Annotated in this window: 85 protein-coding genes and 2 pseudogenes; 43 read left to right on the top strand and 44 right to left on the bottom strand. The window is 39.3% G+C overall.

Annotated elements, in window-relative coordinates; translation table 11 throughout:
- The 7 genes from secY to rplQ form a co-directional block, all read left to right on the top strand.
- A partial coding sequence (secY, locus tag HMPREF2750_RS04775) for a preprotein translocase subunit SecY (RefSeq protein WP_083304783.1) occupies window positions 1–1,269 on the top strand: 1,269 nt, incomplete at its 5' end.
- A gap of 28 nt (window positions 1,270–1,297) precedes the next feature.
- A complete protein-coding gene (gene rpmJ, locus HMPREF2750_RS04770) occupies window positions 1,298–1,411 on the top strand; it encodes a 50S ribosomal protein L36 (protein ID WP_005625868.1) in 114 nt (37 codons plus the stop codon).
- A 141-nt stretch (window positions 1,412–1,552) separates the two neighbouring features.
- Complete coding sequence (gene rpsM, locus HMPREF2750_RS04765; protein WP_005548758.1) at window positions 1,553–1,909, top strand: 30S ribosomal protein S13; 357 nt, start codon at window positions 1,553–1,555, stop codon at window positions 1,907–1,909.
- 16 nt (window positions 1,910–1,925) lie between these two features.
- Window positions 1,926–2,315 (top strand): 30S ribosomal protein S11, encoded by a 390-nt coding sequence (gene rpsK / locus HMPREF2750_RS04760; protein ID WP_005543603.1) that lies wholly within the window; start codon window positions 1,926–1,928, stop codon window positions 2,313–2,315.
- A 29-nt stretch (window positions 2,316–2,344) separates the two neighbouring features.
- Window positions 2,345–2,965 (top strand): 30S ribosomal protein S4, encoded by a 621-nt coding sequence (rpsD, locus tag HMPREF2750_RS04755; protein ID WP_005625866.1) that lies wholly within the window; start codon window positions 2,345–2,347, stop codon window positions 2,963–2,965.
- Window positions 2,966–2,996: 31 nt separating this feature from the next.
- Window positions 2,997–3,986, top strand: coding sequence for a DNA-directed RNA polymerase subunit alpha (locus HMPREF2750_RS04750; protein ID WP_005695102.1), 990 nt, complete (start codon window positions 2,997–2,999; stop codon window positions 3,984–3,986).
- A 40-nt stretch (window positions 3,987–4,026) separates the two neighbouring features.
- Entirely contained in the window at window positions 4,027–4,410 is a 384-nt protein-coding gene (rplQ, locus tag HMPREF2750_RS04745; protein ID WP_005695104.1) for a 50S ribosomal protein L17, read from the top strand.
- A gap of 58 nt (window positions 4,411–4,468) precedes the next feature.
- On the opposite strand, the gene rluA is transcribed toward rplQ, so the two are convergent.
- On the bottom strand, window positions 4,469–5,128 hold the full coding sequence (rluA, locus tag HMPREF2750_RS04740) for a bifunctional tRNA pseudouridine(32) synthase/23S rRNA pseudouridine(746) synthase RluA (RefSeq protein WP_070582842.1): 660 nt from the start codon (window positions 5,126–5,128) through the stop codon (window positions 4,469–4,471).
- 1 nt (window position 5,129) lies between these two features.
- Window positions 5,130–7,892 carry an RNA polymerase-associated protein RapA gene (gene rapA / locus HMPREF2750_RS04735; RefSeq protein ID WP_070582840.1) on the bottom strand — a complete coding sequence of 921 codons (2,763 nt, stop codon included), beginning with the start codon at window positions 7,890–7,892 and terminating at the stop codon, window positions 5,130–5,132.
- 199 nt (window positions 7,893–8,091) lie between these two features.
- On the opposite strand from rapA, the gene pnuC reads away from it, so the two are divergent.
- Complete coding sequence (pnuC, locus tag HMPREF2750_RS04730) at window positions 8,092–8,775, top strand: nicotinamide riboside transporter PnuC (protein WP_070582838.1); 684 nt, start codon at window positions 8,092–8,094, stop codon at window positions 8,773–8,775.
- A gap of 34 nt (window positions 8,776–8,809) precedes the next feature.
- On the opposite strand, the gene HMPREF2750_RS04725 is transcribed toward pnuC, so the two are convergent.
- Window positions 8,810–9,508, bottom strand: coding sequence for a tRNA1(Val) (adenine(37)-N6)-methyltransferase (locus HMPREF2750_RS04725; RefSeq protein WP_070582836.1), 699 nt, complete (start codon window positions 9,506–9,508; stop codon window positions 8,810–8,812).
- Window positions 9,509–9,578: 70 nt separating this feature from the next.
- On the opposite strand from HMPREF2750_RS04725, the gene srmB reads away from it, so the two are divergent.
- The gene (srmB, locus tag HMPREF2750_RS04720; protein ID WP_070582834.1) at window positions 9,579–10,907 is read left to right on the top strand and encodes an ATP-dependent RNA helicase SrmB; all 1,329 of its coding nucleotides are present in this window, start codon (window positions 9,579–9,581) and stop codon (window positions 10,905–10,907) included.
- 42 nt (window positions 10,908–10,949) lie between these two features.
- Here the strand turns inward: srmB and HMPREF2750_RS04715 are convergent, their stop codons facing one another.
- Window positions 10,950–11,153 carry a hypothetical protein gene (locus HMPREF2750_RS04715; RefSeq protein WP_005699726.1) on the bottom strand — a complete coding sequence of 68 codons (204 nt, stop codon included), beginning with the start codon at window positions 11,151–11,153 and terminating at the stop codon, window positions 10,950–10,952.
- 224 nt (window positions 11,154–11,377) lie between these two features.
- Here HMPREF2750_RS04715 and HMPREF2750_RS04710 point away from each other — a divergent pair, with 224 nt between their 5' ends.
- Complete coding sequence (locus HMPREF2750_RS04710) at window positions 11,378–12,205, top strand: transferrin-binding protein-like solute binding protein (protein ID WP_070582831.1); 828 nt, start codon at window positions 11,378–11,380, stop codon at window positions 12,203–12,205.
- A 24-nt stretch (window positions 12,206–12,229) separates the two neighbouring features.
- On the opposite strand, the gene HMPREF2750_RS04705 is transcribed toward HMPREF2750_RS04710, so the two are convergent.
- The 11 genes from HMPREF2750_RS04705 to nudE form a co-directional block, all read right to left on the bottom strand.
- Window positions 12,230–12,553: a DUF4298 domain-containing protein gene (locus HMPREF2750_RS04705; protein WP_070582829.1), complete on the bottom strand. Its 324-nt coding sequence runs from the start codon at window positions 12,551–12,553 to the stop codon at window positions 12,230–12,232.
- A gap of 78 nt (window positions 12,554–12,631) precedes the next feature.
- Window positions 12,632–14,086, bottom strand: coding sequence for a decarboxylating NADP(+)-dependent phosphogluconate dehydrogenase (gnd, locus tag HMPREF2750_RS04700; protein ID WP_065244069.1), 1,455 nt, complete (start codon window positions 14,084–14,086; stop codon window positions 12,632–12,634).
- A gap of 69 nt (window positions 14,087–14,155) precedes the next feature.
- The gene (locus tag HMPREF2750_RS04695) at window positions 14,156–15,031 is read right to left on the bottom strand and encodes an LbetaH domain-containing protein (protein WP_065244070.1); all 876 of its coding nucleotides are present in this window, start codon (window positions 15,029–15,031) and stop codon (window positions 14,156–14,158) included.
- Window positions 15,032–15,136: 105 nt separating this feature from the next.
- A complete protein-coding gene (locus tag HMPREF2750_RS04690) occupies window positions 15,137–15,469 on the bottom strand; it encodes an avidin-fold protein (protein ID WP_065244071.1) in 333 nt (110 codons plus the stop codon).
- Window positions 15,470–15,535: 66 nt separating this feature from the next.
- A complete protein-coding gene (locus tag HMPREF2750_RS04685) occupies window positions 15,536–15,928 on the bottom strand; it encodes a GNAT family N-acetyltransferase (RefSeq protein WP_070582827.1) in 393 nt (130 codons plus the stop codon).
- 33 nt (window positions 15,929–15,961) lie between these two features.
- Window positions 15,962–16,660, bottom strand: coding sequence for a 6-phosphogluconolactonase (gene pgl / locus HMPREF2750_RS04680; RefSeq protein ID WP_070582825.1), 699 nt, complete (start codon window positions 16,658–16,660; stop codon window positions 15,962–15,964).
- A 61-nt stretch (window positions 16,661–16,721) separates the two neighbouring features.
- On the bottom strand, window positions 16,722–18,203 hold the full coding sequence (gene zwf, locus HMPREF2750_RS04675) for a glucose-6-phosphate dehydrogenase (protein ID WP_049364703.1): 1,482 nt from the start codon (window positions 18,201–18,203) through the stop codon (window positions 16,722–16,724).
- A gap of 72 nt (window positions 18,204–18,275) precedes the next feature.
- Complete coding sequence (gene cysQ / locus HMPREF2750_RS04670) at window positions 18,276–19,082, bottom strand: 3'(2'),5'-bisphosphate nucleotidase CysQ (RefSeq protein WP_070582823.1); 807 nt, start codon at window positions 19,080–19,082, stop codon at window positions 18,276–18,278.
- Between the two features lie 9 nt (window positions 19,083–19,091).
- Window positions 19,092–19,496 (bottom strand): hypothetical protein, encoded by a 405-nt coding sequence (locus tag HMPREF2750_RS04665; RefSeq protein ID WP_070582822.1) that lies wholly within the window; start codon window positions 19,494–19,496, stop codon window positions 19,092–19,094.
- 50 nt (window positions 19,497–19,546) lie between these two features.
- The gene (locus HMPREF2750_RS04660; RefSeq protein ID WP_083304554.1) at window positions 19,547–21,547 is read right to left on the bottom strand and encodes an OPT family oligopeptide transporter; all 2,001 of its coding nucleotides are present in this window, start codon (window positions 21,545–21,547) and stop codon (window positions 19,547–19,549) included.
- Between the two features lie 123 nt (window positions 21,548–21,670).
- Window positions 21,671–22,216: an ADP compounds hydrolase NudE gene (gene nudE, locus HMPREF2750_RS04655; RefSeq protein ID WP_070582820.1), complete on the bottom strand. Its 546-nt coding sequence runs from the start codon at window positions 22,214–22,216 to the stop codon at window positions 21,671–21,673.
- A gap of 64 nt (window positions 22,217–22,280) precedes the next feature.
- Between nudE and hslR the strand changes: the two genes are divergently transcribed.
- On the top strand, window positions 22,281–22,676 hold the full coding sequence (gene hslR, locus HMPREF2750_RS04650) for a ribosome-associated heat shock protein Hsp15 (RefSeq protein ID WP_070582818.1): 396 nt from the start codon (window positions 22,281–22,283) through the stop codon (window positions 22,674–22,676).
- A 39-nt stretch (window positions 22,677–22,715) separates the two neighbouring features.
- Here the strand turns inward: hslR and HMPREF2750_RS04645 are convergent, their stop codons facing one another.
- The 3 genes from HMPREF2750_RS04645 to aphA all read right to left on the bottom strand — a co-directional run bounded on the left by HMPREF2750_RS04645 (window position 22,716) and on the right by aphA (window position 25,788).
- A complete protein-coding gene (locus HMPREF2750_RS04645) occupies window positions 22,716–23,273 on the bottom strand; it encodes a TIGR00645 family protein (protein WP_049371844.1) in 558 nt (185 codons plus the stop codon).
- An 81-nt stretch (window positions 23,274–23,354) separates the two neighbouring features.
- On the bottom strand, window positions 23,355–24,965 hold the full coding sequence (rmuC, locus tag HMPREF2750_RS04640) for a DNA recombination protein RmuC (protein ID WP_070582816.1): 1,611 nt from the start codon (window positions 24,963–24,965) through the stop codon (window positions 23,355–23,357).
- A 115-nt stretch (window positions 24,966–25,080) separates the two neighbouring features.
- A complete protein-coding gene (gene aphA, locus HMPREF2750_RS04635) occupies window positions 25,081–25,788 on the bottom strand; it encodes an acid phosphatase AphA (protein ID WP_054418492.1) in 708 nt (235 codons plus the stop codon).
- 220 nt (window positions 25,789–26,008) lie between these two features.
- On the opposite strand from aphA, the gene hslV reads away from it, so the two are divergent.
- Both hslV and hslU read left to right on the top strand, forming a co-directional pair.
- Window positions 26,009–26,539, top strand: coding sequence for an ATP-dependent protease subunit HslV (gene hslV / locus HMPREF2750_RS04630; RefSeq protein WP_005695137.1), 531 nt, complete (start codon window positions 26,009–26,011; stop codon window positions 26,537–26,539).
- 9 nt (window positions 26,540–26,548) lie between these two features.
- Complete coding sequence (gene hslU / locus HMPREF2750_RS04625; RefSeq protein ID WP_070582814.1) at window positions 26,549–27,883, top strand: HslU--HslV peptidase ATPase subunit; 1,335 nt, start codon at window positions 26,549–26,551, stop codon at window positions 27,881–27,883.
- Window positions 27,884–27,961: 78 nt separating this feature from the next.
- Here hslU and slyD read toward each other — a convergent pair whose 3' ends face one another.
- The 3 genes from slyD to rraB form a co-directional block, all read right to left on the bottom strand.
- On the bottom strand, window positions 27,962–28,600 hold the full coding sequence (slyD, locus tag HMPREF2750_RS04620; RefSeq protein ID WP_049364711.1) for a peptidylprolyl isomerase: 639 nt from the start codon (window positions 28,598–28,600) through the stop codon (window positions 27,962–27,964).
- 44 nt (window positions 28,601–28,644) lie between these two features.
- Window positions 28,645–29,358 (bottom strand): SIMPL domain-containing protein, encoded by a 714-nt coding sequence (locus HMPREF2750_RS04615; protein WP_070582812.1) that lies wholly within the window; start codon window positions 29,356–29,358, stop codon window positions 28,645–28,647.
- Between the two features lie 63 nt (window positions 29,359–29,421).
- Window positions 29,422–29,850, bottom strand: a complete 429-nt coding sequence (gene rraB, locus HMPREF2750_RS04610) for a ribonuclease E inhibitor RraB (protein ID WP_070582810.1) — start codon at window positions 29,848–29,850, stop codon at window positions 29,422–29,424.
- Between the two features lie 206 nt (window positions 29,851–30,056).
- On the opposite strand from rraB, the gene truD reads away from it, so the two are divergent.
- The 6 genes from truD (at window position 30,057) to proS (ending at window position 35,719) form a co-directional block, all read left to right on the top strand.
- Window positions 30,057–31,079 carry a tRNA pseudouridine(13) synthase TruD gene (gene truD, locus HMPREF2750_RS04605; RefSeq protein ID WP_070582808.1) on the top strand — a complete coding sequence of 341 codons (1,023 nt, stop codon included), beginning with the start codon at window positions 30,057–30,059 and terminating at the stop codon, window positions 31,077–31,079.
- Window positions 31,079–31,819, top strand: coding sequence for a 5'/3'-nucleotidase SurE (surE, locus tag HMPREF2750_RS04600; RefSeq protein ID WP_070582807.1), 741 nt, complete (start codon window positions 31,079–31,081; stop codon window positions 31,817–31,819). Before truD ends, surE begins: the two co-directional genes overlap by 1 nt.
- Window positions 31,820–31,871: 52 nt before the next feature.
- Window positions 31,872–32,447 carry a YqaA family protein gene (locus tag HMPREF2750_RS04595; RefSeq protein WP_070582805.1) on the top strand — a complete coding sequence of 192 codons (576 nt, stop codon included), beginning with the start codon at window positions 31,872–31,874 and terminating at the stop codon, window positions 32,445–32,447.
- Between the two features lie 16 nt (window positions 32,448–32,463).
- Window positions 32,464–32,652: a hypothetical protein gene (locus HMPREF2750_RS04590; protein WP_070582803.1), complete on the top strand. Its 189-nt coding sequence runs from the start codon at window positions 32,464–32,466 to the stop codon at window positions 32,650–32,652.
- Window positions 32,653–32,675: 23 nt separating this feature from the next.
- Complete coding sequence (gene nlpD / locus HMPREF2750_RS04585) at window positions 32,676–33,908, top strand: murein hydrolase activator NlpD (RefSeq protein ID WP_070582801.1); 1,233 nt, start codon at window positions 32,676–32,678, stop codon at window positions 33,906–33,908.
- A 95-nt stretch (window positions 33,909–34,003) separates the two neighbouring features.
- Window positions 34,004–35,719, top strand: a complete 1,716-nt coding sequence (gene proS / locus HMPREF2750_RS04580) for a proline--tRNA ligase (RefSeq protein ID WP_070582799.1) — start codon at window positions 34,004–34,006, stop codon at window positions 35,717–35,719.
- Between the two features lie 64 nt (window positions 35,720–35,783).
- Here proS and deoC read toward each other — a convergent pair whose 3' ends face one another.
- Complete coding sequence (gene deoC, locus HMPREF2750_RS04575) at window positions 35,784–36,458, bottom strand: deoxyribose-phosphate aldolase (protein WP_070582797.1); 675 nt, start codon at window positions 36,456–36,458, stop codon at window positions 35,784–35,786.
- 110 nt (window positions 36,459–36,568) lie between these two features.
- Here deoC and HMPREF2750_RS04570 point away from each other — a divergent pair, with 110 nt between their 5' ends.
- From HMPREF2750_RS04570 to hslO, 7 genes are all read left to right on the top strand, one after another.
- Complete coding sequence (locus tag HMPREF2750_RS04570; protein WP_070582795.1) at window positions 36,569–37,072, top strand: protein disulfide oxidoreductase; 504 nt, start codon at window positions 36,569–36,571, stop codon at window positions 37,070–37,072.
- Window positions 37,073–37,124: 52 nt separating this feature from the next.
- Window positions 37,125–38,048: an ADP-glyceromanno-heptose 6-epimerase gene (gene rfaD, locus HMPREF2750_RS04565; RefSeq protein ID WP_049373042.1), complete on the top strand. Its 924-nt coding sequence runs from the start codon at window positions 37,125–37,127 to the stop codon at window positions 38,046–38,048.
- Window positions 38,049–38,146: 98 nt separating this feature from the next.
- Window positions 38,147–39,190, top strand: a complete 1,044-nt coding sequence (gene waaF / locus HMPREF2750_RS04560) for a lipopolysaccharide heptosyltransferase II (protein WP_070582794.1) — start codon at window positions 38,147–38,149, stop codon at window positions 39,188–39,190.
- Window positions 39,187–40,092, top strand: coding sequence for a DMT family transporter (locus HMPREF2750_RS04555; RefSeq protein WP_070582792.1), 906 nt, complete (start codon window positions 39,187–39,189; stop codon window positions 40,090–40,092). The genes waaF and HMPREF2750_RS04555 overlap by 4 nt, the downstream gene beginning before the upstream one ends.
- Entirely contained in the window at window positions 40,089–41,042 is a 954-nt protein-coding gene (gene rfaC, locus HMPREF2750_RS04550) for a lipopolysaccharide heptosyltransferase RfaC (RefSeq protein ID WP_070582790.1), read from the top strand. The genes HMPREF2750_RS04555 and rfaC overlap by 4 nt, the downstream gene beginning before the upstream one ends.
- A 165-nt stretch (window positions 41,043–41,207) precedes the next feature.
- Window positions 41,208–42,287 (top strand): porin, encoded by a 1,080-nt coding sequence (locus HMPREF2750_RS04545; RefSeq protein WP_070582788.1) that lies wholly within the window; start codon window positions 41,208–41,210, stop codon window positions 42,285–42,287.
- 198 nt (window positions 42,288–42,485) lie between these two features.
- Window positions 42,486–43,352, top strand: a complete 867-nt coding sequence (hslO, locus tag HMPREF2750_RS04540; protein WP_070582786.1) for an Hsp33 family molecular chaperone HslO — start codon at window positions 42,486–42,488, stop codon at window positions 43,350–43,352.
- Window positions 43,353–43,395: 43 nt separating this feature from the next.
- Here hslO and HMPREF2750_RS04535 read toward each other — a convergent pair whose 3' ends face one another.
- Window positions 43,396–44,220 carry an alpha/beta hydrolase gene (locus HMPREF2750_RS04535; protein ID WP_070582886.1) on the bottom strand — a complete coding sequence of 275 codons (825 nt, stop codon included), beginning with the start codon at window positions 44,218–44,220 and terminating at the stop codon, window positions 43,396–43,398.
- 256 nt (window positions 44,221–44,476) lie between these two features.
- Between HMPREF2750_RS04535 and pckA the strand changes: the two genes are divergently transcribed.
- A complete protein-coding gene (gene pckA / locus HMPREF2750_RS04530) occupies window positions 44,477–46,093 on the top strand; it encodes a phosphoenolpyruvate carboxykinase (ATP) (RefSeq protein ID WP_070582784.1) in 1,617 nt (538 codons plus the stop codon).
- A gap of 94 nt (window positions 46,094–46,187) precedes the next feature.
- Here pckA and HMPREF2750_RS04525 read toward each other — a convergent pair whose 3' ends face one another.
- The 9 genes and pseudogenes from HMPREF2750_RS04525 to HMPREF2750_RS04485 all read right to left on the bottom strand — a co-directional run bounded on the left by HMPREF2750_RS04525 (window position 46,188) and on the right by HMPREF2750_RS04485 (window position 56,863).
- Window positions 46,188–46,463, bottom strand: a complete 276-nt coding sequence (locus HMPREF2750_RS04525; protein WP_065420546.1) for an HmsD — start codon at window positions 46,461–46,463, stop codon at window positions 46,188–46,190.
- Window positions 46,464–46,466: 3 nt separating this feature from the next.
- Window positions 46,467–47,708, bottom strand: coding sequence for a poly-beta-1,6-N-acetyl-D-glucosamine synthase (gene pgaC, locus HMPREF2750_RS04520; RefSeq protein WP_070582782.1), 1,242 nt, complete (start codon window positions 47,706–47,708; stop codon window positions 46,467–46,469).
- A 9-nt stretch (window positions 47,709–47,717) separates the two neighbouring features.
- Window positions 47,718–49,594: pseudogene (gene pgaB / locus HMPREF2750_RS04515) on the bottom strand (poly-beta-1,6-N-acetyl-D-glucosamine N-deacetylase PgaB).
- A 60-nt stretch (window positions 49,595–49,654) separates the two neighbouring features.
- Window positions 49,655–52,072, bottom strand: a complete 2,418-nt coding sequence (pgaA, locus tag HMPREF2750_RS04510) for a poly-beta-1,6 N-acetyl-D-glucosamine export porin PgaA (RefSeq protein WP_070582780.1) — start codon at window positions 52,070–52,072, stop codon at window positions 49,655–49,657.
- 203 nt (window positions 52,073–52,275) lie between these two features.
- Entirely contained in the window at window positions 52,276–53,043 is a 768-nt protein-coding gene (gene fecE, locus HMPREF2750_RS04505; RefSeq protein WP_070582776.1) for a Fe(3+) dicitrate ABC transporter ATP-binding protein FecE, read from the bottom strand.
- Complete coding sequence (gene fecD, locus HMPREF2750_RS04500) at window positions 53,043–54,026, bottom strand: Fe(3+) dicitrate ABC transporter permease subunit FecD (RefSeq protein WP_070582774.1); 984 nt, start codon at window positions 54,024–54,026, stop codon at window positions 53,043–53,045. The genes fecE and fecD overlap by 1 nt, the downstream gene beginning before the upstream one ends.
- Window positions 54,026–55,015 (bottom strand): iron-dicitrate ABC transporter permease FecC, encoded by a 990-nt coding sequence (gene fecC, locus HMPREF2750_RS04495; protein ID WP_007526232.1) that lies wholly within the window; start codon window positions 55,013–55,015, stop codon window positions 54,026–54,028. Before fecC ends, fecD begins: the two co-directional genes overlap by 1 nt.
- Window positions 55,015–55,905 (bottom strand): Fe(3+) dicitrate ABC transporter substrate-binding protein, encoded by an 891-nt coding sequence (locus tag HMPREF2750_RS04490; RefSeq protein ID WP_070582772.1) that lies wholly within the window; start codon window positions 55,903–55,905, stop codon window positions 55,015–55,017. Before HMPREF2750_RS04490 ends, fecC begins: the two co-directional genes overlap by 1 nt.
- Before the next feature lie 91 nt (window positions 55,906–55,996).
- Window positions 55,997–56,863 carry a DMT family transporter gene (locus HMPREF2750_RS04485; RefSeq protein ID WP_070582770.1) on the bottom strand — a complete coding sequence of 289 codons (867 nt, stop codon included), beginning with the start codon at window positions 56,861–56,863 and terminating at the stop codon, window positions 55,997–55,999.
- A 112-nt stretch (window positions 56,864–56,975) separates the two neighbouring features.
- On the opposite strand from HMPREF2750_RS04485, the gene msrAB reads away from it, so the two are divergent.
- Both msrAB and HMPREF2750_RS04475 read left to right on the top strand, forming a co-directional pair.
- Window positions 56,976–58,037, top strand: coding sequence for a bifunctional peptide-methionine (S)-S-oxide reductase MsrA/peptide-methionine (R)-S-oxide reductase MsrB (msrAB, locus tag HMPREF2750_RS04480; protein ID WP_070582769.1), 1,062 nt, complete (start codon window positions 56,976–56,978; stop codon window positions 58,035–58,037).
- 9 nt (window positions 58,038–58,046) lie between these two features.
- Complete coding sequence (locus HMPREF2750_RS04475) at window positions 58,047–58,523, top strand: redoxin family protein (RefSeq protein ID WP_070582767.1); 477 nt, start codon at window positions 58,047–58,049, stop codon at window positions 58,521–58,523.
- A gap of 43 nt (window positions 58,524–58,566) precedes the next feature.
- Here HMPREF2750_RS04475 and HMPREF2750_RS04470 read toward each other — a convergent pair whose 3' ends face one another.
- From HMPREF2750_RS04470 to HMPREF2750_RS04450, 5 genes and pseudogenes are all read right to left on the bottom strand, one after another.
- Window positions 58,567–59,112 (bottom strand): carboxymuconolactone decarboxylase family protein, encoded by a 546-nt coding sequence (locus HMPREF2750_RS04470; protein ID WP_005695174.1) that lies wholly within the window; start codon window positions 59,110–59,112, stop codon window positions 58,567–58,569.
- A gap of 121 nt (window positions 59,113–59,233) precedes the next feature.
- A pseudogene (locus HMPREF2750_RS04465) lies at window positions 59,234–59,602 on the bottom strand (hypothetical protein); the annotation flags it as partial.
- 70 nt (window positions 59,603–59,672) lie between these two features.
- Window positions 59,673–60,506 carry a PTS mannose transporter subunit IID gene (manZ, locus tag HMPREF2750_RS04460; RefSeq protein WP_049364739.1) on the bottom strand — a complete coding sequence of 278 codons (834 nt, stop codon included), beginning with the start codon at window positions 60,504–60,506 and terminating at the stop codon, window positions 59,673–59,675.
- A gap of 10 nt (window positions 60,507–60,516) precedes the next feature.
- Window positions 60,517–61,314 (bottom strand): PTS mannose/fructose/sorbose transporter subunit IIC, encoded by a 798-nt coding sequence (locus HMPREF2750_RS04455; protein ID WP_005695178.1) that lies wholly within the window; start codon window positions 61,312–61,314, stop codon window positions 60,517–60,519.
- A gap of 18 nt (window positions 61,315–61,332) precedes the next feature.
- The gene (locus tag HMPREF2750_RS04450; RefSeq protein WP_070582763.1) at window positions 61,333–62,301 is read right to left on the bottom strand and encodes a mannose/fructose/sorbose PTS transporter subunit IIB; all 969 of its coding nucleotides are present in this window, start codon (window positions 62,299–62,301) and stop codon (window positions 61,333–61,335) included.
- Between the two features lie 300 nt (window positions 62,302–62,601).
- Here HMPREF2750_RS04450 and HMPREF2750_RS04445 point away from each other — a divergent pair, with 300 nt between their 5' ends.
- The 4 genes from HMPREF2750_RS04445 to HMPREF2750_RS04430 all read left to right on the top strand — a co-directional run bounded on the left by HMPREF2750_RS04445 (window position 62,602) and on the right by HMPREF2750_RS04430 (window position 70,204).
- Complete coding sequence (locus HMPREF2750_RS04445) at window positions 62,602–63,078, top strand: DMT family transporter (RefSeq protein ID WP_070582761.1); 477 nt, start codon at window positions 62,602–62,604, stop codon at window positions 63,076–63,078.
- A gap of 48 nt (window positions 63,079–63,126) precedes the next feature.
- Window positions 63,127–65,862 (top strand): YdbH family protein, encoded by a 2,736-nt coding sequence (locus HMPREF2750_RS04440; protein WP_070582759.1) that lies wholly within the window; start codon window positions 63,127–63,129, stop codon window positions 65,860–65,862.
- A complete protein-coding gene (locus tag HMPREF2750_RS04435) occupies window positions 65,859–66,065 on the top strand; it encodes a YnbE family lipoprotein (protein ID WP_070582758.1) in 207 nt (68 codons plus the stop codon). Before HMPREF2750_RS04440 ends, HMPREF2750_RS04435 begins: the two co-directional genes overlap by 4 nt.
- A gap of 122 nt (window positions 66,066–66,187) precedes the next feature.
- The gene (locus HMPREF2750_RS04430) at window positions 66,188–70,204 is read left to right on the top strand and encodes an NACHT domain-containing protein (RefSeq protein WP_070582756.1); all 4,017 of its coding nucleotides are present in this window, start codon (window positions 66,188–66,190) and stop codon (window positions 70,202–70,204) included.
- Window positions 70,205–70,464: 260 nt separating this feature from the next.
- Here HMPREF2750_RS04430 and ygiD read toward each other — a convergent pair whose 3' ends face one another.
- Window positions 70,465–71,250: a 4,5-DOPA-extradiol-dioxygenase gene (gene ygiD, locus HMPREF2750_RS04425; protein WP_070582754.1), complete on the bottom strand. Its 786-nt coding sequence runs from the start codon at window positions 71,248–71,250 to the stop codon at window positions 70,465–70,467.
- 303 nt (window positions 71,251–71,553) lie between these two features.
- On the opposite strand from ygiD, the gene HMPREF2750_RS04420 reads away from it, so the two are divergent.
- Window positions 71,554–71,922, top strand: a complete 369-nt coding sequence (locus tag HMPREF2750_RS04420) for a rhodanese-like domain-containing protein (RefSeq protein ID WP_014064271.1) — start codon at window positions 71,554–71,556, stop codon at window positions 71,920–71,922.
- A 685-nt stretch (window positions 71,923–72,607) separates the two neighbouring features.
- On the top strand, window positions 72,608–72,841 hold the full coding sequence (locus HMPREF2750_RS04410) for a hypothetical protein (RefSeq protein WP_070582750.1): 234 nt from the start codon (window positions 72,608–72,610) through the stop codon (window positions 72,839–72,841).
- A 164-nt stretch (window positions 72,842–73,005) separates the two neighbouring features.
- On the opposite strand, the gene HMPREF2750_RS04405 is transcribed toward HMPREF2750_RS04410, so the two are convergent.
- The 3 genes from HMPREF2750_RS04405 to HMPREF2750_RS04395 form a co-directional block, all read right to left on the bottom strand.
- Window positions 73,006–74,079: a T6SS immunity protein Tli4 family protein gene (locus tag HMPREF2750_RS04405; RefSeq protein WP_070582749.1), complete on the bottom strand. Its 1,074-nt coding sequence runs from the start codon at window positions 74,077–74,079 to the stop codon at window positions 73,006–73,008.
- Window positions 74,080–74,324: 245 nt separating this feature from the next.
- On the bottom strand, window positions 74,325–75,119 hold the full coding sequence (locus HMPREF2750_RS04400; protein WP_070582747.1) for a formate/nitrite transporter family protein: 795 nt from the start codon (window positions 75,117–75,119) through the stop codon (window positions 74,325–74,327).
- 220 nt (window positions 75,120–75,339) lie between these two features.
- A complete protein-coding gene (locus HMPREF2750_RS04395; RefSeq protein ID WP_070582745.1) occupies window positions 75,340–75,930 on the bottom strand; it encodes a hypothetical protein in 591 nt (196 codons plus the stop codon).
- 869 nt (window positions 75,931–76,799) lie between these two features.
- Between HMPREF2750_RS04395 and HMPREF2750_RS04390 the strand changes: the two genes are divergently transcribed.
- The 6 genes from HMPREF2750_RS04390 (at window position 76,800) to qatD (ending at window position 83,940) form a co-directional block, all read left to right on the top strand.
- On the top strand, window positions 76,800–77,255 hold the full coding sequence (locus tag HMPREF2750_RS04390) for a DUF411 domain-containing protein (RefSeq protein ID WP_005612095.1): 456 nt from the start codon (window positions 76,800–76,802) through the stop codon (window positions 77,253–77,255).
- A gap of 11 nt (window positions 77,256–77,266) precedes the next feature.
- Window positions 77,267–78,814, top strand: a complete 1,548-nt coding sequence (locus tag HMPREF2750_RS04385; protein ID WP_070582743.1) for a multicopper oxidase family protein — start codon at window positions 77,267–77,269, stop codon at window positions 78,812–78,814.
- 574 nt (window positions 78,815–79,388) lie between these two features.
- On the top strand, window positions 79,389–81,152 hold the full coding sequence (locus tag HMPREF2750_RS04380) for a KAP family P-loop NTPase fold protein (RefSeq protein WP_070582741.1): 1,764 nt from the start codon (window positions 79,389–79,391) through the stop codon (window positions 81,150–81,152).
- A 3-nt stretch (window positions 81,153–81,155) separates the two neighbouring features.
- Window positions 81,156–81,896, top strand: coding sequence for a hypothetical protein (locus HMPREF2750_RS04375; RefSeq protein WP_070582739.1), 741 nt, complete (start codon window positions 81,156–81,158; stop codon window positions 81,894–81,896).
- Entirely contained in the window at window positions 81,896–83,212 is a 1,317-nt protein-coding gene (gene qatC / locus HMPREF2750_RS04370) for a Qat anti-phage system QueC-like protein QatC (RefSeq protein ID WP_070582737.1), read from the top strand. The genes HMPREF2750_RS04375 and qatC overlap by 1 nt, the downstream gene beginning before the upstream one ends.
- Window positions 83,209–83,940: a Qat anti-phage system TatD family nuclease QatD gene (gene qatD / locus HMPREF2750_RS04365; RefSeq protein WP_070582735.1), complete on the top strand. Its 732-nt coding sequence runs from the start codon at window positions 83,209–83,211 to the stop codon at window positions 83,938–83,940. Before qatC ends, qatD begins: the two co-directional genes overlap by 4 nt.
- Window positions 83,941–84,167: 227 nt before the next feature.
- Here qatD and HMPREF2750_RS04360 read toward each other — a convergent pair whose 3' ends face one another.
- On the bottom strand, window positions 84,168–84,635 hold the full coding sequence (locus HMPREF2750_RS04360; protein ID WP_049357843.1) for a single-stranded DNA-binding protein: 468 nt from the start codon (window positions 84,633–84,635) through the stop codon (window positions 84,168–84,170).
- A 162-nt stretch (window positions 84,636–84,797) separates the two neighbouring features.
- Between HMPREF2750_RS04360 and uvrA the strand changes: the two genes are divergently transcribed.
- The gene (gene uvrA, locus HMPREF2750_RS04355) at window positions 84,798–87,629 is read left to right on the top strand and encodes an excinuclease ABC subunit UvrA (protein WP_070582733.1); all 2,832 of its coding nucleotides are present in this window, start codon (window positions 84,798–84,800) and stop codon (window positions 87,627–87,629) included.
- Window positions 87,630–87,685: 56 nt separating this feature from the next.
- Here the strand turns inward: uvrA and HMPREF2750_RS04350 are convergent, their stop codons facing one another.
- Both HMPREF2750_RS04350 and HMPREF2750_RS04345 read right to left on the bottom strand, forming a co-directional pair.
- On the bottom strand, window positions 87,686–89,212 hold the full coding sequence (locus HMPREF2750_RS04350; RefSeq protein ID WP_070582731.1) for a DHA2 family efflux MFS transporter permease subunit: 1,527 nt from the start codon (window positions 89,210–89,212) through the stop codon (window positions 87,686–87,688).
- Window positions 89,213–89,220: 8 nt separating this feature from the next.
- On the bottom strand, window positions 89,221–90,390 hold the full coding sequence (locus HMPREF2750_RS04345; RefSeq protein WP_070582729.1) for an EmrA/EmrK family multidrug efflux transporter periplasmic adaptor subunit: 1,170 nt from the start codon (window positions 90,388–90,390) through the stop codon (window positions 89,221–89,223).
- Between the two features lie 443 nt (window positions 90,391–90,833).
- On the opposite strand from HMPREF2750_RS04345, the gene HMPREF2750_RS04340 reads away from it, so the two are divergent.
- On the top strand, window positions 90,834–93,321 hold a 2,488-nt coding region (locus tag HMPREF2750_RS04340), incomplete at its 3' end, for an ESPR-type extended signal peptide-containing protein (RefSeq protein WP_148130006.1).

Raw genomic sequence — 93,321 nt, 5'->3', positions numbered from 1 at the left:
AAAAGCAGATTGCTTTTTGTATTAGGTGCACTTATCGTTTATCGTATTGGTTCTTTTATTCCGCTTCCTGGTATTGATGCCGCCGTGCTAGCTCAATTAGTTGAACAACAAAAAGGCACCATCATTGATATGTTAAACATGTTCTCTGGTGGTGCATTGAGCCGAGCATCAATTTTAGCATTAGGTATCATGCCGTATATTTCGGCATCTATCGTAATGCAATTGCTTGCTACGGTTTCACCTGCTTTAGCAGAATTGAAAAAAGAAGGCGCAGCAGGACAAAGAAAAATCACCAAGTATACTCGTTATGCAACGGTGGTTTTTGCTACTATCCAAGCTATCGCAATTTCTACCGGTTTACCGAATATGTTGCCACAATTAGTGCCAAATATCGGTTTTACTTTTTACTTCACTGCAGTAGTGAGTCTTGTAACCGGAACCATGTTCTTAATGTGGTTAGGTGAGCAAATTACTGAAAGAGGTATTGGTAACGGTATCTCAATTCTTGTTTTTGGTGGTATTGTTGCAGGATTGCCACATGCAATCATCGAAACAGTTGAGCAAGCTCGTCAAGGACAAATGCATCCTTTAGTTCTTCTACTAATCGCTGCTATTGTTTTTGCAGTAACTTACTTTGTTGTCTTCGTAGAACGTGGACAACGTAGAATTCGTGTTGAATATGCTAAGCGTCAACAAGGACGTCAAATTTTAGGTGGTCATTCAACTCACTTACCATTAAAAGTTAATATGGCAAACGTGATGCCAGCAATTTTTGCTTCAAGCATTATTTTATTCCCAGCTACATTGACACAATGGTTTGGTCAGAATGATAAGTTTGAGTGGTTAAATGACTTATCAATGTTGTTGAATCCAGGACAACCTTTATATCTTCTTGTTTATGCGGTAGCGATTATTTTCTTCAGTTTCTTCTATACTGCAATGCAATATAATCCACGTGATACAGCAGATAATCTAAAAAAATCTGGTGCATTTATCCCAGGAATTAGACCAGGTGAACAAACATCTCGTTACATTGATAAAGTAATGACTCGCTTAACATTAATCGGCGGTCTTTATGTAACGTTCGTATGTTTAGTCCCTTACATTATGACATCAGCATGGGATGTTAAATTCTACTTCGGTGGTACTTCCTTATTAATCGTTGTTGTTGTAATTATGGATTTTATCGTGCAAGTTCAGAGTCACTTAATGTCGTCTCAATATGAATCTGCGTTAAAAAAAGCAAACCTTAAAGGTTTTGGACAGTAATTGTTCATTTAAGTAAAAAGGATAAGCAATGAAAGTTCGTGCTTCCGTTAAGAAGATGTGTCGTAACTGTAAAATTGTTAAACGTGAAGGTGTTGTTCGCGTATTATGCAGCGACCCTAAACATAAACAACGTCAAGGTTAATTAACATTTCTTCTTGCAAAGAACCGGTTGAGTAGTTATACTACTCAACTCATTTATGTCCTTGGTATTCTGTTTGAGTATCCTGAAAACGGGCTTTTCAAGATCAGAATACCAAATTAGTTAAAATAATAGGAGTGCATAGTGGCCCGTATTGCAGGCATTAACATTCCTGATCACAAACACGCTGTAATCGCTTTAACTGCAATTTACGGTATCGGTAAAACTCGTTCTAAAAGTATTTGTGCTGCAGCGGGTATTGCTGAAGATGTTAAGATCAGCGAATTGTCTGAAGAGCAGATTGACAAACTGCGTGACGAAGTTGGTAAATTTACCGTTGAAGGTGACTTACGTCGTGAAGTAACACTAAACATCAAACGTCTTTTAGACTTAGGTTGTTACCGTGGTTTACGTCATCGTCGTAGTTTACCGGTACGTGGTCAACGTACTAAAACTAATGCGCGTACCCGTAAGGGTCCACGTAAGCCGATCAAAAAATAGTCGGGGTAAATAAAGAATGGCTAAAACACCAGTTCGTGCACGTAAACGTGTAAAAAAACAAGTTGTAGATGGCGTAGCACACATTCACGCATCTTTCAATAACACAATCGTTACCATTACTGACCGTCAAGGTAATGCTTTAGCTTGGGCTACAGCAGGTGGTTCAGGTTTCCGTGGTTCTCGTAAATCTACCCCGTTCGCTGCACAAGTTGCTGCAGAACGTTGTGCTGAAATCGTTAAAGAATTCGGCTTAAAGAACTTGGAAGTTATGGTTAAAGGTCCGGGTCCGGGTCGTGAATCAACAATCCGTGCATTAAATGCAGCGGGTTTCCGTATCACGAACATCACTGATGTGACTCCGATTCCTCATAACGGTTGTCGTCCACCGAAAAAACGTCGTGTTTAATGGCGTAATAGGATAGTTGGAGAAAGAAAATGGCAAGATATTTGGGCCCTAAACTCAAGCTCAGCCGTCGTGAAGGCACTGATTTATTCCTTAAATCAGGTGTGCGTGCGATTGATTCAAAATGTAAAATTGATACAGCACCAGGTCAACACGGTGCTCGTAAACCGCGTTTGTCTGATTATGGTAGTCAATTACGTGAAAAACAAAAAGTTCGTCGTATCTATGGTATTTTAGAACGTCAATTCCGTAACTACTATAAAGAGGCAAACCGTTTAAAAGGTAATACTGGTGAAAACTTACTAGTATTATTAGAAGGTAGATTGGATAACGTTGTTTATCGCATGGGATTTGCTGCAACTCGCGCAGAAGCTCGTCAATTAGTGAGCCACAAAGCGATTGTCGTAAATGGTCGTGTTGTAAATATCCCATCTTTCCAAGTTTCTGTAAATGATGTCGTTGCTGTTCGTGAGAAATCTAAAAAACAAGCACGTATTAAAGCATCATTAGAATTAGCAGAACAAAGAGAAAAACCAACTTGGTTAGAAGTTGATTCTGCGAAAATGGAAGGTGTGTTCAAACGTGTTCCTGAACGTTCTGATTTATCAGCAGACATTAACGAACATCTGATCGTTGAGCTTTACTCTAAATAATAGTTAAGCTTAAAAGCAAAGAGAGGATAAAATGCAGGGTTCTGTTACAGAATTTTTAAAACCACGCTTAGTAGATATCGAGCAAATTAGCTCTACTCATGCTAAGGTGATCTTAGAACCGTTAGAGCGTGGCTTTGGTCATACTCTAGGGAATGCATTACGTCGTATCCTTCTGTCTTCAATGCCAGGTTGTGCTGTAACTGAAGTAGAAATTGATGGCGTACTGCACGAATATAGTAGTAAAGAAGGTGTTCAGGAAGATATTCTTGAAGTTCTTTTAAACCTTAAAGGTCTAGCGGTTAAAGTACAGAATAAAGATGATGTTATTCTGACATTAAATAAATCTGGAATTGGCCCTGTTGTTGCAGCTGATATCACCCATGATGGTGATGTTGAGATTGTTAATCCATCACATGTAATCTGTCACTTAACAGACGAAAATGCATCTATTAATATGCGTATTCGTGTTCAACGTGGTAGAGGTTATGTACCTGCATCTGCTCGTACTCATTCGCAAAATGAAGATCGTCCAATCGGTCGTTTATTGGTGGATGCTTGTTATAGCCCGGTTGACCGTATTGCTTACAATGTTGAAGCAGCACGTGTTGAACAACGTACTGACTTAGATAAACTAGTTATCGAGTTGGAAACTAACGGGACTATTGATCCGGAAGAAGCAATTCGTCGTGCAGCAACAATTTTAGCAGAGCAACTCGATGCATTCGTTGATTTGCGTGATGTTCGTCAACCTGAAGTCAAGGAAGAAAAACCGGAATTCGATCCGATTTTATTACGTCCTGTTGATGACTTAGAGTTGACAGTTCGTTCTGCTAACTGTTTGAAAGCAGAAACAATTCACTATATCGGTGACTTAGTACAACGTACAGAAGTTGAGTTATTAAAAACGCCTAATCTTGGTAAGAAATCTCTTACTGAAATTAAAGACGTTCTCGCTTCACGTGGCTTGTCACTTGGTATGCGCCTTGAGAATTGGCCACCAGCAAGTATTGCTGAAGACTAGTTTGGTCATAGGTTAAGATTTTTCTGAGAAGGATAAGATCATGCGCCATCGTAAGAGTGGTCGTCAACTAAACCGTAATAGCAGCCATCGCCAAGCGATGTTCCGTAACTTAGCAAGTGCTTTAGTTAGTCATGAAATCATCAAGACTACTTTACCAAAAGCTAAAGAATTACGTCGTGTAGTTGAACCGTTAATTACATTAGCAAAAGAAGATAGCGTTGCAAACCGTCGTTTAGCATTCGCTCGTACCCGTAACATCGAAACTGTTGCGAAATTATTCAATGAATTAGGTCCACGTTTTGCTCAACGTGCAGGTGGTTACACCCGTATCTTAAAATGTGGTTTCCGTGCAGGTGACAACGCTCCAATGGCATACATTGAGTTAGTTGATCGTCCAGAAGTTGCAGAAGCAGCAGCGGAATAATAATTTGTTATAAAATAAAAAGGCTCACTGATGTGAGCCTTTTTTATATCTCGTTTTCCTAAAATTCAGCTTTAGCTCTAAATGTCATTTTTTCACCTGTGATAGGGTGCGTAATCGTAAGTTCTTCTGCGTGTAAGCATAAGCGAGGTGACATCGATTTAGCTTGTGGGTGAGAATAAAACTTGTCCCCTAAGATGGGATGTCCAAGCGCGAGCGTATGTAAACGCAGTTGATGCGAACGTCCTGTGATTGGAGTCAGTTTCACTCGAGTACAGTTAGTCGGTAATCTTTCTAAAACTTCATAAAAAGTGACCGCTCTTTTGCCAAATACAAAATCAATGCGTTGGCGCGGGCGATTTTCCCAATCACAAATCATAGGAAGATTAATTTCCCCACTATCTTGTTCTAAGTGTCCCCATACTAAAGCTTGATAATATTTTTTTGGTTCACGTTCGCGGAATTGACGTTTTAACTCTTTATCAGCCGCTTTACTTAATGCAAATAGAATAATCCCACTTGTGGCCATATCTAAACGGTGTGCAGGTTCACAAAATCCAAATTTCTCTTTTACTCGACTCATTGCACTATCGTAGTATTCAGGTTGATTGCCAGGAACTGAAAGTAAACCGCTTGGTTTATTTACCACGCAGATATGATTATCTTGGTAGATAATGTCTAAATACGGTTCTAAAGGGGGATGGTATTCAATAAGCGCCATATTATTCCTTGTTTGTCACTATTATCCGAAGGCTATCTAATCGCCAGCTTGCTTTACTTAATTCTTCTAGAGAAACTAATCGTTGTTGTTCTAATAAATCAATTTCTGCCTGACGAATATTTTTATTTACTGCTTTCAAGGCTATAAGTCGATTGAGTTCAGTGCTCAATATTTGATCGGCTAATTTACTAGCTTCTTGAATTTGAGCTTGTGAGACTTCAGTCATTTTGTGATCGCCTAGTTTAATTAATTGCTCAATATTTGGACGAGCCATTTTGACCATTTTATTCGCAATGTCTTTACCTAGCGGCTTAAGTTTATTTTGCAATGTACCAAAATTAACTTGTCCAGCGAGATCGTTTCCTTTGCTATCCAGCAATAAGCGAACAGGTGTAGGTGGAAGAAAACGATTCAGTTGCAAACCTTTTGGTGATTGGCTTTCAATCATATAGATCAATTCAATCAAAAGAGTGCCTGCAGGCAGCTGTTTATTGACTAATAATGCTATCGATGCTTTGCCAATGTCACCAGAAACGATTAAATCAATGCCTTGGCGTATCATTGGATGATCCCAAGTAAGAAATTCTAATTCCTCACGAGCAAGAGCAAGTTGTCGGTCAAAGGTTACTGTAATACCTTCTTCTTTTAGTCCTGGAAAATCAGGAACAAGCATGGTGCCCGTTGGCGTGATGACAATGCTGTTTTCACCTAAATCATCTTGCTCTACGCCAATAATATCAAATAAATTCAGTGCAAAATCGACTAATTGTGGTGAATTATCTGTTTGAGCAATTTCTGACGCAAGTCGTTGTGCCTTTTCTCCACCATTAGAATTTAATTCTAACAAACGATCACGCCCTTTCTCTAAGGCTAAACGCAATGCTTTTGCTTGTTTTTGCGTTTGGAGAATGAGTTGCTCAAAATCCGCTTTATTTTCTGACCGCACTTTTAGTAACGATTCATATTGTTCAAACAGTGTCATTCCGATAGGGCAAGTTTGTTCAAAGGCATTTAAACCTTCATGATACCAACGAGCTAAATCTTGCTGCGCAGAGTTTGCGAGGCAAGGTACATAAATTTGTACATCTCGCATTTGCCCGATACGATCTAAACGGCCAATACATTGCTCAAGTAAGTCAGGATTTTCTGGTAAATCGAAGAGTACGAGATGACAAGCAAATTGGAAGTTTCTGCCTTCAGAACCAATGCTTGAACTCAGTAAAACTTGTGCGCCATTATCGGTATCGGCAAAATAAGCCGCTGCACGATCTCGTTCAATGATTGACATTCTTTCATGGAAAACAGCACTGCGAATGGCTTCTTTTTCTCGTAAAATTTGCTCAAGTTGAATTGCTGTTTGTGCAGTTTTACAAATGACTAAGATTTTTTCATTTCGGTGTGATTTTAGAAAATCAATTAACCAATGAATTTTTTCGTCTACTTCAGCCGCATCAATCGTTATTTGATGGTAAACCCGATGCGGGAAACCTTTCACCCCTTGGCGTGTATTGCGAAATAAAATACGGCTTGTACCGTGTCGATCGATGAGATTTTGAATGAGCTCTTGTCGCGCAGTTTGCTTCTCATCGTCATTATGACAGGCTAAAGCTTTAAATAATGGTTCGACATCTTGCTCATGAAGTAAATCAGAAATATGATTTTTTTCGACCGCACTTAGCGGCTTCTCTGAGAGTAAAGATTGCACAGCATCCGCAACAGGCTGATAGTTTTCCTGTTCCTTTAAGAACGCCTGGTAATCATAAAAACGCTCAGGATCAAGCAAGCGCAAGCGTGCAAAATGACTTTCCAAACCCAGTTGTTCAGGCGTTGCAGTGAGTAATAAAACAGACGGAATAGCGTTGGCTAATTGTTCCACCAATAAATAAGCGGTACTCGGCGCATTTTCAGACCAAGCTAAATGATGTGCTTCATCGACAATTAAACAGTCAAATTCAGCTTCAATGGCTTGTTGTACGCGATGAGGGTGAGATTTCAACCAATCTAGTGCACAAATAATTAAGCTTTCCGTGCTAAATGGATTGATCGCTTGTTCGGCAAAATCTTCACAACGTTCTTCATCAAATAATGAAAAATGTAAATTAAAACGACGAAGCATTTCGACAAGCCATTGATGCTGCAAGGTTTCTGGTACAATAATTAACACACGTTGTACTTTTTCAGCAAAAAGCTGGTTTTGCAAAATCATGCCTGCTTCAATGGTTTTACCTAACCCCACTTCGTCCGCTAAGAGCACGCGAGGATTGATACGATTTCCCACTTCTTGCGCAATATGAAGCTGGTGAGGAATTAAACCCGCACGATTACCTCGTAAGCCTCGCAAAGGCGATTGAAATTGAGCTTGTTGATGCAGAAGGGTTTGATAGCGCAACGCAAAATGTTCACTACGATCAATCTGTGATGAAAAGAGGCGATCTTTCGCTTGGCTAAAAGAAATTATCGGAGAAAGTTCTTTTTCATTGACGATAACGTCTTCGCCTTGCGCATTTTTGACCAAATAAAATAAGAGATCATTCATTTCTTGAACATCAAGGACTTCACTTTGCCAACCTGTTTGGTGATGAAGTTGTTCCCCTTTATTCAATGTAATTCGGGTTAATGGTGCTTGCGCCACCGCATAAATTCGGGTTTCATCCGTGGCAGGAAAGTGAAGGGTAACCGAGCGAAAATCTAAGGCGGTAATCATCCCTAATCCGAGGCTATTTTCGGTTTCACTAATCCAACGTTGACCGATTGCAAATGACATTATCTTCCTCTTAATGAATCTCTTAAAATGGGGCGATATTGTAGTCTGATTATAGGGGAATGCAAGGCACAGGCGAGTAAAAGCATGAAAAATAAAGTGTGATTTTTCTCACAATAATTAAATTAAATGTCACCTAAGCTTTACTTTAAAAAAGTGCGATGTAAAAATGACGTACTTTTTCATAAAACAGGAGTGTTCCATGAATTGGACAGAACGACTTAAAGAAGAATTTTTATCAGGTTGGAAACCTTTTGAAGTGGCATGGGTAGTTATTTTCCTTGCTGCACAAATTATTGCTTATGTTCTTATGCCGGATAGCCCATTAGGCATGATTTCGGGTATTGCAGGTATTCTCTGTGTAGTATTTGTGAGTAAAGGAAAAATTAGTAACTATTTCTTTGGGCTTATTTTTGCTTATACCTACTTTTATGTCTCCTGGGGAAGCAATTTTCTTGGTGAAATGAATACCGCACTCTATGTATATATCCCATCACAATTTATCGGGTATTTCATGTGGAAACAAAACATGCAAAACGATAATGGTGGTGAAAGTGTGATAGCCAAAGCCTTAACACCGAAAGGTTGGGCAATTTTGCTTGTGAGTGTTGGAATTGGTACCCTCTGTTTTGTACAGGCTTTAAAAGCAGCGGGTGGGAGTTCTACAACGCTAGATGGTTTAACCACAATTATCACTGTAGCGGCGCAATTATTGATGATTTTGCGTTATCGTGAGCAATGGTTATTATGGATTGTCTTAAATGTGCTTTCCATTTTGCTTTGGCAAGGGCAGCCAGCGATGTATTTAATGTATAGTGCTTACTTACTTAACTCATTGTATGGTTATTACAACTGGACGAAACTCGTCAAAGTGGAAAGCCACTAATCACATCAATAAAAAAGGGCATAGTAATATGCCCTTACATTTTTAAATAAAATGCCTTCGTCACCGCAATAAATGCTTCGGTGTACTGATTGTTTTCGTCATAAATCACTAAGCTATCTTTTACCTGTGGTAAATCCTCTAGGCTAAACGTGAGTAACATCCGTTGTGGATCTTTCCCTATTTTTGTAATGACATCAGTCTGCTTGATGCAATAAAGTGCGGTTGAATTTATCAATGTTTTTCCTGCCTCATAAGGCAAGACAAAACTAATCTTCCCTTTTTCGGATAAACAACTCGTCGCCCAATTTAACCAATCTAAATGGCTTTGTTGAACATAACGGGCAAGCGCTCGTTCGTCATTTTTACATTCCACACCTTGCGCAAAATAAGGCGGGTTAGCCACAATTAAATCAAATTGATGTGCTGTTTGTTGGCAATAAGTTTGCACATCTTGGTGTGTTAAATGAAGACGATTGTGCCATGGCGAGGCCTGGAAGTTTTCTTGTGCTTGTTGTGCTGCAAGGAGATCAAGTTCAACGGCTTCAATTTGGCAATGCACATGACTTCGTTGGGCGAGCATTAATGCAACCAAGCCCGTGCCAGTCCCCATATCTAGAATATACTGACAATCAGACACATCCGTCCAAGCGCCAAGTAAAATGCCATCCGTACCGACTTTCATCGCACAATGTTGTTGATTAATATGGAATTGTTTGAAGGTGAAACTGCTCATAAAATCTTGCGGAAAATGACCGCACTTTCAGGTATAATCAGCCCCAATTTTAACAAATTAACACAAAATAATGAATTTATCCCCATTTGAAGAATTCGATCTTTCCCCCGAATTATTAAAAGCCTTAGAAAAGAAAGGCTACACCCGTCCAACCGCAATTCAATTAGAAGCGATTCCGGCAGCCATGGAAGAGCGAGATGTGCTCGGTTCAGCACCAACAGGTACAGGTAAAACAGCCGCATTTTTATTACCTGCGATTCAGCATTTATTGGATTATCCACGTCGTAAACCAGGGGCACCTCGCATTTTAATTTTAACGCCAACTCGTGAGCTGGCGATGCAGGTAGCAGAACAAGCGGAAGAGTTGGCGCAATTCACTCATTTGAAGATTGCAACTATTACTGGCGGTGTGGCGTATCAAAATCATGGAGAAGTGTTTAATTCAAATCAGGATATCGTGGTAGCAACACCGGGGCGTTTATTGCAATACATCAAAGAAGAAAACTTTGATTGTCGTGCGGTGGAGATGCTGATTTTTGATGAAGCGGATCGTATGTTGCAAATGGGCTTTGGCCAAGATGCGGAGAAAATTGCCGCTGAAACGCGTTGGCGTAAACAAACCCTTCTTTTCTCTGCCACCCTAGAAGGGGAGCTATTAGTTGATTTCGCAGATCGTTTATTAAATGACCCAGTCAAAATTGATGCTGAGCCAAGCCGTCGTGAGCGTAAGAAAATCAACCAGTGGTATTATCACGCCGATAGCAATGAACATAAAATTAAGTTGCTTGCGCGTTTTATCGAAACAGAGAATGTGAGTCGTGGCATTGTGTTTGTCCGTCGTCGTGAAGATGTGCGTGAGCTTTCTGAAACCTTGCGTAAACGCGGTATTCGTTCTACTTATTTAGAAGGCGATATGGCGCAAACACAACGTAATAATGCCATTGATAAATTGAAATCAGGTGTTGTTACTGTGTTAGTGGCCACTGATGTGGCTGCTCGTGGGATTGATATTGATGATGTGACACACGTGATGAACTTCGATTTACCTTATAGTGCAGATACGTATTTGCATCGTATTGGTCGTACGGCTCGTGCAGGGAAAAAAGGTACAGCCGTTTCTTTTGTGGAAGCCCATGATTACAAATTACTCGGTAAGATTAAGCGTTATACAGAAGAGCTTTTGAAAGCGCGTATTTTAGAAGGATTAGAACCTCGTACCAAACCACCAAAAGATGGTGAAGTAAAATCCATGTCTAAAAAGCAAAAAGCACGTATTAAAGAAAAGCGTGAAGAAAAGAAAAAAGCAGACGTGAAGAAGAAAGCGAAACTTCGTCATAAAGACACGAAAAATATTGGCAAACGCCGTAAACCTAGCGCAGAAAAAACAGTCGAGAAATAATAAAAAAACAACCGCACTCATTAAGTGCGGTTATTTTTTTGACTATTTATTGACTTGGCTACCGATTACGCCACCTAATGCAGCACCACCTAATGTGGTTGCGGCATTACCACCAAGCATATAGCCTGCTGCGCCACCAATAGCTGCGCCAGCTGTTGTATTTTTTTGAGTACGACTCATATTTCCACATGCTGCAAGAGAAATAACAGTCATCGCGATAACAAGTGATTTTCCAATTAATTTCATAGGATCTCTCCGTGTTTAACATATAAAACTATCCATATTGATAGTACTCCATAAGACAAACGGATATGTATGAAAGTTCATTAAATATATTTAATAGGATTGTTTATCGTATTTTTAATCGTATTTTTAATCGTATTTTTATAAGGGTATTACATTTAATATATTGTTTTAAAATGATATAATCTCAATCTGGATTTATTTAATAACCCTAAGAGGAATCTACTATGAAAGTAAAACATACTTTATTATTAACTGTATTATCAGTTGCTTTAGCTGCTTGTGGCAGTGGTGGTGGCAGTGGTGGTGGCAGTGGTGATAGCAATAGCTCTAGCAATAGCTCTAGCAATAGCCCTGCACCAAATAATTCTTCGAATAAAAAAGTTGAATCGAAGAAAGATAAAGTAACAGGCTTGAGTTTTACAGGAAACAATTCGATTTTCTTCGATTCTTATGAAAGAGACAATAATATTGATAAATTAAGTGTAAGAGGGAAAGATATTCCACTAGTTGGATCGGATATGATTCGTAATGATGGTTGGTTGCAAGATGCTAAGTCGACAACCTCTGGTGTTACAACTCGAATGATTGGTGATAACCTAAAAAATGCTCGTTATGGTTTGGTGGTTGATCAGATGTCTCATGAGGGTATTCTTTTTGCTCAGGGTAGAGAAACTGATGTAGAAAACATTCCAGCTAGTGGCTCAGCAAGATATGAAGGTCAACATTTGATTGAAGTAGATAATAAAGATAACAAGTTTAGCAACGCTAAATATTACCTTGTAACCGGTAAAGCAACACTTGACGTCAATTTCGGTGATAAGACTATTTCTGGTGCTTTTGAAGTTCCAGCTGAAGATGGTAAAGGTAAAGCAGATCTTCCTTTCAATGCTCAAATTAAAGGCAATAAATTTAGTAATGAAGACGCATCCTCAGTTAGAAGTTTAAGAGTTTCTGGTGGTTTTTATGGCAAAAATGCTGAAGAGGTTGCGGGAGTTTATAATAACTTCAATAGATATGGCGGAGCTTTTGGTGCTAAAAAAGTAAGCAATTAATTATTCAATTTGGTTTGGCCCTGTCTATTTGGCAGGGCCATTATCTAATACTTTCGCTACCACTTTCAAATATTCAATCGCCAATCCATGGTGTCCTGTACTCGCATTAAATACTAAATCTTCACTTAATACACCACAAGGCATATCATCTGGGATTTTACCATCCTCATAAGCTTGATAATCTTCTCGCCAGTCACCATCGAAATAATAGTGTTCTAAGGTTTTCATTTTTGGTAAGAAGGCCTGCCATTTTTCAAGAAATTGTTCTGCGTCAGCTAAGAAACTTTCTGCTTCATTGAGAAGATTTTCCATTTCTGAAATTTTATCTAAGCGTGATTGAGGTAACATAGGTTTCTCCAAAATAAGGTAAAAATAAACCGCACTTTATGCGAACAAAGTGCGGTGAGTTTATCACGAGTTTTTTACTTACACATCATAAGTCGTTGATGCAGTATTACCACCGCGACCTGTCCAGTTGGTGTGGAAGAATTCACCGCGTGGTTTGTCGGTACGCTCATAAGTATGTGCACCGAAGTAGTCACGTTGTGCTTGCAATAAATTTGCTGGTAAACGTGCTGAAGTATAGCCATCTAAGAAGGTAATCGCAGAGGCCATACAAGGCATTGGGATACCCACTTCGATCGATTTTGCCACCACTTTACGCCAGTCGCTTAATGCGTTTTCTAAAATGCCTTTGAAGTAGCTATCTGAACCTAAGAAGATTAAATCTGGGTTCGCTTCGTATGCATCACGAATGTTACCTAAGAAACGGCTACGGATAATACAACCTTCACGCCATAACAACGCTGTTGCTCCGTAGTTAATGTTCCAGCCAAATTGTTCAGAGGCTTCGCGAATCAGCATAAAGCCTTGTGCGTAAGAAATGATTTTTGACGCCAATAATGCTTTACGTACTGCTTCAATCCACACTTTTTTGTCGCCTTCAACCGGTTGAATTGTTTTGCCAAATAATTGATTAGCGGCAACACGTTGATCTTTAAATGAAGATACGCAACGAGCAAAGACAGATTCAGTGATTAAGGTTAATGGAATACCGAAATCTAATGCATTGATACCCGTCCATTTACCTGTCCCTTTTTGGCCAGCTGTATCTAAGATTTTTTCAACTAATGGCTCACCATCAGCATCTTTATAACCAAGAATATCGGTCGTGATATCGATTAAATAGCTATCCAGTTCAGTTTTTTTCCATTCTGCGAAGATAGCTTTCATTTCTTCATAGCTTAAGCCTAAACCTTCTTTTAAAAATTGGTAAGCTTCACAGATTAATTGCATATCGCCATATTCGATACCATTGTGAACCATTTTCACGAAGTGGCCTGCACCTTCGCCGCCAACCCAGTCACAGCAAGGTTCGCCTTGTTCTGTTTTAGCTGAGATTGCTTGGAAGATTGGTTTAACATATGGCCATGCTTCGTGGTTACCACCCGGCATGATTGATGGTCCATGACGCGCACCTTCTTCACCACCCGAAACACCCGAACCAATAAAGCGAATACCTTTTTCAGCCAATGCTTTAACACGACGGTTGGTATCAGGATAGTTTGAGTTACCACCATCAATGATGATGTCGCCTTCTTCTAAGTGTGGTAATAATGCCTCAATGAATTGATCCACTACATCACCCGCGCGCACCATTAACATCACTTTACGTGGTTTTTCTAATTTAGAAGCTAAATCTTCTAAAGAGTATGCGCCGATAATATTCGTGCCTTTTGCTGCGCCTTGTAAAAATTCATCCACTTTTGAAGTGGTACGGTTATATGCCACAACTTTAAAGCCATGATCATTCATATTTAAAATGAGGTTTTGCCCCATTACGGCTAAGCCGATAACACCGATGTCGCCTTTTACTGACATTGTTTTCTCCTGTTTGTGAGGTACAAGTCTTTGTACCGATTGAATATGTTGGTGTAACTAAATTTCACTCTACATTGATTGATATATTTTATCCTCTAAAAGCTCTTGAAAAGATAAAAAGACAGCCATTAAAAAATCAAAGATTATTTTATCTTCAATATTAGCGCTTGTTTTAAGTGTTGAGCTAATATTATCAAGTATATATGCAATATTTTTGTTTTTAACTTCGAATTTCTTATCTAATATTCTTTTTCCATAGTCATATAAGAAGTTAAGGAAGTTTTTGCTTTCTAAAACACGAACGTGGTTAGGATAACTTTCCGTCGCAATATAAACATTATCTTCAGTTTTATATGCGGTTAGATTTAGTTTTAAAAAACCAGAGTAGGATATAGAAATTACATCTTTATATGATCGAATGTGAGCATGTTTACCTATATGTCCATTAACAATACTTGAGTTTTCTATAATTGCATCATCAAAGATAATTGAATTTTCAATTGAAGAATCACAAATTTTACTTTTATCGAAGATATATGAGTCTCCACAAATTGTAGATGCACCTAAAATCATAGCATCTCCGTATACCGAAGAGTTATTTTCAACAGATGAATCTTCAGAAACTATAGCATTCCCAGAGGCTGTTGCATTATGGATGAGCATCGCATTATCACGAACTATAGCATTTTCAGAAACTATCGCATTGTCTAGAACTTTACTATTTCCAAGAACCTTTGCATTATCTTTTATCCAAGCTTTGCCTATATGTGATAAATTATTTTCACTTTCAATATATCCTCCGAGAGAGCCTTCTTCAACAATCGGGGGATCCCAATAGTTATCTTCTTCGTCATCATAGGGGTAAATTGTTATTAGCGCTTCTATTTGATAAAGTGTTCTTCCTTCATAAACAATAGTATTATTTGTTAAACGATATTTTTTCATTATTTAATTTAAAATAGCATGGAAATAACTCCACGTTCGGTCATCTTAACTCTTCGTCAGCGTTAAAAACCAATATGCGGATAATAATCTATAGCAAAACTTCTTTTAAATTTCTCTAATTAAAGAGCTACCTTGCTCTAACGTGTCTAGCCACTGCCATTTTTCATGTCCGACGAGCTTACTTTCTTCTAAAGAAAATCTTGTACAACAACGACCCAGACGATTTTCTAGAGATTGATTTAAATGTTGATACGTAAATTCAATTTGAGTCTCGTCAATCCATTTTCCAATTAAAAAGCCTTTTAAAATTTCACCTCCACCATATTCGGCCCAAATCATGTTGCCTTGTTGGTGATAATGAAATTCTGTTTGGCTACTGACCTCACCATTTGCGGTGTTTTCAACAGCAATAAATTTTTTATTATCTAAATTCAACATTAAAGTCATTCCGCATCTGATGTATCTATATTTTAATTTAACTTTAGTCCGTACAATGCTAATAGATTAACTCTTCGTCCATGCACTCATATGTTGAGTAAATCCAATATGCGGATAATAATCTACAGCTTGTGGAGCCGATAAAAGCACAATTTTGGCTTGTGGATGTAAGGCTTGTTTAGTGTGTTCAATTAACTGCAAGCCGATACCTTGTTTTTGATATTGTTCATCAACCGCTAAATCAGATAAATAACAGCAGTAGGCAAAATCCGTCACGGAACGTGCTACACCCACTAATCGTTCACCATCCCAAGCGGTGACTAACAAATCCGCATGATGCAGCATCGCTGCGACACGTTTTTCATCCTCTAACGGACGGCGTGCCCCGAGCGTTGTTTTATTTAGTAATTCAATAAATTGTTTAACTGAAACTGGTTCATTCACTTTGTAGTCTATCATTTTGCAAGCCTATGATATTTGATACTCAACTTGTTATAGCAATTTCGCCGCCGCTTTATCCAAATACCATTCCGTCACCCCATTTTTTGCTTTAATTTTTGCTGCAGGATAAGGCAGATTTTCTGCTGGCGTGGTTTGGATTTCTTTTAAAATGTCTGCTTTGCTTTCGCCAGTGACCAAATAGGTAATGCGTTTCGCTTGTTCAATGAGTTTGGCGGTTTTAGAAATGCGAATTTGACCACTTTCAGGGTGTTTAGCAATGATAGCTAGGTTTTCATCATCAAAATTGGTTTGATGTGGGAAAAGAGAAGCGGTATGACCGTCAGTCCCCATACCTAAAATGATCCAATCAAAAACACCGTTTGGAATGACCGCACTTAATTCTTCTTCGAAGCGTTTTAGTTCAAAGTGCGGTTCATTTTCGCCACGAATTCTATGGATGTTTTCTGCGGGAATTTGAATATGATCGAATAAGAGTTTTTGCACTTCACCATAGTTGCTTTCTGGATCTGTTGGTGGAACCATGCGATCATCGCCCCACCAAAAATGTAGATTCTTCCAGTTAATTTGTTCCGCATAAGGCGCTTTGGCTAAGGTTTTGAATAACAGCTTAGGTGTTGAACCGCCAGAAAGAGAAATATGCACAGGGTGATTTAATTGACTATAAATCACAAATTCTTGAGCGATCTTTTCAACAGCGTGTTGAGCTGTTGGGAAGGTAATGGTGTTCATGTTTGTTTCTCTCTATTCGGTGATAAGCCTTCTTCTGTTGAAGAAGGCGAGATATTAATGATTAAACCTTTTTCTTCATTTTACCGCTTGGTTTACGCCATACGCGACCACTTTTCGCAATGAGTTTTTCGGCTGCAACAGGTCCCCAAGTGCCCGCTTCATATTCGTAGATTCGACCACCCGATTCTTTGTAATCCAAAATCGGTTGCACAAATTTCCATGCAGCGTGCACCGCATCCGTACGCGCAAAGAGTGTGGCATCGCCTTTCATCGCATCAAGCAATAAGCGTTCATAAGCCGTGAGTACTTGCTCATCGGCCAAATCGGCATAACGGAAATCCATTGAGACTTCTTTCGCTTCAAAGCCCGCACCTGGCTTTTTCAAACCGAAGCGCATTGAAATGGCTTCATCAGGTTGAATACGGATGATCAATTTATTCTCAGGCGCATTTTGACTGAATACCGGATGTGGCGTAGTTTTGAAATGAATCACAATTTCTGTCACACGTGCCGGTAAGCGTTTACCTGTACGCACATAGAAAGGTACGCCAGCCCAACGCCAGTTTTCGATTTCGCAACGTAATGCCATAAAGGTTTCAGTGCGAGAGTTAGCCGGCACGCCTTTTTCTTGTAAATAACCTTTAACTTCTTTGCCATCAATTTCCGCAGCAGTATATTGACCAAGCACTAAGTTGTGCTCAACGTCATCTTGCGTTAATGGACGTAAAGAGTGCATGACTTTGGCCACTTCATCACGCATTGAGTTCGCATTGATGATTGCCGGTGGTTCCATGGCAACCATGGCGAGAACTTGTAATAAGTGGTTTTGGAACATATCACGCATTGCACCAGAGCCATCATAATAGCCACCACGTTCTTCTACGCCAATGGCTTCTGCCCCCGTAATTTCGACATAATCAATGTAATTACGGTTCCAAAGCGGTTCGAATAAGCCATTTGAGAAGCGTAAAACAAGTAGGTTTTGAACGGTTTCTTTACCTAGATAATGGTCGATACGATAGATTTGATGCTCTTCAAAGAAACGATGAATTTGGACGTCGAGTTCTTGTGCGGTTTTTTCATCGTAACCAAAAGGTTTTTCGACAATAATACGTTTCCAACCCTCGTCTTCTGTATTTAAACCATGAGCCGCAAGACATTCTGGAATCACACCATATAAGCTTGGTGGCGTGGACATATAGTAAAGGGTGTTGCCATTCGTTTGATATTTAGTATGTAATTCTTCTAAACGAGGGACTAATTTACCGTAATCGGCCGCATCTGATGTGTTTACCGCTTGGTAATAGAGATGACTACAAAAAGCGTCTAGCGTTTCTGGAGTGGTTTCTTCTGTTTCAAGTAACGCTTCGCGCATTTTTTCACGGAAAGTCTCATCGTTTAATTCTGAACGCGCGACACCTAATACAGAAAATTTGTTTAAACGACCAAATTTGAAGAGATTATAAAGTGCTGGAATGAGTTTACGGTGAGTTAAATCACCGGAAGCACCAAAAATCACGATACAGTTATTATTAGTTTGCATATTATTCCTTATTGTTCCGAGTAGTATTTTTAAATAATGCAATATATTACTGCACTTTACCAATCGAACCAATCAATTAAATTGAAAGACAGATGCCCAATTTTGTGTATTATCTGCCACCATCACAAAGGAGGGATTAATTAAACTTTCACGCTGATTATAGGTGAGCGGTTGATAGTGCGGATCGAAAATCATTCCATTGATTTCAGCTAATAAAATTTCAGCGCCTGCCGTATCCCATTCGCCAGTTTTACCGAGTCGAACATAGCAATCAACAGCTCCCTCAGCAACCAAACCGCTTTTCAAACTGCTCGAACCCACCACCGTAAATTCGCATGCCAAATTCTTTGCTAAAATTGACCGCACTTTTTCTTGTGAGGTAGTGGCGCCTACGGCGATTTTTAACGGTTTGGTGAGATCGATTTTTTGGGGTTGTAAGGTTTTTATTTCTTTGTTGCTTTGCTTGAATGCCCCAAAACCTTTCATTGCGTAATAGGTGATATTCAAAATAGGGAAGTGGATAACACCCAGTACAGGTTGATGGTTTTGTACGAGTGTAATCAATACGGAGAATTGATCTGTGCGATCAATAAATTGCTGCGTGCCATCAAGGGGATCGATTAGCCAATAAGTTTGCCAAGTTTGGCGTTGTTCAAAGGGAATATTGCAGTTTTCCTCTGAAAGAACAGGAATGTCAGGGAAAAGTGCGGTCAGTTTTTTGATTAAAAATTGGCTGACAAATAAATCTGCTTCCGTGACAGGGGTGTTATCCGATTTAGTTTGTATTTTTACATCCTGTTGGTAAAAATGAGCTAAATGTTTTCCCGCTTCATTAGCGAGTGCACGGACTTGATTGAGAAGAGATTGAGATAATTGCATGTTTATTTCCTACTTTGATTTCGGTAATAACAAGGAGAGGAAAATTGTCGTATAGATTGCCAGGATGACAGAACCCTCTAAGACAAATAATACACGGTCAGTCAGATATTGAGTATTTTGTGCGATGAGAAGGTTGCCGATACTCCAATAACAAAAAAGAATGATGAATGAAAAAATGAGAATTTTATTCCACTGATGACGTAGATAGCCGCGGTATTTAGCAAAGTAAGCATTGATTATTGCTGGCACGGTGATAGGCCAAAATGTTAGAAAGAAACCAAATAATGCGGCATCGAAGTTGCCTTCTTTACAGTAGCCCATTCCGAAAGCGACATAAGCAATAATGCTACCGATTAGCTGTGTAACCAATGGGAAGATGATAATTGCTTTTAGATAAGGGGATTGCGTTGACACCTTAAGCTCCTAGAAAAATAGGCTATCCGAGGACAGCCTATTTAAATCCATTATTTCGATTTCTTCGCACGTAATACACGAGAAACGAAAATAAAGATACCAAAGATAAATACGGCAAGACCAAGTAATTCGCCAATATTATCCCAATTTTCTAATCCTAAGGCTAATGGATCTTCAGAACCACCTGAGGTGACAGATGCCGCAATAATGAAGGCTAAGATGACGCCCATCAAGCTTTCACCCACAATTAAACCCGCAGCGAAAAGTGTGCCGAAACGTTCTGCTTTTTTCTCCACTTCAGTATCGTTAGTGCGTTTTGCATAGTTTTTAATATGACGGGTGATAAACCATGCCATTACCGCACCGACCACAACCGGCATATTGATTGATGGTGGAAGGTAGATACCAATCCCAACCGCTAATACTGGTAAGGCAAAGCGGCTGTCACTGGTTTTACGCATGAATGCATCCACAATGATCAATACAATACCTAAACCAACACCAGTTAAAATGTAGGTCCATTCTAAATGGTCGGTGAAAATACCTTGTGAAATGGTGGTCATAAGGGTTGCTTGTGGTGCTGAAAGCGCTTGTGCTGGATCCATATCTGGACGTGGTAATGCGCCAGTGAAACCATAAGCGTGGTATAAAATTTCTAATACCGGTGCAATCACTAATGCACCAACGAAACAACCGATAATCAATGCAACCTGTTGTCTCCAAGGGGTCGCTTCAACTAGAAGACCGGTTTTTAAGTCTTGTAAGTTATCGTTTGAAATAGTCGCGGTGGTTAAAACGATAGATGCCGTGAATAAGGTCAATGCCGTTAAGAATTTTTGACCGTCCGCTGTTTCAAATAAACCACTGCTTTTACCAATGGTCACTAAAACAAGTGAAATCACGATAACAGAAATGATCCCGATACCAGAAATAGGGCTAGAAGATGAACCCACAAGTCCTGCCATATAACCAGACGCTGCTGCAACGAAGAAACCAATTAACACCGCGAGTAGCGTACAAACAACCACTAATAACACGGCAAGCTCAGCAGAAATTGGTGCGGCTGCAATGAAGTGATATAAAGAAATCACGATTAGCACGACAGTCGCCAATAAAATGTAAATGATAGTTTTTGGCGATAAGTCGATATCAATACGATGTTCTGATTCAGCTTGTGAGCCTTTTAACATACGGAAAGAATGAACCATCCCTTCAATCATTGGTTTGAAAAGGATTAATAATGTCCAAATTGCCGCGATACCGATAGTACCCACACCAATAAAGCGAACTTTGGTTTTCCATTCAGCCATAGCATAACTAACAATAGAGGCATCCGTTGGCATATCACCTGTTGCGGTGAAATAAGGTACCGCTACACCCCAAGCAAGGAATGTACCGAATAACATGGCAAGACCGCCTACGATACCAATTAAGTAACCGGCACCCACTAAGGCAAGAGAGAAGCCCATTGGTAATTGGAAAATCGCTTTACCGTTAGAGAACCATGCGCTCGCGCTATCAGACATGACACGTAATGCGTTGGTTAAGAATGCAACGGTTCCTGCAAAAATACCGCCGTAAGCAATATCTTTTACACCACTGTCGCTTTCGTCATTATTGCCCGCTTTTAAGATTTCAGCGGCAGCCACGCCTTCAGGGTAAGGTAAGTCACTGTTTACCACCATTGCACGACGTAATGGAATGGTAAATAGTACGCCCAATGTACCACCAGCGGCACAAATAAGCACTGTTTGCCAGAATGGGAATTCTTGCCAGTAACCCATCATTAATAGGCCAGGAAGCACGAAAATAACAGAAGATAATGTCCCCGCTGATGAAGCTTGGGTTTGTACCATGTTATTTTCTAAAATACTGGAATCCTTGAAGAATTTTAAAACAGCCATAGAGATAACGGCAGCAGGAATGGAGGACGCAAACGTCATCCCCACTTTAAGACCCAAATAAACGTTAGATGCAGTGAAGATCACTGTAATTAACGCCCCAAGGAACATCCCCCGGAAGGTCAATTCTTTTAAATTATTATGAGACATAGATTTTCCTATATATATTTTTTGAAAAATGGTGATACATTCTCAAAAAAAGAATATTTATGCAAGTTTTCTTTAAATTTAATCGCTTGCTATTAGAAATTATTTAAATTTATTCAATTAAATTTATCGTTTTTTTAAGTGATCGCGTAAAGAATAAAGTGCAGCAAGATTTCTGGCTTCATTAAATTCATCACTGTCCAAAAGTGCATCAAGTTGAGATAACGGATAACGGACTATTTCTAATGGTTCAGGCTCATCGCCTTCCAGCTTATTGGGGTATAGATCTTCACCCAATAAAACGTGCATTTTATGACCCATGATTTGTGGATTGATCTTCATAGTACGTAAAAATGTCCATTTTTTTGCGCCAAAACCAATTTCTTCCTGCAATTCACGATTCGCACTTTGTTCGGGTGTTTCTCCCGTATCCATTCCACCTTTTACAAAACCGAGTTCATATTGTTCTGTTCCAACAGCATATTCGCGAACCAGGAGGAGATCCTCTCCATCAATTGCAATCACCATGACAGAATCGCGATTAAAAGGGCGGAAACGTTCATAAGTGCGGTCAATGCCATTAGAGAATTTGAGATCTACAGCTTGAATTTCAAACAAGCGGGATTTTGCCACCGTGGAAAGGGAGAGAATGTGTGGAAGTTGTTTTTTCATAATATTAGCCCTATTATTTTGTTATTGGCTCATCATACGCAAAGTGAGAGAAATAGGAAGAGTTATGGGTGAAAATAACGAAGTACGATTAGATAAATGGCTTTGGGCGGCGCGTTTTTATAAAACCCGTAGCATTGCGAAAGCGATGATTGAAGGGGGCAAAGTACATTACAACGGTCAACGAGCTAAAGTGAGTAAAAATGTAGAAATCGGTGCCATGATTAAGCTACGTCAAGGCAACGATGAAAAAGAAATTGAAGTGATTGCGTTGAGTGACCAACGTCGTGGCGCCCCTGAAGCACAATTGCTTTACCAAGAAACGGCACAGAGTTTGAAAAAACGCGAAGAAATGGCATGGGCAAGAAAAAATAATGCACTTTCGATGCCGCATCCTGATCGTCGTCCAAACAAAAAAGAACGTCGAGATTTATTGAAATTTAAACACCAAGATGAGTTCTAGAAAATAAAAGTGCGGTCGAATTTGACCGCACTTTGTGTATTAATGATTTTTATGACTTGTACTGTAGAGAATTTTATCGGTATAAGCCATGGCAATCGCTGAAATCAAGAAAGAAAAATGAATAATCACTTCCCACATAATCGTTTTTTCAGAAATTTTTGAGGCATTCACAAAGGTTTGCAATAAGTGAATAGACGAAATGCTGATAATTGACATAGAAAGTTTCACTTTCAGTACGGTTGCATTCACATGACTCATCCATTCAGGTTGATCAGGATGGTTTTTTGTACGAAGTTTTGAAACAAAAATCTCGTATCCGCCTAATGTCACCATCACCAATAAGTTTGCAATCATCACCACATCAATGAGATTGAGGACGGCGAGCATAATGGTGTCCGCATCCATTTCATTAACATTGGTGATGAGATACCACAAGTTTTTCATAAACTTGTAGGCATAGATGCCTTGCACGACAATTAAACCTAAATAAATAGGCACTTGTAACCAACGACTTGCAAAAATCGTTTTGCTTAGAAAACTGGTTTGTTCGTTATATTTTGCACATGGATCCGTGATTTCTTTTTGTTCTGTCGCCATAAAATTCCCCACAAATAAAAATTCAAATAAAAAAGCGGCAAGAAAATAGCCGCTTTTAAAGAAAAATTCAACCGATGTTTTTTATTTTACCTCATTCTCGGTAGTGATAAGGGATAGGCGCGTTAAATCCACGTCATTATTGAGCAATTCAACGTTTGGCATGCTCTTGTTAGCTTTCGCTGACAAGTCTTTAAAGCGCTCCACTTTTCCCACTAAACCTTGTTGCCCCACTAGGGCAGTAACGGTGCTGTTGTATTGATTGCTCACTGTGGAAAGGGTGTTGCCTAGTTTGTTCAAGCGTTCGGCCACCAAGCAAATCTGGTTGTAAATTTCACCTGCTTTTTCTGCGATTTCTTTGGCTTCGGCATTGCCTCGTTCGATACGCCATAAATTTGCCACTGTGCGTAAAATTGGCATGAGAGTCGTGTGTGAAACCATAATGACATTTTTCTCGTAACCATAATTAAATAGACTTGGGTCTAATTTTAAGGCTTCAATATAAGCGGGTTCCACTGCAATGAACATCAAGACAAAATTAGGACTGCGCATGCCAATCAAATTGCTGTAATCCTTGCGGTGCAAGTCATCAATGTGATTTTTCAGGGCTTTAATATGCTCCCTTAGTAAACGCTCACGTTCAAATTCATCCTCAGAATTGACCGCACTTTCGTAAGCATTCAATGACATTTTGCTATCGATGATAATATTTTTCTCATCAGGTAAATTGAGCACAAAATCAGGATAGTTTCGACCGCCTTGTTCATCTTTAAAATGGGCCTGTGCACTGTAATGCACGTTTTCAATCAAGCCTGCCAACTGAAGTGCGCGCTCAAGTTGTACTTCTCCCCAGTTGCCTAGGGTTTTCTTTTCACCTTTTAAAGCAGAAGTTAAATTATTGGCTTCTTGCGACATATTTAAGCCAATTTCCAACACCTTTTTGATTTCCGCTTCTAAACCCGCATTGCCTTTCACCGATTCCGAATGGATTTCATTGACTCGTTTTTGAAAGCCCTCGATTTGTTCACGGAAAGGCTTCAACAAGGTTTCCAATGCGGTTTGATTGGTTTGATTAAAGGATTGGCTTTTTTCTTCCAAAATGCGGTTGGCCAGATTTTGGAATTCCACACCTAGCTGTTGTTTGGATTGCTCAATATGCTGTTGCTGTTCAGCAAAATGTTTTTCTTTTTCGGAAAGGGTGGTTTTGAGCTCCGTTAATTCTTGTGAAAGTGCGGTCAATTTTTCCTGCGTTTTTTGCTGCTCTTGTTCTTTTCTAAGTGCATTTTCTTGCGCTTGTTGTAATTGACCTTGCAAGCTTTCTGCTTGTGCAGATGCTATCCCAAAGCGTTCTTTTAATGCGGTGATTTGCCCGCCAATTTGATCGTGGCGGAGCTGTTCTTCATCTAATTCTTTTTCTAAATATTGGATTTTTTCATCACGTTCATTAAGACGAGTTTGCAAACCTTCCGCATGAGTTTGTACTTTAACGGCTTGTTGTTCTAATTGATTTTTGACCGCACTTAAGGAGTCAAAACGCTCAGCCAATTGATTGTAATCGCCGATAGTTTTATTGAGATCTTGTTGTAATTCTTGTGTATCTCGTTTGCTACGGCTTAATAGAAAAAGCATCACAACACTCATAAAAACCAGCACGGCAATGATAATTAAGTATTGATTAGACGTGAGTTCTGACATAAATAGGCTCCTGAAAACAGAAAAATTTTAGCATATTCCCAGAAACTTTTTAAAAATTAAGATGGTTAATTAGATAAGAAAAGTGCGGTCAAAATAACCGCACTTTTTAGGAAGATTAGTAATTTGAGTTAATCAATACTTCTTCACCGTAGCCACCAAGGGTTGGCATTGGTTGGTAAGTAGAGTTTGCTGCACGCATTAAACGAATACCACGAATACCCGCTTCTTTTGCGGCTAGGATATCGTCATCACTGTCACCATAGTGAATACTCACTTTGTGCTCAATAATACCCGGTGTTTTGTTATATTTAGTTGGAAGTTTGCGACCGCCCATGAATTCTACAGGATGCATATCTTTAATATTAAAGGCTTTTTGTAGCACAGGTGTCACACCATCTTTATCGCCAGCTGTACGACCGGTAATAAAATAAATTTGGTCACCACGTGCTTGGTGCATATTAATTAAATCCACCGCAATTTGTTTTGGAATGGAATATTGGTCACAACCTGCATTCACTTCATTCCAGAAATCTTGATTTTTTAAGTAATCATTTTTACCTGGTGAGTATTTTTCTTGGCCGTGGTAGAAACAAGGGCTACTGAAAAGTACAGTATCATCAATGTCGAAGCTCACATTAATTGGTGCTTTGCCTTCTAATTCTTTTTTCAACTGCTCAACAGAGATCCAGTGAATCGGTTTTTGCTCTGTCATTTCACGAGCATTCGTACCTTGTTCAGTGTAAGGTTCTTTGTTTGATGCAAAAGTAGAGGCTGCACTTGCCGCTAAAATTGCAATGGCAGAAAGTTTAAGTAAATTTTTCATGTTTTCCTCATTAAGTAGTTTGTTTTATTTGTAACAAATCATATTCCTTTAAAATAAAGGTGTGAAATAATAGCAATCGTTTGCTATTTAAAAAAGTGATCTTTGTCACATTTTTTAAAACTGATTGTCTAATAAAGCATCAAAGAAAAATTTTCCCTTGAATTTGGTGGAATCGATCGCCATATAACGAGTAACTTTTCTTAAAAGAAGGATTAAAAGAATGACAACAATTGTAAGCGTACGTCGTAATGGCCAAGTGGTTGTTGGGGGCGATGGACAGGTTTCATTAGGCAACACAGTGATGAAAGGGAATGCCCGTAAAGTGCGCCGTTTATATAATGGCAAAGTTTTAGCCGGTTTCGCAGGTGGTACAGCCGATGCGTTCACCTTATTTGAATTATTTGAGCGTAAATTAGAAATGCATCAAGGACATTTGTTAAAAGCTGCGGTGGAATTAGCCAAAGATTGGCGAACCGATCGTGCGTTGCGCAAGTTAGAAGCGATGCTGATTGTGGCGGATGAAAAAGAAAGTTTAATCATTACCGGTATTGGTGATGTGGTGCAGCCAGAAGCCGATCAGATTTTAGCCATTGGTTCAGGCGGTAATTATGCATTATCGGCAGCCCGTGCGTTGGTAGAAAATACCGATTTATCAGCTCGTGAAATTGTAGAAAAATCTTTAAAAATTGCGGGTGATATTTGCGTGTTCACCAATACGAATTTCACTATTGAAGAATTACCGAATAAATAAGGAAAAATTATGTCTGAAATGACCCCTCGTGAAATTGTTTCCGAATTAGATCAACATATTATCGGCCAAAAAGAGGCGAAAAGAGCGGTTGCGATCGCGTTGCGTAACCGTTGGAGAAGAATGCAGTTGCAAGAGCCACTTCGCCATGAAGTTACCCCTAAAAATATTTTAATGATTGGACCAACAGGTGTGGGTAAAACCGAGATTGCGCGTCGTCTTGCAAAATTAGCCAATGCACCTTTCATTAAAGTGGAAGCAACCAAGTTCACCGAAGTGGGCTATGTGGGGAAAGAAGTAGATTCCATTATCCGTGATTTAACGGACAGTGCGATGAAATTAGTTCGCCAACAAGAAATTGCGAAAAATCGTGCGAAAGCAGAAGATGCGGCTGAAGATCGTATTTTAGATGCGTTGCTACCACCACCAAAAAATCAATGGGGTGAAGTGGAAAACCACGATACTAATAGCAGTACTCGCCAAGCGTTCCGTAAAAAATTACGTGAAGGTCAATTAGACGATAAAGAAATCGAAATTGATGTGTTGGCGGGCGTGTCAATGGGTGTGGAAATCATGGCACCTCCAGGTATGGAAGAAATGACCAATCAGTTACAATCCATGTTCCAAAGTTTAGGTTCAGATAAAACCAAAAAACGCAAAATGAAAATTAAGGATGCGTTAAAAACCTTAATTGATGATGAAGCAGCCAAATTGATCAATCCAGAGGAATTGAAACAAAAAGCTATCGATGCAGTTGAGCAAAACGGTATCGTGTTTATTGATGAGATCGATAAGATCTGTAAAAAAGGCGAATACAGTGGTGCCGATGTCTCTCGTGAAGGCGTGCAACGAGACTTATTGCCATTAGTGGAAGGTTCGACGGTTAATACTAAACACGGTATGGTGAAAACTGATCATATTCTCTTTATTGCTTCAGGGGCATTCCAAGTGGCGCGTCCATCAGATTTAATCCCTGAATTGCAAGGTCGTTTGCCGATTCGTGTTGAATTGTCTGCATTAACGGCAGAAGACTTTGAGCGTATTCTAACTGAGCCAAATGCGTCTTTAACAGAGCAATATAAAGCGCTTATGGCGACAGAAGGCGTGAGCATTGAGTTTACACAAGATGCAATCAAGAAAATTGCCGAAGCCGCTTTCCGTGTGAATGAGAAAACGGAGAATATCGGTGCAAGACGTTTACATACCGTTATGGAACGTTTAATGGATAAAATCTCATTTGATGCGAGTGAAATGGATGGTCAAACCGTGAATATCGATGCCGCTTATGTGATTGATGCTTTAGGCGAAGTGATTGAAAATGAAGATTTAAGTCGATTCATTTTGTAATGAAAGTTTAGATAAAGAAAAAGTGCGGTTATTTTTAACCGCACTTTTTTTGTCTCTAGTTTTATCTCTAGATTAAGGTTAGTGACCGCCGCAACCACAGCCACCATGACCGTGTCCGTGATCATGATCGTGTTTATGACCACCGCCACAGCAACCGCCGTGTCCATGATCGTGATCATGGTGGTGATGACCGTGACCGCCGCAACCACAACCGTGACCATCTTCGTCATCGTGATGATGGTGGTGATCATGTGCGCCATGCACGTGACCGTGAGCAATTTCTTCTAATGTTGCTTCACGAGTACCAACAACTTCAACCGTGAAGTGTAATTCTTGACCTGCTAACATATGGTTACCATCAACCACTACTTCATCGCCATCCACTTCAGTGATCACAACAGGAACAGGGCCGATATCTGTATCTGCTAAGAAACGCATACCAACCACCACTTCATCAACGCCTTGGAATACATCTTTTGGTACACGTTGAACCATGTTTTCATTGTATTCGCCGTAGCCTTCTTCTGGTTGAACACGCACTTCAAATTTGTCGCCAACTTCTTTACCTTCTAAGGCATTTTCAAGACCAATGATTAAGTTATTGTGGCCTTGTAAATATTCTAATGGTTGATTTGCTGGTGCTTCATCAACTAATACACCGTCTTGAGTACGTACTTGGTAAGCGATACTCACAACCGTATTTTTTGCTACTTTCATATTGTTTTCCTTATTAAAAAAATCGTCGTTCATTGTATAGAAAATTATTCTTTAAGCAATGCAATTCGCGCATTCACACTGACTTTAATTTTCTCTTTGCCACTTTGAGTGTAAGTTTCATCTTTTTCATCCGAGTAAGAGAAACTTTTTGCCATCATTGCCCCAGCAGCATAAGGGCGGAAATCATTCGCTGAATCATTGGCAGAAGATACATCAAGGCTTTGTGTGTGATAACCTTTCATCTGCAAAGATTCTTGAATTAAGAGTGCTTTATCTTTAACTTTTGCTAAAGCTTCTTTGGTTAATTCCTTTTCTAAACTACTTAATTTCTCACGTGAAACAGACGCGCTTACGCGATCAATGGCTAATACGCCATCTAATTCATGTACTAATGTTGATAACACTTGAGAATCTTTACTTTCTAAGGTTAATTCTGCACGCGCAATCCAGCCTTGTTGTTTGCCTTTATTGTCATAGCGAATCCAGGTATTACGAGAATTGTCTTTAATTTCGATCGCACTTTGTTGTTTTGCTAACTCAATGGCTTTATTCATTTTTTCGGCCATGGTTTTATTGAGTGCGGATAAATCATTGCCTTCCGCTTGGTAAAAAAGGGACACTTGCAATAAATCACGTTCTACTTCTTTTTCTGCTTCAACACTAAAGCTGACATCCGTTGGTTGATGAGATACGGGTTCTGCAGCAAAAGAAGCGATAGGCAAGGCAAGTAATGCTAAAGATAACGCTTTGAGTTTCATTTTTTTCATTCCTATTTGGGTAAGATAAAAATTAAGGGCGGTTTAACACGCCCTTTGTTATTATTAATGTAAACGTTCGTTGTCGTCTTCGACATCTTCATCGTCAAAAAATTCGCCGTCATCGCCGTATTCATCGTCCTCTGCATTCGGATCTTCAAAATACGTGCCCCAGCCATCATAAATGCCTTTGTATTTTTCCACTAATGGCAGAATTTCTTTTTGTTGTGCATCAATAATTTCAGGCTTTAATTCCACTTCACTGATGATGTCAAAACAGAAAATGATCTTGCCATTTTCATCTTCAAATTCTTCTGCTTCTGACACTTCATAGCCTGCTTTGAAAGCATCCACGGCAATTTTTTCTAAGGTATCAAAATCATAATGGGCGATGTGATGTTCGATAATATAAAGCGCATCCGGATCGCTGCCGTCATTTAATAAATCCGTAATGATTTCACGGGTTTCTTCTTGAAGTTCGTTAAAGTTCGTCATAAGGTATTCCTTTTGTCAGAAAAAGTGCGGTCATTGTAGGGGATAAAGATGAAAATGTCGCTAAAAATTTATTCTCATTTCAGTTTGCCTTGAAGGGGCGGAAAGGTTAAAATTCTGCGCGAATAAATTGTGCTTAACATGCCCAGCTGATCACGCTATTTATTGCAGCGAAAAAAGTTGGGCTTTCTTATTTTAGAATGAAAAAAATGGTCAAACATCTCCCTTATTTCACCTTAAAAACACCGCCAAAAACAACCGCACTTTTAAAGCAAGAATTTGCTGATTTTATCGTTAAAGAAGATCTTGGCTATGAAATGTCAGGCGAAGGCGAATTTGTGGCGGTAAAAATCCGTAAAACGGATTGCAATACATTGTTTGTGGGCGAAAAACTTGCCAAGTTTGCGGGTATTTCTGATCGAAATATGGGTTATGCAGGTCTGAAAGACCGTCATGGTATTACAGAACAATGGTTTTGTTTGCAAATGCCAGGTAAAGAAACGCCAGATTTTAGCCAATTTCAATTGGAAGGTGTCGAGATTTTAGAAGTGACTCGCCACAATCGTAAAATTCGCACGGGCAGTCTTCAAGGAAATGCTTTTGAGATTTTATTACGTGGCGCAAAAGAAAGTGATGAATTAAATGAGCGCTTAAATTTTGTGGCGAAATACGGTTTCCCTAACTACTTTACCGAACAACGTTTTGGGCGTGATGGTCATAATCTGACTCAAGCAATTCGTTGGGCGAAAGGGGAGATTAAGGTCAAAGATCGTAAAAAACGCAGTTTTTACCTTTCAGCGGCTCGCAGTGAAATTTTTAATTTAGTTGTAGCAGAACGAATTGAACAAAATGTGGCAGATCAGGTTCTAAGAGACGATATTGTGCAATTAAATGGATCGCACAGTTGGTTTAAAGCTGATGAAAATGAAGATTTAGCGGTTTTACAGCAACGTTTGAACGAGCAAGATATTTTGCTGACCGCGCCTTTAATTGGCGAAGAAAATTTATCTGCAAGTGCGGTCGAAAATCAAGTGGTTTTGGAACATCAGGTTTTCCAAGAGTTAATGAAACAAGAAAGAATGAAAGCCGCTCGCCGCCCTTTATTGATGCAGGCAAAAGATTTCCATTGGACGTTTGTTGAAGACGGATTGAAGCTCTCATTTTATTTGCCAGCAGGGAGTTATGCCACTGCATTGGTGCGAGAGTTAGTGAATATTAAGGAAGAAGAATAATGCGAATTTTAGTCAGCAATGATGACGGTTTTCACGCCGAAGGGATTCAAGTTTTAGCAAAAGAATTACGAAAAATTGCCGATGTGGTAATTGTTGCACCCGATCGTAATCGTAGCGCGGCATCAAGCTCATTAACGCTTGTTGAGCCACTTCGCCCGCATCATTTAGACAGCGGTGATTATTGCGTGAACGGCACACCGGCTGATTGTGTACATTTGGCATTAAACGGTTTTTTATCCGGACAAGTTGATCTTGTTGTATCTGGTATTAATGCCGGTTGTAATATGGGTGATGATACCTTGTATTCAGGCACCTTGGCTGCAGCATTAGAAGGTCGCCATTTGGGATTGCCAGCCATTGCCGTCTCTTTAGATGGTCGTCTGCATTATGAAACAGCGGCTCGCGTGGTGTGTGATTTGATTCCCAAATTACATCCTCAATTATTGAATAAACGCGAAGTGATCAATATCAATGTACCAGATTTACCTTACGAAGAACTCAAAGGCATTAAGGTGTGTCATTTAGGCTATCGTGCATCTGCAGCTGAAGTGATTAAACAAGAAGATCCTCGAGGCGAAAATATCTATTGGATTGGTCCATCAGGCTTGCCGGAATATGATGGTGAAGGCACCGATTTCCATGCAGTAAAAAATGGTTATGTTTCCATTACGCCAATTCAAGCAGATCTTACGGCTCATCAGTCAATTGCTGCTTTACAAGATTGGCTGGAAAGTGAATAATGTGCCATTTTGAAACAAATTTTCTCCTGTTGAACCCATGAAGGATAAGTGAATGAATATTTTTGGTGCGATGTACGATAAAACGATGCAATGGTCCAAACATCGCTTTGCTGTATTTTGGTTATCCTTTGTAAGTTTTATTGAGGCCATTTTCTTTCCAATTCCACCCGATGTGATGTTGATTCCAATGTCAATGTCAAAACCGAAAAGTGCGTTTCGTTTTGCGCTTTATACGGCGGTCGCTTCTGTAGTGGGGGGAATGATTGGTTATGCTATCGGCTATTATGCCTTTGATTGGGTTCAAGGTTATATTCAACAATGGGGTTACCAAGCCGCTTGGGAACAAGCTATGGCGTGGTTTAAAGAATGGGGTGTTTTAGTGGTCTTTGTCGCTGGTTTTAGCCCGATTCCTTACAAAGTTTTCACCATTTGCGCGGGCGTGATGCAAATGGCATTTATCCCCTTTGTGATTACCGCATTCGTGTCGCGTTTTGCTCGTTTTATTTTAGTGGCAAAACTCGCCGCATGGGGCGGAGAAAAATTCGCTGCAAAATTACGTAAATCCATTGAAATCATTGGTTGGAGTGTGGTTGCTCTGGCTGTGATTGCTTATCTTATTTTAAAATAACAGGATGACCTTTTTTATGAATAAATTACTCTTTATTATCTCAAGTGTATTGTTGATCTCAGCATGTACAGGAGAACCACAAAAACAAGATCCCGATGCATTGCCTAACGGTATTATGCAACCTGTAGAAGGAACGGGAGCTGTTGCCGGTGGTAGCTTTATGCCGGAAATTGAAAAAAATTCGATGCCAAATCAAATGAAATAAATTTAATGTTAAAGGAAGAATAAATGAAAAAATCGTTTTTATTGCTCCCTGTGAGTATCGCTATTTTAACGGCTTGTAGTTCAAATAGCCCTGCGCCAATTGAAAATGTAGATGGCACACTTTCTCCGGGTGTAATGCAGCCTGTTGATAATAATTCGAGCGGTACATGGCAGCCAGAAATACAACAAAATACTATGCCAAATACCATGGGCAATAGCGTGCCAACGGGAGCTCAAACACCACAACCAAGTTTCCAACCAACTTATCAACCGGTTCAACAACCTGCTGCGGCACAACCTAAACCAATGCCTGCTCCAGCACCGGTTCAACCGCAAACTAAAACGGTAACTAAAACAGTTTCTGATTGTACCAGCTCAGGTGCAATCAACGTGCCACGTAATCCAAATACCAACGCACCAGATTACAGCCAAATTCAAAAAGGTTCATACAAAGGAAACACCTATAAAGTAAACAAAGGCGACACCATGTTCTTAATCGCTTACTTGACGGGTATGGACGTGAAAGATTTGGCAAGCATGAACAATATGAAAGAGCCTTATAGTTTAAGTGTAGGCCAAACGTTAAAAATTTCAAATTGTTCAACTAAAACGGTTACCACGACTGTGCCAGTAAAAACAACGGCACCAGCTGCACCGGCAGCCCCTGCTGAGCCAGAAGTGACTTATACACCAGGTGCAAACGGTACTCAAATTGGTTCTGATGGTACGGTAATTGGTCCAATTAAATCAGGTGTTGCAACAGATGGTGCATCAACACCAGCGTTTACCAACAATACACCTAGCACACCGGTGACAACGACAACTCAAGTGGAAACCACAAACAATACGCCAGTTAATGCAAACGTTGTGGCACCAGTTGCATCAAATGTGGCATGGCAATGGCCAACCCAAGGCAACGTGATCCAAGGTTTCTCTAACTCGGATGGTGGAAACAAAGGGATTGATATCAGTGGTTCTCGTGGACAAGCAGTTAAAGCGGCTGCGAGTGGTCGTGTTGTTTATGCGGGTAACGCATTACGTGGCTACGGTAACTTAATCATCATCAAACATAACGATGATTTCTTAAGTGCTTATGCACACAACGACAAGATCTTAGTTAGCGATCAACAAGAAGTGAAAGCGGGTCAAGAGATTGCGAAAATGGGTAGCACAGGAACCAATGCTGTGAAACTTCACTTCGAGATCCGTTATAAAGGTAAATCTGTCGATCCTGTTAGATACTTACCGAGAAGATAATCTTTTCTCAGAAAAAAGTGCGGTTAAAAATGACCGCACTTTTTGTTATACTCTCACCAATTTTTTCTCAATGCTTAGAATCTAAGGTTAATTCAATGCGTACAAGTCAATATTTATTCTCAACATTAAAAGAAACCCCAGCTGAAGCGGCCATTGTGAGCCATCAATTAATGCTTCGTGCGGGGATGATTCGTCCTCTTGCTTCAGGTCTTTATAACTGGATGCCAACAGGCTGGCGTGTGCTTCGTAAAGTAGAAAAAATCATTCGTGAAGAAATGGATAAAAGCGGCGCACTTGAAATCAAAATGCCAGTCGTGCAACCAGCAGAATTATGGGAAGAATCAGGTCGTTGGGAACAATATGGTCCAGAATTACTTCGTTTTGAGGATCGTGGTAATCGTAACTTTGTATTAGGTCCAACACACGAAGAAGTAATTACGGACTTAGTTCGTCGCGAAGTGTCATCATACAGACAACTCCCAATCAATTTATACCAAATTCAAACTAAATTCCGTGATGAAGTACGTCCTCGTTTTGGTGTAATGCGTTCGCGTGAATTTATCATGAAAGATGCGTATTCTTTCCATGCTGATCACGCGAGCTTGCAACAAACTTATGATGTGATGTACCAAACTTACAGCAATATTTTTAATCGCTTAGGTTTAGATTTCCGTGCAGTACAAGCAGACACTGGTTCTATCGGTGGTAGCGCCTCACATGAATTCCAAGTGTTAGCAAACAGCGGTGAAGATGATGTGATTTTCTCTACGGAATCTGATTACGCAGCAAACATTGAATTAGCCGAAGCGGTGGCGATTGGTGAGCGTGCAGCACCAGCGAAAGCGATGGAATTAGTTGATACACCAAATGCAAAAACAATTGCAGAGTTGGTGGAACAATTTAATTTGCCAATTGAGAAAACGGTTAAAACCTTAATCGTAAAAGGGGCAAGCGAAGAGCAACCGTTAGTGGCATTAGTGATTCGTGGTGACCATGAATTAAACGAAATCAAAGCCGAAAAATTACCAGAAGTGGCTTCACCATTTGAATTTGCAGACGAAGCTGTTATCAAAGCAAAAATTGGGGCGGGTGTCGGTTCATTAGGCCCTGTTAATCTTAATATTCCAGTGATTATTGACCGTTCAGTGGCGTTAGTGTCTGATTTCAGTGCAGGTGCAAATATTGATGGTAAACATTACTTCAATATCAACTGGGAACGTGATGTAGCTTTACCAAAAGTAGCCGATATTCGTAACGTAGTTGAAGGTGACCCAAGCCCAGATGGTAAAGGTACCTTATTGATTAAACGTGGTATCGAAGTAGGTCATATTTTCCAATTAGGTAAAAAATACTCAGAAGCGATGAATGCGACTGTTCAAGGTGAAGATGGTCGTCCAATGGTCGTAACCATGGGATGTTACGGTATTGGTGTAACGCGTGTGGTGGCTGCGGCGATTGAACAACATTTTGATGATCGCGGTATTATATGGCCAACAGATGAAATTGCGCCATTCACCGTAGCTGTCGTGCCTATGAATATGCATAAATCTGAAAGCGTTCAAGAATATGCCGAAGAATTGTACCGCACTTTACAAGCACAAGGTGTAGAAGTGATCTTTGATGATCGTAAAGAACGCCCAGGTGTGATGTTTGCAGATATGGAACTTATCGGCGTGCCACACATGGTAGTGATTGGTGAGAAAAATCTCGCAAACGGCGAAATCGAATACAAAAATCGCCGCACTGGTGAAAAACAAATGATTGCAAAAGAGCAGTTGTTAGATTTCTTGAAAGGACAAATTAAAGCTTAATTGAGTCTTTGATGATTAAAAAGGAGATTGAAGCACACACTTCAATCTCCTTTTTTATTATCGATTAGTAATTGCTTGAGGTATTACCAGAAACACCCGTTACAATCGCAATGCCTGCGCTTGCGCCAATTCGAGTAGCTCCCGCTTTAATCATCGCTAGTGCGGTTTGAGTATCACGAATACCGCCAGAGGCTTTCACGCCAATGTTGCCTACCGTTTTCTTCATTAATGCCACATCTTCTACGGTTGCGCCGCCTTTATTGAAACCCGTTGAGGTTTTAACGAATGCTACACCTAATGCTTTACAGATTTCACAGGCTTTTACGATTTCTTCTTTGGTGAGTAAGCACGTTTCTAAAATCACTTTAAGTGGCACGCCATGACAAGCCGTTAATACAGCTTGAATATCGTCTTTTACGGCATCCCATTTATTGGATTTAATTAAGCCAACATTAATCACCATATCGATTTCACCCGCACCAGCTTTGATGGCTTCTTGGGTTTCAAACGCTTTGACAGAGGATAAGTTGGCACCAAGTGGGAAACCGACTACCGTACAAATTTTTACATCTGAGCCAGCGAGTTTTTCTTTGGCTAAAGGAATATAACCTGAATTAATACAGACTGAATAAAAGCCGTATTGAATGGCTTCATCGCAGAGCTTAAGAATATCCTGCTCTGTTTTTTCAGCTGTAAGGGCAGTGTGGTCAATATATTGTGCTAATTGTTTACTATCCATATTTTTTCTCCTTATAAAATGATGTGGTTATCATAGCAAAATATCTGTAATTTTGACCGCACTTTTCTGATCGATTACAATCCATTTATCCTAGATCATGAAATTTTATTGTGAAACTTAAAACATTATTAAAAAATGCGATTTCGCTCCTGCTGACGTTGATTATCGTAAGCAGTATTCTCGATTTTATTCGTAAACCCAATATTCCACCTGAAATCAATGCGACTGCACTTTATGATTTACAGGGGAATGCCTTCTTTTTACCCCAATTAGATCAAGCTAAGCCGACGATCATTTACTTCTGGGGAAGTTGGTGTGGTTATTGTCGTTATACTTCTCCAGCAATTAATTCACTTTCAGAAGAGGGCTATCCGGTAGTCTCTGTTGCGCTGCGTTCGGGGACAAATAAGGAAGTGGAAGATTATTTACAAACGCATCACTATCAGTTTACAACGGTGAATGATCCTCAAGGCAAGATTGCGGATCAATGGCAGGTGAATGTGACACCAACAATTATTATTTTAAATAAAGGAAAAATGGATTTGGCCACAACGGGCTGGACAAGTTACTGGGGCTTAAAAGTGCGGTTGTTTTTCACAGAGTTTTTTGGCTAAGCGGTACAAAATCTATTACAATACACAGACTTATTTTAAAGAGGACAGAATTATGATTATCGTAACAGGTGGTGCAGGTTTTATCGGCAGTAATATCGTTAAAGCGTTAAACGATATGGGACGCAAAGATATTTTAGTGGTGGATAACTTAAAAGACGGGACTAAATTCATTAACTTAGTGGATCTTGATATCGCAGATTACTGCGATAAAGAAGACTTCATTGCATCCATTATTGCAGGCGATGATTTAGGTGATATCGATGCGGTATTCCATGAAGGGGCTTGCTCAGCGACCACTGAATGGGACGGCAAATACATTATGCATAATAACTACGAATATTCAAAAGAGTTATTGCATTACTGTTTAGATCGTCAAATTCCGTTCTTGTATGCATCAAGTGCGGCAACTTATGGCGACAAAACTGAATTCCGTGAAGAGCGTGAATTTGAAGGCCCATTGAATGTGTACGGTTATTCTAAATTCTTATTCGACCAATATGTGCGTGCGATTTTACCTGAAGCGCAATCACCGGTATGTGGTTTCCGTTATTTTAACGTTTATGGTCCGCGTGAAGGACACAAAGGCTCAATGGCGAGTGTGGCATTCCACTTAAATAACCAAATCCTGAAAGGCGAAAATCCAAAATTATTTGCAGGCAGTGAACACTTCCGCCGTGATTTCGTTTATGTAGGCGATGTGGCACAAGTCAACATTTGGTGCTGGCAAAATGGCATTTCGGGTATCTTTAACTGTGGTACCGGCAATGCAGAGTCTTTTGCAGAGGTAGCAAAAGCGGTAATTAAATTCCACGGCAAAGGCGCAGTGGAAACCATTCCATTCCCAGAGCATTTGAAATCGCGCTATCAAGAATATACTCAAGCTAATCTTGAGAAACTTCGCGCAACAGGCTACGACAAACCATTTAAAACTGTCGCGGAAGGTGTGGCTGAGTACATGGCATGGTTAAATAAATAAAAATATTGAACAAATAATGTTGTTCAATACTAGAAAATGAATAAAGTGCGGTTAAAATTGGTCTTATTTTTAGCCGCACTTTTGTTATAAGGTCAAACATGAATATTTTAATTATCGGCCCGTCTTGGGTCGGCGATATGATGATGTCGCACAGTTTGTATCAACAACTCAAACAGCAATATCCAAATTGCCAAATTGATGTGATGGCACCCAATTGGTGTAAACCACTTTTAGCCCGTATGCCAGAAGTACGTCATGCCATTGAAATGCCGCTCGGACACGGCAAGTTTGCCTTGTGTGAACGTTATCGTCTAGGTAAGGCATTACGCAATCAATATGATATGGCAATTGTATTACCAAACTCGTTGAAGTCAGCCTTTATTCCCGCCTTTGCAAAAATTGCGGTACGTCGTGGTTGGAAAGGAGAAAGCCGTTATTTCTTGCTTAACGATTTACGCAATAATAAACGTGATTATCCTATGATGGTGCAACGTTATGTGGCGTTAGCTTTTGAGCAAAATGCGGTACCGAAAGCGGCTGATATTCCTGTTCTAAAACCTTATTTAACCGTTGACTCAACTCAACAGGCGGAAACCTTAAAAAACTTTGAAAAACAGACCGCACTTTTAGGCGAGTGTCCGATTATCGGTTTTTGTCCTGGAGCAGAATTTGGTCCAGCTAAACGTTGGCCGCATTATCATTATGCTAAATTGGCTGAAATGCTCATTGAAAAAGGCTATGCGGTAGAATTATTTGGTTCACCAAAAGATGTGGAAGCAGGTGAGCAAATTCGCAATGCGTTGCCTGCCGAGCTACAACCATTCTGTTTGAATTTGGCAGGGCAAACAAACCTGAATCAAGCGGTAGATTTAATTGCTAATTGTACCGCAGTGGTAAGCAATGACAGTGGCTTAATGCATATTGCGGCCGCGACAGATCGCCCATTGGTTGCACTTTATGGCCCAACGAGCCCAACTTATACGCCACCATTATCAGATAAAGCCGTGATTATTCGTTTAATTGAAGGCGATTTAATTAAGGTGCGTAAAAGTACAGATAGCTCGGAAGGGTATCATCAAAGTTTGATTGATATTACACCTGAAATGGCATTAGAAAAATTAGAGGCATTATTAGCAAAATGAACCCTCTACGCATACACTTACAATTAATCGGAATGGCCATTTTATGGGGCGCTTCTTGGCCTTGGGGGCGAGTGGTTGCCCAAGCTATGCCGACATTTGTGGCTTCAAGTTTACGATTTTTGTTCGCGATTATTCCGCTCATGATTTGGTTATATGCGGCAAATCGCTTCAAATATGCGAAACAACTTAGAGCGAATCAATGGATTGGTTTGTTTGTCACTGCTTTCTTCGGTGTTTTTGCCTATTCCACGTTTTTTATCTGGGGGCTGAAATATCTTCCTGCGGGGCAAGCGGCTGTTATTGTGGCGACAAACCCGGTATTTACCACGCTTTTGGCAATTTTTTTATTTAAAGAAAAATGGAATCGCTGGGTAATACTCGGAATGGTTATTGCCATGAGTGGATCGCTATTGGCTCTCACAAAAGGGAATTTTTTACAGATGATGGATTCCTTTGGCTTTGGGCAAATATTATTGATTGGGGCGCTGATTTGTTGGGTCGTTTACACCTTATTGGCGAGAAAAGTACTGGCGGGCATTGATTCACTCACCGCGACCACATTATCTTCCATTTTTGGTTTTTTACTGTTATTTATGAGCGCGTTATGCGTGGAAAGTGCAGACGATTGGCTTACTGTACTGAATTTATCGCAAGGCGAGTGGATCAGTTTGCTTGGCCTCGCATTTGGTGCCACAGTATTGGCCTACGCCTGGTATTTTGATGGAGTGAAATACTTAGGCGCAGGTAATGCCTCAGCTTATATTATTCTAGTGCCGATTTTAGGGATTCTATTCTCAGCCGTTTGGTTGAATGAACAAGTGGATTCATCCTTAATTATTGGTGGTATTTTAGCTGTATCAGGTCTCGGTATTATGCACTGGGGAAGAAGGTTTATTAAATGAAAGTATGCGTGATCAAAACGTCTTCTATGGGCGATGTAATTCATACTTTGCCGGCATTGACTGATGCGCAGCGTGCTATTCCTAATCTCTCCATTGATTGGGTGGTAGAAGAGAATTTTGCCGAAATTCCACATTGGCATTCTGCAGTGAAGCAAATCATTCCAATTGCCTTAAGACGTTGGCGAAAATCGCCTTTTTCAGCTCAAACAAAAAACGAATGGAAATCTTACCGCACTTTATTACAAGCCAATCAATATGATGCCGTGATTGACGCGCAAGGGCTTTTTAAAAGTGCCTTTTTTGCGACACGCTTAGCCAATGGCATTAAACATGGCTATGATCGCAAAAGTATCCGTGAGCCGATTGCCTCATTGTTCTACGATAAAAAATACGCAATTTCTTATCAACAGCATGCGGTAGAACGTATTCGTCAACTTTTTGCACAAGCATTATCTTATCCATTACAGAAAGAAAAAGGGGATTACGATATTGCTCGTCATTTTATTTCTACCGATTCTATCGAACCTTATGTGATCTTTTTTCATTCTACGACAAGAGATGAAAAGCATTGGCCAGAACATGAATGGCGAAATTTAATTGAAAAAGTGACCGCACTTTCTGTTCAAGTTCGTTTACCTTGGGGAAACGAAAAAGAAAAGACGAGAGCAGAGCGATTGGCTGTCGGCTTATCTCATGTAGTTGTTTTGCCTAAGCTTTCATTGCATGAATTGGCTGAACAAATTGCCAATGCGAAAGCCGTGGTATCGGTAGACACAGGGCTTGCCCATTTGACTGCCGCACTGGACAAACCAAATATTACGCTTTATGGCGCAACAGCTCCGACCTTAATTGGCTGTTATGGTCAAAATCAGCATTATTTAACAGCGAATTCAATGGGAAATATTACTTCAGACCAAGTATTTTCTGAGCTTAATTTATTAATTAAATAGGCGACAAAATAATCGAATATGTATTTATCTGGATTGATTTTAGTCAAAATATTGCCTATTTTCTGATAGTTGGCAAAAATTAATATTGACCATTTAGGTTGTAGTGTATAAACTGCAAAAAGTTCAATTTTTTAATAAACTTCATTAAATAATAGGGAAAGCGTTATGAAAAAAACACTTCTTGCTTTATCTGTAGCGGCATTAGCAGCAGGTTCTGCACAAGCTTATAACTTCCACATTGACCAAACTGGTACTGATGTTGATTTTTACGGTTCTTTACGTGTTAAATGGGAAAGCACCTCTAACAAAACTAACTATGTAAATGGTGATGTAACTAAAGAACACATCAACCACGCAGTTGATAACAACGGCTCACGTTTTGGTTTTAAATTAAAACAAAGCTTAGGTAGTGATTTCTACGCTTTAGGCCGTGCTGAATGGCGTATGCGTGGTGAAGCGCCTTCACAACACGATTTTGACCATGTTTATACTCACCAACTTTATGCTGGTTTTGGCCACAAACAATTCGGTGAATTAACTTACGGTAATATGGTAACTATCACTGATGAAGTAAAACAAACCGACTTAGCAAATACTTACAGCTTATCTGATGGCTTATTAGATGGTTCTGCACGTCGTGTAACTCAATATGTGTACAACGGTAATTATGGTGATAACAAAGTTAAATTTGGTGCGTACTACGGTGGTTCAAGCAAACGTAGCATGAAAAACCTTGATTTAACAAACAAACGTAAAAATGCTTGGGGTACAGGTCTTATCTTTAATCATGCAATTGATAGCATTCAAAATGTGACCGTAGCAGCAGGTTTTACTCGTGAAATTTCTGAAAATGCTAACAATACATCATACTACCGTAATGCTTATGGATTAGGTTTGGCCTATAACTTCGTTCATACTACTTATGGTTTAGATTTAGAGCGTCAAGTAACTAAAAACCAAGGTGATAAACGTACTAAAAATGAAGTGCGTGCAGTTGTTCGTCAAGGTTTAAACGAAGATTGGAACGTATATGCAATGTACGCATATAAAACAGATAAACAATTTGGTGATACAGACAGAACTCGTCAATTTATGGTGGGTACTGAATACTACGTATACAATCAAGGTTCTTTAAAAGTGAAACCATTCTTAGAATGGCAAGCAACTCGTACTAAATACGAAAACAGCACTGTAGATCGTAGCCGTGATTTCAAAACTGTTATCGGTTTACGTGCATACTGGTAATTTATCAGTTTAATTTTATAAAGCGAGCGGATAGTGAAAGCTATCCGCTTTTCTTTTTGGCTTGTAATTTTGATTTTCACCCCCATAATACTGCACAGGCAAAAAGTGCGGTAATAAAACGACATCTTTTTTGAACGTTTAAGATTTATTCACAAAATTGACCGCACTTTTTACTCAAAGAATAAATAGGAACAAATAATGAATTACACTCAAGACAATGACAAACTTTACCGCTACCTTTTCCAAAACCGTGCCGTGCGTGGTGAATGGGTACGATTAAACCAAACCTTTACTGATACATTGAATACCCACCATTATCCAAAAGCCGTACAAAACTTATTGGGTGAGATGATGGTGGCAACGAATTTATTGACTGCAACATTAAAATTTAACGGTAATATTACGGTTCAAATTCAAGGTGATGGGCCATTAAAATTAGCTTTAGTAAATGGTAATGACCAACAACAGATCCGTGCATTAGCACGTGTACAAGGTGATATTCAAGATGGCATGAGCCTTCATGATATGATCGGCAAAGGCGTATTAGTGATTACGATTGCTCCAACTGAAGGTGAACGTTATCAAGGCGTTATCGGTTTAGATAAACCAACCATTACGGAATGTTTAGAAGACTATTTTGTTCGTTCAGAACAATTACAAACCCAACTTATTATTCGTACAGGTGAATATGACGGTAAAGTCGTTGCAGCTGGGATGTTGCTACAAATTATGCCGGATGGCCAAGGTACGCCAGAGGATTTTGAGCATTTAACTACGTTAGCTGCAACCGTAAAAGATGAGGAGTTATTTGGATTACCCGCAGAAGAATTGCTTTATCGCTTATATCACGAAGAAGTAGTAGAAGTGTTTGAACCACAAGCTGTTTCTTTCTTCTGTGGTTGCTCACCTGAACGTTCTGGAGCAGCATTGTTGTTGATTCCAGAAGCTGAAATTGATGAAATCTTAGAAGAGCATAAAGGCAGTATTGATATGCAGTGTGAATGTTGTGGCACACATTACTTCTTCAATAAAGAAGCCATCAATAAACTCAAACAAGCACAATAAGAAAAATTCCCGTTCATGATAACGGGGATTTTTTTATGCGCTTTTATTGTTGAACTTGTTCCAAACAATGTTTGATAGCGTCAGGAATCGAGCCACCATGATTTTTATTGGGAATGGAAATAAACTCTACGGAATTACCTTGTTTTTCCAATATTTTCGCCAATTGATGCGCATTGATTGTTCGCATTTGTTTCCGTTGATTAATACGCTGTAATTGTTCTTCAGTCATATTCGGATCCTGCTCAGGATGTTCTTCATAATAGCCTAATGTAATCAGAATATGTGACGGTTTTTGGCTAATCCATAGCTCATTTTGAGGTAAAAATGAGCCATTTCCCCACCAAAGAGAAGGGCTTGCCAAGGTGTAATATTGAAATAAATCTGGTTGATGGAAGAGCACGTATAATCCAAACAACCCACCAAAAGAATGGCCAAAGAAATATTGTTTTTCCTTATTGATATCGAAATGCTGCTCAATGTAAGGTTTTACATCTTCTTGAATAAAACGTAGAAAATCAGCGGCTTTCCCTCCTTTGGCAAATTCAGCGCCTTCTACTGGAAAAGTGTAATCTCTCATTCGTTCCTCAATGACGTAAGCTTTATCAGATACATAACCGATACCGACAATAAGGGGGAGAGGTTTGTTAGGATTGACAGCATTCACTGCTATTGGAAATTGAGCGTTACCATCTAACGTATAAAGTGCGGTCAGTTTTTTCGACATTTTCGGTGGAACAGCAATAAATAAACGATAATGCTTGCCTTCAAAAGTAAAATCTTTTTGTTGAATTTGATACATTTTTTTCATGCTTTCTTGAATAGGGGGAATTTTAAAGTCGGGTTCTGCTTGTATGCTTTGCGTAAACATCAGCATACAAAATAAAAAGGGTAAACGCAGAAATGAGAACATGGTTATCGGGTCTTGAGTTGATAATAGTTCTCACTATATCGAAAATGTGATGGGTAAATCAACCTTCTTGTATCCCAGCCTCTAAAACCACCTAAAAAGGGGTAGGATTTTCCAATGAATGTTCAAAAATGAGATCTAGTTAACATTTTTTTTTTGATAATTCCCATACAATGAACATAGGAAAAATTTTTAAACTTTAATCAAGAGGTGAACTATGACTGATGTTAAAAACGTAATTAAAGAACTTGAAGCCGTTGGTATTCATGATGTTAAAGAAGTGGTTTATAACCCAAGTTATGAACAACTTTTTGAAGAAGAAACCAAACCAGGCTTAGAAGGCTTTGAAAAAGGTACACTTACCACAACTGGCGCGGTGGCTGTTGATACAGGGATCTTTACCGGTCGTTCGCCGAAAGATAAATACATCGTTTTAGATGATACCACAAAAGATACTGTGTGGTGGACTTCTGATGTGGCGAAAAACGATAACAAACCAATGACTCAAGAAACTTGGTCAAGCTTGAAAGGTCTTGTGACTAAACAACTTTCTGGTAAACGTTTATTCGTGGTTGATGGTTTCTGTGGCGCAAGTGAACAAGACCGTATCGCAGTGCGTATTGTGACTGAAGTAGCATGGCAAGCACACTTTGTGAAAAATATGTTCATTCGTCCGACAGAAGAACAATTAAAAACCTTTAAACCTGATTTCGTGGTAATGAATGGTTCTAAATGCACCAACCCGAACTGGAAAGAACAAGGTTTGAACTCTGAAAACTTCGTTGCATTCAACTTAACTGAGCGTATCCAATTAATCGGTGGTACTTGGTACGGTGGCGAAATGAAGAAAGGTATGTTCTCAATGATGAACTACTTCCTACCACTTAAAGGTGTAGGTGCAATGCACTGTTCTGCTAACGTAGGTAAAGACGGTGATGTTGCAATCTTCTTCGGTTTATCAGGTACAGGTAAAACCACCCTTTCTACCGATCCAAAACGTGAATTAATCGGTGACGATGAGCACGGTTGGGATGATGTAGGTATCTTCAACTTCGAAGGTGGTTGCTACGCGAAAACTATCCATCTTTCTGAAGAAAATGAGCCAGATATCTATCGTGCAATCCGTCGTGATGCATTATTAGAAAACGTCGTGGTTCGTGCTGATGGTTCAGTTGATTTCGATGATGGTTCTAAAACTGAAAATACTCGTGTGTCTTACCCAATTTATCACATTGATAATATTGTTAAACCAGTATCTCGTGCTGGTCACGCAACGAAAGTAATTTTCTTAACTGCGGACGCATTCGGTGTATTACCTCCTGTGTCTAAATTGACACCAGAGCAAACTAAATACTACTTCTTATCTGGTTTCACTGCTAAATTAGCTGGTACAGAGCGTGGTATTACTGAACCAACTCCAACCTTCTCAGCATGTTTCGGTGCGGCGTTCTTAACTCTTCACCCAACACAATATGCTCAAGTGTTAGTTAAACGTATGCAAGCTGCTGGTGCAGAAGCTTACTTAGTTAATACTGGTTGGAACGGTACAGGTAAACGTATCTCAATCAAAGATACTCGTGGTATTATCGATGCCATCTTAGATGGTTCTATTGAAAAAGCAGAAATGGGCAAGTTACCAATCTTTGATTTAGCGATTCCAAAAGCATTACCTGGCGTAGATTCTGCGATCTTAGACCCACGTGATACTTATGCGGATAAAGCACAATGGGAAGCAAAAGCGAAAGATCTTGCTGGACGTTTCGTGAAAAACTTCGAAAAATATGCAACTAACGCAGAAGGTAAAGCGCTTATCGCAGCAGGTCCAAAAGCTTAATTAGAGAATATCGTATCTAATTAAACATTTCTAAAAATAACCGCACTTTGATTTGTAAACCAAAGTGCGGTTTTTATATTAAGTTTTTTGCGAGTTATTCTTTTGCTACGGTAAGAATAGACCAAATATAAGCCAATATGACCAATACCGCAGAGACAGAAAACATGATGCTGACCACATCAACGAAAAAGAAACTTTCCAGAATCGGTTTAGTGAAGATGCGTTCCGCATATCTCGCGACAAAAGTGATGATATAAGCCCATAAAGCCCAGGTAACTAGATCTAGTACAAAGCTTTTGGCTTTAATCAGCAAGGGAAGACTGCTACCTTTATTAATAACCATCAATTGTTGTAAAGTGGCGGTTGCCATTATTTAAACTCCTCTGTCAGGGCTTGTCCAGACAGCTAGCTTGGACTTGTTTCTAAAAATCGCTTTTGGGATTCCAACGAGTAACGTTATTGTATTGAGTAACCAATAAACGTAGGGATACCAAATGCAGGAAATTCCATATTGGATCAATCCTTTTTCGTAACGTGAATCAATGTATAAGCTTAAGAGACACTGTAAGAAGAAGGAAAAAAACATGATTGAGATATTTGTTTCAAACAACTCCATGTTTTGAATGCCTATACCCAAAGTAATCTTGCGGTATAGTGCAAGCGCAACCAGTGCAACCAATAAGATTGCCCAAGTTGCGGTAACAAAATATTCGGCATACATTGGCCATAGACGGCGGTTTCTCCAACGCCAGACCTGAGGGAAATATTTGAGAATGGTTTCAGCACCACCTTGTGCCCAGCGTAAACGCTGTTTGTATAAGCCATAAAGACGTTCAGGCATTAATACCCAACATAAGGCACGAGGCTCATACATAATGTTGTAACCGGCCGTTTGAATTTTCCAACTAACATCAATGTCTTCGGTGATCATATTGGTGCTCCAGCCACCGATTTCTTCCATTACATCTTTTCGGAATAAACAACATACACCAGATACGGTGAAGATGGTTCCCATCAGGCTTTGAGCACGTTTGATTAAACCGATAATGGAGCTAAACTCAGACACTTGTAAGCGACCTAGGATTGTACTGCGGTTACGTACGCGTGGGTTTCCTGTAACGGCGCCATAAGCACGGTTTAATTCGAGGGATTGCACCATGTAATCGATCGCATCGAAATCCAATACCGCATCGCCATCAATACAGGCCACATATTCACCTTTAGCAACTAACAAGCCATGATTTAATGCGCTGGCTTTACCTTGGTTTTCTTGGTGAAGCGCCACGATGCGTTCGTCAGCTTTTGCCCAACGTTCAATAATTTCACCTGTGTTATCTTTACTGCCATCATTGATAAAGATCAGTTCATAGTTTGGGTATCTGAGTTGGAGCAAGTAAGGAATAGCTTCATCTAGATTGTCCCCTTCGTTGTAGCAAGGCACCATAATGCTGACCATAGGAACGCGTTCTTTGGGCATTTGTTGGAAAGTCGGTTGCCCGAGTTTTCCTTCCATAAACAGGTAATAACACAGACTTGCCGTCACCCAATATATTGCCATCCCGGCAGGATACATGAATACGAAGATACTCACTGCTTCTAAGAATTGTTGGTTCATGATCAATCCTTATTTTTTTCCTGCATTCGTATTTACGGAAAAATACGGTTTCATTTTGTTCATATCCGGTTGGTTTGTTAAAAAGTTATCCGGATAGTAGCCATAGCTATAAATATGATTTTTTTGCAATAGCGTCATCCAATCAATCAATTCGGATTCAGGAATTGGTTTTTGAGTTCGCCAATTCACCGCTTGGAATTCAAATAAGACTTTATCTAATGGTGCTTGAGCTTTCACATTTTCAATAAGAGAAGCAAACCATTGATAGGCTTCTTTTTGTGAAATAGGCTGCTCATTTTCCATATATGGCATCGCCATAATGGCCGTGGTATCGTAATTTTCGGTGAGCGTTTTTAAGTTTTGAGCCAACCATTCTTCTGCATTTGGGGTTGTGATCACTGATGCATAAATATTACGAGCCGTTTTAAGAGAATATGAACCACGCAAGAAATAAGGTTTTAACGCATCAGTGAGTTGATGGGTTAATTGGATTAAATCCTGTGTTTTTTGTTTTGCTTGTGGACTAACCATGCCTTCAGCGTGAGTGCCTTCTGCACCTTCAAAATCGGTTAGGAACGCATCATCGTGGAATAAGATGCCATTAAATTTGGCATAGAATGACAAATCGTTATAAATGGATTTAATGATTTCAACATTCTGGTTGTTATAAGGTGAAAGGCGTAAATAAGCCTTTGTTGAAGGCTTGCCAGTGCGGCTATCAATGACATATTCCGCCTCTTTTACGCCTTTTCGTAAATCAAAGGCGAGTACAGGCATCCAAGCGTAGACTTGTACGCCCGCGCGCGTTTGCAATTGCCAGGCAATTCGGCCAAAAATATCATCTCGTACAGGAAGGTATTTATTTGGGAAATACAAGGCATCCGCTACACCATCCCCATCGGGATCAGAGAAGGCTTGAAGATAAACTGTCGTCACACCATAGCGATAGATGCGGTCGATTAACTTATCAAGGTTTTTGGCTTGCTGAGCTTTATCCGCATCATAGACATAATCCAAATCAACATGTAGCACACGTTGAATTTGCTTGCTTTCATCAATACCATCGAGATAGTTTTTAACGGTATTTAGATCGGTTTCTGCATTCAGTAATAAGCGTCCAATGTGTTTATCGCCAACTTTATTAACAATTTTCTCTCCCAATGAGAAATAGTGTGGCATTCCTGCTTGTCGTGCAATTTGCACCGCAACATCATTAAATTGTCCATAAGGCCACACCATTACACGTGGTTTCTTACCAATATGATTGACTAATGTTTGAACAGTTAGGGCGAAATCAGATCGCAGTCTATTTTTGTAGGCATCTTCCGTTTCATATTTACCATTTTTATATTCAGGTGCAATCACAGCGGGCAATTGACCACCAGATGGGTTAGCATTAATACCGTTATGAAGGTTATGTGTATGGGAAGCAACTTCAACGAGTCCGCTCTGTTCCATTTCTTTCACTTGTGCCCAAGTGGCAAAAACAGAACGGTCTAGCATTTTATCGGCATAAGCGATTTTTTGATTTGCAGGTGTATCTAACCAGCCCGTCACTGGTGCAAAAACAGCAGGGTAGTTATAAGCCTTTAATAGCGGGAAGACCACGTTGTACATGGTCTCATAGCCATCGTCGAAGCTTAGTAATACCGCATTATCAGGTAATGTGCCTTGACCATTTTCAGCATCGATAACTTGCTGCCAACTGATGACGTTGTATCCATTTTCTTTTAGCCAATTAAAATGTTTAATTAACGTTTGGGCAGAAATCGTTTGAGGAAAATAATGTTTTGATTTTCAGCCGCACTTTCATCTACAACGGAGTGATAAGCTAATACGCCATAACGATCTTGTGCAAAGGCAAAAGCCGAAAAAAGGGAAAGCATGCAAATAATGATTTTTGCAAAATGTTTTAGAGATCTCATAAAGTTATACCGCTTAAGTATTTAATAATAAATAGAGAAGTTTAAATTTCCGAAATTGTTGAATTCAGCACTGCCGTCGTAAATATTCTTTTTACGACCAATTTCATAAGACACGCCAAATTTTTTACCAATACGCCATTGATGCCCGTAGCTAATCGACCACATCTTTTCTCGACTGAGTTCTGCCTGTTTATAAGCACCTATGCTGGCTTTCAGGTGGTGATTTAAGACTAAGCCATAATTAAGTGGTTGGTAGTAACTTAAATCCGCACCGAATTCCAAGCTTGTCGCTTTTGCGGGGTTGTAATATTCAGCAGAATCAATGGTTTTATTTTTGCTGTAATCGACTCTGAAATTGTTGGTTAGCGTCCAACGGTCATGTTTGAATGTATTGAGATTCAACCAGAAATTGGCTTCTTTTCTTAAGTTGCCGTCATCAAATTTCATGACGCCACCACCTAGCCCAGCTTGGAAAATATCAGAATAGGAATATGTGGTAGAGAAACCAATATCTTTGGTATACACACCTTTATTGATGGCTTTAACTGGAGTACCACTACCATTAATATTGGCGTTTAAATTAAATGACCAATGTTGATTGAGGGTATAATTTGCCTCTGTAGAGAAATAGGCTTTATCATTAAGCTTAACGCCTTTCCCGCTTTCCATTTTCACTTGGAGTGGATAGAAATTGAGCTCTGTTCCTACGCCAATTCGGCGAGAAATAAGACTTTCTTTGTCATAAGGGGAACGAGTTTCTAAGTAATGAACGTAGAGATCGTGACCATTTGCTGTTTTCGGTGTGTAAATCGCATAATCTTGGCTACTTTCATTGCTATAACTGATTGGTGAGGTACGATGCTGTAAGCCGATACTTCCTACAATTTTGCCAGAACGTGCTTGTTCGTAATGGTTTATGAGGGATTGTGCTGACTGACGTTGTTCTTCATTCATTGCATCAATTGTTTTTGAAACTGTTGGTAAATCATTTTGACTTAAAGCAGTTTCTGCCAGGTTATTGCGTGCTTCTTGCTGATCATTTTTACTCAAAAAATAACCGGCTTTTTCCGCCCATAATTTGGCATCATCATAGTTGCCACGATTTCGCTCAAGTTCCGCTTTTTGCAACATAACCCATGGATCACCAGGCGTTTTGTTAAATAGACGATCATCAATAAGTTGCTGAGCTAATTTGCTGTTACCACGCCATAACGCTAAACGTGCCAAACCAAAATAGCGAGAATCGTAGCCAGGATTCAGAATTTTTGATGTTCGGGTATAGTCATTGATATAAACATTTGAATTCATACGCTCTAAATATTGTTGCGCCAATTCAAATTTGCCCGCATCGCTTGCAGTGAGAGAGAGTTTATGAAGTAAACCATCGCTTACAGCGAGTTTATTGGTTAATGCTTGTTGTTCAATTGCTTGATAAATCGCTAATGCTTTGTGTGGTGAGCCTTTTGCTACCCAATAATCACCAAAAGCTTCTTCTAAATACGCAGGTACATTAGATTGAGCCTGTAATGTATTGAAGTCGTCTTTTATTTCATCAAATTTATTCAAGCGAACACCCATCACAAAACGATCTTGCAATGCTTGTTGATACAGAGGATGCTCAGGATTAATTTTGGCCAAAAGTGCGGTCAATTCTTCAAATGATTTTTCTTGTTGTGTAGGTGTTGTCGCATTTTTTGAGGAGGTAATCGTCTTACCATGCTCAAACCACATCATATCTTTTTGATTGAATTGATCAGGATAGGCTTTTTGTAGTTTCTCTTGTAATGGTTGAAGGTTGTATTTCGATGCTAAACGATACAACTCTCTCATCAAGGTGATATTTTTCGGATTTTGTTCTAACTGACGTTGCCAGCGGCCAAGTTTAGCCATGTCGGGTTCAGTGAAATCAAGCAAATAACTTTCTGCATCAAGATAAGCATGATCTTGTCCAAAACGTTTTTTATAGACATTCAGTGCATTTTTTGCCGCATTGTAGTTTTTGGTTTCAGTGGAGGCTAATGCGCCACCAAGCCATCCATTTGGATTATCAGGGAATTGCTTTTGCAATTGGGAATAGAATGCAACAGCACGGTCGTATTGTTTTTCATTTCGAGCGGCTTTGCCTAAATTTTCCAGTTCATTTTGGGAAAATTGCGCTGGTGCGCAGCTTTCGCAAAGTGAAAGTGCTTTAGCGGATTGATTCGTCCTCAGATAGAGTGTAATTAAATCATCGCGTACTTTAATATCGTTTGTCCTCTTAAATAAGGCCTCAAGTTTTGTAATGGCTTGATTTAATTGGACTTCTCCTTGACGAGATAAAATGATGATATTTTCTCGTTCGGTATCAATAGAGGATTTTTGGGCATAGGCAACCTGTGCTACAGAGGTACTGACACCCGCTAATAGCATTGCCTTAAAGACATGGGCTAGAGATTTCATTTTTTAGTTCTACTATATTAATAATAATTATCTAGTGCTTCGTTATTTCAGACAGTGTAAAAAAGTGTAAGTTTTGCAAAGAGGTCCGACCTCTCTGCGGGCGATGGAAAACATTAATTGTGTATAAATGGAGGGGGGAGATAAAAAATAGGCGTTTTAGTAAAATAAAACGCCTATTTTATATTTAGAGAAGTGATTGAACGTTATTTCAAAATAAACATCGGTGTGTTACTGATAGGATCACGATGAATGATGACATCCAAATCAAACACATCCTTAAGTAACTCTTCGGTCATGACCTCATCAGGTGTGCCTTGTGCCATTACGGCACCTTTTTTCATGACGATTAAGTAATCGCAATAGCGGCAGGCTTGGTTGAGATCATGCAACACCGTAATCACGGTTTTGCCATTTTGTTGCATTTGTCGCATCATGCCCATGAGTTCAGCTTGGCGGTTTAAATCCAGATAAGTAGTCGGCTCATCGAGTAGCACTAATTCGGCATCTTGCGCAAGAGTCATGGCTAAAAATACCCGTTGTTGCTGACCACCAGATAAATCAGAAACTAACTGTTCAGCAAGTTCGGCAGTTTGCGTTTGTGCCATCGCCCAAGTCACCAATTCTTCATCTTTTTGGCTGAGTTTACCCCAGAGGTTTAAGTAAGGCGAACGCCCGTAAGCGATCAATTCGCGTACTTTAATCCCTTCAGGTACCAAGTGTTGCTGCGGGAGAAAAGCCAATTCTTGGGCATATTCTTTAGGGCTTTTTTGCCAAATATCCTGACCTTTATGGGTGATTGAGCCTTGCTTCGGTTTAAGCAAGCGAGCCACCGCTTTTAATGTGGTGGACTTACAGCAACCATTTGGGCCGATTAACGCAATCACTTTATTTTTCGGGAATTTTAGCGACAGATTTTTAACCACGAGTTTATCTTGATAACCTAAAGATAAATTATTGATTTCAATGCTCATTATTTAGTTCTCATCAATAAATAGAAGAAATATGGCGCACCGATAATCGCGGTCAGAATACCCGCGGGTAGTTCAGTTGGAGGGTCAATCACCCGCGCCAAAATATCCGAAAGTTGTAATAAGAGGGCGCCAATAATCAAGGCTGCCGGTAATAGGGTACGATGTCTGCCGCCGACTAAACGACGGGCAAGATGCGGCGCAACTAAGCCTAAAAAGGCAATCGGACCACAAATTGCCACGGCTGTAGTGGAAAGGGCCACCGCTAGCACTAAAACGCTGATTTGTACTTTATTTACGGTCACGCCCAAGGTAGAGGCTTTGTTTTCACCTAAACCAAGGGTGTCGAGATCACGACAGAAAATAAATGGCAAGGGCAGTAATACGATTAACCATGGCAATACCACATTCAAATAAGACCAGCTACGCCCCCACAGGCTTCCTGTGAGCCATAACATCGCCGTGTTGATCTCGACTGGATTGGTAAGCATCAGATAATGACTAATGGCTGCCCACAATGCGGAAAGTGCGACCCCAATGATTGCCATTTTGATAGGGCGGAAGTTAAAACCGCACACGACCCATAAAATGACAAAAGAGAGCACACCACCTAAAAAGGCAAAAATTGGCATCCAGTAAAATGCCAAGTTTGGCAAGAACATCAATACTGAAACAGCAACCAACCCAGCCGCGTTGTTAATCCCTAAAATGTCGGGAGAGGCAAGTGGATTGCGCACCACGCTTTGCACTAACACACCAGAAATTGCTAAGGCTCCGCCTAATAAAATCGCTAATACTGCACGGGGTAGGCGATATTCCATCAAGGTAAAATAGTTTTTATCGTCAGGCTGAAAGGCCGCCCAAATTTCCTCAAAAGAAAGCGTATAAGTGCCAAGGCGAATACTCAATCCAAAGAGTAGTACCATCATACTGAGCGTGATGACATAAAAGCCGATAGCGCGGAAAGATACATGAGAGGTTCGCATTAGTGTCTTCCTCTGGCAAATAATACAAAGACTGGGGCACCGATTAAGGCAAGCACCGCACCAGCAGGCACTTCGCTAGGAAAGTTGACCGCGCGGGCAATGGTATCTGCAGCGAGCATTAAAATTGCGCCGAGTAACATCGCCATAGGGAGCGATTTTCGCAAGTCATAGCCAATCCAATAGCGGGCAAGGTGGGGCACGAGTAAGCCAATAAAGGCCACAGGGCCAGCAACACTCACGCTTGAGCCCACAATCAATAACGCCATGATGTTAGCGTACCAACGTAAACGGAAGAGATTGATGCCTAGTGAACGAGCGGACTCATCGCTTAAATTGAGTAAATTCAAACGACTAGCAAAGAATAGACAGAAAAGTGCGGTCAAAATAAAGAACGGAAATAACGTCAATAATTCATTCCAACGGGCATGTGCAATGCCACCAGCTAGCCAACTCATAATACCGAAGGCATGATCTTCCGCAATAATGAGCACCAATTTTGTGAGCGCTGCACACAGTAGTGATACAGCAATCCCCGCTAAAATCACCCGGCTGCGATCCCCACTGTTGTCTTTCCATCCGTTGCTGATCAGCATCACCACAAACCAACTCAGACCGCCACCGATACTAGCCACTAAAGCAATGCTATAACCAGAAAGAATCAAAGGGCTAAAAGCACTGGCGGTCACCATCGCAAGACTAGCTCCTGAGTTCACGCTGAGTAGCGTAGGTGAAGCAAGCGGGTTGCGCGTAATGGTTTGTAACAACGCCCCCGCCACCGCAAGATTGGCACCTAAAATCATGCCAACTAATGCGCGCGGCAGGCGTAAATCGGTTACGGTAATTTTGGCAATTTCATCGCCATCGGGGAGGAACGCTTGTAACGCTGCAAGCGGTCGAATTTCGATGGGATAATACAAAAACAGGCTTCCCCATAATAGGAAAGCCAGAATGATAAGGGGAAGTCCCCAACGGAAAGCAGACTTCATCATTATTTTTGTTTCACGAAACCTTCAATTTGTTTTGCCATAATTTTGCTCGCTTCTAAGCCGCGACCTCGCGCCCACATGTCGGAGTCAACGCTGTAAACATGGTTTGCTTTTACGGCAGGAATGGCTTTCCAAAGTGGCTCGGCTTCCCATTTGCGCGCAATACTTTCATCACGGTAATGGGCGATGAACAAGTATTCCGGTTTTTCCATTACTAATTGTTCAAGGTTGATTTCCACGAAAGCCTGATCGCTATTGAGTTTGGTTGGAGCAAAACCTAATGTCGTTAAGAAACTACCCACATAGCCATTGTCATTTTGGATATTAAATTTATCTTCTCGGGAAGTACCAAATGAGGCTTTTTTGCCTTGTACACCTAGATTTTTTGCAATGTTGGCAATGTAATCATTATGTTCATTGATCTTCGCTTTCATTTCAGCGCTTTTACCCACTAAATCACCAATTTTTTGTGCTGTTTCAAGATTTCCTTGATAGCTCTCATGACGGGAATCGAACATCACTGTTGGTGCGATTTTTTTCAATTCTTCAAACACCGCTGTGTGACGGGAAGGATCGGCAATAATTAAATCGGGTTTGAGAGAAGCAATCACTTCAAGACTCGGTTGAGAACGCGTGCCAACGGATTGCCATGCAGCAATTTTTTCGCGCACTTGCGGCAAAATACGATCGATTTTGTTATCGTCAGCCACACCCACTGGGCTTACACCGACTTGGGCTAAAGCATCCACAAAAGAATATTCCAATGCCACAACACGGCTTGGGGTTTTATCAAGGGTAAATTCACCTTTCGCATCTTTAACCGTCACGGCGCTAGCAAATGCGGATACCATTAATAATGCAGAAGCTAAAGTGGTTTTGAATAATTTTTTCATGTTATGTCCTCAATAATAAAAAGCATTTGGATTATACACTCAAACAATGTTATTGAGAATAGTTGTATTTTAGCTATTTGGTCGGATTTCTCTATTTTGCCCGCATTCTAGCAAGCAAGCTGACAGCGATAATGATGACTAATGAACCAATCCAGAAATTTAGGCTTGGTACGTTATCCCAGAAGAGCCAGTCACAGATGCTGGAGAAAATTACGCCAGTAAAAGCAAAAGGCGTAATGACATTGGCAGAGGCGTATTTAAAGGCACGAGTGAGTAATAATTGGAAAATAAGACCGAATCCACCCACTAAAAGCAGTAATGCAAATTCATGTAATGTTGGCATTTTCCACTGTGCAATGAAAAAGAGCGGTAACAAAATCGAGCCTAATAAGTGAAAGTAAAACACGATATTTTTAGGTGAATTGTGTTTATTGAGTTCTTGTAAACTGATAAACGCCATCGCAGCCAAGACGGCAGCACCTAACGCATAGCCTACATGGATAGGGTTGATATTCATTGAACCGTTGGTCAGCATAATGATGGATACACCGATAAACCCCATAAAACTGCAAGCTAATACTTTTAATGGCGTTCTGACTTTAAAGAAAAACAGCAATAGAGGCACAAAAAGTGCGGACGTATTCATCAATAAAATCGCAATAGAAATCGGCAAATATTTAATGGCGTAGAAGGTTAGCAACATACTGGCAATGCCGGCGAGGTTGCGCAAAACGAGAAATTTCCATTGCGACATATCGACTTTGAAATCTCCATCTTTAATTAAAAAGGGGAGGAGAAACACAAAACCAATAAAGAAACGGGAAAATAAAATTTCACTGGACGGTAATTCATCAGAGGCGTATTTTACAAATACACCCATTAAGGCAATGCTGATGTAAGCTAACACCATACAAACAACAGCTTTTTGATAATTGTTGCGGAGATGTATGTTTGGCATAAAGGTTCCTTGCACAAAGTGCGGTAAAAAATTGCCTTATTTTGTAAGAAAATGGGCTTGTCTTCGTCTAATGAAATGTAAGCTGAAGATTTTTCTATAATAAGGAAAGAAAATGAAATATACAAAAACATTTCTCATATTGACCGCACTTTTTGGCGGTTTGCAAAGTAGTTTAACGTATGCTGATAATCCAACCTCATCAAAGGAGCAAAAAATGACAATGGAAAGCAAACAAGAACAACGAATTATTTATCTTGCTGGTGGTTGTTTTTGGGGACTAGAAGCTTATATGGAACGCATTCAGGGCGTGACTGATGCCGTTTCGGGCTATGCCAATGGAAAAGGTGATACCACTAACTACCAATTATTGCACGCGACAGATCATGCTGAAACCGTGAAAGTCACTTACGATCCAAATAAAATTTCGTTAGATAAATTGTTGCAATATTATTTCCGTGTTATCGATCCAACCAGTATCAATAAGCAAGGCAATGATCGTGGCAGACAATATCGCACCGGCATTTACTATCAAAATGAACAAGATAAAGCGGTTATTGAGGCAGCATTGAAAACTTTACAAAGTAAATATCAAGAACCGATTCAAATTGAAGCGGAACCGCTGAAAAATTATGTGGAGGCGGAAGAGTATCATCAGGATTATCTCAAGAAAAATCCGAATGGCTATTGCCATATCGACATCAAAAAAGCCGATGAGCCATTAATTGATGATAAAAAATACCCAAAACCAAGTGATGCAGAATTAAAGCAAAAATTGACCGCGCTTCAATATGATGTGACACAAGGTAAACATACTGAACGCTCTTTTAGTAACGAATATTGGGATAATTTCGCGCCGGGTATTTATGTGGATATCACCACGGGAGAGCCGTTGTTTTCTTCCAAAGATAAGTTTGAATCCGGTTGTGGTTGGCCAAGTTTTACTAAACCGATTGCCGCTGAAGTGGCGGAGTATCAAAGAGATAATAGCTTTAATATGACTCGTATTGAGGTGTTAAGTCGCAGTGGTCATGCCCATTTAGGCCATGTGTTTGATGATGGTCCGCGTGATAAAGGCGGCTTGCGTTACTGCATCAACAGCGCATCGATTAAGTTTATTCCATTAGATGAAATGGAAAAACAAGGCTATGGCGATTTGATTCCCTTTGTGAAATAAGAGGAAAAAATGAAAAAAATATTGACCGCACTTTTATTATTTTTGAGTCCATTGAGTTTTGCACAAGAGAAGGTGTCTTTGGCGGATATCTCCTTGAAAACGTTGGATAATCAAACCGTCACCTTATCACAATATCAAGGCAAACCGCTTTATATCAAAATGTGGGCATCTTGGTGTCCAATTTGCTTGGCTGGTTTAGCGGAAATTGACGATCTCAGTGCAGAAAAAAATCTTAATTTTAATGTGATTACGATTGCCTCACCCGGACAAAAGAACGAACAAAACAGCCAAAAATTTATCAATTGGTATAAAGGTTTGGATTACAAAAATATCACGGTATTATTGGATGAAAATGGTGAAATCATTAAACGAGCTAATGTATTAGGCTATCCGTTTAATTTGCTGTTGGATAAGGATTTAAATCTTATCAAAGAACAACCAGGGCATCTCAATTCAGATCAAATAAAACAATTTGTGAAGGAATAAAAAAGTGCGGTCATTTTGGACCGCACTTTTTATATTGGCTTGATTATGCAAATGCTTGTAATTCAGGATTGATTGGGGTTTCAGCGATGTTATTCACATAGTTACATAATGTGGCGAGGCTGACACCTAAAATCACATCAATAGCATTTTCTTGAGTATAACCTGCATCAAAGAATGCTTTAAGTTGTGCTTCGGTTAATTTTGCTTTTTGCAAAATAACAGCAAGGGTGAAACGCGCTAAAGTATCGAGTTTTTTATCACTTTCAATACGAGCTGTTGCACGAATTTGGTTTACAAGCTCTTCTTCAAGTTTTAACACTTTTAAAGCAATTTTCGTGTGGCCTGCTACACAGAAACCACAACCGTTAACTACGGCAGCGGTAATTTGCACCACTTCGCGTTCTGTTGCTGTTAAGCTGTTACGACCATTAATACCGCCTACTGTGCGATAAGTTTCAAGTGCAGTAGGGGCATTCGCAAGAACACCAATTAAATTTGGAATAAAACCATTTGCATTTTGTACGGCTTTTAAGGCTTCTTGTGCCGCTTCAGGGGCTGATTCAATGGTGTGGATTTTAAATTGAGACATAAACTACTCCTAAGGGATAAATCATAAATTTCCATTTGATAATACCTTTCTAACTTAAGTAAGAAAAAGAAGAAAAGCTTATTTCATATAGCTAAAAGTTATGATTATTTTGGCGTTGCTATGCTAAATGCGTTTTAACGACAGACAGTAATCTCTCCAACTCTTTTTTGCCTTTTTCGGAAAGGACTTTGTTGTCGCACAACATTTGGGTGGCACGAGCTTCAATAAAGCGAAGGTAATCACTGTTTTGGGTTTCTTGGAATTGCTTTTCGGCTAATTGCATTTCGGTGAAGTCTTTATTGGTTTGAGCAATCAGCATTTTTTGACCGATTAACACAATCAGTGCCGCAATTAAGGCGATGACGGCACCATACCCATTAGTGGGGTAATAAAGAATGCCCGCCAGAATAAAAAGTGCGGTCACTAAATTGGATGAATTTTTAATATAGCCTTCAGCGGGTGGTGGCTTAATGAGATCTTTCCAGTTCATAGGATTTATATGTCATGCTAAAAAATTTGCCTTCCCTCAAGAGAAAGAGGGAAGGCAATACCATAATATATTATGCTAACACACCAAAATGATAGCCTAAAATACCCACGCCGAATAAGGCGAAGATGATGTACATGGCGTTGATTTTTTTACGTAATAAATACATACATAAGAAGGTTAAACCTAACGCTGCAAGGCCTGGGAGAAGGTCATTTAACACGCTTTGCACAGTGGTAACCACTTCTTCGCCCATTTGGTTTTTATAGCGGGAAAGTTCTAATGGAATGTTGATACTCGTCCATTTCGATACCAGAGAGCCCATGACAAAGAGACCGAGGATAGATGCCCCCTGCGTCAATTTTTGTAAGCGACCGCCACCCATATCGTTAACGATTGTGGTACCTTTTTCATAGCCGTATTTGAAACCATACCAACGAGTTACTGCACGGCAAAGGTTGATACCGATGAAGAAAAGCAATGGCCCTAAAAGGCTACCAGTAATGGCTAAACCTGCACCAAGTGCGGCCAATACAGGACGTAATGTTCCCCAGAAAATTGGGTCACCCACACCGGCTAATGGGCCCATTAAACCGACTTTCACCCCGCTGATTGCTGAGTCATCAATATCGTTACCGTTCGCGCGTTCTTGTTCCATCGCGGCGGTTACACCGATGATAGATGAGGCTACCCAGGGTTGGGTGTTGAAGAACTCTAAGTGACGTTTTAATGCGGCTGCTTGATCTTCTTTTTTGCTGTAAAGACGTTTAATGGCTGGGATCATCGATACACAGAAACCCATTGCTTGCATACGTTCAAAGTTGAAGGAACCTAGCAAGAAAGTTGAACGCCAGTAAGTGCTACGAATATCGCCTTTTGTTAATGATTTTTTAGTTTGTTCAGTCATAATTTCTTCCTTATAGTCCTTCAAGTTCATCATCAGCTAATTCACGTTTTGCAACTGCTTGTGGTGCAGTAGATTGATGAAAACGTGGGTTCAATTGAATATAAATCATCGCTAAGCATGTGCCTAAAATACCGAGACCGACAAGGTTGTAATTGGTGAAAGAGGCGATTACAAAGCCTAGGAAGAAGAATGGCATTAATGCGCCTGCACGCATCATATTGATGACCATCGCATAACCTACGACCACGATAAAACCACCGGCGATTTGTAAACCGCGAGTGACCACTTCTGGAATCGCATTCAATGCTTCGGTCACCGTATCCGTACCTGCTACTAACGCAACGAAGAAGGTTGGAATTGCCACACGTAACGCTTGTAATGCAAGACCGCTGAAGTGACAGAATTCAATGCCGCGGAAGTTCGCTTTTGCGGCAAAATCATCGGCTTTGTGTTGAAGGAAGATAGTTAAAGTACGAACAAAGATGGTTAATACTTGACCTGCTGCCGCTACCGGAATTGCAATCGCTAATGCGCTCCCTTTATCTTGGCCACCTTTGATGACGAGGATCGTTGCAATCACACTGGCTAATGCCGCATCCGGTGCCATTGCCGCACCCACGTTCATCCAGCCTAATGCCACTAATTCAAGGGTACCACCGACAATAATACCGGTTTCTAAATCACCTAATACTAAGCCGATTAGGGTACAAGCAACTAAAGGACGATGGGTTTGACGTTCGTCCAATACACTCCCCATACCGCAAATGGCGGCAACGAGCGTGACTAAAATAATTTCCATTGTTGTCATAATGAATTGTCCTCGTAATTAAAATTGAATCGCATCAAGCTCTTTGTGTGTGAGCATTGATTTCGGGCTGCTCGCCACTTGTTGTAAGCTTAATTCCACGCCTTTATCTAAAAGCTGTTTAAATGCCGCTACATCTGTTGGGTTGACGGCAACGGCTTGAGAAATAAGTTTATCGCCTTCGCGATAGGTCATACCGCCCACATTGACCTTATCAATTTTCACGCCACCCTCGATTAAACGCAGGATGTCTGTTGGGTTGGTTACCAACCAAAGAATGTTTTTACCTGCATATTTCGGGTTGTGATACACCTTAATGGCTTTTTCTACTGGAATCACATAAGCTTTTAAATGTTCAGGTGCGATTTGAAGTAATAAATCACGACGAAGCGCATCATTTGCCACATCATCATTTACCGCAAAAATGGCTTCGCATTTCACTGCTTTCGCCCAAGAGGTTGCCACTTGACCATGAATTAAACGGCTATCAATACGCAATAAGGAAATGTTCATATTGCCAGAAAGTGCGGTTGGATTTTGAGCGTTTTTTGGTGCTTCAGATGGTTTAGCTGCTGGCGTTGGAGCAGGCTTGCTTTCTTTAGGTTGACGGAAGGATTTTACGGCAGCGACCCCGACTTCTTTCGCGGTTTCTACCAATTCATCTAAGCTGGCGCCATCTTTGGCATCAAGCACTTCTAGCAACATCGGTAGATTAATGCCGGTGACGATATCGGTATTATCCCTTTCACTGGCGACTCGGCTTGCTGCGTTATAAGGGCTACCACCAAATAAATCGACCAAAAAGAGCACCGGTTCATTTTCAGGCAGCGTGGCAATAATCGCATTATATTTCTCGATTAAATGCTCACCGCCTTCACCCGGTAAGAAAGTCACGACATGGCAGTTTTCATCTTCGCCATACACCATAGCGGCGGAATTGACGATTTCTTCAGAAAACTTACCGTGCGTTGCAACGATAATGTGGGTCATGGATATTCCTCCCATTGAGTTGATAAAATCAGTCTATTTTGCTTTCAATACGCATTACGCAAACGATTGCTCCGAATGGAGTTTAGTGTATGGATTTGAAGATTACCGTCAAATAAAGAATAGTCAAATAGTGATCGAGATCAAATAAACAGGTAAGATGACTTACAACTTTTGAGGTATTTATGAATGAAATGCAAAGTACGGTAGATTTTTTGATTATTTTTTCGGAACGGAAAGCATTTCGCGACAAGACAAATAGGAAAAGGTTAAAATAAGCCAAATTTTCTGTTGGGAGTTTCGATGTTTTTTGTTTATCTCATTATCGCCTTAGCGGCAGGTGTCGCACTCGCGACGCAATCAGCCATTAATACGCAGTTGGCGAAAGCCATGAGTGGCGAAGCGGTGATTGCTACCTTCATTTCTTTTGCGGTAGGCACGATTTTTCTCTTTTTTATCGCATTGGCTAAAACTGATTTATGGGGTAATCTATCCACAATTCCATCACAACCTTGGTGGAAATTAATTGGAGGGATACTTGGTGCAGTTGTCGTGTTCACAACGGTTTTGCTTGCACCTAAGCTAGGCATTACCGCGATGTTATTTTTTATCATCGTCGGACAATTAATTACTGCAGCCACTATTGATCATTTCGGTCTTATCGGTATGCCGATTCGAGAAGTCAATATCACGAAATTTATCGGCTTAATTATTGTCGCCTTTGGATTGGTATTTTATTTCTTTGGAGATAAGTTGATTGAGCTATTTGGGGCGAGATAAGATAGAATACGCCTCTGTTCATTTATTTATCGCGTAATTGGGGAAACTATGCGAAAGCGTTGCCTGTGGGCTTTGATTATTTTGTTGCTGTTGATCGTAGTAAGCGTTGGCTTAGTGCGCGTTTTTGCGACCCCGAAACGTGTGGAACAACTTGCAAATCATTTTTTAGCACCGCATTATCACATTGAATTAGCGGATGACTGGCAATGGAAAGCGACAGGTTTAACGCTACCTGAGCTAAAAGTGAAAACAGACCAATGTACCCTCGTAAACCTCAATGATGCGCAACTCACTTGGTGGAATACGCGTAGTCTTGATATTGAAAAGGTTAGCTTGAATTATGATTGTTTAACTCATTTGCCAAGCGATAACGCTGAAAAAACACCGCCAAATTTAACCGCACTTTGGGCGGCATTACCTATTTCTGATGTCAAAGTTAAACACGTTCAATTAACGAATACCAACGCGCTGAAACAAGCCGCGTTGCAGTCTTTTTTATCAGCTGATTGGGCATTAGATGCCAACTATAACGGCAGCCAGTTAGCCCTTGAGGCTCAAGCCAATAATGACGGGCTTGAGCTACATCACCAATCCTCGGTTACGCCACGAGATGGAATCTTCCAATGGACGGGTAATACTGATATTAAACAAGCGGGTGATAAAACCTATGATCTTCAGTTCACTGCAAATTTTGAGCCCGATCTTTCTCAACTTCCTCAACAAGGAAATGTTTTATTCAATTGGAATAACCCAGAACTTGCTGTAACAAAAGGCGAGGCAAAAGTGTCGTGGCAAGGTGCGGATGGTCAGTTAAATGTTCAAGATTTAACGGCAAATTCGCCGTTGTTGGATGTGCCTTTCGTGTTCACCAAAGACGGTTTGGATATTTCATGGGGGAAATTTTATTGGACCTTCGACAGATATCAACCGATTAAAGGTTTCCTTGGGTTATCTATTCACCGTGCGGCTGAAGGCTTATTGCCGTTAAGCATTGATATGAACGTGATAGTGCAAACCTTTGGTGAAATGGGCAAAGGGGAGATCGTGATTTCAGGAAAGAACGGTGAAATCGGTGGTGGCGATGACAATAACGAATTAGATTTTGAGCTGAAAACTCGCGGGGATTTACGTTATAACGCTACCGTGGCACTCACCAATTTAACTTATCATCTAGGTGGGATTTTTACGCATCCAGTGGTGTATTTTTATCCTGGGTCGGTCTTTAAAATGGATACTGTACAACCCGATACCAAATTACATGTTCGTTTACCGTTAGATGACATTATTATCGGTCGTTACGGCTTAGAAGGGCGTTTGCAAGCAACGTTGAATGGCACAACCCCGCAGTTTGAAAATCTCAATTTAAAATTAGACGGAAACGCCCACGAGTTTATTGCCGGTATTAAAACCGTGTTTGACTTCCGAGATGAAGAACATAAGTTACAGTCGGTGGAAAAACAAGCGACAAACCGTTGGGATTGGATTATCAATGGAAGTGCAAACTGGAAATCCTTAAATACGCCAGTCAAAATGGAAGGTAAAGGATTTTGGGAAGCCGATCATATTGAATTAAATCAACTTTCTGCTCATTCCAAAGAAGTCAAAATGAAAGAGGTAAAAATGGCGCCACTTTCATTGGAACTTAAAGATCGACTCCGCTGGGATTATGAAGAAGAACATATTCGAGGCTTGTTACAAGCGAAAACTGATTGGATTGAACTGGCTTATGGAGGTCGTTTTGTTTCGCCTGTTTTTGGCTTAGGCATTGATGGTAAGAGTATCAGTAACTTCAATTTTGCAGGTGATTTAAAGGCGGGTTCGCTTGGACCTTTAGATGTTTTGGGTGTATATCAGAATAGTGCACTTTCAGGTGAAATCAGTTGGAAAGAACAATCCGCAAAAGTATTCCAATCACTCTTCCCACAAAAATGGAACTGGTTAATCCATGAAGGGAGCATCAAAGGACAGAGCAAATTCGTGATTAATACCAATGGCGTGAAAATGGGCGGAGAGCTGAACCTAAAAAACGGTAAAATCACCATGCCAGATGGTGAAGTGTATGGCTTGAATATTCGCTTCCCAATGAATTATGAAAACGAGGCATTACAAGTGGCCTCAGGTAAGCCAATTCATATTTCGACTAAAAATATTCGTTATGGCGCGCTTTCTGTTGCAAATGGGGAATTAGATTTATTCGGTCGTTATCCGAATACCATGAAAAATCCACTTATCTTAAAAAATGTGAAACTTTCCTTATTTGATGGTGAATTGACGGTACCTCAGCTCACTTTCCCACAAAGTAAAATGGCGACACTTTCTTTTACCAATATCGATTTAGCCCAAGTGTTAGCCTTAGCACAATATAATCAAGTAACCTTAACCGGCCGCGCGAATGCGACCCTGCCATTTTGGCTTGGACATAAGGAATGTTTGATTTGTAATGGCACATTGGAACAAGTGGGAAATGTGTCCATCAAATTAACGGATGAAATGGTGAAAGGGCTGAAAAAAGGCGGTTGGACAGAGAATATTTTGGTGGATTTATTAAAAGAAATGGAACTGCAAAATTCCCATGCGGCAGTGACGCTCGATCCGAAAGGACAAATGACGTTGCGTGCAAGTATTAGCGGGTTTAATCCAACCAAGCGAACCCATAATCCGATAACGTTAAATTATACGCACCAAGAAAATATGTTTGAATTGTGGAATATGATTGACTACGGCTCGCAATTTGAACAAAATCTGCAATATAAACTTTATAAGCAATTAGACAAAGACAAATGATAAAACACCTTAAATTTCAACCGCACTTTTTTATTTTTGCGGCTATGTTTACACTCGCGGCTTGTACGCCGACCATTCAATTGGATACACCAAAGGAAGGCATCACCATTAATATGAATGTGGTGGTGGACCATAATATTAAAGTGGAAATGGATGAGAAATCTCAGAAAGCGGTGGGTGAAGTAGAGCCTGCGAAGAAATAATTGAATAAAAAAGACAATCTGAAAAGATTGTCTTTTTTGTATAAACTATAAAAATATTGCATATATAAATAATTAGAAGTGCTAGAATAAATATCATATAAATATCAATTTATTTATGTCTTATGTCTAAAGAAATTTATCTTCCTCGAGTTTTACATGATACTGATGGCAAAGAATTTAATGAATCTGAATTGCTTTCATTTAAGAATAAAGTGATTATTGTTCTAGCTGAGCCAGGAGCGGGTAAAAGTTGTTTATTGGATAGCTTGTCAGAGCAATTAGAAATCAAAAAAAGTATTGCCAATATATTTATTCATTCGAATCCACAGCAATGTTCTTCGCTTGCTATTGATGGTTTTGATGAGTTAGTAAAAATTGGTCCATCAACGGTAACACAAGCACTAATAATGGCCTGCAATACTTCGGCTAAAAGGATCATTTTATCTAGTCGTTCTAGTGAATGGTATGAGGGTTATACACAACAGTGTAGAAATATTTTTAGTGAAGAGCCTTTGTTAGTTTATTTGAAACAATTTAATGAACAAGAACAAAAAGCACTATTTTTATACCATTATCCAGGTCAAAATGTAGAAAAATTTTTAGAGGATGCAGCTAGTATTGAGTTAAGCCCTCTATTATCTAATCCTTTATTTCTGAAATTATTTTCAAAATCCTATGTGGAAAATAATCAATGTTTTGAAAATCGTCATTCTGCTTTTAAGTTGACTATTGAAGGATTAGCAAAAGAAAATAATAGTGGTTATTCTTATGATAGAAATATATTACCAGCATCTAAAAAAATTGAATTAGTAGAAGATGTTTTTACTAAACTGATGCTATCAGGTTCAGAAGGTGTGAGTTTAAGTGATTCTGCATCTAATCGTTTCTACCCGCATATAGTTACTTTAAATTCAGATAAAAATATTAATCAAATTTTATCTACACAATTTTTTCTTCCTAGTGATGGAATAGAACAACACAGGCCTGTTCATAGGATTGTTGCAGAATATTGCGCAGGTAATTATCTTGCTAAAAGATTAATCTCAATAGACAATCCATTATCACTGCTCAAAATCTTATCTATTATTGCTCCGAATAATATTGTACGTGATGAATTACGCGGTTTGTTCGCTTGGATGGCTGTATTGTCAGAAAATCAACGCATTCAGGAAGAGCTAATTGATTTAGATCCTTATGCTATTTTATCGAATGGAGACCCTGCTTTATTATTACCTTGCTCAAAGAAAAAACTACTATCCAAATTAAAAGTTTTAAATCAAGAAGATCCTTATTTTCGCCGTAGCGATAGATGGCGAAGTTTCAGTATCTCTGGATTTTTCACAGATGAATTGCTCGATGAACTGAAAAGTTTGTTATCTCCAGATAATTCTGATGGGGATTTACAAGGACTGCTGTTAGAGCTATTAATAGATTCTCCAATAGTTTCAAAACTAACTAATGAACTAAAAAGCATTGTTTGTAACATTAGCGTTGAATCTAGATATGAATATAACCGAAGATTGGCAGGAAAGTGTTTAGCAAAAATTAAAGACTCTAATTACCGAGAGATTTGGGAATATCTAATTGAAGCTAGAGATAATACCTCACTTGCTATCGTAGCGGATATGATGACCAAATCTAATACTGAATTTGAAATAGATGATTATATTAAATTTTTAAAAATTTGCTCCGAGTTATATCCTACAGATTATCGTATTGAAAGAGTTATTGGTGAACGTTTCTTTATTAAGCGATTTATTCAAAAATTGAGTTTTGCTCTAGTTATACCATTATTAAATGAGTTATCTGCTAATTTATCTTGTTCTTGTCAAAAAAAATATGATTGCCAGTGCAGAGTTGGTATTAGCAAGATTATTAGTATGTTATTAGATCGCTATTTTGAACTAGTTCAAGAACCTTGGGAGCCTGAAAAAATTTGGGAGTGGACTAAAAATCTATATTTTCAGAATGCTGCAACAAAAAAAGAAAGTTTATCGGTAAAAATTTTATCTGAAAATGATGAATTAAGACAGAATATTATTAGAATTGCATTTAAAAATATATTTGATAATAAATCTATTCATGAAACTAAATTTTATATATTTGAAAAAGGCCATTCCGGCTTAAATTTCCAATCGCAAGATTACAAATACATTGTTGATTTAGCCTTTGATACTGATGATGTTGAATTATGGTCGTACTTTATGGCTAGACATAATTTCTATGGCCATAATGGACCTAATCAATTGCGTCAATACATGCGCATGCAAGCATTGAAAAAATATGAGTTCTTGCGTACTTGGTACAGAACGAATATAGAAGATAAAAATAATTACAAACGCAATGTTTTAAGATGTAGACGTAAGAGAAGATATCGAGAAGATAATAAAAGACAAAAAAATATTCATTATAAAAATATTCAATTTATTCAAGAAAATAGACAATTAATAGAAAGCGGAAAACACTGGAAATCTCTTTTACATTTTTCTCAAACTCTTTTATTCGAACCTAATAAAATTGTAGAAAAATTTGGAGATGAGCAACTGGTTAGGAATGCTCTCTATAACTGTTTAGATTATATACAGCCGAATATCCCAAGTTTATCTAAATTAGCAGAATTACAATGTCAATCTAAATCTTTAAACCTTGAGTTCATTTTATATGCCGCGTGTTTAGAGATTTTAAAACGAGATGGGGCATTAAATTCTGTATCAGCTGAAATATTAACAGCTTTACGTACTAATTTATCTACTTATTGGCTAGGTGTTAATTCTGATGATAGAGATCGACTAAAACAAGAAGTGGATAGATGTCTATTCTCTAATCCTGCCGATGCAGAAAATTTTCTACGCAAGTATATTGAGCCACAATTGGCTTGCATGGAGTGTAAAAGTTCACAAGTAAATTGGCTGGCAGATGATGAAACATTTAAATTTTTGCAAACCACTCTTCCTTTAGAGTGGTTGGAAGATTTTCCTGATATGAATTTTTCAGCACAAAAGGAATTATTAAAGTTAGCTATTCAGTTTGGTGATCGCGAAAAACTTAAAGAGATCGTGCAGCAATACTGTGAAAACTTACTCAATATAAATCCTACCTTAGAAGAGGAAGATATTAAATCTAAAAGAAATTTTTGGTTTGCTCACGCTTTTTATCTATTAGATGAAAATTATGAGATTTTTTGGCAAGAGTTAATTAAGGATGTTAATAGTATCTTTATTTTAGAAGAGCATTTTGGCAGTTTTGGTGATTATACAAAATGGATAATGCTTTCGCCTGTCAAAATTGAATTAATTCTGAATGCTTTTATTGAAAAATGGGAAGAAGTGTATTTACCTACCTCTTATGGCTCGGATAGCCCAGATTCAGAAAAAGCTTATCGTTTTTTAAGTGAACTAATTGGTAAATTAGGAGATAGTTATCAAGATAATCCAATACCTGTTCTAGATCGCTTATTGAATAATAGTCAATATAGAAATTTTTATAATAGTTTAAAAAGTATTCGATTTAATTACTTACGTAAATTAGCAGTCCAAAATTTTCAAATGCCAACAGCGGATCAAGTGGCTAATTTTTTAGAGCAGAATGAAATAATTAGCGTTGAAAATTTACGCGCAGTTATATTGGAAGAATTACGAAATTATCAAAAAGATTTAGATGGACATGATATTACTACAAAATCAATCTTTTATCATGGAGAAATAAATATCCAGAATCGAGTTGATGAAAATACTGCAACACAGCGTATAGCAGAGCGTTTGAGATTACGACTTGAAAATCAGCAAGTTAATATTATGCGTGAAGGCTATATGAAAGATAATAATCGATGTGATCTTGTTTTTTCTAAGCTGATTAACGGTAAAACAAAAATTCTACCTGTTGAAGTAAAAGGACAATGGCATCTGAAACTTTATTCTGCATTCGATTCGCAGTTGGATCGTTTATATACTATTCACCCAAATGCCGATGGACAAGGTATTTATTTAGTATTGTGGTTTGGTGCAAATGAAAAGGTAGCTAATCGGAGAACTCATGGAATAAATAATGCCAAAGAACTATATTTTGATCTTCAAAAATACATGTCTGAAGAATTGAAAAAAAGGCTAGATGTTTTTGTTTTAGACTTATCAGTTGATTAAATAATATTCTAGGGTATTTCTTGAAAGGCGGTCACTGTAATTAATATCCTAGACGCTCTTTTTCATTTCAAAGTGCGGTCAGATTTCAAAGCGTTTTTATAAATCGTCTTCAAAATCTGACCGCTTGTAAGCAACCTATTTTTTGTAAAACCTCTGCTAATACATCTAATTTTACCGTATCCAAACCTGCTTCGTAACGGGCTTTTTGAAAAGCGCGTAAGGCTTCAAATTCACGCGTAGACTCGGTGATTTTTTCCTTTTTACCCCACTAAAACCGACGTCATGCTGAGCGATCCTGCAATCAGGTTATCGTTGAAAAACGTAATATCGTCTTGTGGTTCGCGTAATGCCATGATGTACAGCAACGGCAAATAATGATCTGGCGTAGGCACAGAAAGCTCGGCTTTTTCACCTAACTGGTCATAATGCACTAAAGTTTCATCATCTTGTGTCGCAATCGCCTGATTGACTGTTTCACGGAAAGCAAACGCCCAGTCATACCCCGCACCGATTTGATCAATATGTTCCCAGCTTATCGCTCTTAGATTATGCACAATATTGCCACTGCCAATAATCAACACACCTTGTTCGCGCAAAGCAGCTAATTTTTTCGCCAAATTAAAATGCCAGTCTGCTGATTGCAAACGGTTAAGGCTCAGTTGCACCACGGGAATATCAGCATCAGGATACAGATATTTCAATACCGCCCAAGCACCATGATCAAAACCACGCGTTGGATTTAGCTCAACATTTTCCGGCTGTAATAATGACCGCACTTGCTCCGCCAACTCTGGCGAACCAGGTGCGGGATATTGCACTTGGCTGAGTTCATCAGGAAAACCGTAGAAATCGTAAATCATTTCAGGGTGTTCACCTGATGTCACCTGCAAACGGCTGCTGTACCAATGCGCTGAAATCATCAAAATGGCTTTTGGTTTTGGAAAGTTTTGTGTGATTAGGCTGAAATTCTGATTGAACGGGTTTTCTTTATCTAACACGTTCATCGGGCTACCATGCCCAACAAACAATACAGGCATTTTTTTCATTATTTTCTCCTCAATATTTGATGGGGCAGATTGTACGGTTAAATCTTTGTGTGAAAAATACTACTTTATGAACAACATCTTTTACTAATCAGAAATAATGAATAATGAGGTTTAGAGAGATTGATGTGTTAAATAAGGTAAATATTACAAAGTGGGGTTAAATTTTACGAAAATTTTACTTAAAATTTACTTCATTTACAGTTTATTATCTTTATATTTAGGCGTATGATGGCAATTAGTTTTACATACCCCCTAAATTTATTTAGGTAAATATATTATTTCTATTTAATAGGAGATTGAATAATGAAAAAATTATTCACAGCGGTACTTTCTGCGGCAGCCATTGCTGTACCTTTTTTTGCTTCTGCGAATACTGCGCCACAAACAGAACAAAGTGCAGTACAACCGGAAAAAGCAAAAGGCGTTTGGATTGATGTACGTTCAGCTGAGGAATTTAACGCAGGTCATTTACAAGATGCGGTGAATATTCCACATGATAAAATCATTGAAGGTGTTAAAGCGATTGGCTCAGATAAAGATGCACCGATCAACCTTTACTGTCGTAGCGGTCGCCGTGCCGAAGCCGCACTCACTGAGCTGAAAAATGCAGGCTATACCAATGTAACCAACCATGGCGGTTATGAAGATTTGGTAAAAAAAGGTTTAAAATAAACAACGCATCATTTAACGTAAAAATCCCCTAGATTAAGCATTTAGGGGATTTTTTGTATACGATTTTTTTCAACAAACCATGATAGACTAATATCTAATCAATCCTTCTATACTAATGTGGGGAGACTATATCAAGAATATCTTTGAGAGAGTTTCCAACGGACCTCTAGATTAGTGGTAGTAAAATGATATCAAATGAGATTCAAAAATTACTTTCAAATATAACAAAATCTTTAACTAAGGTTGATGTAAAAGACTTGGATGCTTTTATTTCAAGTGAGTTTACTCATGTAACCAATATTGATTTTCATAGATATGAAATCTCTCATAGGGAAGTCATTAATGTTAAATTTTCTTTGAGCTCATTTCGTGGCGCTTTCATAATGTATAGCTCATTTACTAACTGCAGTTTTGTTAATTGTTCTTTTGTCACAACATTGGTCAGTAATACAAAATTTACCAATTGTACCTTTACTGATTGTGTATTTAGGGCGATGCATATAGAAGATAATGTAATACGTAATTGCACTTTTAAAAACTGTTTTATTGGAGATAACATATTTTCTTCAGATGAAAGTGTAAGTTGTTGATTTGTATCTATTACGTATGTGAAATATGTGTAAAGTCTTTAGACTAAGTTATAGTTGATTTGATAATTTAACTTGCCTACTAAGGTTATAATGTTATGGATATAAGAAAAGAATCTAACGATTATATTTTAAAATTAAACGGTGATGAGGTATTGGTTTTTTTTGAATGGATCGTTAAGTTTAATAAAGATAATGAACTAAGTGATAAGGCTGAACAAAAGATATTATCTAACTTAGAGTGTTTATTAGAGTCTGTATTAGAAGAACCTTTTATGGAAGATTATAAAGATATAATAAATCGAGCAAAAAGATACATTATTGATAATTAATTAGTGTAGGTGACCTCTTCCTTATAACGCACATAACAACCAGTTAAATGAGTAACGAAACCTTCTATATTCTAAAGTGCGGTCAAATTTTTCAGTATTTTTGCAAATGCTCTTCAAAACTTGACCGCGTTTATTTTTACTTCAATTTAGCAGTAGTACCTTGTTTAAAGTCGTTTTTTCAATGTCGGCAATATTGCATCCCAAGCGGTTAAAGCCTCTTTCTCGCTGAGTGGCGAACCTTTGGTATTTTTCTTATTGGTACCGAAAGTCATCTTAAATCTCACACTGCCATCATCTTTTTCCCAGATAAATAGATATTGATTTCCCTGCCACTTAACCAGTTTTTCACTGCCAGCCATACCATTGATGTTGCGCTTTTCTTTGCGGATGGTACTGTATTTTGCCCACGATATCAGTTTATCCCAGGCACTATCTTTAGCGAAAAGATCTCGTTCTAATAGTGGTTTATCACCTTCCTCCAAAGCTCCACCTGTCGTTAGCTCGGCATAAACGTCTTTATAGTCTTTGATTTTGATGCCCGCACTGCCAAAAAACGGCTCAGTTCCCTTATCGGCAATAAATCCGTCTGTTAAACAGACACCTTGTTGCTGTGGCATTTCAGTATCTTTACGATCTCTCAACTTGTCGAAAAAATTATTCCGTATTAGTCCAATAGCTTCGTCAACTTTACTTTTCTCCAGTTGCTTAAGGTTTGGGGGAGCTTTGCCGTTAACAGGCATAATGCTTGAAAGGGTTTTAATGGAATAGGCATCATTCTTGCCTAACTTGAAATAGAAATAGACATAATAGATCATGCCTTTTAGGTGCTTTGACACCGAGTGTTCCCATGAACCAGGAGCCTGTGTGACCATCGCTATCGCTTTATTAGGAATAACCGTGCGGTTTTCTATAAAACTCTCGTTTCCGTTATATCCTTTTTCTTTAACCTCTAATACGGATTCTACTTCCAGATTCCAATAATCTGGTCGCACAATTATCTGCCAACCATTATATCGAAGCCAACCAGTCCCACTTATACGGTTAGATGGTAAGTTAATTTGGTAACGCCCGCTGCAAAATGGCTGTTCAGTCCAATACGTAGCCGCTTTTTGAGCATAATTGCTCGCTGTATTTTCTAGTGCTGAGTGAGTTTGGGCATGTTGACTGCAAGAAGACAGCATAACACTAGTTAAAACAGTGCTATAAAACATTAGTCTAGAACATTTCATCTTCGGCATGTGATTTCTTCCTTACTGTAAATTTGAGAATGCTAAATAAAATGGAATTTTTGCTAACGTTTTTCTTTCCATATTGCTCTTAGTCAATAAGTTTACATGTCTTTATCGTAAAGTGCAACTTTACACTATTCATAAAGGTATCGAGTTAATTAAGAGGGGATTCAATATATTTTAGAGAGAATAAAAGGCCTTTTGATATTTCAAAAGACCTTTTTCACGCCAAAGTGCGGGCAGATTTTCGTTTACTAAATACAATAATCTTCTTTTAATAAGTGACGATAGGCATAAAGATAAGATGCGCCGACAAATGCTGCACCACCCGTGACATTGCCTAAAAAGACAGGAATCATATTGAAGAAGAATTGGCTCCAAGTCACATTAGCACCAGCAAAAATTCCGGCAGGAATAATAAACATATTAGCGACAAAGTGTTGTAATCCGATAAGCACAAAAATCATCACTGGGAACCATATGGCTAGGATACGACCGGAGGTTTGTTTGGCGCCAAAATAGAACCAAATCCCCATGCAGACCATCCAGTTACAGGCAATGGCAGAAATAAAGGCGCGACCAAAATCCATTTGTACTTTAGCCTCAGCGATAGCAATGGTTTTAGCAGAGGCAGTCCCTTCTGATAAACCGACATAATGCCCTAAGAAATAGGCCATAAACAGCGCACCGAGCAGGTTGCCCAAACTCACTACAATCCAGTTACGAAATAATTTTTTAAGGCTTACTCTTTTTGTTAAACGGCCTAATGCCATCATCATCATATTTCCCGTAGCTAATTCACCACCACCGATTAGAATACAAATCAAACAAATAGGAAACACGGCCGCACCAAGTAATGTCGATAGCCCACTCCACTCAGGAGGAATACCGCTCACGACTTTTAAATAGGCCATATAACCAAAACTCACATAACCGCCACCTAAAAAACTTAAAATAGCCAGTGTTTTTAGGTGTCCTTCCGACTTAGCATAACTTTTATCAATAACATCTTGTAAGATTTCGTGGGGATAAAGATCGCGATGCTGCATAGTTGTACCTCTAGTGAAAATAAGATAGTAAAAATGTAGCAAAGCACATAGAAAAACCGAAAGAATTGTTAAATATATGTACTGATTTTTAGTTATAACGAAATTGAATAATAATCCGAACCTAAAATTAGGTGTCTAGGTTCTTTTTTGAGGGGCAAAGAGCAGTCGGTGGTGGAACAATGTCGCCCAAGTTAGAAACGGTATAAGGAAACATCGTCTGTTACATTTTTCTATAAATCAAAATCCGCGTAAATTCAGTCGGGTAGTCCAATCTGAATGTCGTACTGGGTGAATGGTAGAGGCGAAACTCAACGGTAACGTTAGGGTATTTATCGATAGAAAATTCATAGGAAGTGAAAAAATATGTGGTTTCATCAAAAACTGTTCTCAGTGTTTCTGATTTTTCCTCACTTTTTTTAAGATTCAGATGAAAGTATTTTGTCAATTCATCTTTGTCAAATAGGATATTTATTGAACCTTTGCTTTCACCCCAATAGAGATTAAGTTTCGTATTCTGTTTTAACTCTTTAGGTACAACCAAATGAACCTTTGATTTTTCCAAAGTGTAGCTTGTATAACCGTTTTTCATGTTTGTATGAGTAAGAACCTTGATATTCCTACGTTTATATTGCAATGAATCAGGATCAACAGATTGTTTTTTCTCCATAATTTCAGATGCAATATCAATTATTTCTGCTAAATAGGCTTTTTCCAATTGGATTTCTGTTTGTGTCATGGAAAATATATTTTGCGAATAGAATAATAAAAAAATAACAGATAATTTCGAAAGGATTTGTTTAAAATTTTCCATATATTCTTACTCCTGAAGATGTTCAAAGGAAATAAAGCAAAGATACATCGTGTTCTTTTTTCTGGTTCTAGTAATGTTGCTTATCTAAGATATGTTCTCCTTGATATTTATACTATTTTCCAGTATTCAAATAAAGATATATTAGATTCGGATGCTGTGCAATAAATTGAGTATTTATTGTGTTTTAGTACTTGAGCGAGATAAGGCGCACGAATAATTGATGTCAAAATGAGAGATAAAAAAGAGACCTTTCAATGAAAGGTCTCTCTTCATAAAACAATGTTATATGAATAATTTGTAAAAAATCTCCAAAATTATGCAGGATTTGGGTGTTTGCAAATTAAAATAACTTATTTTGCCTTCAATTTTTAACCAGTCAAATTTACCATTTTTGCGCCGTAAAGCCCCGTTCTTCAGGTTGGGGATATAGCTTTTTTGACTTTTTCTCTTGCCCACTCTTCGTATTGGGAAGTTTGATTTTTAACTGGTTTTAAATTCATTTTGCTATGATATTCTGTTTAAGGTTTTTATTATTATACCTAATGAATGTTTAAATTGGGGTGTTCACGCAAAAACACATTGACTGCTTTAAATCCGTATGTGGTACTGTGGTGATGGTTATTTTATTTTCTGATATTTCAAAAGCTTGCGGCTCTCTTGTCCAGACAAGTGATTTGGGATGGAATGTGTGCATTATTACTCCTGAGTAATGAGACTGTATTATAGTAAAGATTTCATACATATTGAAAAACAAGCGGTAGGATTTTGAGAAAAATTTGCAAATTATTTTTTCAAATCCCTTGAGCTTAACCCTAGGTTAAGCTTTAACATGATGTCCATTCAATCTCAATAAAAAATAAGGACATCTTATGAAATTACATAAATTCACCCGCTCATTGTTGCTTTTAAGTTTAGGCATAACCGCTTTTGCTCAAGCACAAACACTTTCTATGGAAGTGTGGAAAAGCCCGACTTGTGGCTGTTGTAATGAATGGATCAGCTATATGCAGAAAAACGGTTTTGAGGTTAAAGTCAACGAAACAGGCAATTATGATGCTCATAAGCGCTTTAACATTAAATATGAACATGCTTCTTGCCACACAGCCGTGATTGATGGCTATGTGATTGAAGGACATGTACCTGCTGAGGATATCAAACGTTTACTCGCAGAAAAACCCGATGCAATAGGCTTGTCTGCACCGGGAATGCCAATTGGTTCACCAGGTATGGACGGTGAAGCATACGGCGGACGCAAAGATCCTTATGATGTTGTTTTGATTAAGAAAAACGGTGAAAGTGAAGTGTTTAAATCCTATAACCAATAGGGGGGGAAAGAATGAAACGTCGAGATTTTTTACGTTATGGAATTGGAATTAGCTTAGCCAGTAGCTCGTTTTATAGCCTTGCGAATATGATGAACCACGCACAACATGGCAATATGGCGATGATGCATTCAGTACCTACTGGCCTAATGCCAACTGAGGCAATGCCTTCAGGTTTATCGCTTAATGGGATATTACCAAAACTTGCTAATCAATCGACTCAAGCTGGACTGTTCAAAGCCACTTTAAAAGCAGAGCCAATTAAAATTCGCCTCGCAGACAATAAAGAAACGGAATTTTGGGCTTATAACGGACAACTACCAGGGCCACAAATTGAAGTATTTGAAGGCGATGCCGTAGAAATTGAATTTATCAATCACCTACCACAACCCTCAACAGTACATTGGCACGGCTTAGATGTACCAAATGAAGCGGATGGTAACCCGATGGATATGGTTGAACCGCAAGGGAAAAAAGTCTATCGCTTTACGCTACCTCAAGGCAGTGCTGGGACATATTGGTACCACCCTCATCCACATGACCATGTTTCCGAACAAGTCTATAAAGGCTTAGCAGGCACTTTCGTTGTTAAAGCGAAAAATGATCCGCTTGCACACCTTCCTGAACAACATTGGGTGATTTCCGATCTGCGTTTAAATGCCGATGGCACCATTCCAGCAAACACGATGTTAGATTGGATGAACGGTCGTGAGGGTGAATTTGTGTTAATCAACGGTCAATATCAGCCCCAGATTCAAGTGAAAACGAATGAACGAATCCGTCTTTGGAATGCCACTAGCGCTCGTTATTTTCGTTTAAACATTCCAGGGGTGAAATGGATTGTGGTGGGTACCGAAGGTGGTTTACTTGAAAAACCTCGCTCGCCTGTTGATGAACTGCTACTTACACCAGCCGAACGCGTTGAAGTGATTATGGTGGGTGAAACGCAAGGAACAGTCAATTTACAAAGCGGTTATTATGATCGCCGTAAGATGATGGTGCAAGAACAGCCTAAAGATCTCACTTTAGCCACAATTCAGGTGAAATCAGAACCTGTTCAGTTACCTGAAAGCTTAAGGTCCTTCCCTAACTGGGATGAGCCAAAGCAGGTTCGCCAAATTCGCTTTAGTGAAAAAATGATGAACCATACGAATATGCCAATGATGAATAACGGTACACATCACGCTACTACAACACCAACGGACAACCCTATTCCACCAATGATGAATGGTATGTTCTTAATCAACGGTCAAACCTTTGATATGAACCGTATTGATTTTGTTGCCAAATTGAATGAAGTGGAACAGTGGGAAATTTTCAATGAAAGCCATATGGATCATCCGTTCCATTTGCACGGCACTCAATTTGAAGTGATTCAACATACATTAAACGGCAAAACCTTCAAGCCAGAAGGCAGGGCGTTAAAAGATGTAGTCAATTTGCGCCCTTATGAAAAAGTGATTATTCGCTTTAAGCAAGGACACACTGGGTTGAAAATGTACCATTGCCATATTTTGGAACATGAAAATCTCGGTATGATGGGGATGTTTAAAGTGGAATAGTGGTATCTAACCATAAAAAACAGAGGGATTTTCGTGAAAATTTGTAAATCGCGAAAATCCCACTGCGTATTGATAATCTTGTACCAATACAATTCAGAATGGTTGTTTCTATTTTATAGTAAAATGTAAACCATAAAGTTATTTAAAATCAAATAATTAGGCTATTTTTGTTCGCTTTTTAATCAGGGCTGTGTAAAAATAAAGTATGAAAAGATTAGATTTCATACTTTATTTTTACACAATATGCTTGCTATGAGATACCAAATTGACAATGTTTATCTATAAAATCCTTGAAAGAAGGAAAAGCTGGTAGATTATAGTAGAAATTATCACGTTCAACTCTATAAGAGGCATTGCTAAATTTGAGTATGCTGTTTTTTACGCTTATTGATTATAGTAGTTTAATCTGTTTTATTCCACTTCCATCCCTTTTCCTAATATCTTTTAATTTCGATAACTCATCCACCAATCTTGATACCCTCTATATACTTATTATTATAAAAACATTAAAAATGCTTGTTGAAAAATGTGTTAGTATACAAAAATCTATATTTTTATAAATGAGGGTAATTTAATGTGGTCAGATACTGAATCTAAAGAAGACTATCTCAATTTTGGTGAAGTATCCCAAATTGTTACTGAAATATTAGAAACTGAAGCTATGCTACCAGTTTCAATAGGTATTTTTGGTAATTGGGGCGCAGGTAAATCCTCTCTGTTAAATTTGATTGAGCAACAAATCAAACCTGATGAGTGGATTGTGATTAAATTTGATGCTTGGCTTTATCAAGGATTTGATGATGCCAGAACAGCTCTTTTGGAAACTATTGCAAACCATTTGATTCAAGCTGCCAAAAATAAAGAAACCATCTTGCAAAAATCCAAAAATTTATTAGCTAGAATTGATGGTTTGCGTTTGGCTGGCTGGCTTGCAGAGGGGGCCGCTTTAGCCGCAGGTTTTCCAACTTTTGGTTTGGTTTCAAAAATATTTGGAACAGCTCAAAATGCTTTGGACGGTATTCAAGATGCAACAGAAAGTAAGCAAGTTGTAGAAACAGGAAAAGAAATTGTTGATTCAGGAAGAAAACTTATCGCTCCTCAAAAACAGCAAACTCCACCACAACAAATCGATGAGTTTAGAAAAGAATATGGTGAGATATTACAGGATTTAGGTAAAAAGTTAGTTATTGTGATTGATAACCTTGATCGCTGTCTACCTGCTAATGCTATTCAAACATTAGAGGCAATTCGTTTATTCTTATTCTTAAATCGTACAGCTTTTATTATCGCAGCTGACGAGGAAATGATCCGCCATTCAGTTGCCGAACATTACAAAGATTTGTCGTATCGGCATCAAATTGATTATTTGGACAAGCTCATTCAGATTCCTATTCGTGTACCTAAAGCAGGTGTTCTTGAAATTCGTGCGTATTTGTATATGCTGTATGCTATTCATCAAAAAGTGCCACCCGAAAAATTAGCAAACTTACGCCAATTTTTAGAAACTCATTTGCAACAATCTTGGCAAGATCAATCCTTAAATCCAGAACAAGTAGCCAAAACTATTGAAGAGCAACATAATCAAGCTCTATTGTCAGATTTTGAACGCGCAAACAGAATAGCTCCTTTATTAGCAAATTCACCTAATATTCACGGTAATCCTAGAATTGTAAAACGTATTTTAAATACCATTAAAATGCGTGCCCAAATCGCAAACAAGCGTCAAATACCGTTAGAGGAAGCGATTATTACCAAATTGGTGATTTTTGAGCGATGTGTGGATTCTGATGTGGTAACAAATTTTTATCAGCGTATTAATGAAGAAGAGGGTAAACCTGAATTATTAAAAGAGCTGGAAAATAACAATGAGCAAAATTTATCAAAACTCTCTGAAAATAAGCCTATTCAAGCATTTATCAAAGAATGGGCAAAGTTAGAGCCCAAATTATCCAATGTTGATTTGCGCGCGGCAATCTATTTATCTAGGGAAACCATACCGCTAAATACTTATACTGCTCAACTTTCTCAAAAAGCCCAACAGGCTTTAAGCATTTTACTTAAAGCTACATCAAGAACTGGTTCACAAAATACCCAAAATGCCATTCAGGGATTAATAATTGATGAACAAATCTCCGTTATGGAAACCTTAATTGAACAATTAAGAAAAGTGGATAATTGGGATAAAAGTCCAAATGGTTTTGTGGGGGCTTGTTTGTTGGCAGAAAATTCAGAAGATGGGGCAAGAATCTTAAACCGTTTTATTATTGAGTTAAAACAAAGTGTAAAAAAACCTTGGTTAAATACGGCTTTAAAAAATGCAAATTGGTATAAGGAATAATAAATGGGTACTTCACAGTCTAGCGTAGGACCAAATGGTCGTTCACCCTTACTGCCCTCTTGGGTTGATAACAATCAAGCACAATTACAACCCCCAGACCCACAAAGATTAAAGGGATTGCGTCAGGCAATCGGTAGGGCTGTACGAGGTGGTGGACGTGACGATGTCCGTAAAGCACTTGGTCATTATGCACGAAAAGCCAGTGGTGGTAAGCATACAGCCGTCCAAAAATTGGGGAAAATTACCCAAGCGGGTGCGAGCTTATTTGGCATTTTTTCAGACAACCAGCAACAACAATATTCAGTTAATTTACATAGTTTAAATGGGCAGCCTTGCGATGAAGCCATCAACCAGATTACCGAACTTTTGGCTGGTCATCACGGTGATTCAGACAAAATTCGTTCTGCAATGAATATTGCTTTATCAGAAGCATTGGAAGGAATGACAACTTTTGATGAAAACAGTATTTCAGTTGAAGTTATTGCTAAGATGATGATTTGTTATTTAACTGAAAGCATTTTTCTACAAATTGCACACGATGCTGGTAAGGCTTGGAAAAAGGGCGATAATCCTGTACAAATTGCCGAAGCAGAAAATGATTTACGGCAACTCATTCGTGAAGTAGTAGATGTTAAGCTTGCCCCTAAATTTACGGATGATGTTTGCCAGTTAACAATTGAACAAATGCAAGAAATTCAAAACCAAGCTATTTTGGAAATTTGGGAAGAATGGGAGGATTATTGATGACTCAATTGGTTTTTCATCACGACATTAATCAATTAAATAACTTACCAAATGGAACAATACCTGTTCATTTGTATGGAATGGGCAATAAAAAACTACAAATTGCCCATATTGGTAATATGGTTTTAGATAGTGTGAAAAGATTAGGTATTAAACTCAATAACCAAGTAATGGATTTTCTAACCATTGCCATGGCAGTAACGGCGGCAGATACTTTTGTTTTACGAAAAGATACTGCCAATGGCTGGTGTCGTTCCTTTTCTATTACTTTACCATTATGCCAGCCAGATATTTGGCAAGCAAATAAAGTTCATTTAGAACAGATTTTACACTTTTTAAGTGGTGATATTTGGGAATTTGATTTTCAGGCAGGCGGACAATTACCGCCACAGACCTATAAATTAAGTGGCAGAACCAAATTGGTAGATTTAAGAAATAAAGACTGTGTTTGTTTATTTTCAGGTGGTTTGGATTCAGCAATTGGGACAATTGATTTATTGGAGCAGGGCCATTCACCGGTTTTAGTTAGTCATTCTTATAAAGGTGATAAATCACGTCAGCAAGCCATTATTCAGCAACTTAACCAAAATGGTTATATTAATCAATTTTCCCAATTTAATGCGATTGCACATCCACGTTTAAATAATGGTGGGACTACTGAAATCACAATGAGAACCAGAAGTTTAAATTTCTTAGCATTTGCAGTTGTATCAGCTTATGCATTACAGGAAGTCGTGCAAAAAGGGATTGATATTTTTGTACCTGAAAATGGGGTAATTTCAATCAATGCACCTTTGACACCTCTCAGAATAGGTACTTTGAGTACCCGTACCACACACCCTTATTTTATCCAAGAAATACAAAAATTGTTCACTGCGGTCAATATTCCTTTCACTTTAAGAAATCCTTATCAATTTAAAACCAAAGGGCAAATGATAGCAGAATGCAAAAATTTACCATTATTACAGCAAATTATCCCTGATACTGTTTCGTGTAGCCATTGGAAACGCAAAAATCAACAATGCGGGGTTTGTGTTCCATGCCTGATTCGTAGAGCGTCATTGCATTATGCTGGTATTACCAATGATGCCCAATATGAATTTAATGATATTCGGCAAATTTTAATAAATCGGGACAGAAGAGATGATTTATTTGCTTTAATAAGTGCTATTCGTCAAAAAAATCATCGCAACATCAATCAATGGGTTTTACAAAGTGGCTCACTACCCACTCAACAATTAAGTCAGTTTGCAAATGTTTTTATGACTGGGTTGGATGAAGTGGAGCAACTTTTAATAGGAAACCAAATATTATGATGGATATGCACTGCCATTTGGATTTATATACTAATCCACAATACGTTGCAAAACGATGTAAAGATGAAAATATTTATGTCTTATCTGTTACAACTACACCAAAAGCGTGGTATGGAACAAGTTCATTAGCAAAAGATTGTCCTCGTATTCGTACCGCCTTGGGATTGCATCCCCAACTAGCTCATGAACGTTGGCAAGAATTGGAATTGTTTGATGCATTATTAAACCAAACTCGCTATGTGGGTGAAATTGGTTTGGATGGCGGAAAAGAGTTTAAAATACATTGGGAAACACAATTAAAGGTCTTTCGCCATATTTTAAGAAGCTCAGCAAAATCTGGCGGAAAAATATTAAGTATACATTCTAGGATGAGTGCAAATGCTGTACTAGATGAATTAAGTCAAGTAAATGATAACTTGCCAATCCTTCATTGGTTTTCAGGCACAAAGCAACAGTTAAAACGAGCGATTGAAATGGGCTGCTATTTTTCTGTAGGACCCGCAATGTTAAGCAGTAAAAAGGGTTATGAGTTGGTCCAAATCATGCCAATAGAAAAAATATTAGTTGAAACTGATGGACCTTTTGGGAATTTTAAAACGCAAGCTTTATTCCCCTGGAATGCCAATATTACCATTGCAATATTAGCAGATATGTGGGGGATGAATCTTTCAGAAGCTGAGAGTATGTTGAAACAAAATCTCTTTAGCTTAGTTTCAAAACATATATAAGCTATAAGCTTACCTATCAAAATTATCAATTACTTCCAATAACTCAAATTCCTTATAATATCTCTACCTACAATCTCAACTCAAACCATTACTCTAATGGTTTGAGTTATTTAATTATAGCCAGACTTTCGTCTGGCTATAATTAACGTAAAAAAGAGAAACCTTGTCATATATGGTTTCTCTGGGTTTTAATGATTTATTTTTTACTAAATTCAAGTATATAGAACTCAGAATGGAATGTTATCATCAAATGCGTCCATTGGTGGCTCAGCTTGTGGCGCTGGCGCAGATTGTGCTGGACGAGATTGATAGCTTGGTTGTGGTGCTGATTGTGCAGGTGTATAACCGCCCATCTCTTGATTACGACCACCTAACATTTGTAAGTTATCACCTTGGATTTCAGTGGTGTAACGATCTTGGCCGTTGTTATCTTGCCATTTACGGGTTTTTAAACGACCTTCAACATAAACTTGTGAACCTTTGCGTAAGTATTGACCCGCAATTTCCGCTAAACGACGATATAACACGATGCGGTGCCATTCGGTCACTTCACGACGTTCACCTGTGTTTTTATCTGTCCAGCTTTCACTTGTTGCCACGCTGATATTTGCTACCGCTTCGCCATTTGGCATCGTGCGGATTTCAGGATCATTACCTAAATTACCCACGATGATTACTTTATTAATACCTGCCATAGAATCCTCTATATTTTAGAAATAAGATGAAAAATTTTGGCTATTTTGCCTTAAAAGAAACAAAAGATCCATAAAAATTAACTGGATATTTGCACAGATATTGAAATATGCGATAATGGTCACAATTTTTGAATTTATTTTCTTAAGGCAATCGCTTTTTCTATGGATACTATCGACATTCGTGGGGCTAGAACCCACAACCTCAAAAACATCAATTTAACTATTCCGCGCGATAAATTAATTGTGATTACAGGCTTGTCTGGTTCGGGCAAATCTTCTTTAGCATTTGATACGCTTTATGCGGAAGGGCAGCGCCGTTATGTGGAATCGCTTTCTGCTTATGCGCGTCAATTCCTTTCTTTGATGGAAAAGCCGGATGTGGATTCGATTGAGGGTTTGTCGCCAGCGATTTCTATTGAGCAAAAATCCACTTCTCATAACCCGCGTTCAACCGTGGGCACGATCACCGAAATTTACGATTATCTGCGTTTGCTGTTTGCTCGCGTAGGGGAGCCGCGTTGTCCTGATCATGATGTGCCATTAACGGCACAAACCATCAGCCAAATGGTGGATAAAGTTTTAAGTCTGCCAGAAGAAAGCAAAATGATGTTGCTTGCGCCTGTGGTGAAAAACCGTAAAGGTGAGCATGTTAAGTTGTTAGATAGTTTAGCGGCACAAGGTTATATTCGTGCAAGAATTGATGGTGAAATCTGTGATTTATCTGATCCGCCAGAACTTGCTTTACAGAAAAAACATACCATTGAAGTGGTAGTGGACCGCTTTAAAGTGCGGTCAGATTTAGCTACACGTTTGGCTGAATCCTTTGAGACGGCTTTAGAGCTTTCTGGTGGTACAGCAGTTGTGGCAGATATGGATAATCCTAACGCTGAAGAATTGGTTTTCTCGGCGAATTTTGCTTGTCCGCATTGTGGTTATTCTGTACCGGAATTAGAGCCTCGCTTATTCTCATTTAATAACCCGGCTGGGGCGTGTCCGACTTGTGATGGCTTAGGTGTTCAGCAGTTCTTCGATGAAAGCCGAGTAGTGCAAAATGAAAGCATTTCCCTCGCAGGTGGTGCGGTGAAAGGTTGGGATCGTCGCAATTTCTATTACTATCAAATGCTTACCTCATTGGCGAAACATTATAAATTTGATATTGAAACGCCATACGAAGACTTGCCACAAAAAATTAAAGATATTGTGATGCACGGTTCAGGCAAGGAAGAAATTGAATTCCAATACATGAACGACCGTGGCGATGTGGTGATCCGCAAACATCCTTTTGAAGGGATTTTGAATAACATGGCGCGCCGTTATAAAGAAACGGAATCTATGTCTGTGCGCGAAGAATTGGCGAAAAATATCAGTAACCGACCTTGTGCAGATTGTGGCGGCTCGCGTCTTCGTCCAGAAGCTCGAAACGTGTATATCGGTAACATTAACTTACCTCAAATTTCAGAGAAAAGCATTGGTGAAAGCCTTGAATTTTTCCAAGGGCTCACCTTAACCGGTCAAAAAGCACAAATTGCGGAAAAAATCCTGAAAGAGATCAGAGAGCGGTTAGAATTCTTAGTGAATGTGGGTTTGAATTATCTTTCCCTTTCTCGTTCTGCCGAGACTCTTTCGGGCGGTGAAGCACAACGTATTCGTCTTGCGAGTCAGATTGGTGCGGGCTTAGTGGGTGTCATGTATGTGTTGGATGAGCCTTCTATCGGTTTGCACCAACGCGATAATGAGCGTCTGTTAAATACGTTGATTCATCTACGTAATTTAGGCAACACCGTGATCGTAGTAGAGCATGATGAAGATGCCATTCGAGAAGCCGATCATATTATTGATATTGGCCCTGGAGCAGGAGTACACGGTGGCCAAGTGATTGCTCAGGGGACAGCCAAAGAGATTATGGCGAACCCAAATTCGATTACGGGTAAGTTCTTATCGGGTGAAGAAAAAATCGAAATTCCGAAAAAACGAACCGCACTTGATAAAAGCAAACTTCTAAAATTAAAAGGTGCGACAGGGAATAATCTGAAAGGCGTAAATTTAGAGATTCCAGTAGGCTTATTTACTTGTATCACGGGGGTATCAGGTTCAGGTAAATCAACGCTAATTAATGATACGTTATTCCCATTGGCTCAAAACGCCTTAAATCGTGCGGAAAAAACGGATTTTGCGCCTTATAAATCCATTGAAGGCTTAGAATATTTCGACAAGGTGATCGATATTAACCAGAGTCCAATTGGTCGTACACCTCGTTCTAATCCAGCGACTTACACGGGATTATTTACCCCAATTCGTGAATTATTTGCGGGCGTGCCAGAAGCGCGCGCACGTGGTTATAACCCAGGACGTTTTAGTTTTAACGTGCGTGGTGGACGTTGTGAAGCGTGCCAAGGTGATGGTGTGCTTAAAGTTGAAATGCACTTCTTACCGGATGTGTATGTGCCTTGTGATCAATGTAAAGGTAAACGCTATAACCGTGAAACCTTGGAAATCCGATACAAAGGTAAAACTATTCACCAAGTATTAGATATGACGGTAGAAGAAGCCCGCGAGTTTTTTGATGCGATCCCAATGATTGCGCGTAAATTGCAAACCCTAATGGATGTAGGCTTGTCTTATATTCGTTTAGGTCAGTCTTCTACCACGCTTTCAGGTGGTGAGGCACAACGCGTTAAGTTAGCGACAGAGCTTTCAAAACGCGATACTGGTAAAACCCTTTATATTTTGGATGAACCGACAACCGGCTTGCATTTTGCTGATATTAAACAACTTCTCGAAGTGTTACACCGCTTGCGCGATCAAGGCAATACTATCGTGGTGATCGAACACAACTTAGATGTGATCAAAACCGCAGACTGGATTGTGGATCTTGGTCCAGAAGGGGGCAGTGGCGGTGGTCAAATCATCGCGACAGGCACACCGGAAGAAGTCGCCAAAGTCAAAGGTTCTCACACCGCGAGATTCCTAAAAGACATCTTAACAAAAGGCTAGAAAAAATAACCGCACTTTTGAAGATCATCAAAGTGCGGTTATTTTTTTGAGGTTTTTTAATGGCGATTTCCAAAAGGCGGTTTGGCAAACCAGACGATTATGAATAATGCTAGGAAAGTAATTGCCGATAGCCAGAAAATCTCATTCGCGCCAATAATAAAGCCCTGAGCGGTGATTTGTCTGGCAAGATATGATGCTGTTTGTTGTTCGTTTAAACCAAAACTTGCCATCGTCTGGAAGAACTGTTGGGAAATTGGATTATATGGAGTAATCGCTTCCGTGAGTTGAGTATGATGCACAGCTTCACGGTTATACCACATAAATGTTGTGAGGGATGTTCCTACCGAACCAGCAAGGGTTCGAAGGAAATTAAATAAACTCGATGCCGAAGCCATTTTTTCGGGAGGTAAACCTGAGAGCGTAATTGTGGTCAGCGGCATAAAGAAGCAAGCAACCGCTAAACCTTGCACAAATTGTGGCAAGGCAACATCGGCAAAGGTCATGTCAGGCTCAAAGGTCACAGCTCGCCAATAAAAGGTCAGGGCATAAACCATAAAGCTGATTGTGACTAAAATTCGCATATCAATTTTATGCCCTAATTTACCGATGATTGGCGAAAGTAAAATCGGGAATAATCCCACTGGGGCGGCTGCGAGCCCTGCCCAAGTCGCGGTGTAGCCATAAACTTGTTGGAGTAGAAGTGGGATAAGTACAACCGATCCTAAATACACTAAAAAAGCGAGACTAGTTGAAAGGCAGCCTACGCTAAAGTTGCGTGATTTGAAAAGTGAAATATCTACAACGGGATTGTCATCCGTCAGTTCCCAAATAGTGAGCGCGATCAAACACACAACCGCAATCACGGTGAGAACAATAATCTCCGTTGAATTAAACCAATCTTGCTCTCTTCCTTGATCCAGCATTAATTGCAAGCAGCCTACGCCAAGAACTAATAAAACAAGCCCAACGGTATCAATAGGTTGATGAGATATTTGGCTTTCTCTATCGCCTAGAATTTTCCAACTCATTAAGACGACGGCCAATCCAATGGGAACATTGATGAAAAAGATCCAACCCCAATGAATGTTATCGCTGATCCAGCCGCCTAAAATGGGCCCAAAAATAGGAGCGACCACCACGGTCATTGACCAAAAAGCCAGCGCCATGCCTCGTTTTTTAGGCGGATAGTTATTGAGTAATAAACTTTGCGAAAGAGGAATGATTGGACCGGCTACTGCACCTTGGATGACACGGCAAATAATCAACATTTCCAAACTGTGTGAAATGCCACAAAGCCAAGAGGCAAGGACGAAAAGTAAGGTTGAGATTAAAAATAACCGCACTTCACCAAAACGTTTTGCCAGCCAACCGGTGATAGGAATTGAGATTGCATTGGCTACACCAAACGAGGTGATGACCCATGTCCCTTGGCTAGACGATGCGCCTAAATCACCTGCGATAGTAGGAATGGCAACGTTAGCGATGGTGGAATCCAATACCTGCATAAAAGTGGCAAGCGAGAGCGCTAACGTGAGAATAACCAGTGCACCGCCTTGTACCGGCGTAAAATGAGATTGCGACATCGTGAAACCTAATAGCTATTGTCGCGAATAATGGATTCGATCAAATTATTGACCGCACTTTCATCATATTGTAGCACATTGGTGGAATAAAGCGTTGTAGATGGTGCTTGATTACGCAAGGTTTCGCCTTGGCTATCACTGATATTTACTTTCACGGTGGCAGAAAGCCCAATGCGTAATGGGTTTTCAGCCAGTTGTTGCGGATCTAATTGAATACGCACTGGCACACGTTGCACCACTTTGATCCAGTTACCGGTCGCATTTTGAGTAGGCAATAATGAGAATGCACTGCCTGTACCCATTTCGATTCCCACCACTTTTCCATCAAAAGTTTTATCTTTTCCGTAGAGATCGAAGTGAATTTTAACCGGTTGACCAATTCGCATATGGGTTAATTGTGTTTCTTTGAAGTTAGCGTCTAACCACATTTGATCAGTAGTCACCACCGCCATTAATGCCCCGCCAACAGAAACTGCTTGCCCTACTTGCGCATTACGACGAGCCACATAACCTTTAATTGGACTGCGGATTTTCGTACGTTCTAAATTCAACCATGCTTGTTTCAAATTACTGACCGCACTTTGAATTTGCGGCTGTTCACTTAAAGGGCCATCTAGCAATAAGGCTTGATTTGCCTCAAGTTGGTTTTGTGAAGTCGTTAAGTTTGCTTTGGCGAGTTCAACCGCTTCTTTGGCGTGTTGGAAAGATTCTTTATCAATCGCGCCATCTTTCACTAATTGCACACGACGGTTCAAGTTTCCTTGTGCTTGAGCAAGGGTAATTTCATTCGCACGAACGGCGGATTTCAATTGTTTTACCGTGTAATTCAGTTGAGAAACTTGGCGAACGGCATTGGCTAAATTACTTTTAGCTTGCTCAAAACTTAATTTGGCATTGGTATCATCCAGCTCTAATAACACATCACCAGTCTGTACGGGATCCATATTATCGACATTAATTTTCGAAATATTTCCCGCGACTTGTGATGAGACCATTACCTGATTGCCGCTCACATAGGCATCTTCGGTTTCTTCAAAGTCTTTAATAAAGAAAAACCAATAAGCCGCAGAACCGATTGCAATCAAAAGAAGCAACAGAATAAAAATGGAAAGCCCTTTTTTACGTTGTTGAGATTTATTATTTGAGGACGTTTGTGTATCTGTTTGTTGATCGGACATAATGCGAGCCTTATGAGAAAATGCTGAAGTAAAAGGCTTCAGCCTATAAAATATGAATATTCGTTCATTATGAACGTGAATTAAAATTATTTCAAGAATGACCGCACTTTGGCGTAATAAAGTACATAGTTCAAAGGCTACCTTTCAACGTCGTATTAGTTTACCCGCTGCGTCCTTATGTTAGAACTTATAAGAGTTTGTAATGAATTTTATCAAGGCAGAGAGTGGGATTTTGTTATAGTTTATAAGTATAAAAATAAAATAAATATGTGTTTGTTTTTTTAAGATAATTTATTTACATACTTTTACAAAAATTATATTGAAAATGCCTAGATTTTATTAAGCGTGTGTTAGATAATGGGGATTGGTTTCTGCTTTTGCGTTTTGAGGTAGGATCATCGTTTTATAATAGTTAAATTTATGCAAAGGAGTTTTATTTTTTTATGAATAAGATTTTTAAAGTGATTTGGAATCGTACTACTCAGTCGTTGGTAGTAACGTCCGAATTAGCAAAAGGGCAAGTGAAATCATCTTGTGACACGCACGGGGAGAGCAAGTCCTCATTAGGCAAAATTTTTAAATTATCGGCATTATCTTTATTGCTTTTAGATGTAACGGGTATTGCATATGCTGCAATTCCTGAAGGCACAGTGACTCGAACTGCTGGTCAAGCGATAGCAATTGGTAGTGGAAGTTGGACGGATGGGCCTGGTGCTGTTGTTGTGGGGGCATCATCAAAAGCAACTGGAGGGGTTAAAGGTATCGCAATTGGTCATACTGTTTATGCTAATGGGCAAGATGCAGTCGCTATTGGTTCGAATTCAAATGCTCAAACTCAATCTGTTGCTGTAGGACGTTTAGCTAATGCTGCAGCTAATGGTGTAGCTGTCGGTAATACTGCAATTGTTCGTAAAGATAATGCGATAGCAATTGGTGCTGAAGCTGAAGCTGCTGGACTTAATTCTACTTCGATTTCACAGGGTGCTAAAGCAGTAGGTGCATATAGTGTTGCTGTTGGTCCTGAGGCTAATGTTACTGAGGCCGCGAATTATGGTTCTGCATTTGGGGCAAATGCATTTGTAAGTGGCGCTTCAGGTACCGCTTTAGGTACTAGAGCGAATGTAACAGCTACTGGCGCAGTAGCAATTGGTATGCTTGCTAAGACTGGTGTTGAGTATGGTGTGGCATTAGGTGCGCAATCTGAAGCTAAAGAAAATAAATTCGATGACTCAGCTAAAAAAGCAACATTTAATGGCAAACCCGTTGATTTTGCTGGCACTACAGGTTTTTCTGGAGCAGTTTCTGTTGGTACAGAACAACAACAACGCCAAATCCAAAACGTGGGTGCTGGTCGCCTAAGTAGCACTTCTACAGATGCTGTTAATGGTAGCCAACTTTATGCAGTAATGACTAATGTGGGCTTTAATGCTGCAGAAAATGGTTTATCAAAAGCACGTATTAACAATGATAGTAAGCTTAATTTTAAAAATGGAACAGAAACTATTGCAACTGTTTCTAGCACTGGTGATGTAGTTTACGATCTTTCTACTACAGCTAAAGCTAATATTAGCAATGCATTAAGCACAGCAACTGTAGCTAACACAACTGCTAATGCGGCTAACACAACGGCTAATGCAGCTAACACAACGGCTAATGCGGCTAATACAACTGCTAATGCGGCTAACACAACTGCTAATGCGGCTAATACAACAGCTAACGCAGCTAATACAACAGCTAATACAGCATTAGATGCAGCAAATCAAGCATTAAATACAACTAACTATTTCCATGTAAATAATGGTTCTAATGATGCGTCTTCTGATGCTGCTAAAACTACTAATAATGATAAAGTTGGTTTAGCAGGTGGGGCACAAGGCAGAAACTCTATTACTGCAGGTGTAGAAGCCACTACAACAACAGCTGCAGCTGGTGCCGTTGTGATGGGGTATAAATCTTCAGCAGCATCTGAAGATGCAATTGTAATTGGTTCTGGTAGTGCTGTTTATACTGATGCAGCAAATGCAACAGTCATTGGTAAAAACTCAAGCATAAAAGCGGGTAGTACTAATGCAACTCTATTAGGTTCTAACTCAGAAGTTCAAGCTGGTGCCCAAAATGCGACTGTTGTTGGTCAATTCTCTGCTGCAGGTAAAGATTCTGTGAATGCAACCGTTGTAGGTTCAAGAAGTTATGTTCGTCCAAATACGAATGATGGCACAGCATTAGGTCATTACGCTGGTGTGGATAACAGCACAACAAATGGTACATCAGTTGGTGCTCGCACTTGGGTTGGCGAAAACGTGAATAATGGTACAGCTTTAGGGGTATATAACCTTGTTGGTAATAATACTCAAAATACCATTGCTGTAGGTGTTGCAAATAACGTAAAAGATGGCGTTAAAAATAACACGATTATTGGACACGGGAATACTATTGCATCAAACGGTACAACCGTATTGGGTAATAACTTAAATATCGCTGCTGGTTTAGATGAAGCAGTTGTATTAGGTAATCATTCAACTACAACAGGTTCTCATACTATTGCAAATGTAACTGAAGCAACTGTGGGTAATTTAACCTATAGTGGCTTCAAAGGAACCGTTGTAGGTGCCGGTAGCTTCGTAAGCGTCGGTGCTGCAGATGATGAGCGTAAATTGATCAATGTGGCAGCAGGAAATATTTCCGCAACTTCAACAGAAGCGATCAATGGTTCACAACTTTATGCAGTAACCTCGCAATTAGATAAAACAAACGAAACAGCGAAAGCAGCAGCTTCAGCGGCAACATCAGCTGCGGAAGTGGTTAATAACAATTTAGATAAAATTGAAAGTGCGGCATCTGCAGCTGTAAGCTCTGCTACAGCCGCATCAAATAGTGCATCTTCTGCACAATCATCTGCAACCGCAGCAAGCTCTTCAGCTTCAGCAGCAG

Origin of the sequence: Haemophilus sp. HMSC066D02 (genome assembly GCF_001810545.1) — a bacterium.
Taxonomy (GTDB): Bacteria; Pseudomonadota; Gammaproteobacteria; order Enterobacterales; family Pasteurellaceae; genus Haemophilus_D.
Note: the sequence above shows the minus strand (reverse complement) of the source record. Positions and strands in the feature narration are given on the sequence as shown.

Bases quoted from the DNA above. Each gene is read 5' to 3' on its own strand.
- rpmJ (WP_005625868.1), top strand. From the start codon at position 1,298: ATGAAAGTTCGTGCTTCCGTTAAGAAGATGTGTCGTAACTGTAAAATT.
- rpsK (WP_005543603.1), top strand. From the start codon at position 1,926: ATGGCTAAAACACCAGTTCGTGCACGTAAACGTGTAAAAAAACAAGTT.
- rpsD (WP_005625866.1), top strand. From the start codon at position 2,345: ATGGCAAGATATTTGGGCCCTAAACTCAAGCTCAGCCGTCGTGAAGGC.
- HMPREF2750_RS04750 (WP_005695102.1), top strand. From the start codon at position 2,997: ATGCAGGGTTCTGTTACAGAATTTTTAAAACCACGCTTAGTAGATATC.
- rplQ (WP_005695104.1), top strand. From the start codon at position 4,027: ATGCGCCATCGTAAGAGTGGTCGTCAACTAAACCGTAATAGCAGCCAT.
- rluA (WP_070582842.1), bottom strand. From the start codon at position 5,128: ATGGCGCTTATTGAATACCATCCCCCTTTAGAACCGTATTTAGACATT.
- rapA (WP_070582840.1), bottom strand. From the start codon at position 7,892: ATGTCATTTGCAATCGGTCAACGTTGGATTAGTGAAACCGAAAATAGC.
- pnuC (WP_070582838.1), top strand. From the start codon at position 8,092: ATGAATTGGACAGAACGACTTAAAGAAGAATTTTTATCAGGTTGGAAA.
- HMPREF2750_RS04725 (WP_070582836.1), bottom strand. From the start codon at position 9,508: ATGAGCAGTTTCACCTTCAAACAATTCCATATTAATCAACAACATTGT.
- srmB (WP_070582834.1), top strand. From the start codon at position 9,579: ATGAATTTATCCCCATTTGAAGAATTCGATCTTTCCCCCGAATTATTA.
- HMPREF2750_RS04715 (WP_005699726.1), bottom strand. From the start codon at position 11,153: ATGAAATTAATTGGAAAATCACTTGTTATCGCGATGACTGTTATTTCT.
- HMPREF2750_RS04710 (WP_070582831.1), top strand. From the start codon at position 11,378: ATGAAAGTAAAACATACTTTATTATTAACTGTATTATCAGTTGCTTTA.
- HMPREF2750_RS04705 (WP_070582829.1), bottom strand. From the start codon at position 12,553: ATGTTACCTCAATCACGCTTAGATAAAATTTCAGAAATGGAAAATCTT.
- gnd (WP_065244069.1), bottom strand. From the start codon at position 14,086: ATGTCAGTAAAAGGCGACATCGGTGTTATCGGCTTAGCCGTAATGGGG.
- HMPREF2750_RS04695 (WP_065244070.1), bottom strand. From the start codon at position 15,031: ATGAAAAAATATCGTTTAACAAATAATACTATTGTTTATGAAGGAAGA.
- HMPREF2750_RS04690 (WP_065244071.1), bottom strand. From the start codon at position 15,469: ATGTTGAATTTAGATAATAAAAAATTTATTGCTGTTGAAAACACCGCA.
- HMPREF2750_RS04685 (WP_070582827.1), bottom strand. From the start codon at position 15,928: ATGATAGACTACAAAGTGAATGAACCAGTTTCAGTTAAACAATTTATT.
- pgl (WP_070582825.1), bottom strand. From the start codon at position 16,660: ATGAACACCATTACCTTCCCAACAGCTCAACACGCTGTTGAAAAGATC.
- zwf (WP_049364703.1), bottom strand. From the start codon at position 18,203: ATGCAAACTAATAATAACTGTATCGTGATTTTTGGTGCTTCCGGTGAT.
- cysQ (WP_070582823.1), bottom strand. From the start codon at position 19,082: ATGCAATTATCTCAATCTCTTCTCAATCAAGTCCGTGCACTCGCTAAT.
- HMPREF2750_RS04660 (WP_083304554.1), bottom strand. From the start codon at position 21,547: ATGTCTCATAATAATTTAAAAGAATTGACCTTCCGGGGGATGTTCCTT.
- nudE (WP_070582820.1), bottom strand. From the start codon at position 22,216: ATGAAAAAACAACTTCCACACATTCTCTCCCTTTCCACGGTGGCAAAA.
- hslR (WP_070582818.1), top strand. From the start codon at position 22,281: ATGGGTGAAAATAACGAAGTACGATTAGATAAATGGCTTTGGGCGGCG.
- HMPREF2750_RS04645 (WP_049371844.1), bottom strand. From the start codon at position 23,273: ATGGCGACAGAACAAAAAGAAATCACGGATCCATGTGCAAAATATAAC.
- rmuC (WP_070582816.1), bottom strand. From the start codon at position 24,965: ATGTCAGAACTCACGTCTAATCAATACTTAATTATCATTGCCGTGCTG.
- aphA (WP_054418492.1), bottom strand. From the start codon at position 25,788: ATGAAAAATTTACTTAAACTTTCTGCCATTGCAATTTTAGCGGCAAGT.
- hslV (WP_005695137.1), top strand. From the start codon at position 26,009: ATGACAACAATTGTAAGCGTACGTCGTAATGGCCAAGTGGTTGTTGGG.
- hslU (WP_070582814.1), top strand. From the start codon at position 26,549: ATGTCTGAAATGACCCCTCGTGAAATTGTTTCCGAATTAGATCAACAT.
- slyD (WP_049364711.1), bottom strand. From the start codon at position 28,600: ATGAAAGTAGCAAAAAATACGGTTGTGAGTATCGCTTACCAAGTACGT.
- HMPREF2750_RS04615 (WP_070582812.1), bottom strand. From the start codon at position 29,358: ATGAAACTCAAAGCGTTATCTTTAGCATTACTTGCCTTGCCTATCGCT.
- rraB (WP_070582810.1), bottom strand. From the start codon at position 29,850: ATGACGAACTTTAACGAACTTCAAGAAGAAACCCGTGAAATCATTACG.
- truD (WP_070582808.1), top strand. From the start codon at position 30,057: ATGGTCAAACATCTCCCTTATTTCACCTTAAAAACACCGCCAAAAACA.
- surE (WP_070582807.1), top strand. From the start codon at position 31,079: ATGCGAATTTTAGTCAGCAATGATGACGGTTTTCACGCCGAAGGGATT.
- HMPREF2750_RS04595 (WP_070582805.1), top strand. From the start codon at position 31,872: ATGAATATTTTTGGTGCGATGTACGATAAAACGATGCAATGGTCCAAA.
- HMPREF2750_RS04590 (WP_070582803.1), top strand. From the start codon at position 32,464: ATGAATAAATTACTCTTTATTATCTCAAGTGTATTGTTGATCTCAGCA.
- nlpD (WP_070582801.1), top strand. From the start codon at position 32,676: ATGAAAAAATCGTTTTTATTGCTCCCTGTGAGTATCGCTATTTTAACG.
- proS (WP_070582799.1), top strand. From the start codon at position 34,004: ATGCGTACAAGTCAATATTTATTCTCAACATTAAAAGAAACCCCAGCT.
- deoC (WP_070582797.1), bottom strand. From the start codon at position 36,458: ATGGATAGTAAACAATTAGCACAATATATTGACCACACTGCCCTTACA.
- rfaD (WP_049373042.1), top strand. From the start codon at position 37,125: ATGATTATCGTAACAGGTGGTGCAGGTTTTATCGGCAGTAATATCGTT.
- waaF (WP_070582794.1), top strand. From the start codon at position 38,147: ATGAATATTTTAATTATCGGCCCGTCTTGGGTCGGCGATATGATGATG.
- HMPREF2750_RS04555 (WP_070582792.1), top strand. From the start codon at position 39,187: ATGAACCCTCTACGCATACACTTACAATTAATCGGAATGGCCATTTTA.
- rfaC (WP_070582790.1), top strand. From the start codon at position 40,089: ATGAAAGTATGCGTGATCAAAACGTCTTCTATGGGCGATGTAATTCAT.
- HMPREF2750_RS04545 (WP_070582788.1), top strand. From the start codon at position 41,208: ATGAAAAAAACACTTCTTGCTTTATCTGTAGCGGCATTAGCAGCAGGT.
- hslO (WP_070582786.1), top strand. From the start codon at position 42,486: ATGAATTACACTCAAGACAATGACAAACTTTACCGCTACCTTTTCCAA.
- HMPREF2750_RS04535 (WP_070582886.1), bottom strand. From the start codon at position 44,220: ATGTTTACGCAAAGCATACAAGCAGAACCCGACTTTAAAATTCCCCCT.
- pckA (WP_070582784.1), top strand. From the start codon at position 44,477: ATGACTGATGTTAAAAACGTAATTAAAGAACTTGAAGCCGTTGGTATT.
- HMPREF2750_RS04525 (WP_065420546.1), bottom strand. From the start codon at position 46,463: ATGGCAACCGCCACTTTACAACAATTGATGGTTATTAATAAAGGTAGC.
- pgaC (WP_070582782.1), bottom strand. From the start codon at position 47,708: ATGAACCAACAATTCTTAGAAGCAGTGAGTATCTTCGTATTCATGTAT.
- pgaA (WP_070582780.1), bottom strand. From the start codon at position 52,072: ATGAAATCTCTAGCCCATGTCTTTAAGGCAATGCTATTAGCGGGTGTC.
- fecE (WP_070582776.1), bottom strand. From the start codon at position 53,043: ATGAGCATTGAAATCAATAATTTATCTTTAGGTTATCAAGATAAACTC.
- fecD (WP_070582774.1), bottom strand. From the start codon at position 54,026: ATGCGAACCTCTCATGTATCTTTCCGCGCTATCGGCTTTTATGTCATC.
- fecC (WP_007526232.1), bottom strand. From the start codon at position 55,015: ATGATGAAGTCTGCTTTCCGTTGGGGACTTCCCCTTATCATTCTGGCT.
- HMPREF2750_RS04490 (WP_070582772.1), bottom strand. From the start codon at position 55,905: ATGAAAAAATTATTCAAAACCACTTTAGCTTCTGCATTATTAATGGTA.
- HMPREF2750_RS04485 (WP_070582770.1), bottom strand. From the start codon at position 56,863: ATGCCAAACATACATCTCCGCAACAATTATCAAAAAGCTGTTGTTTGT.
- msrAB (WP_070582769.1), top strand. From the start codon at position 56,976: ATGAAATATACAAAAACATTTCTCATATTGACCGCACTTTTTGGCGGT.
- HMPREF2750_RS04475 (WP_070582767.1), top strand. From the start codon at position 58,047: ATGAAAAAAATATTGACCGCACTTTTATTATTTTTGAGTCCATTGAGT.
- HMPREF2750_RS04470 (WP_005695174.1), bottom strand. From the start codon at position 59,112: ATGTCTCAATTTAAAATCCACACCATTGAATCAGCCCCTGAAGCGGCA.
- manZ (WP_049364739.1), bottom strand. From the start codon at position 60,506: ATGACTGAACAAACTAAAAAATCATTAACAAAAGGCGATATTCGTAGC.
- HMPREF2750_RS04455 (WP_005695178.1), bottom strand. From the start codon at position 61,314: ATGACAACAATGGAAATTATTTTAGTCACGCTCGTTGCCGCCATTTGC.
- HMPREF2750_RS04450 (WP_070582763.1), bottom strand. From the start codon at position 62,301: ATGACCCACATTATCGTTGCAACGCACGGTAAGTTTTCTGAAGAAATC.
- HMPREF2750_RS04445 (WP_070582761.1), top strand. From the start codon at position 62,602: ATGTTTTTTGTTTATCTCATTATCGCCTTAGCGGCAGGTGTCGCACTC.
- HMPREF2750_RS04440 (WP_070582759.1), top strand. From the start codon at position 63,127: ATGCGAAAGCGTTGCCTGTGGGCTTTGATTATTTTGTTGCTGTTGATC.
- HMPREF2750_RS04435 (WP_070582758.1), top strand. From the start codon at position 65,859: ATGATAAAACACCTTAAATTTCAACCGCACTTTTTTATTTTTGCGGCT.
- HMPREF2750_RS04430 (WP_070582756.1), top strand. From the start codon at position 66,188: ATGTCTAAAGAAATTTATCTTCCTCGAGTTTTACATGATACTGATGGC.
- ygiD (WP_070582754.1), bottom strand. From the start codon at position 71,250: ATGAAAAAAATGCCTGTATTGTTTGTTGGGCATGGTAGCCCGATGAAC.
- HMPREF2750_RS04420 (WP_014064271.1), top strand. From the start codon at position 71,554: ATGAAAAAATTATTCACAGCGGTACTTTCTGCGGCAGCCATTGCTGTA.
- HMPREF2750_RS04410 (WP_070582750.1), top strand. From the start codon at position 72,608: ATGGATATAAGAAAAGAATCTAACGATTATATTTTAAAATTAAACGGT.
- HMPREF2750_RS04405 (WP_070582749.1), bottom strand. From the start codon at position 74,079: ATGCCGAAGATGAAATGTTCTAGACTAATGTTTTATAGCACTGTTTTA.
- HMPREF2750_RS04400 (WP_070582747.1), bottom strand. From the start codon at position 75,119: ATGCAGCATCGCGATCTTTATCCCCACGAAATCTTACAAGATGTTATT.
- HMPREF2750_RS04395 (WP_070582745.1), bottom strand. From the start codon at position 75,930: ATGGAAAATTTTAAACAAATCCTTTCGAAATTATCTGTTATTTTTTTA.
- HMPREF2750_RS04390 (WP_005612095.1), top strand. From the start codon at position 76,800: ATGAAATTACATAAATTCACCCGCTCATTGTTGCTTTTAAGTTTAGGC.
- HMPREF2750_RS04385 (WP_070582743.1), top strand. From the start codon at position 77,267: ATGAAACGTCGAGATTTTTTACGTTATGGAATTGGAATTAGCTTAGCC.
- HMPREF2750_RS04380 (WP_070582741.1), top strand. From the start codon at position 79,389: ATGTGGTCAGATACTGAATCTAAAGAAGACTATCTCAATTTTGGTGAA.
- HMPREF2750_RS04375 (WP_070582739.1), top strand. From the start codon at position 81,156: ATGGGTACTTCACAGTCTAGCGTAGGACCAAATGGTCGTTCACCCTTA.
- qatC (WP_070582737.1), top strand. From the start codon at position 81,896: ATGACTCAATTGGTTTTTCATCACGACATTAATCAATTAAATAACTTA.
- qatD (WP_070582735.1), top strand. From the start codon at position 83,209: ATGATGGATATGCACTGCCATTTGGATTTATATACTAATCCACAATAC.
- HMPREF2750_RS04360 (WP_049357843.1), bottom strand. From the start codon at position 84,635: ATGGCAGGTATTAATAAAGTAATCATCGTGGGTAATTTAGGTAATGAT.
- uvrA (WP_070582733.1), top strand. From the start codon at position 84,798: ATGGATACTATCGACATTCGTGGGGCTAGAACCCACAACCTCAAAAAC.
- HMPREF2750_RS04350 (WP_070582731.1), bottom strand. From the start codon at position 89,212: ATGTCGCAATCTCATTTTACGCCGGTACAAGGCGGTGCACTGGTTATT.
- HMPREF2750_RS04345 (WP_070582729.1), bottom strand. From the start codon at position 90,390: ATGTCCGATCAACAAACAGATACACAAACGTCCTCAAATAATAAATCT.